General features: G+C 74.3%; 106 protein-coding genes and 1 pseudogene (2 of these 107 cut by a window edge). 65 read left to right on the forward strand and 42 right to left on the reverse strand.

Annotated features, from left to right (window positions below):
- The 15 genes and pseudogenes from ACFPBZ_RS03770 to ACFPBZ_RS03840 all read left to right on the forward strand — a co-directional run.
- Nucleotides 1–316: the final stretch of an L-threonylcarbamoyladenylate synthase gene (locus ACFPBZ_RS03770; RefSeq protein WP_378034662.1), read on the forward strand. Its footprint begins 992 nt before the window's first position; 316 of the gene's 1,308 nt are visible here — the last part of the coding sequence; its start codon lies beyond the left edge, outside the window; it ends in the stop codon at nt 314–316.
- Complete coding sequence (gene tsaD, locus ACFPBZ_RS03775; RefSeq protein ID WP_378034663.1) at nt 309–1,301, forward strand: tRNA (adenosine(37)-N6)-threonylcarbamoyltransferase complex transferase subunit TsaD; 993 nt, start codon at nt 309–311, stop codon at nt 1,299–1,301. Before ACFPBZ_RS03770 ends, tsaD begins: the two co-directional genes overlap by 8 nt.
- 215 nt (nt 1,302–1,516) lie before the next feature.
- Nucleotides 1,517–2,809, forward strand: coding sequence for a serine hydroxymethyltransferase (locus tag ACFPBZ_RS03780; protein ID WP_378034664.1), 1,293 nt, complete (start codon nt 1,517–1,519; stop codon nt 2,807–2,809).
- 14 nt (nt 2,810–2,823) lie between these two features.
- Nucleotides 2,824–3,978, forward strand: a complete 1,155-nt coding sequence (locus ACFPBZ_RS03785) for a glycosyltransferase family 4 protein (RefSeq protein WP_378034665.1) — start codon at nt 2,824–2,826, stop codon at nt 3,976–3,978.
- Nucleotides 3,979–4,007: 29 nt separating this feature from the next.
- A complete protein-coding gene (locus tag ACFPBZ_RS03790) occupies nt 4,008–4,442 on the forward strand; it encodes a hypothetical protein (RefSeq protein WP_378034666.1) in 435 nt (144 codons plus the stop codon).
- Nucleotides 4,443–4,520: 78 nt separating this feature from the next.
- Nucleotides 4,521–4,838 carry an AtpZ/AtpI family protein gene (locus ACFPBZ_RS03795; RefSeq protein ID WP_378034667.1) on the forward strand — a complete coding sequence of 106 codons (318 nt, stop codon included), beginning with the start codon at nt 4,521–4,523 and terminating at the stop codon, nt 4,836–4,838.
- Nucleotides 4,835–5,656, forward strand: coding sequence for a F0F1 ATP synthase subunit A (gene atpB / locus ACFPBZ_RS03800; protein ID WP_378034668.1), 822 nt, complete (start codon nt 4,835–4,837; stop codon nt 5,654–5,656). Before ACFPBZ_RS03795 ends, atpB begins: the two co-directional genes overlap by 4 nt.
- A gap of 48 nt (nt 5,657–5,704) precedes the next feature.
- Nucleotides 5,705–5,914, forward strand: coding sequence for an ATP synthase F0 subunit C (gene atpE, locus ACFPBZ_RS03805; protein ID WP_018335035.1), 210 nt, complete (start codon nt 5,705–5,707; stop codon nt 5,912–5,914).
- A 50-nt stretch (nt 5,915–5,964) separates the two neighbouring features.
- A complete protein-coding gene (gene atpF, locus ACFPBZ_RS03810) occupies nt 5,965–6,582 on the forward strand; it encodes a F0F1 ATP synthase subunit B (protein WP_378034669.1) in 618 nt (205 codons plus the stop codon).
- Nucleotides 6,579–7,433, forward strand: coding sequence for a F0F1 ATP synthase subunit delta (locus ACFPBZ_RS03815; RefSeq protein ID WP_378034670.1), 855 nt, complete (start codon nt 6,579–6,581; stop codon nt 7,431–7,433). Before atpF ends, ACFPBZ_RS03815 begins: the two co-directional genes overlap by 4 nt.
- Before the next feature lie 62 nt (nt 7,434–7,495).
- Nucleotides 7,496–9,035 (forward strand): annotated as a pseudogene (gene atpA, locus ACFPBZ_RS03820) (F0F1 ATP synthase subunit alpha); the annotation flags it as partial.
- Nucleotides 9,036–9,268: 233 nt separating this feature from the next.
- On the forward strand, nt 9,269–10,297 hold the full coding sequence (locus ACFPBZ_RS03825) for a F0F1 ATP synthase subunit gamma (RefSeq protein ID WP_378034671.1): 1,029 nt from the start codon (nt 9,269–9,271) through the stop codon (nt 10,295–10,297).
- 25 nt (nt 10,298–10,322) lie between these two features.
- On the forward strand, nt 10,323–11,777 hold the full coding sequence (gene atpD / locus ACFPBZ_RS03830; protein ID WP_378034672.1) for a F0F1 ATP synthase subunit beta: 1,455 nt from the start codon (nt 10,323–10,325) through the stop codon (nt 11,775–11,777).
- 2 nt (nt 11,778–11,779) lie between these two features.
- Nucleotides 11,780–12,184 carry a F0F1 ATP synthase subunit epsilon gene (locus ACFPBZ_RS03835; protein WP_378034673.1) on the forward strand — a complete coding sequence of 135 codons (405 nt, stop codon included), beginning with the start codon at nt 11,780–11,782 and terminating at the stop codon, nt 12,182–12,184.
- A gap of 72 nt (nt 12,185–12,256) precedes the next feature.
- Nucleotides 12,257–12,721: a DUF2550 domain-containing protein gene (locus tag ACFPBZ_RS03840; protein WP_378034674.1), complete on the forward strand. Its 465-nt coding sequence runs from the start codon at nt 12,257–12,259 to the stop codon at nt 12,719–12,721.
- A gap of 57 nt (nt 12,722–12,778) precedes the next feature.
- Here ACFPBZ_RS03840 and ACFPBZ_RS03845 read toward each other — a convergent pair whose 3' ends face one another.
- Nucleotides 12,779–13,360 carry a cob(I)yrinic acid a,c-diamide adenosyltransferase gene (locus ACFPBZ_RS03845; RefSeq protein ID WP_378034675.1) on the reverse strand — a complete coding sequence of 194 codons (582 nt, stop codon included), beginning with the start codon at nt 13,358–13,360 and terminating at the stop codon, nt 12,779–12,781.
- 59 nt (nt 13,361–13,419) lie between these two features.
- Between ACFPBZ_RS03845 and murA the strand changes: the two genes are divergently transcribed.
- Nucleotides 13,420–14,700, forward strand: a complete 1,281-nt coding sequence (gene murA / locus ACFPBZ_RS03850; protein ID WP_378034676.1) for a UDP-N-acetylglucosamine 1-carboxyvinyltransferase — start codon at nt 13,420–13,422, stop codon at nt 14,698–14,700.
- Between the two features lie 17 nt (nt 14,701–14,717).
- Here the strand turns inward: murA and ACFPBZ_RS03855 are convergent, their stop codons facing one another.
- Nucleotides 14,718–15,014 carry a hypothetical protein gene (locus tag ACFPBZ_RS03855; protein WP_378034677.1) on the reverse strand — a complete coding sequence of 99 codons (297 nt, stop codon included), beginning with the start codon at nt 15,012–15,014 and terminating at the stop codon, nt 14,718–14,720.
- Between the two features lie 115 nt (nt 15,015–15,129).
- Here ACFPBZ_RS03855 and ACFPBZ_RS03860 point away from each other — a divergent pair, with 115 nt between their 5' ends.
- A complete protein-coding gene (locus ACFPBZ_RS03860) occupies nt 15,130–17,256 on the forward strand; it encodes a protein meaA (RefSeq protein ID WP_378034678.1) in 2,127 nt (708 codons plus the stop codon).
- A gap of 153 nt (nt 17,257–17,409) precedes the next feature.
- Here ACFPBZ_RS03860 and ACFPBZ_RS03865 read toward each other — a convergent pair whose 3' ends face one another.
- Nucleotides 17,410–18,426 carry a hypothetical protein gene (locus ACFPBZ_RS03865; RefSeq protein ID WP_378034679.1) on the reverse strand — a complete coding sequence of 339 codons (1,017 nt, stop codon included), beginning with the start codon at nt 18,424–18,426 and terminating at the stop codon, nt 17,410–17,412.
- Between the two features lie 47 nt (nt 18,427–18,473).
- Nucleotides 18,474–19,001: an NUDIX domain-containing protein gene (locus ACFPBZ_RS03870; protein ID WP_378034680.1), complete on the reverse strand. Its 528-nt coding sequence runs from the start codon at nt 18,999–19,001 to the stop codon at nt 18,474–18,476.
- Between the two features lie 43 nt (nt 19,002–19,044).
- Between ACFPBZ_RS03870 and nucS the strand changes: the two genes are divergently transcribed.
- From nucS to ACFPBZ_RS03900, 6 genes are all read left to right on the forward strand, one after another.
- Nucleotides 19,045–19,704 carry an endonuclease NucS gene (gene nucS, locus ACFPBZ_RS03875; RefSeq protein ID WP_378034681.1) on the forward strand — a complete coding sequence of 220 codons (660 nt, stop codon included), beginning with the start codon at nt 19,045–19,047 and terminating at the stop codon, nt 19,702–19,704.
- Nucleotides 19,705–19,739: 35 nt separating this feature from the next.
- Entirely contained in the window at nt 19,740–20,201 is a 462-nt protein-coding gene (locus ACFPBZ_RS03880; protein ID WP_378034682.1) for an HIT family protein, read from the forward strand.
- Nucleotides 20,202–20,227: 26 nt separating this feature from the next.
- Entirely contained in the window at nt 20,228–21,739 is a 1,512-nt protein-coding gene (locus ACFPBZ_RS03885) for an aldehyde dehydrogenase family protein (protein ID WP_378034683.1), read from the forward strand.
- A gap of 91 nt (nt 21,740–21,830) precedes the next feature.
- Nucleotides 21,831–23,609: a 3-hydroxyacyl-CoA dehydrogenase family protein gene (locus ACFPBZ_RS03890; RefSeq protein WP_378034684.1), complete on the forward strand. Its 1,779-nt coding sequence runs from the start codon at nt 21,831–21,833 to the stop codon at nt 23,607–23,609.
- A gap of 64 nt (nt 23,610–23,673) precedes the next feature.
- A complete protein-coding gene (locus tag ACFPBZ_RS03895; RefSeq protein WP_378034685.1) occupies nt 23,674–23,934 on the forward strand; it encodes a hypothetical protein in 261 nt (86 codons plus the stop codon).
- Nucleotides 23,927–24,355, forward strand: a complete 429-nt coding sequence (locus ACFPBZ_RS03900; protein WP_378034686.1) for a DoxX family protein — start codon at nt 23,927–23,929, stop codon at nt 24,353–24,355. The genes ACFPBZ_RS03895 and ACFPBZ_RS03900 overlap by 8 nt, the downstream gene beginning before the upstream one ends.
- Here the strand turns inward: ACFPBZ_RS03900 and ACFPBZ_RS03905 are convergent.
- Nucleotides 24,309–25,097 (reverse strand): IclR family transcriptional regulator, encoded by a 789-nt coding sequence (locus ACFPBZ_RS03905; protein WP_378034687.1) that lies wholly within the window; start codon nt 25,095–25,097, stop codon nt 24,309–24,311. The genes ACFPBZ_RS03900 and ACFPBZ_RS03905 overlap by 47 nt on opposite strands.
- A gap of 127 nt (nt 25,098–25,224) precedes the next feature.
- Between ACFPBZ_RS03905 and hutU the strand changes: the two genes are divergently transcribed.
- From hutU to ACFPBZ_RS03930, 5 genes are read left to right on the forward strand one after another with little or no spacing between them, the layout of a single operon-like run.
- Nucleotides 25,225–26,889: a urocanate hydratase gene (gene hutU / locus ACFPBZ_RS03910; protein WP_378034688.1), complete on the forward strand. Its 1,665-nt coding sequence runs from the start codon at nt 25,225–25,227 to the stop codon at nt 26,887–26,889.
- A complete protein-coding gene (locus ACFPBZ_RS03915) occupies nt 26,886–28,103 on the forward strand; it encodes an allantoate amidohydrolase (RefSeq protein ID WP_378034689.1) in 1,218 nt (405 codons plus the stop codon). Before hutU ends, ACFPBZ_RS03915 begins: the two co-directional genes overlap by 4 nt.
- Before the next feature lie 20 nt (nt 28,104–28,123).
- Nucleotides 28,124–29,467 (forward strand): formimidoylglutamate deiminase, encoded by a 1,344-nt coding sequence (locus ACFPBZ_RS03920; RefSeq protein WP_378034690.1) that lies wholly within the window; start codon nt 28,124–28,126, stop codon nt 29,465–29,467.
- The gene (hutI, locus tag ACFPBZ_RS03925) at nt 29,464–30,666 is read left to right on the forward strand and encodes an imidazolonepropionase (protein WP_378034691.1); all 1,203 of its coding nucleotides are present in this window, start codon (nt 29,464–29,466) and stop codon (nt 30,664–30,666) included. The genes ACFPBZ_RS03920 and hutI overlap by 4 nt, the downstream gene beginning before the upstream one ends.
- Nucleotides 30,663–32,120 (forward strand): aromatic amino acid ammonia-lyase, encoded by a 1,458-nt coding sequence (locus tag ACFPBZ_RS03930; RefSeq protein ID WP_378034692.1) that lies wholly within the window; start codon nt 30,663–30,665, stop codon nt 32,118–32,120. Before hutI ends, ACFPBZ_RS03930 begins: the two co-directional genes overlap by 4 nt.
- Nucleotides 32,121–32,129: 9 nt before the next feature.
- Here the strand turns inward: ACFPBZ_RS03930 and ACFPBZ_RS03935 are convergent, their stop codons facing one another.
- The 9 genes from ACFPBZ_RS03935 to mce form a co-directional block, all read right to left on the reverse strand.
- Nucleotides 32,130–32,759 (reverse strand): helix-turn-helix domain-containing protein, encoded by a 630-nt coding sequence (locus tag ACFPBZ_RS03935; protein ID WP_378034693.1) that lies wholly within the window; start codon nt 32,757–32,759, stop codon nt 32,130–32,132.
- Complete coding sequence (locus ACFPBZ_RS03940) at nt 32,756–33,937, reverse strand: NAD(P)/FAD-dependent oxidoreductase (RefSeq protein WP_378034694.1); 1,182 nt, start codon at nt 33,935–33,937, stop codon at nt 32,756–32,758. Before ACFPBZ_RS03940 ends, ACFPBZ_RS03935 begins: the two co-directional genes overlap by 4 nt.
- Entirely contained in the window at nt 33,930–35,243 is a 1,314-nt protein-coding gene (locus tag ACFPBZ_RS03945) for an FMN-binding glutamate synthase family protein (RefSeq protein WP_378034695.1), read from the reverse strand. Before ACFPBZ_RS03945 ends, ACFPBZ_RS03940 begins: the two co-directional genes overlap by 8 nt.
- The gene (locus ACFPBZ_RS03950) at nt 35,243–35,917 is read right to left on the reverse strand and encodes a GltB/FmdC/FwdC-like GXGXG domain-containing protein (protein WP_378034696.1); all 675 of its coding nucleotides are present in this window, start codon (nt 35,915–35,917) and stop codon (nt 35,243–35,245) included. Before ACFPBZ_RS03950 ends, ACFPBZ_RS03945 begins: the two co-directional genes overlap by 1 nt.
- On the reverse strand, nt 35,905–36,774 hold the full coding sequence (locus ACFPBZ_RS03955) for a class II glutamine amidotransferase domain-containing protein (RefSeq protein WP_378034697.1): 870 nt from the start codon (nt 36,772–36,774) through the stop codon (nt 35,905–35,907). The genes ACFPBZ_RS03950 and ACFPBZ_RS03955 overlap by 13 nt, the downstream gene beginning before the upstream one ends.
- The gene (gene glnT, locus ACFPBZ_RS03960) at nt 36,774–38,099 is read right to left on the reverse strand and encodes a type III glutamate--ammonia ligase (RefSeq protein ID WP_378034698.1); all 1,326 of its coding nucleotides are present in this window, start codon (nt 38,097–38,099) and stop codon (nt 36,774–36,776) included. The genes ACFPBZ_RS03955 and glnT overlap by 1 nt, the downstream gene beginning before the upstream one ends.
- 74 nt (nt 38,100–38,173) lie before the next feature.
- Complete coding sequence (locus ACFPBZ_RS03965; protein ID WP_378034699.1) at nt 38,174–39,292, reverse strand: DivIVA domain-containing protein; 1,119 nt, start codon at nt 39,290–39,292, stop codon at nt 38,174–38,176.
- 201 nt (nt 39,293–39,493) lie between these two features.
- Entirely contained in the window at nt 39,494–40,789 is a 1,296-nt protein-coding gene (gene ccrA / locus ACFPBZ_RS03970; protein ID WP_378034837.1) for a crotonyl-CoA carboxylase/reductase, read from the reverse strand.
- Nucleotides 40,790–40,896: 107 nt separating this feature from the next.
- Nucleotides 40,897–41,361, reverse strand: coding sequence for a methylmalonyl-CoA epimerase (mce, locus tag ACFPBZ_RS03975; protein WP_378034700.1), 465 nt, complete (start codon nt 41,359–41,361; stop codon nt 40,897–40,899).
- Nucleotides 41,362–41,471: 110 nt separating this feature from the next.
- Between mce and meaB the strand changes: the two genes are divergently transcribed.
- Nucleotides 41,472–42,440 carry a methylmalonyl Co-A mutase-associated GTPase MeaB gene (gene meaB, locus ACFPBZ_RS03980; protein WP_378034701.1) on the forward strand — a complete coding sequence of 323 codons (969 nt, stop codon included), beginning with the start codon at nt 41,472–41,474 and terminating at the stop codon, nt 42,438–42,440.
- Nucleotides 42,441–42,629: 189 nt separating this feature from the next.
- On the opposite strand, the gene ACFPBZ_RS03985 is transcribed toward meaB, so the two are convergent.
- Together ACFPBZ_RS03985 and ACFPBZ_RS03990 are read right to left on the reverse strand one after the other, a co-directional pair.
- A complete protein-coding gene (locus tag ACFPBZ_RS03985; protein WP_378034702.1) occupies nt 42,630–43,547 on the reverse strand; it encodes a M56 family metallopeptidase in 918 nt (305 codons plus the stop codon).
- Between the two features lie 32 nt (nt 43,548–43,579).
- Nucleotides 43,580–43,966, reverse strand: coding sequence for a BlaI/MecI/CopY family transcriptional regulator (locus tag ACFPBZ_RS03990; RefSeq protein ID WP_378034703.1), 387 nt, complete (start codon nt 43,964–43,966; stop codon nt 43,580–43,582).
- Between the two features lie 95 nt (nt 43,967–44,061).
- On the opposite strand from ACFPBZ_RS03990, the gene ACFPBZ_RS03995 reads away from it, so the two are divergent.
- The 3 genes from ACFPBZ_RS03995 to cydC are packed head-to-tail and all read left to right on the forward strand — an operon-like array spanning nt 44,062 to nt 49,711.
- Nucleotides 44,062–45,498: a cytochrome ubiquinol oxidase subunit I gene (locus tag ACFPBZ_RS03995; protein WP_378034704.1), complete on the forward strand. Its 1,437-nt coding sequence runs from the start codon at nt 44,062–44,064 to the stop codon at nt 45,496–45,498.
- An 8-nt stretch (nt 45,499–45,506) separates the two neighbouring features.
- Nucleotides 45,507–46,487, forward strand: coding sequence for a cytochrome d ubiquinol oxidase subunit II (gene cydB, locus ACFPBZ_RS04000; RefSeq protein WP_378034705.1), 981 nt, complete (start codon nt 45,507–45,509; stop codon nt 46,485–46,487).
- Nucleotides 46,484–49,711, forward strand: coding sequence for a thiol reductant ABC exporter subunit CydC (gene cydC / locus ACFPBZ_RS04005; RefSeq protein ID WP_378034706.1), 3,228 nt, complete (start codon nt 46,484–46,486; stop codon nt 49,709–49,711). The genes cydB and cydC overlap by 4 nt, the downstream gene beginning before the upstream one ends.
- A 44-nt stretch (nt 49,712–49,755) precedes the next feature.
- Here cydC and ACFPBZ_RS04010 read toward each other — a convergent pair whose 3' ends face one another.
- Nucleotides 49,756–50,259, reverse strand: coding sequence for a MarR family winged helix-turn-helix transcriptional regulator (locus tag ACFPBZ_RS04010; RefSeq protein WP_378034707.1), 504 nt, complete (start codon nt 50,257–50,259; stop codon nt 49,756–49,758).
- Nucleotides 50,260–50,288: 29 nt separating this feature from the next.
- Here ACFPBZ_RS04010 and ACFPBZ_RS04015 point away from each other — a divergent pair, with 29 nt between their 5' ends.
- Together ACFPBZ_RS04015 and ACFPBZ_RS04020 are read left to right on the forward strand one after the other, a co-directional pair.
- Nucleotides 50,289–50,594, forward strand: coding sequence for an MTH1187 family thiamine-binding protein (locus tag ACFPBZ_RS04015; protein WP_378034708.1), 306 nt, complete (start codon nt 50,289–50,291; stop codon nt 50,592–50,594).
- Nucleotides 50,595–50,652: 58 nt separating this feature from the next.
- A complete protein-coding gene (locus ACFPBZ_RS04020) occupies nt 50,653–51,606 on the forward strand; it encodes a tetratricopeptide repeat protein (protein WP_378034838.1) in 954 nt (317 codons plus the stop codon).
- On the opposite strand, the gene ACFPBZ_RS04025 is transcribed toward ACFPBZ_RS04020, so the two are convergent.
- The 7 genes from ACFPBZ_RS04025 to ACFPBZ_RS04055 all read right to left on the reverse strand — a co-directional run bounded on the left by ACFPBZ_RS04025 (nt 51,600) and on the right by ACFPBZ_RS04055 (nt 61,168).
- Nucleotides 51,600–52,280, reverse strand: a complete 681-nt coding sequence (locus tag ACFPBZ_RS04025; protein ID WP_378034709.1) for a YoaK family protein — start codon at nt 52,278–52,280, stop codon at nt 51,600–51,602. The genes ACFPBZ_RS04020 and ACFPBZ_RS04025 overlap by 7 nt on opposite strands.
- 6 nt (nt 52,281–52,286) lie before the next feature.
- Nucleotides 52,287–53,636, reverse strand: a complete 1,350-nt coding sequence (locus tag ACFPBZ_RS04030; RefSeq protein WP_378034710.1) for a neutral zinc metallopeptidase — start codon at nt 53,634–53,636, stop codon at nt 52,287–52,289.
- Nucleotides 53,637–53,751: 115 nt separating this feature from the next.
- Nucleotides 53,752–56,031 carry a 1,4-alpha-glucan branching protein GlgB gene (gene glgB, locus ACFPBZ_RS04035; RefSeq protein WP_378034711.1) on the reverse strand — a complete coding sequence of 760 codons (2,280 nt, stop codon included), beginning with the start codon at nt 56,029–56,031 and terminating at the stop codon, nt 53,752–53,754.
- 98 nt (nt 56,032–56,129) lie between these two features.
- Nucleotides 56,130–57,575, reverse strand: coding sequence for a maltokinase N-terminal cap-like domain-containing protein (locus tag ACFPBZ_RS04040; RefSeq protein ID WP_378034712.1), 1,446 nt, complete (start codon nt 57,573–57,575; stop codon nt 56,130–56,132).
- Nucleotides 57,575–59,368 carry a maltose alpha-D-glucosyltransferase gene (gene treS, locus ACFPBZ_RS04045; RefSeq protein ID WP_378034713.1) on the reverse strand — a complete coding sequence of 598 codons (1,794 nt, stop codon included), beginning with the start codon at nt 59,366–59,368 and terminating at the stop codon, nt 57,575–57,577. The genes ACFPBZ_RS04040 and treS overlap by 1 nt, the downstream gene beginning before the upstream one ends.
- 18 nt (nt 59,369–59,386) lie before the next feature.
- Nucleotides 59,387–59,899: an FxsA family protein gene (locus ACFPBZ_RS04050; RefSeq protein ID WP_378034714.1), complete on the reverse strand. Its 513-nt coding sequence runs from the start codon at nt 59,897–59,899 to the stop codon at nt 59,387–59,389.
- Nucleotides 59,900–59,962: 63 nt separating this feature from the next.
- Nucleotides 59,963–61,168: an FAD-dependent monooxygenase gene (locus ACFPBZ_RS04055; protein WP_378034715.1), complete on the reverse strand. Its 1,206-nt coding sequence runs from the start codon at nt 61,166–61,168 to the stop codon at nt 59,963–59,965.
- Nucleotides 61,169–61,255: 87 nt separating this feature from the next.
- Between ACFPBZ_RS04055 and ACFPBZ_RS04060 the strand changes: the two genes are divergently transcribed.
- Entirely contained in the window at nt 61,256–61,813 is a 558-nt protein-coding gene (locus ACFPBZ_RS04060) for a TetR/AcrR family transcriptional regulator (RefSeq protein ID WP_378034716.1), read from the forward strand.
- Between the two features lie 67 nt (nt 61,814–61,880).
- On the opposite strand, the gene ACFPBZ_RS04065 is transcribed toward ACFPBZ_RS04060, so the two are convergent.
- On the reverse strand, nt 61,881–63,956 hold the full coding sequence (locus ACFPBZ_RS04065; protein WP_378034839.1) for an alpha-1,4-glucan--maltose-1-phosphate maltosyltransferase: 2,076 nt from the start codon (nt 63,954–63,956) through the stop codon (nt 61,881–61,883).
- Between the two features lie 1,559 nt (nt 63,957–65,515).
- Here ACFPBZ_RS04065 and glgP point away from each other — a divergent pair.
- Nucleotides 65,516–68,041 carry an alpha-glucan family phosphorylase gene (gene glgP / locus ACFPBZ_RS04070; RefSeq protein ID WP_378034717.1) on the forward strand — a complete coding sequence of 842 codons (2,526 nt, stop codon included), beginning with the start codon at nt 65,516–65,518 and terminating at the stop codon, nt 68,039–68,041.
- 176 nt (nt 68,042–68,217) lie between these two features.
- Here glgP and ACFPBZ_RS04075 read toward each other — a convergent pair whose 3' ends face one another.
- A complete protein-coding gene (locus ACFPBZ_RS04075) occupies nt 68,218–69,126 on the reverse strand; it encodes a DUF559 domain-containing protein (protein ID WP_378034718.1) in 909 nt (302 codons plus the stop codon).
- A 180-nt stretch (nt 69,127–69,306) separates the two neighbouring features.
- Entirely contained in the window at nt 69,307–71,379 is a 2,073-nt protein-coding gene (glgX, locus tag ACFPBZ_RS04080) for a glycogen debranching protein GlgX (protein ID WP_378034719.1), read from the reverse strand.
- A gap of 65 nt (nt 71,380–71,444) precedes the next feature.
- Between glgX and ACFPBZ_RS04085 the strand changes: the two genes are divergently transcribed.
- The 4 genes from ACFPBZ_RS04085 to ACFPBZ_RS04100 are packed head-to-tail and all read left to right on the forward strand — an operon-like array spanning nt 71,445 to nt 75,261.
- Nucleotides 71,445–72,296 (forward strand): ABC transporter ATP-binding protein, encoded by an 852-nt coding sequence (locus tag ACFPBZ_RS04085; protein ID WP_378034720.1) that lies wholly within the window; start codon nt 71,445–71,447, stop codon nt 72,294–72,296.
- 32 nt (nt 72,297–72,328) lie between these two features.
- Nucleotides 72,329–73,108 (forward strand): enoyl-CoA hydratase/isomerase family protein, encoded by a 780-nt coding sequence (locus ACFPBZ_RS04090; RefSeq protein WP_378034721.1) that lies wholly within the window; start codon nt 72,329–72,331, stop codon nt 73,106–73,108.
- Entirely contained in the window at nt 73,108–74,067 is a 960-nt protein-coding gene (locus ACFPBZ_RS04095) for a class I SAM-dependent methyltransferase (RefSeq protein ID WP_378034722.1), read from the forward strand. The genes ACFPBZ_RS04090 and ACFPBZ_RS04095 overlap by 1 nt, the downstream gene beginning before the upstream one ends.
- Nucleotides 74,068–75,261: a class I SAM-dependent methyltransferase gene (locus tag ACFPBZ_RS04100; RefSeq protein WP_378034723.1), complete on the forward strand. Its 1,194-nt coding sequence runs from the start codon at nt 74,068–74,070 to the stop codon at nt 75,259–75,261.
- 24 nt (nt 75,262–75,285) lie between these two features.
- Here ACFPBZ_RS04100 and ACFPBZ_RS04105 read toward each other — a convergent pair whose 3' ends face one another.
- Both ACFPBZ_RS04105 and ACFPBZ_RS04110 read right to left on the reverse strand, forming a co-directional pair.
- On the reverse strand, nt 75,286–76,233 hold the full coding sequence (locus ACFPBZ_RS04105; protein ID WP_378034724.1) for a nucleoside hydrolase: 948 nt from the start codon (nt 76,231–76,233) through the stop codon (nt 75,286–75,288).
- On the reverse strand, nt 76,230–77,069 hold the full coding sequence (locus ACFPBZ_RS04110; protein WP_378034725.1) for a ribokinase: 840 nt from the start codon (nt 77,067–77,069) through the stop codon (nt 76,230–76,232). The genes ACFPBZ_RS04105 and ACFPBZ_RS04110 overlap by 4 nt, the downstream gene beginning before the upstream one ends.
- Nucleotides 77,070–77,098: 29 nt before the next feature.
- On the opposite strand from ACFPBZ_RS04110, the gene ACFPBZ_RS04115 reads away from it, so the two are divergent.
- Entirely contained in the window at nt 77,099–77,806 is a 708-nt protein-coding gene (locus tag ACFPBZ_RS04115) for an acyltransferase (RefSeq protein ID WP_378034726.1), read from the forward strand.
- Between the two features lie 2 nt (nt 77,807–77,808).
- Here the strand turns inward: ACFPBZ_RS04115 and ACFPBZ_RS04120 are convergent, their stop codons facing one another.
- Together ACFPBZ_RS04120 and ACFPBZ_RS04125 are read right to left on the reverse strand one after the other, a co-directional pair.
- Nucleotides 77,809–79,041: a glycosyltransferase family 4 protein gene (locus ACFPBZ_RS04120; RefSeq protein ID WP_378034727.1), complete on the reverse strand. Its 1,233-nt coding sequence runs from the start codon at nt 79,039–79,041 to the stop codon at nt 77,809–77,811.
- The gene (locus ACFPBZ_RS04125; protein WP_378034728.1) at nt 79,038–80,552 is read right to left on the reverse strand and encodes a 1,4-alpha-glucan branching protein domain-containing protein; all 1,515 of its coding nucleotides are present in this window, start codon (nt 80,550–80,552) and stop codon (nt 79,038–79,040) included. The genes ACFPBZ_RS04120 and ACFPBZ_RS04125 overlap by 4 nt, the downstream gene beginning before the upstream one ends.
- A 232-nt stretch (nt 80,553–80,784) precedes the next feature.
- Here ACFPBZ_RS04125 and ACFPBZ_RS04130 point away from each other — a divergent pair, with 232 nt between their 5' ends.
- A complete protein-coding gene (locus tag ACFPBZ_RS04130; RefSeq protein WP_378034729.1) occupies nt 80,785–81,003 on the forward strand; it encodes a hypothetical protein in 219 nt (72 codons plus the stop codon).
- On the opposite strand, the gene ACFPBZ_RS04135 is transcribed toward ACFPBZ_RS04130, so the two are convergent.
- The gene (locus tag ACFPBZ_RS04135) at nt 80,942–81,733 is read right to left on the reverse strand and encodes a methyltransferase domain-containing protein (protein WP_378034730.1); all 792 of its coding nucleotides are present in this window, start codon (nt 81,731–81,733) and stop codon (nt 80,942–80,944) included. The two genes, ACFPBZ_RS04130 and ACFPBZ_RS04135, sit on opposite strands and share 62 nt — an antisense overlap.
- Nucleotides 81,734–81,802: 69 nt before the next feature.
- On the opposite strand from ACFPBZ_RS04135, the gene ACFPBZ_RS04140 reads away from it, so the two are divergent.
- Nucleotides 81,803–82,138: an ArsR/SmtB family transcription factor gene (locus tag ACFPBZ_RS04140; protein WP_378034731.1), complete on the forward strand. Its 336-nt coding sequence runs from the start codon at nt 81,803–81,805 to the stop codon at nt 82,136–82,138.
- Nucleotides 82,135–82,614: an SRPBCC domain-containing protein gene (locus tag ACFPBZ_RS04145; protein WP_378034732.1), complete on the forward strand. Its 480-nt coding sequence runs from the start codon at nt 82,135–82,137 to the stop codon at nt 82,612–82,614. Before ACFPBZ_RS04140 ends, ACFPBZ_RS04145 begins: the two co-directional genes overlap by 4 nt.
- A gap of 20 nt (nt 82,615–82,634) precedes the next feature.
- Here the strand turns inward: ACFPBZ_RS04145 and ACFPBZ_RS04150 are convergent, their stop codons facing one another.
- Nucleotides 82,635–83,945, reverse strand: coding sequence for a lysine N(6)-hydroxylase/L-ornithine N(5)-oxygenase family protein (locus ACFPBZ_RS04150; RefSeq protein ID WP_378034733.1), 1,311 nt, complete (start codon nt 83,943–83,945; stop codon nt 82,635–82,637).
- Between the two features lie 324 nt (nt 83,946–84,269).
- Between ACFPBZ_RS04150 and ACFPBZ_RS04155 the strand changes: the two genes are divergently transcribed.
- Nucleotides 84,270–84,662, forward strand: coding sequence for a hypothetical protein (locus ACFPBZ_RS04155; protein ID WP_378034734.1), 393 nt, complete (start codon nt 84,270–84,272; stop codon nt 84,660–84,662).
- Between the two features lie 218 nt (nt 84,663–84,880).
- Complete coding sequence (locus ACFPBZ_RS04160; protein WP_378034735.1) at nt 84,881–86,215, forward strand: hypothetical protein; 1,335 nt, start codon at nt 84,881–84,883, stop codon at nt 86,213–86,215.
- Between the two features lie 64 nt (nt 86,216–86,279).
- Here the strand turns inward: ACFPBZ_RS04160 and ACFPBZ_RS04165 are convergent, their stop codons facing one another.
- A complete protein-coding gene (locus ACFPBZ_RS04165) occupies nt 86,280–86,438 on the reverse strand; it encodes a hypothetical protein (RefSeq protein WP_378034736.1) in 159 nt (52 codons plus the stop codon).
- Nucleotides 86,439–86,661: 223 nt separating this feature from the next.
- Here ACFPBZ_RS04165 and ACFPBZ_RS04170 point away from each other — a divergent pair, with 223 nt between their 5' ends.
- From ACFPBZ_RS04170 to ACFPBZ_RS04195, 6 genes are all read left to right on the forward strand, one after another.
- Nucleotides 86,662–87,447: an electron transfer flavoprotein subunit beta/FixA family protein gene (locus ACFPBZ_RS04170; RefSeq protein WP_378034737.1), complete on the forward strand. Its 786-nt coding sequence runs from the start codon at nt 86,662–86,664 to the stop codon at nt 87,445–87,447.
- A gap of 36 nt (nt 87,448–87,483) precedes the next feature.
- Nucleotides 87,484–88,440 (forward strand): electron transfer flavoprotein subunit alpha/FixB family protein, encoded by a 957-nt coding sequence (locus ACFPBZ_RS04175; RefSeq protein ID WP_378034738.1) that lies wholly within the window; start codon nt 87,484–87,486, stop codon nt 88,438–88,440.
- Nucleotides 88,441–88,569: 129 nt separating this feature from the next.
- Nucleotides 88,570–89,763 (forward strand): cysteine desulfurase family protein, encoded by a 1,194-nt coding sequence (locus ACFPBZ_RS04180; RefSeq protein WP_378034739.1) that lies wholly within the window; start codon nt 88,570–88,572, stop codon nt 89,761–89,763.
- Nucleotides 89,764–89,833: 70 nt separating this feature from the next.
- Entirely contained in the window at nt 89,834–90,892 is a 1,059-nt protein-coding gene (gene mnmA, locus ACFPBZ_RS04185) for a tRNA 2-thiouridine(34) synthase MnmA (RefSeq protein ID WP_378034740.1), read from the forward strand.
- A gap of 46 nt (nt 90,893–90,938) precedes the next feature.
- Nucleotides 90,939–91,292 carry a PRC-barrel domain-containing protein gene (locus ACFPBZ_RS04190; protein WP_378034741.1) on the forward strand — a complete coding sequence of 118 codons (354 nt, stop codon included), beginning with the start codon at nt 90,939–90,941 and terminating at the stop codon, nt 91,290–91,292.
- Between the two features lie 155 nt (nt 91,293–91,447).
- Nucleotides 91,448–91,579, forward strand: a complete 132-nt coding sequence (locus ACFPBZ_RS04195; RefSeq protein ID WP_378034742.1) for a hypothetical protein — start codon at nt 91,448–91,450, stop codon at nt 91,577–91,579.
- 3 nt (nt 91,580–91,582) lie between these two features.
- Here the strand turns inward: ACFPBZ_RS04195 and rpmJ are convergent, their stop codons facing one another.
- Nucleotides 91,583–91,705, reverse strand: coding sequence for a 50S ribosomal protein L36 (gene rpmJ / locus ACFPBZ_RS04200; RefSeq protein WP_378034743.1), 123 nt, complete (start codon nt 91,703–91,705; stop codon nt 91,583–91,585).
- A gap of 38 nt (nt 91,706–91,743) precedes the next feature.
- The gene (gene rpmG, locus ACFPBZ_RS04205; RefSeq protein WP_378034744.1) at nt 91,744–91,908 is read right to left on the reverse strand and encodes a 50S ribosomal protein L33; all 165 of its coding nucleotides are present in this window, start codon (nt 91,906–91,908) and stop codon (nt 91,744–91,746) included.
- Nucleotides 91,909–91,969: 61 nt separating this feature from the next.
- On the opposite strand from rpmG, the gene mrf reads away from it, so the two are divergent.
- The 3 genes from mrf to ACFPBZ_RS04220 all read left to right on the forward strand — a co-directional run bounded on the left by mrf (nt 91,970) and on the right by ACFPBZ_RS04220 (nt 93,793).
- Nucleotides 91,970–93,199 carry a ribosome hibernation factor-recruiting GTPase MRF gene (gene mrf, locus ACFPBZ_RS04210; RefSeq protein WP_378034745.1) on the forward strand — a complete coding sequence of 410 codons (1,230 nt, stop codon included), beginning with the start codon at nt 91,970–91,972 and terminating at the stop codon, nt 93,197–93,199.
- Nucleotides 93,196–93,453, forward strand: coding sequence for a type B 50S ribosomal protein L31 (locus tag ACFPBZ_RS04215; protein ID WP_378034746.1), 258 nt, complete (start codon nt 93,196–93,198; stop codon nt 93,451–93,453). The genes mrf and ACFPBZ_RS04215 overlap by 4 nt, the downstream gene beginning before the upstream one ends.
- A 139-nt stretch (nt 93,454–93,592) precedes the next feature.
- Entirely contained in the window at nt 93,593–93,793 is a 201-nt protein-coding gene (locus ACFPBZ_RS04220; RefSeq protein WP_378034747.1) for a hypothetical protein, read from the forward strand.
- A 68-nt stretch (nt 93,794–93,861) separates the two neighbouring features.
- Here the strand turns inward: ACFPBZ_RS04220 and ACFPBZ_RS04225 are convergent, their stop codons facing one another.
- Together ACFPBZ_RS04225 and ACFPBZ_RS04230 are read right to left on the reverse strand one after the other, a co-directional pair.
- Nucleotides 93,862–94,686: a 3-methyladenine DNA glycosylase gene (locus tag ACFPBZ_RS04225; RefSeq protein WP_378034748.1), complete on the reverse strand. Its 825-nt coding sequence runs from the start codon at nt 94,684–94,686 to the stop codon at nt 93,862–93,864.
- Between the two features lie 18 nt (nt 94,687–94,704).
- Entirely contained in the window at nt 94,705–95,514 is an 810-nt protein-coding gene (locus tag ACFPBZ_RS04230) for a TSUP family transporter (protein ID WP_378034749.1), read from the reverse strand.
- Between the two features lie 25 nt (nt 95,515–95,539).
- Between ACFPBZ_RS04230 and ACFPBZ_RS04235 the strand changes: the two genes are divergently transcribed.
- The 3 genes from ACFPBZ_RS04235 (at nt 95,540) to ACFPBZ_RS04245 (ending at nt 99,900) form a co-directional block, all read left to right on the forward strand.
- The gene (locus ACFPBZ_RS04235; RefSeq protein WP_378034750.1) at nt 95,540–96,610 is read left to right on the forward strand and encodes a uroporphyrinogen decarboxylase/cobalamine-independent methonine synthase family protein; all 1,071 of its coding nucleotides are present in this window, start codon (nt 95,540–95,542) and stop codon (nt 96,608–96,610) included.
- 49 nt (nt 96,611–96,659) lie between these two features.
- The gene (ligA, locus tag ACFPBZ_RS04240) at nt 96,660–98,876 is read left to right on the forward strand and encodes an NAD-dependent DNA ligase LigA (RefSeq protein ID WP_378034751.1); all 2,217 of its coding nucleotides are present in this window, start codon (nt 96,660–96,662) and stop codon (nt 98,874–98,876) included.
- 217 nt (nt 98,877–99,093) lie between these two features.
- A complete protein-coding gene (locus tag ACFPBZ_RS04245; RefSeq protein WP_378034752.1) occupies nt 99,094–99,900 on the forward strand; it encodes a 3-keto-5-aminohexanoate cleavage protein in 807 nt (268 codons plus the stop codon).
- Between the two features lie 21 nt (nt 99,901–99,921).
- Here ACFPBZ_RS04245 and ACFPBZ_RS04250 read toward each other — a convergent pair whose 3' ends face one another.
- Nucleotides 99,922–100,602, reverse strand: a complete 681-nt coding sequence (locus tag ACFPBZ_RS04250; protein ID WP_378034753.1) for an ACT domain-containing protein — start codon at nt 100,600–100,602, stop codon at nt 99,922–99,924.
- A 288-nt stretch (nt 100,603–100,890) separates the two neighbouring features.
- Here ACFPBZ_RS04250 and gatC point away from each other — a divergent pair, with 288 nt between their 5' ends.
- From gatC to ACFPBZ_RS04270, 4 genes are all read left to right on the forward strand, one after another.
- Nucleotides 100,891–101,187, forward strand: coding sequence for an Asp-tRNA(Asn)/Glu-tRNA(Gln) amidotransferase subunit GatC (gene gatC, locus ACFPBZ_RS04255; RefSeq protein ID WP_378034754.1), 297 nt, complete (start codon nt 100,891–100,893; stop codon nt 101,185–101,187).
- A complete protein-coding gene (gatA, locus tag ACFPBZ_RS04260) occupies nt 101,184–102,710 on the forward strand; it encodes an Asp-tRNA(Asn)/Glu-tRNA(Gln) amidotransferase subunit GatA (protein WP_378034755.1) in 1,527 nt (508 codons plus the stop codon). Before gatC ends, gatA begins: the two co-directional genes overlap by 4 nt.
- Nucleotides 102,707–104,224, forward strand: a complete 1,518-nt coding sequence (gene gatB, locus ACFPBZ_RS04265) for an Asp-tRNA(Asn)/Glu-tRNA(Gln) amidotransferase subunit GatB (RefSeq protein ID WP_378034756.1) — start codon at nt 102,707–102,709, stop codon at nt 104,222–104,224. Before gatA ends, gatB begins: the two co-directional genes overlap by 4 nt.
- 287 nt (nt 104,225–104,511) lie before the next feature.
- Entirely contained in the window at nt 104,512–104,997 is a 486-nt protein-coding gene (locus tag ACFPBZ_RS04270; RefSeq protein ID WP_378034757.1) for a hypothetical protein, read from the forward strand.
- A gap of 294 nt (nt 104,998–105,291) precedes the next feature.
- Here ACFPBZ_RS04270 and ACFPBZ_RS04275 read toward each other — a convergent pair whose 3' ends face one another.
- The gene (locus ACFPBZ_RS04275; protein WP_378034758.1) at nt 105,292–106,413 is read right to left on the reverse strand and encodes a PQQ-dependent sugar dehydrogenase; all 1,122 of its coding nucleotides are present in this window, start codon (nt 106,411–106,413) and stop codon (nt 105,292–105,294) included.
- A gap of 120 nt (nt 106,414–106,533) precedes the next feature.
- Between ACFPBZ_RS04275 and ACFPBZ_RS04280 the strand changes: the two genes are divergently transcribed.
- Both ACFPBZ_RS04280 and ACFPBZ_RS04285 read left to right on the forward strand, forming a co-directional pair.
- Nucleotides 106,534–107,469 carry a 2-hydroxyacid dehydrogenase gene (locus tag ACFPBZ_RS04280; protein ID WP_378034759.1) on the forward strand — a complete coding sequence of 312 codons (936 nt, stop codon included), beginning with the start codon at nt 106,534–106,536 and terminating at the stop codon, nt 107,467–107,469.
- 87 nt (nt 107,470–107,556) lie between these two features.
- Nucleotides 107,557–108,213 carry a DoxX family membrane protein gene (locus ACFPBZ_RS04285; RefSeq protein ID WP_378034760.1) on the forward strand — a complete coding sequence of 219 codons (657 nt, stop codon included), beginning with the start codon at nt 107,557–107,559 and terminating at the stop codon, nt 108,211–108,213.
- An 88-nt stretch (nt 108,214–108,301) separates the two neighbouring features.
- Here ACFPBZ_RS04285 and ilvD read toward each other — a convergent pair whose 3' ends face one another.
- Nucleotides 108,302–110,143, reverse strand: a complete 1,842-nt coding sequence (ilvD, locus tag ACFPBZ_RS04290) for a dihydroxy-acid dehydratase (protein ID WP_378034761.1) — start codon at nt 110,141–110,143, stop codon at nt 108,302–108,304.
- 38 nt (nt 110,144–110,181) lie between these two features.
- The gene (locus tag ACFPBZ_RS04295) at nt 110,182–110,796 is read right to left on the reverse strand and encodes a PH domain-containing protein (RefSeq protein WP_378034762.1); all 615 of its coding nucleotides are present in this window, start codon (nt 110,794–110,796) and stop codon (nt 110,182–110,184) included.
- A 304-nt stretch (nt 110,797–111,100) separates the two neighbouring features.
- Here ACFPBZ_RS04295 and ACFPBZ_RS04300 point away from each other — a divergent pair, with 304 nt between their 5' ends.
- On the forward strand, nt 111,101–112,313 hold the 5' portion of the coding sequence (locus ACFPBZ_RS04300; RefSeq protein WP_378034763.1) for an acetolactate synthase large subunit. It continues 701 nt past the right edge of the window; 1,213 of the gene's 1,914 nt are visible here — the first part of the coding sequence; it begins with the start codon at nt 111,101–111,103; its stop codon lies beyond the right edge, outside the window.

The raw sequence follows: 112,313 nt of genomic DNA on the forward strand, positions 1-112,313 counted from the left end.
CGACGAGGTCGGCGTGCGGGTGCCGTCCGACCCCGACCTGCGGGCCCTGCTGTCCGACGTCGGCGCCCTGCTCGTGACCAGCGCGAACGCCCACGGCGAGCCGACCGCGCAGGCGCCCGGGCCGATCCTCGCCCAGCTCGCCGGCCGGCCCGACGCCGTGGTCGACGGCGGCGAGCGCTCCGGCGTGCCGTCGACGGTGGTCAACTGCCACGTCGACCCGCCGCGTGTCGAGCGCGAGGGTGCGATACCGAATGCCGAGATCGAGAGGGTGCTCAGGGCGAGCGGAGCGACGGGAAGGACGGACGCCGGTGGCTGACCTGATGCTGGGCATCGAGACCTCGTGCGACGACACCGGGGTGGCGATCGTGCGCCCCGACGGCACGGTGGTGAGCGCGGCCGTGGCGTCGCAGGTCGAGCTGCACGACCGCTACGGCGGCGTCTACCCCGAGATGGCCAGCCGCGCGCACGTCGACGCGATCCTGCCGACGGTGCGCAAGGTGCTCGACGACGCGGGGCTCACGCCGGCCGACCTCACCGCGATCGGGGTGACGCGCGGGCCGGGACTGATCGGCAGCCTCGTCGTCGGGACGAACACCGCGCTGGGCCTCGGCGACGGGTGGGGCCTGCCGGTCTACGGCGTGAACCACCTGCGCGGGCACCTGCGCAGCGCCGACCTCGACGAGCGCCGCGTGGAGTACCCGGCGATGGTGCTGCTGGTCAGCGGGGGGCACACGCTGCTGGCGCACGTCGAGGAGTCGGGCGACGTGACCCTCGTCGGGTCGACGCGCGACGACTCGGTGGGGGAGGCCTACGACAAGGTCGCCCGCATGCTCGGCCTCGGCTACCCGGGCGGGCCGGCGATCGACCGGCTCGCGAAGACCGGCACCGCCGACGTCCCGTTCCCGCGCCCGGCGAAGGACCTCGACCTCGACTTCTCCTTCTCCGGGCTCAAGTCGAGCGTCTCGCGGTTCCTCGCCGCGAACCCCGACCACCCCCCGGAGGACGTGGCCGCCTCGTTCGTCGCGGCGTGCCTCGACGTGCTGCTGACCAAGTGCCGCAAGGCCCTCGAGCGGCACCCGAGCCGCTGCCTCGTCGTCGTGGGCGGGGTGGCGGCGAGCCCGCAGCTGCGGGCCGGCGCGCAGGAGCTGTGCGAGTCGGCGGGCGTGACGCTCTGCCTGCCGCCGCTGCGCTGGTCGACCGACAACGGCGCGATGATCGGGCTCGCGGCCTGGGACTACGTCGAGCGCGGTCTCGACGCGCGTCCGAAGCCCGACACGTCACTGACCATCGCGGACTGGTAGCCCGGACCCTGATCGCGCCGGTGGACGCCGGTGCAGCCCGAGGAACGAAGGCTGACCCAGCTCCACCTCGGCGCGGCAACTCTGTGGTGGCCCGCACAATCCGCCCGACCGGGAACCGCGGGCCCGGGTAACGTCGGGTACCGGTTCCGGATCGACGCCGTCGTCCCACTCCGGGGACGCCGCCCGTGCGGTCCACCCCGACCAGAGTGAGGTACATGCACGTGGCTAGCAGCGAGCACTTCTGGGGCCCCGACTTCGAGGCCCTCTCCGCCGTCGACCCCGAGATCGCGCAGGTCCTCGACGACGAACTGGCTCGGCTCCGCGGCGGTCTCCAGCTCATCGCGAGCGAGAACCTGACCAGCCCGGCGGTGCTCGCCGCGCTCGGCTCGACGCTGTCGAACAAGTACGCCGAGGGCTACCCCGGACGGCGCTACTACGGCGGCTGCGAGGTCGTCGACCGCGCCGAGGAGATCGCCATCGACCGGGCGAAGGCCCTGTTCGGCGCCGAGCACGCCAACCTGCAGCCGCACTCCGGCGCCAACGCGAACCTCGCGGTCTACGCGGCGTTCTGCCAGCCCGGCGACAAGGTGCTGGCGATGTCGCTGCCGCACGGCGGGCACCTCACGCACGGCGCGAAGGTCAGCTTCTCCGGCAAGTGGTTCGAGCCGGTGCCGTACCACGTGCGCGAGTCCGACGGCCTCATCGACTACGACGAGGTCCGCTCGCTCGCCCTCGAGCACCGCCCGAAGATGATCGTCGCGGGGGCCACCGCCTACCCGCGCCTGATCGACTTCGCGAAGTTCCGCGAGATCGCCGACGAGATCGGCGCCATCCTCTGGGTCGACGCCGCGCACTTCATCGGCCTCGTCGCCGGCAAGGCGATCCCCAGCCCGGTGCCCTACGCCGACGTCGTCACCTTCACCACGCACAAGGTCCTGCGCGGGCCGCGCGGCGGCATGCTCGTCTCCAAGGCCGAGCACGCGAAGGCGCTCGACAAGGCCGTCTTCCCGTTCCTGCAGGGCGGGCCGCTGATGCACGCCGTCGCCGGCAAGGCCGTGGCGCTGGCCGAGGCGGCGACGCCGGAGTACCAGGAGTACGCGCGCACCGTCATCGCCAACGCGCAGGCCCTCACCGAGGGCCTCGTCGAGCACGGCATGCGGGCCGTCTCGGGCGGCACCGACACGCACCTCGCGCTGATCGACCTGCAGCCCCTCGGGGTCACGGGCAAGGAGGCCGAGGCCCGCACCGGGCTCGCCGGGATCACGCTGAACAAGAACGCGATCCCGTACGACCCGCAGCCCCCGATGGTGGCCTCCGGCATCCGCGTGGGGTCGCCGTCGATCACCACCCAGGGCATGACGACCGCCGAGATGCCGGAGGTCGCGCGGCTCATCGCCGCCGCGGTCACGGCCGACGAGACCACCGAGGACGGCAAGCGCACGCTCGCCGACACGCGTGACGAGGTGTCGTCGCTGGTGGGGCGCTTCCCGGCCTACCCGCGCGGCTGACCTACTCTGGGCGGGTGGACCCGACGCCACCGTTCGCGCCGCAGGGGCTGCCGATCCGGGAGTACCTCCTGGTGGCGCTCTGCGCGGCGGTGGTGACGTTCCTGACGACCGGCGTGGTCCGGCGTCTCGCGATCCGCGCCGGGGCCATCGCGGTCCCGCGCGGTCGCGACGTCCACACCGTGCCCGTCCCGCGCCTCGGCGGGGTCGCCATGTACATCGGCGTCCTCGCCGGGGTGTTCGTGGCCTCGCAGCTGCCGGTCCTGCGCCGGGCCTTCGACTACTCGTCCGAGACGCGCGCGGTGATCGTCGCCGGCGGGCTGATCTGCCTGGTCGGCGCGCTCGACGACCGCTTCGGCATCGACGCGCTCACGAAGCTCGCCGGGCAGGCGACCTCGGCGGGCGTGATGGTCCTGCTGGGTGTGCAGTGGCTGATCCTGCCGATCCCCGACGGCGGGTCGGGGACGCTGCTGATCCTGGGGCCCGACCAGGGCGTCATCCTCACGGTGTTCCTCACCGTGGTGCTGGTGAACGCGGTGAACTTCGTCGACGGGCTCGACGGGCTGGCCGCCGGGGTGGGCCTGATCGCCTCGGTCGCGGTGCTCGCCTACTCGCTCGGGCTGCTCGACCAGCGCGACGGCGACGTCACCGCCTACCCGCCGGCGCTGATCGCGGCCGTGCTCGCCGGCGCGTGCGCCGGCTTCCTGCCGCACAACTTCCAGCCGGCCCGCATCTTCATGGGCGACTCGGGCTCGATGCTCATCGGCCTGATGCTCGCCGCGGCCACCACCACCGCGTCGGGCCGCATCACCTACTCCGACTCCGCCCCGCGCAACGCCGTCGCCCTGCTCGCCCCGATCGTCGTCGTGGCGGCGGTCGTGCTGGTGCCGCTGCTCGACCTCCTGCTCGCGGTGGTGCGCCGCACCCGCGCCGGCCGCAGCCCCTTCGCGCCGGACAAGATGCACCTGCACCACCGGCTGCTCGAGATCGGGCACTCGCAGCGGCGCGCGGTCCTGCTCATCTACCTGTGGGCCGGTGTCTTCGCGTTCGGCGCGGTGGCGCTCGCCCTCATCACCGACGTCCTGCTCGTGGCGTGGCTCGTCGCCGTCGGTCTGCTGGTCGCCGTGCTCGCCTCGGCGATCCCGCGGCTCCGCCGGTCGCGCCAGGCCTGAGTACCCCGACCCCTCCTGGAGCCCGTGTCATGACCAGTCAGTCGCCCGCCGCCGATCCCGTGGGGGACCAGGTCCGCCAGGTCGGCTCCACCATGCTGCGCGGCGGCCTCGTCCCGGCCGCGGTCGTCGCGGTGCTCGTCGTGGTGGTCGCCGTCCTGCTGGCGGGGGTCGGCGCGCTCGGCACCGCCGTGTTCGGGGCCGTCGTCGCCCTGGCTGTCTGCGTCCTCGGGCCCCTGGTGATGCGCTGGACCGCGAGCGCCGAGCCGATGGTCGTCATGGGCATCGCCATGATCAGCCTCGTCACGAAGCTGGCCGTGCTCGCCGTCCTGCTGATCGTGCTCGACCGGCTCGAGGTGGTCGACACCCGCGTCTTCGCCCTGTCGCTCGGACCCGTCGCGCTCGCCTTCGTCATCGGGGAGACGGTGGCGTTCGCCCGCGCGAAGATCCCGACGATCGCCCTCTAGCCGCTGTCCGCTTCCTGCCCGTGTGACCCACGACAGTCCGTAGTGGACGGGTGTGATCGTGCTGATAGGGTCCCCGCGATGTCGCAGGACAGCCTCCGCGGTGATGCGGGCCGCACCTCTCCGGGCACCCCGTCACACCCACCGGTGGCCGAAGGCTGGACCGTCCTGTCACACCTCCTCGCCGGATTCCTGCTGTTCGGGGGAATCGGGTGGGGTATCGACCTCCTGGTGGGTACACGCTGGGTGCTCCTCGTCGGCCTGCTGGCCGGAGGGGCAGCGTCCTTCGCGCTGATCTACATCCGCTACCTTTACGTCGCGCCGGACCCCCGTCCGGCCCAATCCCTCCCTCGTTCCGGTGAACCAACCGGGCTACAGGACCGGAAGGAGCCCGGGTGATCTCGTCGTTGCCGACGTGGCTGTCGCAGGCCCCTGAGCCGCCGGCCCCCGGCTTCAAGGCCCCGAGCGGCGAGGACTTCAACATCCCCCCGATGTTCGAGGGGGTGCCGGTCCTCGAGTACGTCGACAAGCCCGTCATCCAGCTGGTGTTCAGCGTCGTGCTGATCCTGGCGTTCTTCGGGCTCGCGACCCGCTCGGCGCAACTGTTGCCGGGCCGTGTGCAGTTCGCGGCCGAGAAGTTCCACGTGTTGGTGCGGGACTCGATCGCCCGCGACAACATCGGGCCCGATTTCCGCAAGTACGTGCCGTACCTCGTCGCGCTGTTCTCCTTCATCCTGGTGAACAACCTGTTCGGGATCATCCCGCTGATCCAGTTCCCGACGTTCTCCCACCCCGGCATGGCGTACGCCCTGGCCATCCTGACCTGGGTCATCTACAACGTCGTCGGCATCCGCAAGCAGGGCTTCGGCGGCTACGTCCGGCTCATGGTCTGGCCTCCCGGGGTCCCCGGCTGGGTCCGCGTCATCCTGACCCCGATCGAGTTCCTGTCGAACATCCTGCTGCGTCCGGTGACGCTCGCGTTCCGGTTGTTCGGCAACATGTTCGCCGGCCACCTGGTGCTGCTGCTGTTCGTGTTCGGCGCGGAGTACATGCTGCTCATCGCCGACTCGCTCCTGCTGAACGTCCTGTCCGTGGGGTCGTTCGCGATGGCTCTGGTCTTCACCGGGTTCGAGGCGTTCATCCAGCTCGTGCAGGCGTACATCTTCACGATCCTCACGGCGTCCTACATCGGCGCCTCCCTGGCCGACGAGCACTGAGTCGGTCACACCCTCCGAACCTCCGCTACTCCGCGAAAGGACGCTGAAATGCTCTCCGGAAACCTGAACGTCGTCGGTTACGGCCTCTCGGCCATCGGCCCCGGTATCGGCGTCGGCATCGTCTTCGCCGCCTTCATCAACGGCGTCGCCCGCCAGCCCGAGGCCCGTGGCCAGCTGCAGTCGATCGCCTTCATCGGCTTCGCCCTCTCCGAGGCCCTCGCCATCCTGGGCCTCGTCCTCGCCTTCGCCCTCCAGTGAGCCGACCCCCGCGCATCGCGGGCTGACTCCCGGACAGGCGGAGGAAGCACATGAACGTCATCGAGGTGGTGGCACAGGAGTCGGGTGAGCCCGGCGCCGCGCTGCCGCACCTGGCCGAGATCGTCGTCGGCTTCATCGCGTTCGCCGTGCTCGTGTACATCGTCGGCAGGTACCTCTGGCCGACCTTCACGCGGTCGCACGAGCAGGACGTGAAGCGTCTCCGCGAGGGGATGGAGAAGGCCGAGTCGGAGTACCAGGACGCGCAGGGCCGGCTCGAGCGCTCGCGCTCCCGGCTGGCCGAGGTCGACAACGAGGCCGCGCGCATCCGGGACGACGCCCGGGCCGACGCCGAGCGCATCAAGTCCGACCTGGCCGACAACGCCCAGGAGGAGTCCGAGCGGATCCGCGCGCAGGGCCGGCAGACGGTCGACGCCTCCCGGTCGCGCACGGTCGCCGAGCTGCGGACCGAGGTCGGGTCGGGCTCCGTCGAGCTCGCCCGGCGCATCGTCGCGGCGTCGCTGTCCGACGACGCGGCGAAGGGTCGTTCGGTCGACGCCTTCATCGAGAACCTCGAGTCCATGTCCGGCGGCGCGGGGTCGTCCTCCGGGACGTCCACGGGGTCGCAGAGCAACGGCCGCAGCGCCGACGGAGTGGGGGCCGGCACGTGAGCGCCTCGACGGGAACCGCGGGCGTCGTCGCCGACTTCCGCGCCACGAGCCGCGAGTCGCTGCAGAGCGTCCGGCGGCGGCTCGACGAGGCGTCCGAGGGCGCGTCGTCCGACGACCTGGTCGCCACCGGGGACCAGCTCGACGCCGCGGCCGACCTGCTCGGCCGCGAGGCCGTGCTGCGCCGCACCCTGGCCGACTCCTCGACCTCCCCGGAGGCCCGCGAGGGCCTCGCGGGCACGGTCTTCGACAACCAGGTCGGTCGGGCGGCCGCGGAGGTCGTCAAGGCCGCCGCGGCGGCGTCCTGGTCGCGCCCGGACGACCTCGTCCAGTCGCTGCGCGTGGTCGCCCGCGAGGCGCTCCTCGCGGCGGCCGAGGCCGACGGCCGGCTCGACTCGGTCGAGGACGAGCTGTTCCGGCTGGGCCGGATCGTCGGTGGCCAGCCCGACCTGGAGCGTCTGCTCGGCAGCCCGAGCGCCGACCCCGAGGGCAAGCAGAAGGTCCTCGACGAGCTCCTCGAGAACAAGGCGGAGCCGATCACGCGCCGCCTCGCGGCGCAGCTGGTCGCCCACCCCCTGGCCCACCACGTGTCGGCGGGCCTGGAGCGGCTGGCCGAGCTCGCGGCCGACCGGCGCCAGCGCTCGGTCGCCACGGTGCGCTCGGTGGTGGCGCTCTCCGACGACCAGCAGGAGCGGCTCGCCGGCGTGCTCGCCCGCATCTACCGGCGGGAGATCACCGTGCACCTCGAGGTCGACCCGGAACTGCTCGGCGGCCTGGTGATCCAGGTCGGCGACGAGGTGATCGACGGCAGCGCCGCCGGGAAGCTCGACGACCTGGGACGGCGGCTCGGCTGAGCCGAGCTGTCGGACCCCTCCTGTAGACATTAGAACTAGGACATCAAGCGAGAGCGGGAACCATGGCCGAGTTGACCATCTCCTCCGACGAGGTCCGCAGTGCGATCGAGGACTACGTGTCCTCCTACTCCGCGGACGCCTCCCGTCAGGAGGTCGGCATCGTCACCTCGACGGGTGACGGCATCGCCTACGTCGAGGGCCTGCCCTCGACCATGACCAACGAACTGCTCGAGTTCCCCGGGGGAGTGCTGGGCCTGGCCCAGAACCTCGACGAGCGCGAGATCGGCGTCGTCATCCTGGGGCAGTACGAGACGATCGAGGAGGGGCAGCAGGTCACGCGGACCGGCCGCGTCCTCTCGGTGCCGGTCGGTGACAACTTCCTCGGCCGCGTGGTGAACCCGCTCGGCCAGCCCCTCGACGGTCTCGGTGACATCGAGTCCGAGGAGACCCGGGTCATGGAGCTGCAGGCCGCCTCGGTCGTGCAGCGCAAGGAGGTCAAGCAGCCCCTGCAGACCGGCATCAAGGCGATCGACGCCATGACGCCGATCGGCCGCGGCCAGCGCCAGCTGATCATCGGCGACCGCAAGACCGGCAAGACGGCGGTCTGCACCGACACGATCATCAACCAGCGCGAGGCCTGGGAGACCGGCGACCCGGAGCAGCAGGTCCGCTGCGTGTACGTCGCGATCGGCCAGAAGGGCACCACGATCGCGGGTGTCCGCCGTGCCCTCGAGGAGGCCGGCGCGCTCGAGTACACCACCATCGTCGCCTCCCCGGCGTCCGACCCGGCGGGCTTCAAGTACATCGCGCCCTACGCCGGCTCGGCCATCGCGCAGCACTGGATGTACCAGGGCAAGCACTGCCTGATCGTGTTCGACGACCTGTCGAAGCAGGCCGAGGCCTACCGCGCGATCTCGCTGCTGCTGCGCCGCCCGCCGGGCCGCGAGGCCTACCCGGGCGACGTCTTCTACCTGCACTCGCGCCTGCTCGAGCGCTGCGCGAAGCTCAACGACGACCTCGGTGGCGGTTCGCTGACCGGGCTGCCGATCGTGGAGACCAAGGGCAACGACATCGCGGCCTACATCCCCACGAACGTCATCTCGATCACCGACGGCCAGTGCTTCCTCGAGTCCGACCTGTTCAACCAGGGCCAGCGGCCCGCGCTGAACGTCGGCAACTCGGTGTCGCGCGTCGGTGGTTCCGCGCAGATCAAGGCCATGCGCTCGGTCGCCGGCCGCCTCCGCGTGGAGCTCGCCCAGTACCGCGAGCTCGAGTCGTTCGCGGCCTTCGGGTCCGACCTCGACGCCACCTCGCAGGCCCAGCTCGACCGCGGTGCCCGGCTCATGGAGCTGCTCAAGCAGGGCAACGGCGAGCCGTACCCGGTCGAGGAGGAGGTCGTCGGCATCTTCCTCGGCACCCGTGGTCACCTCGACTCGGTGCCCGTCGAGGACGTCGCCCGTTTCGAGACGGAGTTCCTCGAGTACGTCCGCCGCGACGGTGGCGTGCTCGCGGAGATCCGCGACACCGGTCAGCTGTCCGACGACAACGAGGAGCGCCTCAACAAGGCGGTCTCCTCGTTCAAGGACCAGTTCGAGACCAAGGACGGCGACAACCCGACCGACGACGGCGGCAGCGGCGAGCTGACCGGGCCGGAGGACAAGGACGGCGAGTCGTCGGAGTCCTCGGACTCGTCGGACTCGGACTCCGACTCCTCGTCGGACTCCGACTCGTCGGACTCCTCGTCGCAGTCGTCGGACGACTCGTCCTCCGGTTCGTCGGGCACCGGCGCGACCAGGGCCGACTCGAAGTCCGAGTCGGGGAACTAGGACCACCGCATGGCAGCCAACCTCCGCGTCCTGCGACGACGCATCAAGTCGACCAAGAACATCGCCCAGATCACCAAGGCGATGGAGATGGTCGCGGCCTCGCGCATCTCGAAGGCCCAGGCCCGGGTCTCCGCGGCGCGGCCCTACTCCGAGGAGTTCACGCACGTCCTGCGGACGGCGGCGAGGGCCGGGGCGAGCGACCATCCGCTGCTGGTCCCGCGGGAGGAGCCCAAGCGGGCCGCGATCCTCGTCGTGACGAGCGACCGCGGGCTCTGCGGCGGCTACAACGCCAACGTCCTGCGGGAGGTCGAGCGCCTCATCCGCCGCCTCCAGGACGACGGCAAGGAGCCCGTCGTCTCCGTCATCGGCGGCAAGGGCGCCGCCTACTTCCGGTTCCGCAACCGGGAGACGACGGGGGAGTTCACGGGCTTCTCCGAGGTGCCCGACTACCCGAACGCCGCGCACGCCGCCGACCACCTGACGGCCGCCTTCCTCGCCGGTGGCGAGAACGAGGTGACCGTCGACTGGGACGAGGACGAGCACGCCGACAGCGGTGCCGACCGCAAGACCATGTTCCGGGCGCCCCAGGACGCCGAGGGCAAGCCGGGCGTCGACGAGATCCACATCGTCTTCACCCAGTTCCGGTCGATGATGACCCAGACGGCCGTCTCGCTGCAGGTCGCCCCGCTCGATCTCGAGGACGCCGACGAGGACGAGCAGGGGTCCGGCGACGAGCAGTCGTCACGGTCCTCCGACGGCGAGGGGGAGGGGCGCGACGCGGAGTACGCGTTCGAGCCCGAGCCCGAGGTCCTCTTCGACAGCCTGCTGCCCAAGTACGTCCGGGCCCGGGTGTTCGCCGCGCTGCTCGACGCGGCGGCCTCCGAGTCCGCAGCTCGCCAGCGGGCCATGAAGGCCGCGACCGACAACGCCAACGACCTCGTGGACAACCTCGTCCGCGAGTCCAACCAGGCGCGGCAGGCCCAGATCACGCAGGAAATCAGCGAGATCGTCGGTGGCTCCGACGCGCTCGCCCAGTGAGCGAGCAGATCCCACGGGAGTGACCATGACCCAGTCCACCGCCACGGCCGACACCGGCCGCGACGATCAGCAGTCCGGGGCCACCGGCCGGATCACGCGCATCCTCGGGCCCGTCGTCGACGTGGAGTTCCCACGCGGCGAGGTGCCCGACCTGTTCAACGCCCTCAAGCTCCCGGTGGAGCTGAACGGCGAGACGAAGACCCTGACCCTCGAGGTCGCGCAGCACCTGGGCGACAACCAGGTCCGCACGATCGCGATGCAGCCCACCGACGGCGTCGTCCGCGGCTCCGAGGTGCAGGACAGCGGCAAGCCGATCTCGGTCCCGGTCGGCGACGTCGTCAAGGGCCACCTGTTCAACGCCCTCGGCGACTGCATGGACGAGCCGGGCTACGCCGACGACGCCGAGCACTGGGGCATCCACCGGCCGCCGCCCCCCTTCGAGCAGCTCGAGGGCCGGACCTCGGTGCTCTGGACCGGCCTCAAGGTCGTCGACCTGCTGACCCCCTACGTCGAGGGCGGCAAGATCGGCCTGTTCGGCGGTGCCGGCGTCGGCAAGACGGTCCTCATCCAGGAGATGATCCAGCGCATCGCCCGCAACTTCGGTGGCACCTCGGTGTTCGCCGGCGTCGGGGAGCGCACCCGTGAGGGCAACGACCTCTGGGTCGAGCTCGACGAGGCCGACGTCCTCAAGGACACCGCCCTCGTGTTCGGGCAGATGGACGAGCCGCCGGGCACGCGCATGCGCGTCGCCCTGTCGGCCCTGACGATGGCGGAGTACTTCCGCGACGTACAGGAGCAGGACGTCCTGCTGTTCATCGACAACATCTTCCGGTTCACGCAGGCCGGCCAGGAGGTCTCCACGCTGCTGGGCCGCATGCCCTCGGCGGTGGGCTACCAGCCCACCCTGGCCGACGAGATGGGCGAGCTGCAGGAGCGGATCACCTCGACCCGTGGCCGCTCGATCACCTCGATGCAGGCGATCTACGTCCCCGCCGACGACTACACCGACCCGGCGCCGGCCACCACGTTCGCCCACCTCGACGCCACCACGGAGCTCTCCCGTGGCGTGTTCGCCAAGGGCATCTTCCCCGCGGTGGACCCGCTGACGTCGACCTCGACGATCCTCGACGCCCAGTACATCGGCGAGGAGCACTACCGCGTCGCCCGCGAGGTCATCCGCATCCTGCAGCGGTACAACGACCTCCAGGACATCATCGCGATCCTCGGGATCGACGAGCTCTCCGAGGAGGACCGGCTCACGGTCGGCCGGGCGCGGCGCATCGAGCGCTTCCTCGGCCAGAACATGTACGCCGCCGAGCAGTTCACCGGTGAGCCGGGCTCGTTCGTCGACGTCAAGGACACCGTCGAGGCCTTCGACAAGATCGCGAAGGGCGAGTACGACAACGCCCCGGAGCAGGCCTTCCAGATGTGCGGTGGCCTCGACGACGTCGAGGCGAACATCAAGAAGTTCTCGGAGTAGGCGTGGCCGAGATGCAGGTCGACATCGTCGGCGTGGAGAAGAAGATCTGGTCCGGTGAGGCCTCCTTCGTCTCCGCCCGAACGGTGGAGGGCTCGATCGGGATCCTGCCCGGCCACGAGCCGCTCATCGCGCAGCTGCGCGAGAGCGGCGTGGTCCGGGTCGACCCGACCGACGGGGAGCCCTTCCACGTCGCCGCCTTCGGCGGCTTCCTCTCGGTGACCGCGGAGTCGGTCACCGTCCTCGCGGAGCTCGCCGAGCTGGCGTCGGAGATCGACGTCGCGCAGGCGAAGGACGATCTCCGCGAGGCCGAGAACGCCGGCTCCGACACCGACGACCAGGAGGCGCGCGTCGCGCGCGACCGGGCCCGTGCCCGGCTCCAGGCCGCGGGCGAGTCCGTCGAGTCGTAGGAGAACGCACCGGGTGCAGGACCGACCGCGGCGAGCACAGCGACGGGGAACCGTCGTGGGCGCAGGACGAGCATGACGACCATCGGGATGTGGGTCGAGATCGTGCTCGTCGTCGTGGCGGCGGTCCTGCTCCTGCTCGCCCTCGTCGCGCTGCGGCGCCTCCAGGCGCTGCGCCGCGGCGGGGTCGACGTCGCCGTCCGCCCGGCCCCACCGCTCGACGCGACGTCGGCGGCCGACGACCAGCGCGGCTGGCACTCGGGGATCGCCCGCTACCGCGGCAACCAGTTCCGCTGGTACCGGGTGAGCGGACTGCGCTCCGGCCCGAACGTGGTGCTCGACCGGTTCGACCTCGAGATCCTCGACCGGCGCGAACCCCGTCACACCGAGCTGCACGCCCCCGGCCACACCGTGCTGCGGTGCCGCACCGCCGAGGGCGCCTTCGAGCTCGCGATGAGCGGCGACGTCCTCACCGGGTTCTCGTCCTGGCTGGAGTCGACGCCGCCCGGCCACTCCACCGGCTACCGCCAGGCGTCCTAGCCGCGCCTTCGCCGGGTCAGCCCTCGTGCTGCTCCGGCGCCGCCGGCGCGGGTGGGGCTAGCCCTGGGCCTCGGGGCCGCCGGGGACCCAGAGGATGTCCCCGCCGGGGTTGGCCACGCGCCCGAGGATGAACAGCAGGTCCGAGAGCCGGTTGAGGTAGCGGGCCGGGAGCACGCTCGTGCGCTCCGGGTCGGCCTCCACCACCTCCCACGTGCTGCGCTCCGCGCGCCGGCAGACCACCCGCGCCACGTGCAGGTACGCCGCGCCCGGGGTGCCGCCGGGCAGGATGAACGAGGCGAGCTTCTCCAGCTCCTCGTTGAACTCGTCGCACCAGCCCTCGAGCCGCTCGACCTGCGCCTCGGTGACCCGCAGCGGCGGGTACTCCGGGTTCTCGGTGATCGGCGTGGCCAGGTCGGCGCCGACGTCGAACAGGTCGTTCTGGATCTGGCGCAGCGGCCCGACGATCCGCTCGGGCAGGTCCCCGACCGCCAGCGCCACCCCGATGGCCGCGTTGGCCTCCTCGGAGTCGGCGTACGCGCCGAGGCGGGGGTGGGTCTTGGGGACCCGGGAGAAGTCGGACAGGCCCGTCGTCCCGTCGTCGCCGGTCCGGGTGTAGATGCGGGTCAGGTGGACGGCCATGCTCCGCAGTCTAGGGGCGTATCGGGTGCCGAACGGGGCGGCCGGTAGCGTCGCGGAGCGTGAACGAGCACTTCGTCGTGCGGCCCGCCGACGCCCTCGCGGGCACGGTGGACGTGGTCGGCGCCAAGAACAGCGTGCTCAAACTGATGGCCGCGGCGCTCCTCGCCGTGGGCCGCACGACGATCACGAACTGCCCCCAGATCCTCGACGTGCCGCTGATGGCCGACGTCCTGCGCAGCCTCGGGTGCGAGGTGGCCGTCGACGGCGACGTCGTCGAGATCGACGTCCCCGCGGAGCTCAACTCCGAGGCCGACTACCGGTCGGTGTCCCGCCTGCGGGCCTCGGTGTGCGTGCTGGGCCCGCTGGTCGCGCGCTGCCGCCGCGCCGTGGTCCCGCTGCCCGGCGGCGACGCGATCGGCTCCCGGCCCCTCGACATGCACCAGGCGGGCCTGCGGCTGCTCGGCGCCCGGTCGGAGATCTCCCACGGCTGCGTCGTGGCCGAGGCCGACGGGCCCGGGGCCGCGCTGCGCGGCGCCCAGATCTGGCTCGACTTCCCCTCCGTGGGCGCCACCGAGAACATCCTCATGGCCTCGGTGTTCGCCGAGGGCACCACCGTCATCGACAACGCCGCGCGCGAGCCGGAGATCGTCGACCTCGTGCGGATGCTCCAGGAGATGGGCGCGAAGATCTCCGGGGGCGGCACGTCGACGCTGACCGTCCACGGCGGCGCCGACCTCGTCCCCACCACCCACCGCGTCATCGGCGACCGCATCGTCGGGGCCACCTGGGCGTTCGCCAGCGTCATGACCGGCGGCGACGTGACGGTCCGCGGCGTGGACCCTCACCACCTCGACCTGGTGCTCGACAAGCTGACGCAGGCCGGGGCGACCTACGAGGCCGTGAGCGAGGGCTTCCGCGTCCGCGGGAACGGCCGGCCCCGCTCGGTCGACTGGGTGACGCTGCCCTACCCGGGCTTCCCGACCGACCTCCAGCCCATGGCGATCGCGCTGTCCGCGGTCTCCGAGGGCACGTCGATGATCACCGAGAACGTCTTCGAGGGCCGGTTCCGGTTCGTCGAGGAGATGGTGCGGCTCGGGGCGGACGCCCGGACCGACGGCCACCACGCGGTGGTGCGCGGGGTCCCGCGGCTGTCGTCCGCACCGGTGTGGGCCTCGGACATCCGGGCCGGCGCCGGGCTCGTGCTGGCCGGGCTGCTGGCCGACGGCGAGACCGAGGTCTGGGACGTCGCGCACATCGACCGCGGCTACCCGCGCTTCGTGGAGAACCTCCGGGCCCTCGGCGGGAACGTGGAGCGGGTGAACGCCCCGCCGGCACGCTGACGTCCGGCTCGGTGCGGCTAGCCCGCGCGGAGGGCGACCCGCGCGTCGTCGGCGTCCTGCGGGAAGACGAGCAGGTCCCAGCCCGCGGCGCCGTGGGCGATCGTCGCGCGGACCTTCTCCCGGGCCAGGCGCGCGGCCAGGACCTCCGCGGCCTCGCGGGTGGGCACGGTCGCGACGGTCTCGAGCAGCCCGACGTCGCCGCCCTCGCTGGGCAGCGCGCCCTTCGGGCCCGTGCCGAAGGTGTAGCGCAGGAACCCGGCCAGCAGGATGACGACGGAGATCGCGAGCAGGATCTCCCCGATCGAGCCGACCATGCCTGCCTCCCGTGTCCCTGCCCATCCTGACCGATCCTGTGAACAGCGGCATGTGCAGCGCAGGGGCGACGCGCCGGTAACCTCGCCGGGTCCGGCCCCTGCGCGGAGGTAACTGATGCCGTACCCCACCGACGACTCCCGTGACCGCCCCTGGGTCATGCGGACCTACGCCGGCCACTCGTCGGCGAAGGCGTCGAACGAGCTCTACCGGCGCAACCTCGCGAAGGGACAGACGGGTCTCTCGGTCGCGTTCGACCTGCCGACCCAGACCGGGTACGACCCCGACGACGAGCTGGCCCGCGGCGAGGTCGGGAAGGTCGGCGTCCCCGTGTCGCACATCGGCGACATGCGGGAGCTGTTCGACCGGATCCCGCTGCACGAGGCCAACACCTCGATGACGATCAACGCGACGGCGATGTGGCTGCTCGCCCTCTACGTGACGGTCGCCGACGAGCAGGCGGACGCGGCGGGTCTCGACCGCGACGAGGTCCGCGCGAGCCTGGCCGGCACCACGCAGAACGACATCGTCAAGGAGTACCTCTCCCGCGGGACCTACGCGTTCCCGCCGGCGCCGAGCGTCCGGCTGATCACCGACATGATCGCCTGGACCGTCTCGAACGTCCCCAAGTGGAACCCGATCAACATCTGCAGCTACCACCTGCAGGAGGCGGGGGCGACGCCGACGCAGGAGGTCGCCTACACGATCTCCACCGCGATCGCGGTCCTCGACGCCGTGCGCGACTCGGGGCAGGTGCCCGAGGCCGACTTCGCGAAGGTCGTCGGGCGCATCTCGTTCTTCGTCAACGCGGGCCTGCACATCATCGAGGAGATCGCGAAGCTCCGGGCGTTCTCCCAGCTCTGGGACGAGCTCTGCCAGGAGCGCTACGGCGTCACCGACCCGAAGATGCGCCGCTTCCGCTACGGCGTGCAGGTCAACTCGCTGGGCCTCACCGAGGCGCAGCCGGAGAACAACGTCCAGCGCATCGTGCTGGAGATGCTCGCGGTGACGCTGTCGAAGGACGCCCGTGCCCGCGCCGTGCAGCTGCCCGCGTGGAACGAGGCGCTCGGCCTGCCGCGTCCGTGGGACCAGCAGTGGGCGCTGCGCATGCAGCAGGTCCTCGCCTACGAGACCGACCTGCTCGACTACGAGGACGTCTTCGAGGGCTCGCACGTCATGGAGGCGAAGACCGCCGCCATCGTCGAGGGCGCCCGCGCCGAGATCGCGAAGGTCGCCGAGATGGGCGGCGCGGTCGCCGCGGTCGACTCCGGCTACATGAAGTCCCAGCTCGTCAGCTCGCTCGCCGCCCGGCGGATGCGCCTCGAGTCGGGCGAGGACACCGTCGTCGGGGTCAACAAGTTCACCTCGACCGAACCCAGCCCGCTGCAGGCCGAGGGGGCCGACGCGATCTTCGTCGCCGACCCCGACGTCGAGGAGCGCGCCCGCGAGGCGGTCGCCGCGTGGCGGGCCGACCGCGACGACGACACCGTCAAGGCGGCCCTCGACACGCTCACCGAGGCCGCGGGCCGCCGGGAGACCGACGACTCGCTGAACCTCATGGACGCCACGATCGCCTGCGCGAAGGCCGGGGTGACGACGGGCGAGTGGGCCGGCGCGCTGCGCGGGGTCTACGGCTCCTACCGGGCGCCGACCGGCGTCGCCGCGGCCTCGTCGTCGGGATCGTCCGCGCCGGGCTCCGAGGCCGCCGACGGCGAGCCGAACGAGCTCGAGCAGGTGCGCGAGCGGGTGCGGGCGACCGCCGCCGAGCTGGGGGTGTCGGCGTTGCGCATGCTCGTGGGCAAGCCGGGGCTCGACGGGCACTCCAACGGCGCCGAGCAGATCGCCGTGCGCGCCCGCGACGCCGGCTTCGAGGTCATCTACCAGGGCATCCGCCTGACCCCGGGAGAGATCGTCGCCGCCGCGGTGCAGGAGGGCGTGCACGTGGTGGGGCTCTCGATCCTCTCCGGCTCGCACCTCGAGGTGGTGCCGGCGGTGCTCGACGGGCTCGCCCGGGCCGACGCGGCCGACATCCCCGTGGTGATCGGCGGCATCATCCCGCCGAAGGACGCCGAGCAGCTGGTGCGCCTCGGCGTGCAGCGGGTGGTGACCCCGAAGTCGTACTCGCTGACCGCGATCATGGGCGAGTTCGTCGACGTCATCCGCGAGGTGCACGGGCTCGACCTGGGCGAGCGGAGCGACGGGGGAGAGCGCCGCGAGGGGACGCCCACGCCGACCGGCGCCTAGCCGGCCCGTGGGGGAGTGACCCGGCCGTGTGCGTGGCGCACACGGCCGGCCGGTCGACCACAGGTCCGGGCGGGCGTTGCGGGACGCAACGCGCCGAGAGCGGCGGGTCGGTCGGCCCGGCCGTGTGCGGGACGCAACGCCACCGGCGGCCGGTCAGTCGTCGTCGTCGTTCTTGGCCTCGCCGCGCTTCTTGAGGAACGAGAAGCCGGGCACGCCGTCGATGGCGCTGCGCAGGTCCTTGGTGACCTCGAGCAGCTCGCGCAGGTCGGGTCCGACCCGGTCGAGGGTCTCGAGGATCGGCAGGATGTCGGTGGACATGTGGTGCGCGAGGGCCGGCAGCTCGTCGACCAGCTTGATCGCGGCGTCGATCTCCTCGGGGGCGAGGTCGTCGACGAAGCGACCGGCGAGGGGCGCGGCGCGCTCGAGCAGCGGGCGGTAGAGGTCGAGCAGCTCCTGGGCGTGGCCGCTCGTGGTGCCGACCGAGGTCATCAGCTCGTCGGCGCCGCTCGTGATCGTGCGGGCCGAGGTGACGACCTCGTTGGCGCCCGAGGTGATCTCGCGGGCCGAGGTGACGACCTCGTTGGCGCCGCTGGTGATGTCGCGGGCGGAGGTGACGACCTCGTTGGCGCCGCTGGTGATCTCGCGGGCGGAGGTGACGACCTCGTTGGCACCGGAGGTGATCTCGCGGGCGGAGGTGACGACCTCGTTCGCGCCGCTGGTGATGTCGCGGGCGGAGGTGACGACCTCGTTGGCACCCGAGGTGATCTCGCGGGCCGAGGTGACGACCTCGTTGGCACCCGAGGTGATCGTGCGCGCCGAGTCCACCACCTCCTCGGCGCCGCTGGTGATGGTCCGGGCGGAGTCGACGACCTCGTTGGCTCCGTTCGTGATCGTCCGGGCCTCGGTGACCACCTCGTTCGCCCCGGTGGTGATCGAGCGTGCCTCGCCGATGACGGTCTCGATCTCGTCGACGATGCCCTCGGCGCGGTCGAGCAGGCCGTCGACGCGCCCGGCGATCCCGTCGAGGCGGCCCAGCAGGCGCGTCACGTCGCCGAGGAGCGACTCGACCTGTTCGGGCAGCCGCGACCCCGCCTCGACGACCTCGGCGGTGAAGGAGACGACCTCGGACGGGGTCGGCACGGCCAGCGGGCCGAGGCGCAGCAGGGGCATGACCTCAGTGTTCCGCAGTCGCGCCGGGACCCGGAGACCGATCCTCCTCAGCGACCCGAGAGCAGCAGGAGCGCGTACGCGGCGATCGACTGGGCATCGGTGATCTCGCCGGCGCGCACCCGGTCCTCGAACTCCGCGCGGGTCACCCACGCGGCGCGCATGTCGGACTCGGTGTCCTCCCGGTCGGGCTCGCCGGCGACGACGTCGGTGGCGAGGAAGGCCCGCCCGCGCTGCGAGGAGAGCCCGGGCGCGACGTCCAGGAGGCCGAGGGGGTGCCAGGTCCGCGCGGTCAGGCCGGTCTCCTCGCGCAGCTCCCGCGCGGCGAGCTCGGCGGGGTCCATCACGGCCCGGTCGGGGGCGGTGCCCTGCGGGAACTCCCAGCGCCGCAGCCCGATCGGGTAGCGGAACTGCTCGACCAGCATCATCTCGTCGCCGCGCAGCGCGATGACGAGCGCGTAGTGCGGCTTGTCGACGACCCCGTAGAGGCCCTCGCCGCCGTCGGGCCGGCGGAAGGTGTCCTCCCGCAGCACCATCCAGGGGTTGGCGTAGATCTCGCGCGAACTGGTGGTCTCCACGCCCCCCGATGATCCACGAAGCGGGGTCTCTACCCTCGGGCGCGTGCGCCTCGTCATCGCCCGCTGCACGGTCGACTACGCGGGCCGTCTCACCGCCCACCTGCCCAGCGCGCTGCGCCTGCTGCTGGTCAAGGCCGACGGGTCGGTCAGCGTCCATGCCGACGATCGCGCCTACAAGCCGTTGAACTGGATGAGCCCGCCGTGCTGGCTCACCGAGGAGCCGGGTCTCTGGACGGTGCGCAACAAGGCCGACGAGACCCTGACCATCACCCTCGAGGAGATCCAGCACGACTCGCAGCACGAGCTCGGCGTCGACCCCGGCCTCGTCAAGGACGGCGTCGAGGCGCACCTGCAGGAGCTGCTGGCCGAGCACGTCCACACCCTCGGCGACGGCTGGACGCTGGTGCGCCGCGAGTTCCCCACCGCGATCGGCCCGGTCGACCTGCTCTGCCGCGACTCCGGTGGCGGCTCCGTGGCCGTGGAGATCAAGCGGCGCGGCGAGATCGACGGGGTCGAGCAACTCACCCGCTACCTCGAGCTGCTCAACCGCGACCCGCTGCTCGCCCCGGTGGCCGGCATCTTCGCCGCGCAGCAGATCAAGCCGCAGGCCCGGGTGCTCGCCACCGACCGCGGGATCCGGTGCGTGACGCTGGACTACGACGCGCTGCGCGGCATCGAGTCCGACGAGTTCCGGTTGTTCTGAGCCCGACGATGCGCCTCCCGCCCATCCGCCGACTCGTGACACGTCGGACGCCGAGGCGGCGGGTGCTGCCCGCCGAGGTGGGCGGGGAGTGCGTGTTCTGCGCGATCGTCGCCGGGCGGGCCGAGCACAGCCTCGTCGGGACGGACGACGGGGCCGTCGCGTTCCTCGACCTGCAGCCCGCGGTCGTCGGGCACAGCCTCGTCGTCCCGCGCCGCCACGTCGCGACCCTGGCCGACCTCACGCCGGCCGAGGGGGCGGCGGTCTGGGAGCTCGGCCGGCGGGTGGCGGCGGCCGCGCGGGCCGCCGGGCTCGCCGAGGGGGCGAACCTCTTCCTGGCCGACGGCGCCGCGGCGGGCCAGGAGGTGTGGCACGTCCACCTGCACGTGCTGCCGCGGACGGCGGCCGACGGTCTGCGTCTCGACGGCGCGTTCCGGATGGCGGAGCGCCCCGAGCTGGACGCCACGGCCACCCGTCTCCGCGACGCACTCGCCACATAGGTGTACCCGCCGGTAACGTCCCGCCCATGACGAGCACGGCAGCGCGGCCCGAGGCGAGTACTGGATCGTCCGGACAGACCTTCGACTCCCTCGACCCGCGGGACGGCTCGGTGATCGCGAGCCACCCGGTGCACACCGCCGACGAGGTGCGCGCGGTGGTCGACCGGGCCCGGCGCGCGTCGACGTGGTGGGCCGACCTCGGCTTCGACGGCCGCCGGGAGCGCCTCGGGACGTGGCGCCGGCTCCTCATCGACCGGACCGACGAGCTGGCCGCGCTGGTGAGCCGGGAGACCGGCAAGCCGCTCGACGACGCCCGGCTCGAGGTCGTCCTCGTCATCGACCACCTGCACTGGGCCGGCAAGCACGCGAAGGCGGCGCTGGGGCGCAAGCGGTTCGAGGCCGGCGCGCTCATGGTGAACCACCGCGCGACGATCGAGTACCGCCCGCTCGGCGTGATCGGCGTGCTGGGCCCGTGGAACTACCCGGTCTTCACCCCGATGGGCTCGATCGGCTACGCCCTCGCCGCGGGCAACGCGGTGGTCTTCAAGCCGAGCGAGCTGACCCCGGGGGTGGGCCAGTGGCTGGCCGACTCGTTCGCCGAGGTGATCCCGGAGGCCGACGGGCTCTTCGGCCTCGTCACCGGCGAGGGCGAGACCGGCGCCGCGCTGTGCCGGTCGGGCGTCGACAAGATCGCGTTCACCGGCTCGACGGCCACCGCGAAGAAGGTCATGGCCACCTGCGCGGAGACCCTCACGCCCATCCTCGCGGAGTGCGGCGGCAAGGACGCGCTGCTGGTCGACCACGACGCCGACCTCGACGACGCCGCGGCCGCGGCGGTCTGGGGCGCGATGTCGAACGCGGGCCAGACCTGCATCGGGATCGAGCGCGTGTACGTCGTCGACTCGGTGGCCGAGGCGTTCCTCGACAAGGTGGCCCAGCGCGCGGCCACGATCCGCCCGGGCGGCGAGGCCCGCTCGATCTACGGGCCGATCACCATGCCCAGCCAGATCGGGATCATCGCCGGCCAGATCGACGACGCCCTGACCCGTGGGGGACGGGCCGTCGTCGGGGGCCGCGACTCGGTGCGCGCGCCGTACGTCGACCCGGTGGTGCTCGCCGACGTCCCCGAGGACTCCTCGGCGGTCACCGACGAGACGTTCGGCCCGACGCTCGTCGTGAACCGGGTGCGCGACCTCGACGAGGCCGTCGAGCGCGCCAACGCCTCGCGCTACGGGCTCGGCGGCGCCGTGTTCGCGAAGAAGCGCGGCTACGAGGCGGCGCGGAAGCTGCGCTGCGGGATGGTCTCGGTCAACGGGGTCATCGCGTTCGCGGCGATGCCGTCGCTGCCCTTCGGCGGGGTCGGCGACTCCGGGTTCGGCCGCATCCACGGCCGCGACGGGCTCCGGGAGTTCACCCGCGTGCTGGCGGTCTCCGAGCGGCGCTTCAAGAGCCTCAACGTCATGACGTTCGAGCGGCCGAGCTGGGTGGTCAAGGCCCTGTCGATGCTGGCCGGACTGATCTACCGGCGGAACCGGTAAAGCCGGCCATGGGTCGTGTCACTCCGTCCGGACGTGTCGCCGGCCCGTGACAGGATCGCCGAAATCTTTCCTCGACGAAGGGACAGTGGACGTGGCGCGCGAGTTCGCCCGGGTGGGTGTGGTCGGTCTGGGCACGATGGGCGCGGGCATCGTCGAGGTGTTCGCCAAGGGCGGCATCGAGGTGGTCGCGGTCGAGGTCACCGAGGCCGCCGCGACGCACGGCAGGGAGACCATCGAGTCCTCCACCGCGCGCGCCGTGTCCCGCGGCAAGCTCGCCGAGGACGACCGCACCGCGCTGCTCGAGCGGGTCCGCGTGACCACCGACATGGGCGAGCTCGCCGACGTGGCCCTGGTCGTCGAGGCGGTGCCCGAGCGCCTCGAGCTCAAGACCGAGGTCTTCGCCGCGCTTGACAAGGTGTGCGCGCCCGAGACGATCTTCGCGTCGAACACCTCGTCGCTGTCGATCACCGAGCTGTCGGTGCGCACCCAGCGGCCCAGCAAGGTCGTCGGGATGCACTTCTTCAACCCGGCGCCCGTGCAGCCGCTGGTGGAGCTGGTGCGCACCGTCGTCACCGAGCCCGACGTGGTCGACGACGTCCGGGCCCTGGCCGAGAGCCTGGGCAAGTCGCCGGTGGTGTGCGGCGACCGCGCCGGCTTCATCGCCAACCAGCTGCTGTTCACGTACCTCAACCAGGCCGTGGGCATGTTCGAGTCGCACTACGCCGGCCGCGAGGACCTCGACGCGGCGATGCGCTTCGGCTGCGGCTACCCGATGGGCCCGCTGGCGCTGATGGACCTCATCGGTCTCGACACCGCCTACGAGATCCTCGAGGAGATGTACCGGCAGTCGCGCAACCAGCGCCACGCGCCGGCGCCGGTCCTCAAGCAGATGATCACCGCGGGCCTGCTCGGCCGGAAGACCGGGCGCGGCTTCTACACCTACGCCGAGCCCGGCTCGTCGCAGGTCGTGCCCGACTCGCTGACCCCGCCGCCGCCCGGCGAGGACGACGCGACGCTGCGCCCGATCCACCGCGTCGGCGTGGTGGGCACCGGCACGATGGCGACCGGCATCGCGGAGGTCTTCGCGAAGTCGGGCTACGACGTCGTCGTGCGCGGCCGCTCGGAGTCCAAGGTCGAGGGCGCCGTCGCGGCGGTGCGCAAGTCGCTGGAGAAGGCGGTCGTCAAGGGCAAGCTGACCGAGGAGGCCCGCGACGAGACGCTGGGCCGCATCACCACCACGGTCGACTTCGCGGGCCTGGCCGAGTGCGACATCGTCGTGGAGGCCATCGCCGAGGACCTCGAGGTCAAGCAGGCGGTCTTCTCCGCGCTCGACGAGGTCTGCAAGCCCGGCACCATCCTCGCGACGACCACGTCCTCGCTGCCGGTGGTGGAGTGCGCCGCCTCGACCTCGCGGCCCCAGGACGTCGTCGGAATGCACTTCTTCAACCCGGCCGCGGTGATGAAGCTCGTCGAGATCGTCTCGCCGATCACCACCGCGCCCGACGTCACCGCGACCGTGCGCGACCTCTGCGCGAAGATCAAGAAGGCGCCGGTGCTCTGCGGGGACCGCGCGGGCTTCATCGTCAACGCGCTGCTCTTCCCGTACCTCAACGACTCCGTCGCGATGCTCGACGCGCACTACGCGACCGTCGACGACATCGACTCGGCCATGAAGAACGGCTGTGGCCTGCCGATGGGGCCGTTCGCCCTGCTCGACGTGGTGGGCCTGGACGTGTCGCTCGCGATCGAGCGCTCGCTGTACCAGGAGTTCCGCGTCCCCGGCTTCGCCCCGACGCCGCTGCTCGAGCAGCTCGTCACGGCGGGCCGCCTGGGCCGCAAGACCGGCCACGGGTTCCGGGACTACCGGTGAGCACCCGTGAGCACTAGTCCGTGCCCGGGCACGGATTAGTGCTCTCCAGGCGTAGCCACCTCCCATGAGCAGACGCAACCGACGGGCAGCGGGCGGCGAACCCCGTCCGCTGTTCGGCGGCGCCCTGAGCAGCGTCGAGCGCGGCGGGCGTCGCTGGGCGGTGCGCCGCGTCGCCGGGTCGGCGGCCACGAAGATCTACCGCTGCCCGGGCTGCAACCAGGAGATCTTCCCGGGCACGTCGCACGTCGTCGCCTGGCCGACCGACGACATCGGGGGCGGCGACGAGCGCCGGCACTGGCACACGGGGTGCTGGGCGCGTGGGTGAGCCCTGGCCCCGGCGGGTCGGGCGGTGGCTGCTGGGCCTGTTCCTGCTCGCGGCCGGGCTCCTGCACCTGACGACGCTGCGGGTCGAGTTCCGCTCCCAGGTGCCGTCGTGGTTCCCCGTGGACGCCGACCTCGTCGTCCTGGCCTCGGGCGTCGTCGAGATCGCCCTCGGGCTGGCGCTGCTGCTCCTGGCGGCGCGCCGCCGCGCGGTGGGCGTCGTGGTGGCGCTCTTCCTCGTCGCGGTCTTCCCCGGGAACCTCTGGCAGTACCTCGACGGGGTGTCCGCGTTCGGGCTCGACGACGACCGGTCGCGGCTGGTCCGGCTGTTCGTCCAGCCCCTGCTGATCCTCTGGGCCCTGTGGGCGACCGGGGTTCTCAGTCGAACCAGCCGGCGGGAGCGGTCCCGGACAGGCGTCGGGTGAGCGCCCGGGCGGCCGACCGGGTCGCCGCGGCGATCTCCTGCTCGCCCGACACCGGACGGTCGCCGCGGGAGGTCACGCTGAAGGCCGCCACCGGGGCGCCGTGGTGGTCGAACGCGCACGCGCCGATCGACCGCATGCCCGGGGTGATCATCCCGTCCTCGAGGGCCCAGCCGCGGCGGCGTTCCGCGGTGAGCAGCGCCCGCAGCTCGGTCGGGGTCGTGGGTCCGGTGTCCGTGCGGACCACGAGCGAGGAGGGCGCCGGGAAGAGAGCCCGCAGCTGCGCCGGGCCCAGGTGCGCGAGCATCGAGCGCCCGTTGGCCGTGAGCGACGCGGGGAGCCGCACCCCGACGTCGGTGACCAGCGAGACCGGGGCCTCCTGCGGCGGGCGCTCCTTGACCAGGTAGAGCGTGTCCGGGCCGTGCAGGATGCCGAGGTGGGCGATCTCGCCGGTCCGGAGGGCCAGGCGCCGGGTGAGGGGCCGGCCGAGGTGCTCCAGCGGGGCCTGCCGGAGGTAGGCGCTGCCGATCTCGAAGGCCGCGACGCCCAGGCCGTACGCGCGCTCCTCCGGGTAGTGCAGGACGAAGCCGCGCTCGGTGAGCACCGCCAGCAGGTGGTAGGCCGACGAGCGCGGCATCCCGAGGTCGCGGATCAGCGCGGCCCCGGCGACCGGGCCGGGGCGACCGGCCAGGTGGAGCAGCACGTCGAGCGCCCGCCCGACCGCCGGCGACGTGCTGCTGGCCATGGCCGACCCCGCTCGTCGTACGTCTCGGATACGAGACCACCGTAGGGCACCGGCCCTGGGCCCGGCCTCTGCGATCCGGTGCACTCGACGGTGTCCCGCTCCGACACCCGACGTGGAGGACCACCCCGTGACCTCGTCACCGACCCGACCCGCGGTGCGGGCCCCGCGCGGCAGCGAGCTGTCCTGCCGCGGCTGGCAGCAGGAGGCCGTGCTGCGGATGCTGATGAACAACCTCGACCCCGAGGTCGCCGAGCACCCCGAGGACCTCGTCGTCTACGGCGGCACCGGCCGGGCCGCCCGGAGCTGGGAGGCGTTCGACGCGATCGTCGCGTGCCTGCGCGACCTCGGTGACGACGAGACCCTGCTCGTGCAGTCGGGGAAGCCGGTCGGCGTGCTGCGGACCCACCCGTGGGCGCCCCGCGTGCTGATCGCCAACGCCAACCTCGTCGGCGACTGGGCCGACTGGACGCAGTTCCGCCGGCTCGAGGCCGCCGGGCTCACCATGTACGGGCAGATGACGGCCGGATCGTGGATCTACATCGGGACCCAGGGGATCCTGCAGGGCACCTACGAGACGTTCGCGGCGGTCGCCCGCCGGCGCGGTGGCACGCTCGCGGGCACCATCACCCTCACCGCCGGGCTCGGCGGTATGGGCGGCGCCCAGCCCCTCGCGGTGACGATGAACGACGGCGTCGCCCTCTGCGTCGACTGCGACCCGACCCGCGTCGAGCGCCGCATCGCCCACCGCTACCTCGACGTCCGGGCCGACGACCTCGACGACGCCCTGCGGCGCGCCGTCGAGGCGCGGGACGCGCGGCGGCCGCTGTCGATCGGCGTGGTCGGCAACGCCGCGGAGGTCGTGCCGGAGCTGCTGCGCCGCGGGGCCCCGATCGACGTGGTCACCGACCAGACCTCGGCGCACGACCCCCTGGCCTACCTCCCCATCGGGATGGCCGTCGAGGACCTCCGCGCCGCCGCCGCGGCCGATCCGGAGGGGGTCACGGCGCGGGCCCGGGCCGCCATGGCCGCGCACGTGGAGGCGATGGTCGGGTTCGCCGACCGGGGCGCCGAGGTGTTCGACTACGGCAACTCCATCCGCGACGAGGCGCGTCGCGGCGGCTACGACCGGGCGTTCGCCTTCCCCGGCTTCGTCCCCGCCTACATCCGGCCGCAGTTCGAGGAGGGACGCGGCCCGTTCCGGTGGGCGGCGCTCTCCGGCGACCCGGCCGACATCGCCGCGACCGACCGGGCGGTCCTCGAGCTCTTCCCCGACGACGAGGGCCTGCGCCGCTGGATCACGATGGCCGGCGAGCGGGTCGCCTTCGAGGGACTGCCCGCCCGGATCTGCTGGCTCGGCTACGGCGAGAGGCACCGGGCCGGGCTACGGTTCAACGAGATGGTGGCCTCCGGCGAGCTGAGCGCGCCCGTCGTGATCGGCCGCGACCACCTCGACTCCGGGTCGGTCGCCTCGCCGTACCGCGAGACGGAGGCGATGCTCGACGGGTCCGACGCGATCGCCGACTGGCCCCTGCTGAACGCCCTGGTGAACACCGCGTCCGGGGCGACGTGGGTGTCGGTGCACCACGGTGGCGGGGTCGGGATCGGCCGCTCCCAGCACGCCGGCCAGGTGTGCGTGGCCGACGGGACGGCGCTGGCGGCGGCGAAGCTGGAGCGGGTGCTCACCAACGACCCGGGCACGGGCGTGCTGCGCCACGTCGACGCCGGCTACGCGCACGCGGCCGCCGTCGCCGCCGAGCGCGGGCTGCGGATCCCCATGGGGGAGGACCGGTGAGCACGTTCGACGGCCTCTGGGCCGAGATCGGCGACGTCGGCCGCCACCGCCCGACCGGCGGCTACCGCCGCTCCGCCTGGGACGACGCCGACCTGACCCTGCGCGAGTGGTTCGCCGGGGCGGCGACGGCCCGCGGCATGGACGTCGACCGCGACCGCAACGGCAACCTGTGGGCCTGGTGGCTGCCGACGGGCTGGACCGGCGATCCGGTGGACGCGGTCGTCACCGGGTCCCACCTGGACTCCGTGCCCGACGGCGGGGCCTTCGACGGCCCCCTCGGGGTCGTCTCGTCCTTCGCCGCCGTCGACGCGCTCCGGGCCGAGGGGTTCGCGCCGCGCCGGCCGATCGGGATCGTCTGCTTCGCCGACGAGGAGGGCGCCCGGTTCGGCGTCGCGTGCGTCGGCTCCCGGCTGTCCACCGGGGCGCTCGACCCGGACCGGGCGCGCGGCCTGCGCGACGGGGACGGGCGCACGCTCGCGGAGGTGCTCGACCGGGCCGGGGTCGACCCGGCCGGGCTGGGCCGCGACGACCGGCTGGCCCGCCGGGTGGGGTCGTTCGTCGAGCTGCACGTGGAGCAGGGCCGGGCCCTGGACCGGCTCGACCGGCCGGTCGCGGTCGCCTCGTCGATCTGGCCGCACGGGCGCTGGCGGCTGCGCTTCACCGGCGAGGCCAACCACGCCGGGGCCACCCTGCTCGCCGACCGGCACGACCCGATGCTCCCCTGCGCGGCCACGGTCGGCGCCGCCCGCGTCCGCGCCGCGCAGCACGGGGCGGTGGCCACGGTCGGGAAGCTGGCGGTGACACCGAACGGCGCCAACGCCATCGCGTCCGAGGTCGTCGCCGTCCTGGACGCGCGCGGCCCCTCGGAGGCGGTGCTCGACGCGCTGACCCGGGACCTCTTCGCCGACGCCGCCGCGCACGCCCGGGCCGAGGGCACCGAGGTCGAGGTCGTCGCCGAGTCGCTGTCCCCGGTCGTCGAGTTCCCCGACGGCCCGCGGGCGCGGATCCGCGCGGTCCTCGGGGACCTGCCGGTGCTGCCGACCGCCGCCGGCCACGACGCCGGGGTCCTGGCCACCGAGGTCCCCACCGCGATGCTGTTCGTGCGGAACCCGACCGGCGTCTCCCATTCCCCGGCCGAGCACGCCGAGCGCGACGACTGCCTGGCCGGGGTCGACGCCCTGACGGCGGTCCTGCGGGACGGGGCCGGGTCGTGAGCGCCTGATGGTGCGAGCACGTGTGGACCGGGACCGGGCCGGTTCAGCGGGACGTGCTCGTCACCGTCGCCGCCGGCCGGATCACCGCCGTCACCCCGGGGGTCGCCCGGCCGGTCGGCACCCCGGTCCTGCGGGGGCTCGTCGTCCCCGGGCTCGCCAACGCGCACTCGCACGCCTTCCACCGGGTGCTCCGGTCGCGCACGCAGCGCGGGCAGGGCTCGTTCTGGACCTGGCGGGACCTGATGTACCGGGCGGCGGACCGGCTCGACCCGGACGGCTACCGCGAGCTCGCCACCGCGGTGTTCGCGGAGATGGCGCTGGCGGGCGTCACCGGGGTCGGCGAGTTCCACTACCTGCACCACGAGCGGGGCGGGCGGCGCTACGACGAGCCCAACGCGATGGGGCTCGCGCTCGCCGACGCCGCCCGGGCCGCAGGGCTCCGCCTGACCCTGCTCGACACCTGCTACCTCACCGCCGACGTGGCGGGCGCCCCCGTCGCCGGGACCCAGCTGCGCTTCTCCGACGGCAGCGGGGAGGCGTGGGCCGCCCGGGTCGACGACCTGCACGGTGCCCTGGCCGGGGTCGACGGCGTCCTCGTCGGCGCGGCGGCGCACTCGGTCCGGGCGGTCCCGCCCGCCCAGCTGCCCGCGGTCGTGGAGTGGGCGAGGGCGCGATCCGCGCCGCTGCACGCCCACGTCGCCGAGCAGACCGCCGAGGTGGCGGCCTGCCGCGCGGTGCACGGCCGGACCCCGGTCGAGCTGCTCGGCGACCACGGCGTGCTGGGACCCCGCAGCACCGCCGTGCACGCCACCCACCTCACCGACGCCGACGTCGGCGCGCTCCGGGCGACCGGGACCGCGGTCTGCTTCTGCCCCACCACGGAACGCGACCTCGGCGACGGCATCGGCCCGGCCCCCGCGCTGCTCGCGGAGCCGGCCGCGCCGCTGTGCCTCGGGTCGGACAGCCACGCGGTGATCGACCTGCTCGAGGAGGCCCGGGCCGTGGAGCTCGACGAGCGGCTGGCGCGCCGGGAACGCGGCGTGCTGGCCGCGGACACCCTGCTGGCGTGCGCGACTCGGCACGGGCACGCCGCCCTCGGGTTCGCCGACGCCGGGACGATCGCCCCCGGCGCGCGGGCCGACCTCGTGGCGCTGGACCTCGGATCGGTGCGCACCGCCGGGGGCGGGGCGACCGCGGAGACCGCGGTCTTCGCGGCGGGGGCCGCCGACGTCACCGACGTGGTCGTCGACGGCCGGGCCGTGGTGACCGACCGCCGGCACGCGACCGTGCCGGACGTCGCGCGCCGGCTCGCGGCCGTCGTTTCCCTCGTCCTCGACGGCGGGGAGAGGGAGCGCGCCGCATGAACGTGCTGCACACCGGCATCGGCGAGCTGGTCACCAACGACCCGGCGACCGGGGACGGGTCGCCGCTCGGGCTCCTGCACGACGCCGCCCTCGTCGTCGAGGACGACCGGATCGCCTGGGTCGGGCCCGCCCACCGGGCCCCGGCCGCGGACCGCCGGGTCGACCACGAGGGCGACGCCGTCATCCCCGGCTTCGTCGACAGCCACGCCCACCTCGTGTTCGCGGGGGAGCGGTCCGCGGAGTTCGCCGCGCGCGCGAGCGGCCGGCCCTACTCCGCCGGCGGCATCCGCACCACCGTCGCCGCGACCCGCGCCGCCTCCGACGAGGACCTCGACGCCGGCGTCGCGCGACTCGCCGGGGAGATGCTGGCCGCCGGCATCACGACCTTCGAGACCAAGAGCGGCTACGGGCTGACCGTCGCCGACGAGCGGCGTGCGCTCGAGATCGCCGGGCGGTGGACGCCGGAGACCACCTACCTGGGTGCGCACGTCGTCCCCGCCGAGTACGCCGCCCGTCGCGACGACTACGTCGACCTGGTCCGCGGGCCGATGCTCGACGCCTGTGCGCCGCACGCCCGCTGGGTGGACGTGTTCTGCGAGACCGGTGCCTTCGACGTCGACGAGGCCCGTGCCGTCCTGGAGGCCGGGCGCGACCGCGGGCTGGGCGTGCGGGCGCACGCCGGCCAGCTGGGCGAGGGCGGCGGGGTGCGACTCGCCGTGGGGCTCGGGGCCGCCGCGGTGGACCACTGCACGTTCCTGTCCGACGACGACGTCGAGGCCCTCGCGAGCGGCGCCACCGTGGCGACCCTGCTGCCGGGGGTCGAGTTCAGCACCCGCACCCCGTGGGCGGACGGCCGGCGGCTGCTCGACGCCGGGGTGCGGGTCGCGCTCGCCACGGACTGCAACCCGGGGAGCTCCTACACGTCGAGCACGGCGTTCTGCCTCGCCCTCGCCGTGCGGCACATGGGGCTGAGCCCCGCCGAGGCGCTGCACGCGGCCACCGCGGGCGGGGCGGCGGCGCTGCGCCGGTCCGACGTGGGGAGGCTGGTCCCCGGGGCCCGGGCCGACCTGGTCCGGCTCGCCGCGCCGTCCTACGTGCACCTGGCCTACCGACCGGGGGTGCCGCTGGTGCGGGAGGTCGTCAGCGGGGGAGTGCGGTACGGGACGGGGCGCCCGGAGCCCCTGGAGGAGGAACCATGACCGACCCGGACGCCTTCGTCGTCGACGGGAGCACGCTGAGCTGCGACGACGTGGTCCGCGTCGCGGCGGGTGACGTGCCGGTGACGGTCGCGCCGGAGGCGATGAAGGCCGTCCACCTCGCCTGGGAGACCGCGTGCGCGGCGAGCTCGACCCGGCCCGTCTACGGCCGCACCACCGGGGTCGGCGCGAACCGGGACGCCGTCGTCGGCCGCGGGACCGGTGACCACGACCTGCGCCTGCTGCTCAGCCACGCCGCCGGGGTCGGCGACCTGCTGGAGCCCCCCGTCGTCCGGGCCGCCATGCTGATCCGGCTCAACCAGCTCGCCGCCGCCGGGAGCGGCATCCACCCCCGCTTCGTGACGGCGCTGGAGACCGCGCTGCGGACCGGCGCCGTGCCGACGGTCCACGACGGCGGGTCGATCGGCACGGGCGACCTCGCCACCCTCGCCGAGATCGCGCTCGCGCTGACCGGGCACGCCCCGTGGGCCCGGGGCGCCGTCCGGTCGGTCGTGCTCGAACCCGGCGACGCCCTGGCGTTCATGTCCTCGAACGCCGTCACCCTGGCGCGGGCCGTGCTCGCCACGGACGCGCTGAGCCGGCTGCTCGCCTCCGCCCACACGGTGACGGCGCTGTCCTACTGCGCGCTCGCCGGGTCGCCGGAGGCGTTCGCCGAGGAGGTCCACGCCCGCCGTCCGCACCCCGGCTCGGTCCGTGCCGCCGCCCGGATGCGGGAGCTGCTGTGGCACGAGGGCGACCTCAGCCCCGGCCGGCGCATCCAGGACCCGTTCGGGCTGCGCGCCTTCCCCCAGGTCCACGGCCCGGCCCTGGACGCGGTCGACCGCCTGCGGGGCACCCTCGAGATCGAGGTGAACGCGGCCGCCGAGAACCCGCTGATCGACGTCGCCGGCGGCGGGGTGTTCCACCACGGGCTCTTCTCCACCGCGTACGTGGCGCTCGCGCTGGACCAGGTGCGCGCCGCGGTGCACCACTCCGCGGAGCTCTCGGCCGCCCGCCTCGGCGACCTGATGGAGCCGGAGTTCACCGGCCTCACCCCGTTCCTCGCCGCCGGTGCCGACGGCAGCTCCGGGCTGATGATCCTCGAGTACCTCACGCACGACGCCCTGGGCCGGCTGCGCCACGCCGCGGGCCCGGTGACGGTGGGGACGTCGGTGATCTCGCGCGGCGTGGAGGACCACGCGAGCTTCACCCCGCACGCCGCCCGCAGCACGGCGGCCTCGGTGGAGAGCTACCGGACCGTGCTGGCCTGCGAGCTCGTCGCCGCGGTCCGGGTGCTGCGGCTCGCCGGGACCGCGCCCCGCGGGCGTCTCCTCGCCGCCCGGTTCGCGGACCTGGACGCGACGCTGCCCGACGTCCGCGAGGACCACCGGGTCGGCGACGACGTCCACGCGGCGAGCGTCGCGATCGACCGGTGGGCCCGCACCGCGGTCTCCTGAGCCGCTGGGTCAGCCCGGGACGTCCCCGTAGGCGACGACCGACAGGAACCGGATCGGCAGCTCGACGAGGTCGCGCGGCCCGTGGGCGCCCTCGCCGTCGAGCTGCAGCGCGTCGCCCGGGCGCATCGTGTACGAGCCGTCGCCGTGGCCGTAGACCATCACGCCCTCGAGCATGTAGAGCAGCTCGGTGCCCGGGTGCTGGAAGAGCGGGAACTCCTCGCTGCGCTCCGTCAGCGTGACGAGGTGGGCCTCCATCCGCTTGTGCGGCCCGCGCAGGGCGCCGAGCAGCGCATAGTCGTGCCCCACCCGCGTGCCGCGGGCGACCGTGCGGGCGCCGCTCCCGGCCGGGGTGAACACCGCCTCGCGCGGCCCCTCGGCGTCGCGGAAGAGCGCCGTGACCGGCACCCCGAGCGCCGTGGCCAGCCGCCCGAGGGTGGTCAGCGAGCACGAGATCTGCGCGTTCTCGATCTTCGACAGCATGGCCTTGGAGATGCCGGCCCGGGTGGCGAGAGTGGCGAGCGTCTGGCCCGAGTCGCGCCGGATCCGGCGGACCTGCGTGCCGATCGCGCGCTCCAGGCGACCCTCGCCGTCGTCGGGCCGGTCGACCTCCCGGACCAGCGGTCCGGAACCCTCGCTCACCGCATCTGCCCTGCCCCGACGTACGGGTGCGGGCTGGTCAGCAGGTCGCCCTCGGCGAAGCGGGAGAGCCGGAAGTCCGACGCGGGCGTCTCCGGCACCGAGCTCGCCCCGTCGATCACGAGGTCGGCCACGAGACGTCCGACCTCCGGGGAGATCTTGAACCCGTGCCCGGAGAACCCCGCCGCGACCACCAGCCCGTCGAGGCCGTCGACGCGGGAGATCACCGGGTTGAAGTCGGGCGTCACGTCGTAGCAGCCGGCGTAGGTGGAGGCGATCGAGGCGTCGACCAACCCCGGGAACCGATTGCCGACCTTCTCGACGACGCGGTCGACGACCGCCTCCGAGGCCTGGTTCGAGTACCGGTCGGGGTCGGCGGGCTCGAGCCGGGCCAGGTCGGAGTTGCCGAAGAGCAGCTCGCCGCCGGGCTCGGACCGGATGTACTGCAGCGACACCAGGTCGGAGAACACCGGCACCTCGCCGAGGTCCTGCCCCGGGTCGACCAGCACGATCGACTCGCGGTGCACCGTGATCGGCAGCTCCACCTCGTGCGCGGCGAGCAGCGGCACCGACCACGGCCCCGCCGCGAGGACCACGGTGTCGGCCTCGAGCACCTCGCCGTCGCCCAGCCGCACACCCGTCACGCGCCCGTTCCGGACGACGAGGTCGGTCACCCGGGTGCCCTGCCGCAGGTGCGACCCGGCGCGCCGCGCCGTCGCGGAGAACGCCTGCGCGGTGCGGTAGGCGTCGCCGTAGCCGCCGCGCTCCTCCCACCCGAACGCCCCGAACGGCTCCAGGTCGGCGACCGGCCAGAGCTTCGCGACCTCGGCGCGGTCGATGTCCTCGGTGCGCACGCCGACGGCCCGCTGGTCGGCCATGGAGGCGTGGAGGGCGTCCACGTTCTGCTCGCCGACCCCGACGACGTAGCCGGTGCGCCGGAAGCCGACGTCCTCGCCGAGCACGTCGGCGGCCTGCTCGAGCACGTCGAGACTGCGGGTGGCCATGGCGGCCAGGGAGGACACCCCGTAGTGGCAGCGCACCACCCCGGAGGACTTCCCGGTGCCGCCCGACCCGACGGTGGCCCGCTCGAGCACGGTCACGTCGGTGACCCCGCGGCGGGTGAGCGCCCAGGCGGCGGCGCACCCCTCCAGGCCGCCCCCGACGATCAGCACCTCAGGCATGGCGCGCTCCGTTCTGCCCCGGGATCCAGTCCGTCCCCGCCAGCGGCACCCTCGCCATCGCGGCCGACTCCACGGTCAGCGCGACGAGGTCCTCGGGCTCGAGGTGGCGGACGTGGGACTTGCCGCAGGCCCGCGCGATCGTCTGGGCCTCCATCGTCAGGACCCGCAGGTAGTTCGCGAGCCGCCGCCCGCCCTCGACGGGATCGAGCCGGGCCGCGAGCTCCGGGTCCTGTGTGGTGATGCCGGCCGGGTCGCGGCCGTCCTGGAAGTCGTCGTAGTAGCCGGCCGCCGACCCGAGGGCCTCGTAGTCGGCGGCGAAACGCGGTGCGTTGTCGCCGAGCGCGACGAGCGCCGCGGTCCCGATCGCCACCGCGTCGGCGCCGAGCGCCATGGCCTTCGCGACGTCGGCGCCGGTGCGGATGCCCCCGGAGACGATCAGCTGGACGCCGTGGCGGTGCAGCCCGAGCTCCTGCAGGGCCCGGGTGGCCTGGGGGATCGCCGCGAGCGTCGGGATGCCGACGTGCTCGATGAAGACCTCCTGGGTGGCCGCCGTGCCGCCCTGCATCCCGTCGACGACCACCACGTCGGCGCCGGCGGCCACGGCCAGCTTCACGTCGTAGTAGGTGCGCGTGGCGCCGACCTTCACGTAGACCGGCTTCTCCCAGTCGGTGATCTCGCGCAGCTCGAGGATCTTGATGGCGAGGTCGTCGGGCCCGGTCCAGTCGGGGTGGCGGCAGGCGCTGCGCTGGTCGATGCCCGGCGGCAGCGTGCGCATCCCGGCGACCCGGTCGGAGATCTTCTGGCCGAGCAGCATCCCGCCGCCGCCCGGCTTCGCGCCCTGGCCGAGCACCACCTCGATCGCGTCCGCGGCGCGCAGGTCGGCCGGGTTCATGCCGTAGCGGCTGGGCAGGTACTGGTAGACGAGGTGCTTCGACTGGCCCCGCTCCTCGGGGGTCATGCCGCCGTCGCCGGTGGTGGTCGAGGTGCCCACCTCCGACGCGCCCCGCCCCAGGGCCTCCTTGGCCTGCGCCGACAGCGCCCCGAAGCTCATCCCCGCGATCGTCACCGGGGTCTCGAGGTGCAGCGGGTAGGCGGCGTTCCGGTCGCCCAGGACGACGTCGGTGCCGCAGCGCTCGCGGTAGCCCTCCAGCGGGTAGCGCGACATCGAGGCGCCGAGGAAGAGCAGGTCGTCGAAGTGCGGGACCGCCCGCTTCGCGCCCCAGCCGCGGATGTCGTACACCCCGGTCTCGGCGGCGCGCTGGATCTCCGCGATGACCCCGCGGTCGAACGTGGCCGACTCCCGCATCAGTAGCTCCCGTGCCCAGGCTGGAAGTGGTAGAGCCGCCGGGCGGAGCCGAAGCGGCGGAAGTCGCCCGGGTCGTGGTCGAGACCCGCGGCGGCGAGCAGCTCGGCCAGCTCGGCGCGGTGCTCCTCGCGCATCTCCTTCTCCACGCAGTCGGCGCCCAGCTCGCCCACGGCGCCCCGGACGTAGAGCCGCGCCTCGTAGATCGAGTCGCCCAGGGCGTCGCCCGCGTCGCCGCACACGACCATCCGGCCCGCCTGCGCCATGAACGCGCTCATCGGGCCGACCGAGCCGCCCACGACGATGTCCACGCCCTTCATCGAGATGCCGCAGCGCATCGACGCCGAGCCCTCGATCACCAGCAGCCCGCCGTGCGCCGTGGCCCCCGCCGACTGCGACGCGTCGCCGGTGACCCGCACGGTCCCCGACATCATGTTCTCGGCGACGCCCGTCCCGGCGTTGCCGCGGATCGTCACCGTGGCGCCGTCGTTCATCCCGGCCGCGTAGTAGCCGACGTGACCGTGGACCTCGACGGCCAGCTCGGCGTGGACCCCGGCGGCCACCGCGTGCGCGCCGTCGGGGTGGAGCACCTCGTAGGCCGTGGCCGACGGCCGGTGCAGCTCGGCGTTCAGCGCGCGCACGCCCCCGTCCGACAGGTCGAAGCTCACCGCGCCCATGCGTAGACCCTCCCCGGCTCGGGCTCGTACATCCGCGCGCCGTCGATGCCGGGGAGCCCGGCGAGCGCCCGGAACTCCGAGGCCATCGCCACCCACGCGTCGGTCTCGGCGATCACCGCGGGCTTGCAGGCGATCGGGTCGCGGACGACGGCGAACCCGTCCGCGCTGGTCACGAGCAGCGTGTAGAAGCCGTCGAAGGTCTCCCGCAGGCCGAGCAGCGCCTTCTCGAGGTCCTCCCCGGCCGCCAGGCGCGCCGCCACGTAGCGCGCGCCGACCTCCGAGTCGTTCTCCGAGTCGAACTCCACGCCCTGCCGGACGAGCTCGCGGCGGATCGAGGCGTGGTTGGAGAACGAGCCGTTGTGCACCAGGCACTGGTCGGGGCCCACCGAGAACGGGTGGCAGCCCTCCGGCGTCACCGCCGACTCCGTCGCCATCCGGGTGTGCGCGAGCCCCTGCCAGCCCCGCGCCCCCGCGAGGTCGTAGGTGACCGCCAGGTCGCGGGGGTGCCCCGTGCCCTTGTAGACGGTGAGGTCGCGGCCCGAGCCGATCACGGTGCTCGTCGGGAAGGCCTCCCGGACGACGGCCGTGAGCTCCTCCGGGCTCGTCGGCGCGGCGATGACCGTGGTGTCGCCCGCCCGGGTGACCACGGCGCCGTCGATCGCGACCTCGGCGTCGGGCGGCAGGAGCACCGACACGGCCGCGTGGCCCTCGGGCACCCGCCGGGTGTCGCCGTACACCGCCACGCCCGCGGAGTCGGGGCCGCGCGAGGTGACCCCCCGGAGCATGGACTCCAGCAGCACGCCGAGCCGCGGGTGCAGCCCGGGGTCGCGCAGGTGGAGTCCGACGATGCCGCACATCAGAAGGCCGTCAGGTACTGGTCGTGCTCCCAGGCGCCGACGCCGCCGTGCCAGTCGAGGAACTCCTCGCGCTTGAGGTCGGCGAAGTAGGTCGCGACGCCCGGGCCGGCGGCGTCGAGGGCCTTCCCGACGACCGCGTCGGCCCGCAGGGCGTCCACGGCGTGCAGCAGCGTGGGCGGGAGCTCCGGGCGGTCACCGGGGGAGTCGGGGTCGAGCCCGCGGTCGACGCCGTCGAGCCCGGCGGCCAGCGCCACGGCCAGCGCGAGGTAGGGGTTGGCGGCGCCGTCCCCGCCCCGGAGCTCGACGCGGTGGCCGTCGGGGACCCGGACGAGGTGCGTGCGGTCGTTGCCGCCCCAGGTGGCCCGGCGCGGCGACCAGGTGGCGCCGGAGCGCGTCGAGGTGGCGCCCGTGCGCTTGTAGGAGTTCACGGTGGGCGCGAGCACCGCCTGCATGCCGGGCGCGTGCTCGAGCAGGCCCGCCAGGAAGTGGTAGGCGAGATCGGAGAGGCCGTGGCCCCGGCCGTCGTCGGCGGAGGGGAACCGGGACGAGCCGTCGGACCAGAGCGAGAGGTGCAGGTGCAGGCCCGAGCCGGTGCGGTCGGCGAACGGCTTGGGCATGAACGTGGCCGTCATCCCGCGCTGCTCGGCGAGCATCGAGATCAGGTAGCGGGCGGTGATGACCCGGTCGGCCGTGGTCAGCGCGTCGGCGTAGGCGAAGTTCTGCTCGAACTGCCCGTTCGCGTCCTCGTGGTCGTTGGCGTAGTTGCCCCAGCCCAGGGCGTTCATCGCCGTCGACACCGCGGTCAGGTGGTCGTACATCCGGGTCAGGCCGCGCGCGTCGTAGCAGGGGCGCCGGCCGTCGTCGAGGGAGTCGGCGGGCCGCAGCGTGCCGTCGGCGTCGCGGGCGACGAGGAAGTACTCGACCTCCGCGCCGGCCATCAGCTCGAGCCCGGCGGCCCGCTCCAGCGCGGCCTTGAGCAGCACCCGCGGCGCGAACGGCCACGGCCGGCCCTCGACGTGCGGGTCGCAGTGCACGAGGGCCAGGCCGTCGCGGACCCAGGGGAGCGGGGTGTAGCTGGCGACGTCGGGGACCGCGACGAGGTCGGGGTCGCAGGGCTGCTGCCCGATCGCCCCGACCGCGTAGCCGGCGAACCCGACGCCCTCGTGCTCGAGCTCGTCGGCGTACTCGACCGGCACGAGCTTCGCGCACGGCTTGCCGGTGAGGTCGACGAACAGGGCGAGCAGGAACCGCACGCCGTCGGCCCGGGCGCGCCGGGCCAGGGAGGCGGGGGCCGCGACGGTCGCGGGCGCGTCGGTGACGGTCATGGGGCTCCTCGAGGCTGTTCTCTCGTCGGGAAACAGCGTCTCGCATGAGGAGACCCGGGTGGGTTTCGGTCGTGTTACCTCGCGGAGGAGGTGGTGGCCGGGCGGGCCCCGTTGGCGGCGGGCACGTGCTCGTCCCCGTCGTGCCCGCGGGCGGCGGCGAACGTGACCGTGTCGCCGTCCGCGTCGGCCTCGCTGCGCGGCGACGGGTGCTCGAGCTCGTGCTCCTCGGGGAAGGCGTCGAGGCTCGGCAGCTCGCCCAGCGCCTCGCGCAGGGTGGCGAGCTGGGTGGTCACCCGGGCGCGCAGCCGGCGGATGCTCGCCACCTCGGCGTCGGCCTCCCGCAGGCGGCGGCGGGCCTCGTCCCCGGCCTCGCGCACCTGGGCCTCGGCGCGCGAGCGCGCGTCGGCCTCGCTGCGGGCGAGCACGCGCATCGACTCGGTGCGCCGGGAGGCCATCGCGATCTCGAAGTCCTCCTCGACCTGCTCGCGGCGGGCCCGCGACTCCTCGTCGAGGCGGCGGCGCTCGTTCTCGGCCTCCGTGCGGACCCGGGCGGCGTCGGCGCGGGCGGAGTCCATGAGCGCGCGGTGCTCGGACTCCATCTCCTGGCGGCGACGGTCGTTGTCGGCGACCCCGGCGTCGTACCGCGTGCGGACCTCGGCGGCGGTCGCCTCGGCGGCCGCGTGCATCTCCTCGGCCTGCCGGCGGGCCTCGTCCTGGGTGCCGCGGGCGTACTCGTCGGCCTCGCCGACCACGCGCCGGGCGTGCTCGTCGGCCTCGGCGACGACGCGCCGGGCGTGCTCCTCGGCGTCCTCGGTGGTGCGCCGGGCGTACTCGGCGGCGTCCTCACGGGTGCGGCGCCCGGCCTGGTCGGCGCTGGAGCGCATCTCGCGGGCCTCGTCCTGCGCCAGGCGGAGCATCCGCTGCAGGCGCTCGGAGAGCCCCTCCATGGAGTCGGGCGGCGCGGCCAGCCGGTCGATCTGCGCGCGGAGCTCCTCGACGTGGGCCCGCGTGCGGTCGAGCGCCCGGGCCAGCTCGGAGGCCTGCGCGACGGCGGCGTCGCGATCGGCGGTGAGGATGCGCAGATCCGCCTCGACGCGGTCGAGATGCTCCTCGACCTGACCCCGGTCGTACCCCCGACGGACCACGTCGAAGCCGGTGCCCAGAGGCAGCAGATCACGCTCTCCTGACGGCATCCGCCCAGGTTACTAGGGCTGTGGGCGACACGGCCATGGCCGGAGGACGGACACGCCGCCCTCGGCCGTGTCCATCCCGGTCACGCGGGTGGGTGAGTCCGGTCACGAGGCCCCGGTACCGGTCCCGGAACGGACGAACGGCCCGTCCGTCACCTTCCTCTCCGGTGACGAACGGGCCGTTCGGGGGGATCGAGGCCCGGGCTACTCGCCGCGGAACCGGTTGATCTCCGTGAGGTGCTTCTCGCGGAGCTCGGGGTTCGTCACGCCGAGGCCCTCCTCGGGCGCGAGGCACAGGACGCCGACCTTGCCCTGGTGGCTGTTGTGGTGGACGTCGTTGGCCGCCTCGCCGGTCTCCTCCAGCGCGTAGGTCTTCGACACCGTGGGGTGGATCTTCCCCTGGGCCACCAGCCGGTTGGCGAGGTAGGCCTCCTTGTAGTTCGCGAAGTGCGACCCGATGATCCGCTTGAGGTTCATCCACAGGTACCGGTTGTCGTACTGGTGCATGAAGCCCGACGTGGAGGCGCAGGTGACGATCGTGCCGCCGCGCTTGGCGACGTAGACCGAGGCGCCGAAGGTCTCGCGGCCCGGGTGCTCGAAGACGATGTCCGGGTCGTCGCCGCCGGTCAGCTCGCGGATCTTCGAGCCGAACCGCTTCCACTCGCGCGGGTCCTGGGTCTCGGGGTCGGACCAGAACTTGTAGCCCTCGGCGGAGCGGTCGATGATCAGCTCGGCGCCCATCTTGCGGCAGAGCTCGGCCTTCGCGGGCGAGGAGACGACGCAGACCGGGGTCGCGCCGCCGTTGAGGGCGAACTGGGTGGCGTAGGAGCCGAGGCCGCCCGACGCGCCCCAGATCAGGACGACGTCGCCCTGGGTCATGTTCGCGCCGTGCGGGCTGACCAGCTGGCGGTAGGCGGTGGAGTTGACGAGGCCGGGGGAGGCGGCCTCCTCCCAGGTGAGGTGCTCCGGCTTCGGCATCAGCTGGTTGGTCTTCACCAGGGCCATGTCGGCGAGGCCGCCGAAGTTCGTCTCGAAGCCCCAGATGCGCTGCTCCGGGTCCATCATCGTGTCGTCGTGGCCCGCGGGGCTCTCGAGCTCCACCGAGAGGCAGTGCGCGACGACCTTGTCGCCCGGCTTCCACATCTGGACGCCCGCGCCGACCTTGAGCACGACGCCGGAGAGGTCAGAGCCGACGACGTGGTAGGGCAGGTCGTGGCGCTTGGCGAGCTCGGAGATGCGGCCGTAGCGCTTGAGGAAGCCGAAGGTGGACACCGGCTCGAAGATCGAGGTCCACACGGTGTTGTAGTTGATGGCGCTCGCCATGACGGCGACGATCGCCTCACCGGGCGCGACCTCGGGCGTCGGCACCTCGTCGAGGTGCAGCGACTTGCGCGGGTCCTTCTCCTGGGCGGGCATGCCGGCGAACATCTCGGCCTCGTCGGCGTGCACCGTGATGCCCCGGTAGGACTCGGGGACGGTGATGGAGCCGAGGCCGGCCATGTCGTCGGCGAGGATGGCGTCGCGGATGTCCTGCACGATCAAATGCCTCCGGGGTGTCGGTGTCCGGTGAGGCTACCGACGAGTAGGTGCTGCGAGAAGTGGGGTTGTCAGTGGCCCGCGGCGGGCTGCACGAGCTCGACGAGCACACCACCGGCGTCCTTGGGGTGGACGAAGTTGACCCGGGAGTCGGCCGTCCCGCGCCGCGCGGTCTCGTAGAGCAGCCGCACGCCCTTCTCGCGGAGCCTCGCGGCGGTGTCCTCGACGTCGGTGACCCGGTAGGCGACCTGCTGGAGGCCCGGCCCGTTGCGGTCGATGAACTTCGCGATGGTCGACGAGTCGTTCAGCGGGGCGAGCAGCTGCACCGCCGTGCCGGACGGGTCGCCCGGCGCGTGCAGCATCGCCTCGCGGACACCCTGCTCCTCGTTGGTCTCCGTGTGCGTGGCCTCGAGGCCGAGGGTCCGGGCGTACCAGTCGATGGCCTCGTCGAGGTCGGGGACCGCGATGCCGACGTGGTCCACGGCGACGATGCCCACGGCGCTGTCCACGAGTACGGCGTCATCAGGTCTTGGCATGCTCGGGACAGTAAGCGACTGAATCGAGACGCCAAGCAGGTGACGGCCGACACCCCGACCCCGGGCGGGTGATCCTCCCCGAACGTACCGGGGCTGCCAGGATCGCCGTCGTGTCCGACCGTGCCGCCCTCGACGACCTCGTCGCCCGTGCCCGCGAGGGCTCGCCCCGGGCCGTCGCGCAGCTCGTCTCGCTGGTGGAGGACGGGGGCCCGCGCACGCGCGACCTCGCGGCGGCGCTGGCGCCCCACACCGGCCACGCGGTGGTCGTCGGGCTGACCGGCTCGCCCGGGGTCGGCAAGTCGACCACCACCTCGGCCCTGGTCAGCGCCCTGCGCGCAGACGACCGGCGGGTGGGGGTGCTGGCGGTCGACCCCAGCTCCCCGTTCTCCGGCGGGGCGCTGCTGGGTGACCGGGTGCGGATGGGGGAGCACGCGACCGACCCGGGGGTGTTCATCCGCTCCATGGCCACGCGCGGCCACCTCGGTGGCCTCTCGGCCTCCGCGCCCCAGGCTCTGCGGGTGCTCGACGCGGCGGGCTGCGACGTGGTGCTCGTGGAGACCGTGGGGGTCGGGCAGTCCGAGGTCGAGGTGGTGGCCCTGGCCGACACGACCGTCGTGCTCCTCGCCCCCGGCATGGGCGACGGCGTGCAGGCGACGAAGGCCGGCATCCTCGAGGTCGCCGACGTCTTCTGCGTGAACAAGGCCGACCGCGAGGGCGCCGACGTCACGGTGCGGGAGATCGAGAACGCCATGGCGATGTCGCGCCGCGGCACCGGGCCCCGCTGGCGCGCCCCGGTGGTGCGGGCGTCCGCCGCGTCGAACCGGGGCATCGACGACCTGCTCGCCGCGATCGACGACCACCGCGCGTGGATGGTCGCCCAGGGTCGCGGTGACGAGGGCCGGCGGCGGCGGGCCCGCGCCGAGGTCGAGGCCATCGCGCTCGCCGACCTGCGCGCGCAGCTGCGGGCCGTGTCGGGCTCCGTGGCGCTCGACGCGCTGGCGGGGGAGGTGGCCTCGGGGGCGCTCGACCCCTTCTCCGCCGCCGACCGGCTGCGGGAGGCGGCCGGGAACCGGTCCTGAGTCGCTGTCGGTGGGTGGGTGTAGAGGTTCCCTCGTGAGGAGAGGGGACGATCATGCTCTGCTGGTGGGTGGTCGGGGTGATGGCCCTGCTGCAGGGGGCCGACTACACGGAGCGGTGGCGCCGCCGTCGCCGGGGCTCCCACCGCGGCCGGCGCCACGGCGCGATGCGGGAGTGGCCGGGCGAGCGGCCTAGCGGACCCCCACCGTCGGCAGGGCGTCCGTGAGCCAGGGGATGACGATCGTGATCGTGGGGACCACGACGAGCGCCACCGCGGCCAGGTAGGTCCCGGCGGCGAGGGCGCGCCCGCCGTGCACGTGGGCGCGGATGCGGTCGCGGCGCACGTGGGTCTCGTCGTCGGGGGCGGCGGCGCAGGCGAAGGCGTCGAGGGCACCCGCCATCGCGTCGTCGCCGTGGCGGCGCCGGCCCGCGTCGTCGGCGAGCATCTCGAGCAGCAGGGCCACCGCCTCGAGGGCCTCGCGGCTGCGCACCACCACGGGGAACGCCTGGTGCAGGGCGGTGAACCCCTCCCGGACGAGGTCGTGTCGGGCGTCGAGGTGGGCCTGCTCGTGGGCGATGACCGCCCGCAGCTCGGCGGGACAGAGGCGGTCGAGGGTGGCGCCGGTGACCACCACGCGGCCCTCGCGGCCCACCCGGCCCGGCACGCAGTAGGCGAACGGCACGGCCCCGTCGAGGACGCGTAGCACGGTGCCCGAGCGCAGCGTGCCCACCGAGTCGCCCTGCTCGGCGCGGGCGAGCAGGTCGACCATGTCGCGGTGGCGCGAGCGCCGCACGCGGGTGCGCACCGCGAGCAGGACGAGCACGCCGACCAGGCGCACGACGATCAGCCCGGCGAGGACCGCCGCGGCCCCCACGGCGATCGCCAGCGGCACGCCGGTGCGCTCCTCGGGGTGGGTGAACACCCGCAGCAGGGCCTCCGGCGCGGCGAGGGCGCTGCCGACGGCGGCCAGCACGGCGGCCGAGGCCACCGCCTGCCAGAGGACGATCGCGGCGCGCGGGACGGACCGGGTCCAGCGGGCACGTGCCAGCAGGGCGGGCACGGGCCCGGCCAGCAGCAGGGCGAGCCCTGCCAGCCACACGGACGCCATGACCGGTCAGTGTGGGGCCACGGTGGTGGTTCTCACGACTCGGGTGATCGTCCGTCGCTCGCGGGCGAGCCGTGCGGCGGCGTGTCGAGGGCGCGGCGCAGTGCCTCGGCCTCCTGGGGACCCACCTGGTCGACGAACGCGACGAGGGCCGCGGTGCGGTCCTCCCCGACGTCGCCGAGCGCGTCGAGCATCAGCGACGCGGCCATCTGGTCGCGGCTCGAGGCGGCGGCGTACCGGTAGGCCTTGCCGTCGCGCTCCTGCCTGACCAGGCCTTTCTTGGCCAGCCGGCCCAGCACGGTCATCACCGTGGTGTAGGCGAGCTCGCGCTCCAGGTGATCGTGGACGTCCCGGACGGTGAGCGGCTCGTCGGCCGACCACAGCTGTGCCATGACCGCGCGTTCGAGCTCTCCCAGGGCCACGCGGACGAGTGTACCCAGGGACACGGTGTGCCAACGAACTGCGTCGTACTACCATCGGTCGTAGGTACTACGAAGCGTCGTAGGAGGGGTCAGCGATGACCGCACTCGAGCTCTCCCGGCTGCAGTTCGCGGTCGTCACCGTCTACCACTACCTGTTCGTCCCGCTGTCGATCTCGCTCGCCGCCCTGACGGCCGGACTGCAGACGGCCTGGTTCCGCCGGGCCCGCCGGGGACAGGAGGACGAGCGCCTCGGCCGGGCCACGATGCTCGTCGGGAAGCTGCTCATGGCGACCTTCGCCGTCGGGGTGGTGACGGGCCTGGTCCAGGAGTTCCAGTTCGGTCTCTCCTGGTCGGCGTTCGCCCGCTTCTACGGGGACGTCTTCGGCCCGACCCTGGCGCTCGAGGGGATGCTCGCGTTCTTCCTCGAGGCGACGTTCCTCGGGCTCTGGTGGTTCGGGCGCGACCGGCTGGGGCGGGGCCTGCACCTCGCGACGATCTGGGTGGTCGCCATCGGCACGTTCATCTCGGCCTACGTCATCCTCGCGGCCAACGCCTTCATGCAGCACCCGGTCGGCGTCGCGATCGACCCGGTGACCGGCCGGGCGGTGCTCGGCAGCTTCTCCGCGCTGCTCACCAACCCCGTGGTCGTCGCGGCGTTCCCGCACACCATCGCCGGGGCCTTCATGGCCGGCGGTGCGCTGCTGCTGGCGATCGGGATGTGGCGACGCTGGGCCGGGGGAGCGCTCCCGACCGACGACGCCCCCACCTGGCGGGTCCTCGCCCGCGTCGGCGCCTGGACCACCCTGGTCGGCGGCGCCCTCGTCAGCCTCACCGGCGACGTGCTCGGCAAGGTGATGACCGAGGTCCAGCCGATGAAGATGGCGGCCGCCGAGGCGCTCTACGAGACGACGAGCGCCGCGCCGTTCAGCCTGTTCGCGGTGCAGCTGCCCGGCCAGGAGCAGCCCTGGTCGATCGACGTCCCCTACCTGCTCTCGGTCCTTGCCGCCGGGAGCCCGACGGCCACCGTGCAGGGCATCGACGACCTGCAGGCCCAGTACTCCGCGCAGTTCGGCCCCGGGAACTACACCCCCTGGGTCCCGGTCGCCTACTGGACCTTCCGCCTCATGATCGGCCTCGGCGTCGTCGCCATGGGGATCGCCGCCTACGTGCTCTGGCGCACGCGCGGCGACCGCGACTTCGTCCCCACCTGGATCGCCGACCGCTGGCTCCTGCGCCTGCTGTGGGTGGTGCCGGTGCTGCCGGCCGCCGCCGCGACCTTCGGGTGGCTCTTCACCGAGACCGCCCGCCAGCCGTGGCTCGTCTTCGGCCTCTTCCAGACCCGCGACGGCGTCTCGCCCACCCTCACCACCACCGAGCTCACCGCCTCGCTCGCCGGGTTCGCGCTCGTCTACGGCGTGCTCGCGGTGGTCTGGGTGCGGCTGGTCCTGCACGTCTCGCGCGGGACGCCGGCGCCGCTGCACGCGGAGCCGGCGGCCGACGAGCCCGAGCGCGTCCTCGAGCCGAGCTACTAGGAGTCGTCGTGGAGATCGCCTGGTTCGCCCTCGCCGTCACCTGCTGGGTCCTGTTCGTCGCCCTCGAGGGCTTCGACTTCGGGGTCGGCATGCTCGCGCCGGTGCTCGGTCGCGACGAGCACGAGCGCGGGGCCGCCGTCCGCACGGTCGGGCCGGTGTGGGACGGCAACGAGGTGTGGCTCGTCGCCGCGATCGGCGTGACGTTCGCGGCCTTCCCCGACTGGTACGCCGCCCTGCTCTCGGGGCTCTACCTGCCGATGGTGCTGGTGCTGCTCGCGCTGGCGGCCCGCGGCGTCGCGATCGAGTTCCGGGGCAAGGTCGACACCGTGGCCTGGCGCCGGCGCTGCGACCGGGTCCTCGCGGTCTCGTCACTGCTCAGCGCCGCCCTGTTCGGCGCCGTCATCGCCGTCGCGACCACCGGGCTCGCGCTCGACCCGGCCGGCGACGTCGTCGGCAGCGGGCTCGCCCGGACCCTCGGCCCGCTCGTCTCCGCCCCGGCGCTGGCCGGGGCCGTCCTGGGGGTGCTCGCGGCCCTGCTGCAGGGCGCCACGTTCCTGGGCCTGCGCACCACGGGCCCGGTGCGCGAGCGGGCCCGCCGGGTGGCCGTCGGGGCGGCGGGGGCCGCCGCGGTCGTCGTCGGGACCCTGGCCCTGGCGACGGGCAGCCTGCCCGCCGGTCTCGTCGCGCTCCTCGCGGTCGGCACCGCGGTCGCGGCCGGGACCGGGCGCGAGGCGGTCGCGTTCAGCGCCGCGAGCATCGCGGCGGCGGGCGCCGTGGTCGCCGCGTTCACCGCCCACGTGCCGGTGGTGCTGCCCTCGACCCTCGCCGCGGGGAACGGCCTGACGATCGCCGGCGCGGCCGCCTCGCCGTACGCGCTCACGGTGATCACCGTCGGTGCCGTGCTGATCCTGCCCGGGGTGATCGCCTACCAGGCCTTCTCGTACTGGGTGTTCCGGCGGCGGGTGGCCAGTGAGCGGGTGGCGGTATGAGCAGGGGCCCGGTCGATCCGCGGCTGCTGCGCCTGGCCCGTCCGGCCCTGCCGGGGGTCGCGGCGCAGGTCGCCCTCGGGGTGCTCGGCGCGATCGCCGACGCCGGGGCACTGGTGGCCGCGGGGCTCCTGGTGGCCGCGCTCGTCACCGGGGTGCCCGGCGCGGAGATCGCCTGGCTCATCGGCGCGGTGCTCGTGCGGGCGGTCGTCGCCGCCCTCGCCCCGCGGGTGGCGGCGGGGACCGCGTCGCGGGTGGTGGAGCCGCTGCGCGAGCAGCTGCTCGACGCCCGCGACCCCGAGGCCGAGCGCCGCGACCCCGGCGGGCGGGTGCGCCGGGAGCTCGCCGCGGGCGGGATCGACGACCTGCGGGCCTGGTTCACCTCCTACCTGCCGGCCCTCGTGCTCGCCGCGGTGCTCCCGCCGCTGGTGCTCGTGGGCCTGTTCGTCGCCGACCGCACCTCGGCCCTCGTCGTGCTGGCCACGCTCCCGCTGCTGCCGGTGTTCGCGGCGCTGGTGGGGTGGGCCACCGAGAAGCGCGCGGCCGCGCAGTGGGCGGCCGGGGAGCGCCTCGCGGGCCACGTGCTCGACGCCGTCTCCGGGCTCGCGACGCTGCGGCTGTTCGGCCGGGCGCGCCGCCAGGTCGACGAGGTCGCGCGCACCGGGGAGGCCCACCGCCGCGCGAGCACCTCGGTGCTGCGGGTGGCGTTCCTGTCGACCACCGCGCTCGACCTCGTGGCCACCGTGTCGGTCGGCCTCGTGGCGGTCACGGCCGGCCTGAGGGTGGTGGACGGGTCGCTCGGGCTCGCCCCGGCGCTCGTCGCGATCCTGCTGGCGCCCGAGGCCTACCGCCCGATCCGCGAGGTCGGGGCCCGGTTCCACGACGTGGCGCGGGCGTCAGGTGTGGCCGACGGCCTCGTGAGCACTTCGGGGGGTTATAACGCCCCGAAGTGCTCACGAGGCGTCCGCGCCACAGACCTGCGCGTCCGCTACCCGCACCGCCGCGGTGACGCGCTGGTGCTCGACGCGCTGACCGTGGCGCCGGGGGAGGTCGTCGCGCTGGCGGGGGAGTCGGGCGCCGGGAAGACGACCCTGCTGCGCGTGCTCGCCGGGGCGATCGCGCCCGACGCCGGCACCACCGCGGTCGGCGGCCCCGTGCAGTACCTGCCCCAGCGCCCCACCCTCCCGCACGCGCGCACCGTCGCCGAGGCCGTCGGCGCCGCCGACCCGCGGCCCGTGCTCGCGGCGCTCGACCTCCCGCTGCACCCCGACGCCCCCCTCGCCGAGGAGGGCGGGTCGGTGTCGGCCGGGCAGCGCGAGCGGCTCGCCCTCGCCCGGGTGCTGGCGGCCCTGGAGGCCGACCCGCACCAGACCGTGCTGCTCGACGAGCCCACCGCCCACCTCGACCCCGCCACCGAGGCCCGCGTGCTCGGCTTGCTGCGGCGCGCCGCCGGCCGGGGGGCCGCCGTGCTGGTGGTGGCCCACCGCCCGGCCGCGCTCGCCGCCGCCGACCGCGTGGTCACCCTGGCCCGCCCGGCGGGCTCCGGGCCCTCGACCGCCGTCCCGCCGGCGCCGGCCGCGGAGACGGTGCCGACCGCCCGTCGGAGGGCCCTCCCGACGACGACTGCGGTCGCCCTCGGCGCGGGGTCGGTGCTCGCGGGCCTCGTGCTCACCGCGGCGTCGACCTGGCTCATCGTCCGCGCCGACGCCCGGCCCCCGGTCCTCACGCTCTCGATCGCGGTGGTCATCGTCCGGGCCACCGCGATCCTGCGCCCGCTGCTGCGCTACCTCGAGCGGCTCGTGGTGCACGACGACGCCCTGGCCCGGGTCGCCGGGTGGCGCCGCCGGCTGGTGGCGACCCTGGTCGACCGGGTCCCCGGCGCCGTCGCCGGCCGGCGTGGCGACCTGCTCGCGCGGGCCGTCGACGACGTCGAGGTCCGCCTCGACGGGCTCGTCCGCGGCCGCCAGCCGGTGCTCGTCGCCCTCGTCGTGGTGCCGCTCGTGCTCCTGGTGGCGTGGGCCGCGGTGCCGGCGACGGTCCCCGCGCTGCTCGTCGGGCTGGGGATCGCGGCCGTCGCGGTCCCGGCCCTCGCGGCGGCCGCCGCCCGCCGGGACGGCCCGGCGCTCGACCAGGCGGGCGACCGGCTGCGCTCGGCCGTCGTCGAGACCGTGGCCGCGCAGGAGGAGCTCGCCGTCCGCGACCGCGACGAGGTCCTCGCCGTCCCCCGGGCCCGCGTCGCCGAGCTCGACGCCGCCCGCCGGCGCGCCGCGGTGACCGAGGGGCTGCTCGACGGCGCCGCGCACCTCGGCCTCGGGGTCGCGACCGTCGGGGCCGCCCTGGCCGCGCTGACCCTGGCGTCCGGCCCTCTGGCGGCGTCGCCGGAGCTCGTCGGGATCGTCGTCCTGCTCCCGACCGCGCTGGCCGGCACCGTCCTCGCGCTGCCGGGTGCGGCCCGCGCCCTCGTGCGCGGCGCCCAGGCGCGGGCGCGGACCGACGCGCTGGCTCTCGTTCCCCCGCCCGCCACCGAGCCCCCGGCCCCGCGCGCCCTTCCCGACGACCACTCAGTGCGGGTGCGGGGGCTCGTCGCGGGGTGGGGCGGCGCGGCCGCCCTGCACGGGGTCGACCTCGACCTGCCGGCCGGCGCGCGGGTGGCGGTGACGGGGGCGTCGGGCTCGGGGAAGTCGACGCTCGCGGCCGTCCTGCTGCGCCTGCTCGATCCCTCGTCGGGCATGGTGGAGCTCGGCGGGGTGCCGCTGATCGAGCTCCCCGGCGACGAGGTCCGCCGCCGGGTCGGGCTGCTCGGCGACCACGACCACGTCTTCGCCACCACCCTGCGCGCGAACCTGCTGATGGCCGCGCCCGACGCCGACGACGAGCGCCTGCTCGCGGCGCTGGGACGGGTGCGGCTCGGCGGCTGGGTGGAGGGGCTCGCCGAGGGGCTCGACACCGTGATCGGCCCGGGGAGCGTCTCGGGCGGGGAGAGGCGCCGGATCGCGGCCGCGCGGCTGGTGCTCGCCGACCCGGCGGTGTGGATCCTCGACGAGCCCACCGAGGGGCTGGACGTGGACACGGCCGAGGCGCTGATGGCCGACCTGCTCGACACCCCCGCGAGCGTCCTGCTCCTCACCCACCGGACGGAGGGGCTCGACCGGATGGACACGGTCGTCGAGCTGGTGGACGGGCGGGTGCGCGAGGGCGGTGGGGCGTCAGCGATGGCACTTCGCTGACATCCGACGTCAGCGAGGTGCCATCGCTGGCACGCGGCGAGCCGTCAGGCGAAGTCGCCCGCGGCGTGCCGGACGCGGGCGAGCAGGGAGGTGAGCGTGCGGACCTCGTCGTCGGACAGGCCCACGAGCCCGAAGTCGACCTCGGTGACCGACGCGGTCGCCTCCTCGCCGCGGGTGCGGCCCGCGTCGGTGATCTCGACGAGGGTGGTGCGCTTGTCGCTGGGGTGCGGCACCCGGCGGACCAGGCCCGCGCCCTCGAGCCGGTCGACGATGTTGGTGATCGACGTGGGGTGCAGCTGCAGCCGCTGGCCCATGAGGCTCATCGGCAGAGACCCCGAGCGGGAGAACCGCAGCAGCACCAGCGCCTCGTAGCGGGCGAAGGTCAGCTCGTGCGGGCGCAGCGCGGCGTCGACGGCCTGCTGGAGGATCTGCTGCACCCGGAAGACGCTGGTGGTGGCGGCCATCGTGTCGGACTCGCCGATCTTCTCCGCCCAGATCCGCGCGGCCCGGTCGATGGGATCGAACGGCAGTGGGGCGGGCGCGGGCATCGGGCGGAATCTAGCAGGATGATGGGCGAATGATCGTTGCGTTCAGTGTCGCGCCCAGTGGCGGGGAGTCCGACTCGGTGAGCGAGGCGGTCGCCGAGGCCGTCAAGGTGGTGCGGGAGTCCGGGCTGCCCCACGAGACCTCGTCGATGTTCACGTCGATCGAGGGGGAGTGGGACGAGGTGATGGACGTCGTCAAGCGCGCGACCGAGGCGGCCGGCCGGTTCGGCTCCCGCGTCTCGCTGGTGCTCAAGGCCGACATCCGCCCGGGCTGGACGGACCAGATGACCGCGAAGGTGGCGCGGGTCGAGGAGCGTCTCGCGAGCTGGCAGGATTGACCCCGTGGCACGCCCCGATCCCCGCCAGGCCGCGCAGGCGGCAGCTATGTCCTCGGCGATGGCCGGGGCGGTCGACCTCTCCGGGCTGAAGGCCCGGGCGGAGCAGCGCAGTGCGCCCCCCACCCGCCCGGCCGCCGGGAACGGCGCCGCGCCCCCACCGCCGGCGGGCGGCGCGCCCACCGGGGGCGTCGTCGTCGACGTCACCGAGGACACGTTCCAGGCCGAGGTCATCGAGCGGTCGATGACCGTGCCGGTGGTCGTCGACCTGTGGGCCGAGTGGTGCCAGCCCTGCAAGCAGCTCTCCCCGACGCTGGAGAAGCTCGCGAAGGAGGGCAACGGCTCCTGGATCCTCGCCAAGGTCGACGTCGACGCGAACCCGCGCATCGCGCAGATGTTCCAGGTGCAGTCGATCCCGACGGTGCACGTGGTGGTCGCCCAGCAGCCCGTCACCTCGTTCTCCGGCGTGCAGCCGGAGGCCGAGCTGCGCACGTGGATCGCCCAAATCCTCGACGCGCTCCGCGACCGGATGCCCGGTATCGCGGAGGCCGAGGCCCGGGGGCCGGCCGACCCGGACGGCGCCGCGGAGCCCGAGCCCGAGCCGGAGGACCCGCGCTTCACCGCCGCCGAGGACGCCCTCGACCGCGGCGACTACGACGCGGCGGTCGCGGCCTACGAGCAGATCCTGGCGGTCGAGCCCGCGAACGCCGAGGCCCAGGCCGCGCTGGCCCAGGTCCGGTTCATGGCGCGCGCGGAGGCGGCCGACCCGTCGGCGGTCACGGCCGCCGACGCCGCCCCTGACGACGTCGCCGCGCAGAAGGCGGCGGCCGACGCCGAGCTGGCGGGCGGCCAGGTCGAGGCGGCGTTCGACCGGCTCGTGACGACCGTGCAGCGCACCTTCGGCGAGGACCGGGATGCCGCCCGCGAGCACCTCGTGGGGCTCTTCGAGCTCTTCGCCCCCGACGACCCCCGGGTCACCACCGCCCGCCGGGCGCTGGCACGCGCGCTCTACTGAGTGGCCCGCTCACGGCGGACGGTCTCGACGACGATCGCCGTGAGCGCCACCAGCACCGCTCCGGCGGCCACGAACCCGGCGGAGCGCCCGGTCGCGAGGGTGAGGGCCGCGCCGAGCGCGGCGCCCGCGGCGAAGCTCAGGACGATCGCGCCGAGCACCGCGGTGCGCCGCCCGGCGTCCTCGGCGCGCTCGCCCCACCACCGCGCGAACTCCGCCACGAGGCTGCGGAGGTTGCCGGTGGTCACGGTCGCGTTGTAGGGCACGTCGCCGACCTTCTTGAAGGTCGAGACCTGCAGGGCGGCCACGAACGCGACCGCGACGGTGACCGCCTCGTCGGGAAGGGCGATCGCGGCGCACAGCGCGAGGACGACCGCCTCGACGGCGAGGATCACGCGGGTGGGACGGCGCAGCGCGCGCCGGGCCCACGGGCGGGCGAGCGACTCCGCGACCCCGAGCCCGACCAGGAACGACAGCAGCGGCGGCAGGTGGCGCAGCGCCACGGCGACGTCGCCCCGGATCAGCCCGACCGCCAGCAGGACGACGTTGCCGGTCTGCGCGTTGGCGAACACCCCACCGAACCCGACGTAGGTGTAGGCGTCGAGGAACCCGCCGATCGCGCTGAGGAGCAGACCGATCGGCAGGGCCTCGGGATGGTTGCGGACCGACACCGCCACGGCGGGTCAGCGTAGGGCGAGGCAGCGGTCGGCGCCGCCGTCGACCCCCTGGCGGAAGTCGGCGATGCGGGCGTAGGCCGTGGTGTCGGCGACCGCGCCGTCGGTGCCGCGGGCGGCGTCGTCCCCGCGGCGCAGCAGGTTGACGGCCTCGTCGAGGTCGCCGGGGGAGAGGCTGAAGTCGGTGCCCGACCCGACGTCGGACGTGTAGGCCCCCGCGAGGCAGAGTGCGGTGCGCCCGGCGCCGCGTCCGGTGGTGGGCCGGTCGAGCGCGGCCAGCGCGGCGAGGGCGTAGCGGGACGCGAGCAGGGTGCCGCTCGCGTAGTCGCCGACCGTGTCGTGGATGCGGCCGAGGACGCGGTCGTCGGCCCGGATGCCGTCGGCCCCGCAGAACCCGACCGGCCCCTGCTCGCAGCCGTCGCCGTCGCCGACGGTGGGCGTGGTCCAGGTGCCGCCCTGCGCGCGGACGACGCCGCCGAAGTAGCGGTCGAGGTCGGTGCCCATGGCCCGCAGCAGGTCGGGGAGCGGGAGGTTCCCGCCGTTCTGCGCGTCGGAGAGCGTGGCGAAGGCCTGCTGGGTGAACGAGCGGTTCTGCAGGGTCATCCCCGCGCAGGTGCCCACGCCGGAGTCGTAGCCGGCCTGGAAGCTCGACACGCGGTCGAACGCGTTGCCGTGCGCCCGGTCGTCCGTCGCGTCGGTGCCCACCGGGTCGCGGAAGGTGATCAGGGCGCTCATGGCGGCGTCGAGGCCGGTGTCGCCGGTGCGCAGGTCGGCCAGGTCCCCGTCGTGCACCGCGCGCAGGAACCCGCCCGCGTAGCAGTCGGCCTGGCCCTCGGAGAGGATCGTCGGCGCCCCCGAGCCGAGGCTCGCCGACGTCGTCGAGGTGTCCTGCAGGCGCTGCTGGATGGCGTGCCCGAACTCGTGGGCCAGCACGACGACCACCGCCGAGTCGCCGAACTCCTCGCGCAGCACCGGGATGAGCGCCGCCCGGTCGTAGGCGATCACGTCGGCGCGCGGGCAGTAGAACGCGTTGCCCTCGACCTCGTCGGTGCTCTGCGTGCAGGGCGGCGCCGCGCCGGGGCGCGACGAGTCGACCGAGAAGTAGCCGCGGGGCGGGACGAACCGCTGCCCGCCGGCGAGCGGCGGGTACTGCGTGGCCCACCAGCCCTCGAGGTCGCGCAGCACCGCGGCGGCCAGCCGGTCGTCCTCGGAGCCGTCGGTGTCGCGGACGAACACCGGGTCGACGCCCGCGGAGACCTGCGGCCCGGCGAAGGCCCGGCCCTCGACGGTGGCGGCGCACCCCGACAGCGCCAGCACGCCGAGCACCACCACGACGACCGCCGCCACCCGGATCCGCACGGCCCCAGTGTGGGGCAGTGCGGTCGGGCGCGGGTGTGGTTCCGGACGATCCGTACCTCGTCCGGTTGTGACGTCCGGTGTCAGCATGGCCGCAGTGCTGACACCGGAGCCCGGGTCAGCGGGAGTCGTCGTGGACCAGCCACAGCACCCCGGACGCGGGGAGGGTGACCTCCGCGGTGGCGGGGCGGCCGTGGGTGGGCAGGGACGCCGCGACGACGGAGCCGTAGTTGCCCGCGCCGTCGCCGCCGTAGACCTCGGCGTCGGTGTTGAGGACCTCGAGCCAGCGGCCCGCGGTCGGCAGCCCGACCCGGTAGCGGTCGTGCACCGTGCCGGAGAAGTTCGCGACGCAGACCACGTCGGGCCCGCCGGTGGCGTCGTGGCGGACGAACGAGAACACGTTGCCGGTGGAGTCGTTGGCGTCGATCCACGAGAAGCCGGCCGGGTCGACGTCCTGCGTCCACAGCGCGGGGTGGGCCCGGTAGACCGCGTTGAGGTCGCGGACCAGGCGGGCGACGCCGGCGTGGCGGGGGTCGTCGAGCAGCTCCCAGTCGAGCGAGCGCTCCTCGGACCACTCGCGGACCTGCCCGAACTCCTGGCCCATGAACAGCAGCTGCTTGCCCGGGTGCGCCCACATGTAGGCCAGCAGGGCACGTAGCCCGGCGGCCTTGCCGTGGTCGCCGCGGCCCCCGTCGGGCATGCGGGTCCACAGCGAGCCCTTGCCGTGCACGACCTCGTCGTGGCTGAAGGGCAGCACGAAGTTCTCCGACCAGGCGTAGGTCAGCGAGAACGTCATCTGGTTGTGGTGGTACCCCCGGTACACCGGGTCGCGCATGACGTAGTCGAGGGTGTCGTGCATCCACCCCATGTTCCACTTCATGCCGAAGCCGAGGCCGCCGAGGTGCGTGGGCCGGGTGACCCCGGGCCACGAGGTGGACTCCTCGGCGATCGTCAGGACGCCGGGGTGGTGCTTGTAGACGGTGGCGTTGACCTCCTGGAGGAACGACACCGCCTCGAGGTTCTCGCGGCCGCCGAACTTGTTCGGCACCCACTCGCTGCGCGAGTAGTCGAGGTAGAGCATCGAGGCGACCGCGTCGACCCGCAGGCCGTCGACGTGGAACTCCTCGAGCCAGTACAGGGCGTTCGCGACGAGGAAGTTGCGGACCTGGGAGCGCCCGAAGTCGAAGACGAGCGTGCCCCAGTCGAGCTGCTCGCCGCGGCGGGGGTCGCCGTGCTCGTAGCAGGGGGTGCCGTCGAAGTGGGCCAGGGCCCACTCGTCGCGGGGGAAGTGCGCGGGCACCCAGTCGACGATCACGCCGATGCCGGCGCGGTGCAGGATGTCGACGAAGGCGCGGAAGTCGTCGGGCGTGCCGAAGCGGCTCGAGGGCGCGTAGTACGACGAGACCTGGTAGCCCCACGAGCCCCCGAAGGGGTGCTCGGCCACGGGCAGCAGCTCGACGTGGGTGAAGCCCTGCTCGGTCAGGTACCCGACGAGCTCCTCGGCCAGCTCGGCGTAGGTCAGGCCCTGCTTCCACGACCCGACGTGCATCTCGTAGACGCTCATCGGCTCGGCGTGCGGCCGCGCGTCCCGGCGGCGGGTCATCCACTCGTCGTCGTCCCACGTGTGCGTGGAGGCGGTGACCACCGAGGCCGGGGTGGGCGGCAGGTCGGACGCGAAGGCCATCGGGTCGGCCTTGTCGAGCCAGGTGTTCTGCGGCGTGAGGATGCGGAACCCGTAGCGGGTGCCGAGCCCGACCCCGGGCAGGAAGATCTCCCAGACGCCCGAGCCGAGCGCGCGCATCGGGGTGGACACGCCGTCCCAGCTGCCGTGCGCGGGGTCCCAGTCGCCGACCACGCGCACGCCGCGGGCGTTGGGCGCCCAGACGGTGAACGACGTGCCCTCGACCGGCCCGGACGGCGTCGGCCAGCGCCGGAAGTGGGCGCCGAGCGCCTCCCACAGCCGCTCGTGGCGCCCCTCGCCGATCAGGTGCAGGTCGACCGGGCCGAGGACGGGGGAGAAGCGGTAGGGGTCGTCGACGACGACCTCGTCGACGTCGCCGTGGGTCTCGCCGCCCGACTCGTCGGTGCGGCGCACCGCGAGCCGGTAGTGCGGCAGCGGACCGGGCACGGCCCCGGCGAACACGCCCGAGTCGGCGACGGCCGCGAGCGGGTAGCGCCCGGCGGTCGGGCCGTCCTGCACCACCACGTCGACCTCGTCGGCGCCGGGCTGCAGGGTCCGGACGACGACCGTCCCCGGGTTCTGCGGGCGCCGGTGCGGCCCGAGCACGCTGTGCGGGTCGCGGTGGGCGCCCTCGAGCAGCAGGTGCAGGTCGAGCTCGCCGGGGGTGACCGGGAGCTGGCCGGGGGAGGAGTTCGAGTGGGACGTGGAGCGGGTCATCGGTGCTTCGACTCCGGGAGTGACGACGGGGTCCGGGTGTCCTACCCCGTCGGACGGGGTGGGCAACCCGGGGTCCCGCGGGAGGGGGCGGGCGTCGGTCAGGCGCCGGGGGCGTCGCCGACCAGTCGGGCCAGGGACCGCAGCGGGATCGGGAGCCAGTTCGGCCGGTTGCGGGTCTCGTAGAGGACCTCGTAGACGGCCTTGTCGAGCTCGTAGGCGCGCAGCACGTCGAGCTGCTCGCGCGGGTCGGAGCCGGCGATCTCGGCGTACCCGTCGCAGAAGGCGGACCGGTTGCGGTCGGCCCACTCCTGCGCCCGCCGCTGCAGGTAGGCGGGGGCGTCGTGGCCGGTCTCCCACTCCGCGAGCTGGTGGAAGGCGGCGTAGTCGAACGACCGCAGCATCGCGGCGACGTCCCGCAGCGGGGAGTCGGGCCGGACGCGGTCGGGCAGCGGGCGCGACGGCTCGCCCTCGAAGTCGATGACCAGCCAGCCGCGCGGGGTGCGCAGCTCCTGGCCGAGGTGCAGGTCGCCGTGGATGCGCTGGACGTGCAGCCCGTGCGAGTCCGCCGTGCGCACCTTCTCGATCACCGCGGCGATGGCCGTGCGCTGCTCGGCGATGGCGGGCGCGGAGGCGGCCGCCAGGTCGAGCCGGTCGAGCATCCAGTCGGCCACCGCGGCGACGCCGTCGGCGTCGAGCGGCTCGGTCCCCAGCGCACGGGCCAGCTCGATGTGGACGCTCGCGACCGTCTTCCCGAGGCGGTGGGCCTCGCCCGCGAAGTCGCCGCCGACCTCGTCGGGACGCAGGTCGCCCTCGGCGAGCAGGTCGCGCACGCTGGCCAGCGCCATCGACCAGCCGTCGGCCGAGTTCGAGGCGTAGTCCTGCAGCATCGCGACCGTCATGGGCACGGCCCCGCCCTGCCCGTCGGAGATCTCGCCCTCGATCGCCCCCAGCAGGTGGGCGACCTCCTGCGAGTGCTCGCGGCGCAGCGCCCGGTGCAGCTCGAGGTCGGGGTTGAGCCCCGGGGTGGCGCGGCGGAAGAGCTTCATGATCGCGCGCTCGCCGTAGATCACCGAGGAGTTCGACTGCTCGCCGAGCAGCGGCCGCCCGGGCCCGACGATGGGCGCCTCGGTCTCGGGCTCGGGGACGAAGCGCAGGCTGCCGACGGTGGTGTCGGAGACGATCAGCGAGAGCAGCAGGCGGCTGATCTCGCCGTCGGCGAGGCCGTCGTAGACCGTCCGGCCGCCCGTGGTGCCGATGACGGCGTGCTCGAGGTCGCCGGGCGCGTACGGCCGCGAGCCGAGCAGGAGCTGGAACTGCTCCTCGGGCCCGTCGTCGGTGAAGGACACGGCGATCACCGCGTGCTCCACGGCGGGGACGGCGTCGGCCGGGGTGATCTCCTGGTGGCCCAGGAGGCGGACGCCCGCGACCGTGCGGTCCTTCGCGGCGAACCAGCGCTGGCTCGGGAGCCAGCGGGTGAGGGCGGGCAGCAGGGCGTCGGCGACCGAGGGGGTCCCGAGGCCGGCGTCGCCGGATCCGGTGGCCATCAGCGGTCCTGCGCCGAGGACTGGTGGATGGAGAACCAGTAGAAGCCGTGCCCGGGCAGCGTCAGCAGGTACGGCAGCTCCCCGATCGGGGGGAAGGGGACGCCTCCGGTCAGCTCGGTCGGCGTCCAGCCCTTCCAGGCGATCAAGTCGAGCTCCACGGGTTGGGGGAATCGGGACATGTTGTTCACGCAGACCACGACGTCGGGGTTGCCCTCCGAGTCCACCGCCCGACGCACGTAACTGAGCACCGAGGGGTTCGACCCGCCGAGCTCGTGGAAGTCGCCCAGCCCGAAGGCGGGGTGCTGCGAGCGGATCTCGATCATCCGCCGGTTCCAGTGGAGCAGGCTCGCGCTGGAGTTGGACTGGGCCTCGACGTTGACGGCCTGGTAGCCGTACACGGGGTCCATGACGATCGGGAGGTTGAGCCGCCCGGGGTCGCAGGTGGAGAAGCCGGCATTGCGGTCGGGCGTCCACTGCATCGGGCTGCGGACGCCGTCGCGGTCGCCCAGCCAGATGTTGTCGCCCATCCCGATCTCGTCGCCGTAGTACAGGACGGGGCTGCCGGGCAGGCTCAGGAGCAGGGCCGTGAAGAGCTCGAGCTGGTTGCGGTCGTTGTCGAGCAGCGGGGCCAGCCGGCGGCGGATGCCGATGTTGGCCTTCATGCGCGGGTCCTTGGCGTACTCCGCGTACATGTAGTCGCGCTCGTCGTCGGTGACCATCTCGAGGGTCAGCTCGTCGTGGTTACGCAGGAAGATGCCCCACTGCGCGTTCTCCGGGATCTCCGGGGTCTGCGCGAGGATCTCCGAGATCGGGAACCGGGACTCGCGCCGGACCGCCATGAAGATGCGCGGCATCAACGGGAAGTGGAACGCCATGTGGCACTCGTCGCCGCCCACCTCGGGGTCGCCGTAGTACTCCACGACGTCGGCCGGCCACTGGTTGGCCTCGGCCAGCAGGATCCGCCCCGGGTACTCGTCGTCGACGACCTTGCGGCAGCGCTTGAGGAAGGCGTGGGTCTCGGGGAGGTTCTCGCCGTTGGTGCCGTCGCGCTCGAAGAGGTAGGGCACCGCGTCGAGCCGGAAGCCGTCGATCCCGAGGTCGAGCCAGAACCGCAGCGCGTCGATCATCGCCTCGCACACGGCCGGGTTGTCGAAGTTCAGGTCGGGCTGGTGGGAGAAGAAGCGGTGCCAGTAGAACTGCCCGCGCACCTGGTCGTAGGTCCAGTTCGACGACTCGGTGTCGACGAAGATGATCCGCGCGTCGGGGTAGCGGGTGTTGTCGTCGGACCACACGTAGAAGTCGCCGTACGGGCCCTCCGGGTCGCGGCGCGACTCCTGGAACCACTGGTGCTGGTCCGAGGTGTGGTTCATGACGAGGTCGGTGATCACGCGGATCCCGCGGGCGTGGGCCTGGTCGAGGAACTCGACGAAGTCCTCGACGGTGCCGAAGTCCTCCAGCACCTTGCGGTAGTCGCGGATGTCGTACCCGCCGTCGCGCAGCGGGGAGTCGTAGAACGGCGGCAGCCAGAGGCAGTCGACCCCCAGCCAGGCCAGGTAGTCGAGCTTGTCGGTGAGCCCGCGCAGGTCGCCGAAGCCGTCACGGTTCGAGTCGGAGAACGCCCGGACGAGCACCTCGTAGAAGACGGCGCGCTTGTACCAGCCCTCCTCGACGGGCAGCTGGCGCGCACTCCTGAAGTCGTCGGAGCTGGGCTCGACGACGTGGTCGTGCTCGTGGTCGGGTCCGGTGGTCGTGGCCGGCGCGCTCGCGTGTCCCTGGCCGATCGCCTCGTTCATCCAGGCTCACGGTAGTGGTCACGGGGTGGGTCGCGCGCCCCCGGCCCCGGTCTCGTCCGGGTCGGCCACGTGACCCTCGATCACCCGACCGGCCCAGGGGTCGGCCGCCGGGCGCTGCGGTGCGCCACCGGGGCCGCCGACGCCCACGACCGTCACGAACGGACCCCGCCGCGCGCTCCCGGCGCGCACCGCCCGGGCGGCGGCCCGGCGGGCGAGGGCCCGCCGCACCGGCGGCACCAGCAGGACGAGCGCCGCGAGGGTGGCGAGCATGCCGGGCACCACGAGCAGCACCCCGGCGAGGGCGACGTACATGCCGTCGGCCATCTCGGCCTCGGCCGCGCGCCCGGAGCGCACGGCCCGGCCGAGCTCGGTGATCGAGCGCCGGCCCTCGCGGCGCAGCGCCCAGGTCCCGACGACCGCGGAGAGGATCAGCAGCCCCAGCAGCCCGAGGAACCCGATCGCCTGGCCGACGAGGACCAGGACCCAGATCTCGAGGGCCACGTAGGCCAGCAGGGCGAACAGGACGAACACGGCGACCTCCAGGGAGCGAACTCATCTGCTCCAACGCCCGGCCCGTCCGGAAAGTGCCCGAGATCAGGCGGCGACGGCCCGGGGCGCCGGGGGCAGGGCGAGGTCGGTCGCGGCGCCGGCGATGTCCCCGCCCCCGCCCTTGACCCCGAACCGCGTGAGCAGGGGGGCGAGCCGGAACAGGGCGTTGCGGGTGTGGAGCTGCAGCGGGGTCGCGGGGGAGACGACGCGGGCGCCGGAGGTCGCGAGCTCCTGGTTGCGGGTGACGAAGTCCCGCATCCGCGCCTCGTACGCCGGCAGGGCGGCCGCGGCATCGTCGGGACGGGCGGCGATCTCCGCGGCGAGGACGTAGGCGCCGACGGTCGCGATGCTCGTGCCCTGCCCGGAGCGGAACGACGGCGCGTACGCGGCGTCGCCGACCAGCCCGACCCGGCCCCGCGTCCACGACGGCATCCGGATCTGGCTCACGGTGTCGAAGTAGAAGTCCTCGGCCGTGCGCATCCGGACGAGGAGTTCGGGGACCCGCCAGCCGATCCCGCCGAACACGTGTTCCACGAGCCGCCGCTGGCCCTCGGTGTCGCGGTGGTCGACCGTGGGGGTGGGGCCGGAGAACGAGAGGATCGCGGTGGGCGCCTGGTCGCGGACGGCGTAGAGCGTGGCGCTGCGGCCGGGGACGTTCATCATGACCGCCTCGCGCTCGAGCCCGAAGGTCTCGGGCACCGTGAACGCGGCGTAGCAGGCGTCGAGGTCGCGACGGAACGGCGCCTCCGGCCCGAAGGTCAGTGCCCGCACCCCGGAGTGCAGCCCGTCCGCGCCGATCACCAGGTCGAACACCCGCGGCGCGCCGTCGCGGAAGGCGACGTGCACGCCGTCGGGGCGGTCGTCGAGCCCGACGACGCAGTCGTCGAAGACGTACTCGACGTCGTCGCGGGTGGCCTCCCACAGCACGGCCGTGAGGTCGCCGCGCGGCAGTTCGACCGCCCGGATCGTCTGCTCGCCGAGGAGCGTGGCCGGGTCGAACGCGGCGATCGTGCGGCCCCGCTCGCTGACGAAGGTGAGGTGCCGGGTGCCGGTGCGCGCCGCCTCGACCCGCTCCAGCAGGCCCATCCGCTCGACGACGTCGACCGCCACGCCCCGCAGGTCGATGGGGTAGCCGCCGCCGCGGACGGCGGGGGCCCGCTCGACGACGGTGACCTCCACCCCCGCCCGCCGCAGCCAGAACGCGAGGACGGGGCCGGCGACGCTCGCGCCGGAGATGAGAACGCTGGTCATCGGAGGACCTCTCGCTCGAGAACTACCTGCCGCACGGTAAGTTACTGACCGTGCGGCAGGTTGGCAAGCGACCGGTAGGGTCCTGCCGTGCCCCGAGCGACCGTCGACACCCGGGCGGAGATCCGCGCCGCCGCCCTCGAGCTGTTCGCGGAGCGCGGCGTCGAGGCGACGAGCCTGCGCGAGATCGCCGAGCGGATCGGCATCACGAAGGCGGCGCTCTACTACCACTACGCGTCGAAGGACGCCCTGGTCGGCGAGCTGGTCGACCCGATGTTCGCCGAGCTCCGCGAGCTGGGCGACGAGCTCGAGGGCCGGCCGGTCGACGCGGGCGACGAGGCCGCCGTCCGCGCGGTCGTCGAACGGTTCTGGGAGCTCTGCCTGCGCAACCGCGAGGTGGTGCGCGTGCTCATCCACAACCCGGCCCTCATCGCCCGCGCGGAGATCGCGCCGCGGATGCTGCACTGGCGGGAGCGGGTCGACGCGGTGCTGGTCGGCAGCGACGACCCGGCCGACCGGGTGCGGGCCGTGGTCGCGCTCGGCGGCGTGCAGGACACCGTGATCGTGTTCGAGGGGGACGACCTGGCCGCGGTGCGCGGTCCGGCGATCGACGCGGCGGTGCGGGCGCTGCAGCCGGGCCGACCCTGACGCAGCGAACGGCACTCTCGCTCACGTAGAAGCAGCGAGAGTGCCGTTCGCTCCGGACGGTCGGGACCTAGCGGGTGCGCACGTGCAGGATGTGCGCCACGTCGCGCCACGGCTCGAGGCGGACGTAGTTCGCCTGACCCCAGTCGAAGACCTGCCCCGAGACCTCGTCGAAGGCCGCGAAGCGCGCGAACGGGTCGAGCCCGAGCGCCTCCATGTCGAGGGTGACCGTGCCTTCCTCCGTGCCGAACGGGTTCAGCGTGACGACGCCCAGGACGATGTCGCCGGTGACCGGGTCGGACTTGGACCAGGCGAGCAGGGCCTCGTTGTCGGTGTCGTGGAAGCGCAGCGTCCGCATCTGGCGCACGGCGGGGTGCGCCCGGCGGATCTCGTTGAGCCGCGTGATCCACGGCTGCAGGCTGCGCCCCTCGGCCAGCGCGCGGTCGAAGTCGCGCGGGCGGAGCTGGTACTTCTCCGAGTCGAGGTACTCCTCGCTGCCCTCCTTGACTGGCTGCCACTCGAAGAGCTCGAAGCCCGAGTAGACCCCCCAGCTCGAGGCGAGCATCGAGGCGAGCGTGGCCCGGATCGCGAACATGCCGGGCCCGCCGGTCTGCAGCGACTCGTGGAGGATGTCGGGGGTGTTGACGAAGCAGTTCGGGCGGGCCTCGTCGATGCGGTCGCGGTGCATCTCGAAGAACTCGCGCAGCTCGTCGCGCCCGGTCCGCCACGTGAAGTACGTGTAGGACTGGCTGAAGCCCGACTTCGCGAGCCCGAACAGCCGCGCCGGGCGCGTGAACGCCTCGGCCAGGAACACGACGCCCGGGTCGACCTCGTGGACCTTCCCGATCAGCCACGACCAGAAGTCGGCCGGCTTGGTGTGCGGGTTGTCCACGCGGAAGACGCGGACCCCGTGCTCCAGCCAGTACAGGACCACCCGCAGCGACTCGTGGTAGATGCCGTCGGGGTCGGTGTCGAAGTTGACCGGGTAGATGTCCTGGTAGCGCTTCGGCGGGTTCTCGGCGTAGGCGATCGTCCCGTCGGGACGCACCGTGAACCACTCCGGGTGGGTCGCCGCCCAGGGGTGGTCGGGCGCGCACTGCAGCGCGAAGTCCAGGGCCACCTCGAGGTCGAGCTCGCGGGCGCGGGCGACGAACGCGTCGAAGTCCTCGATCGTCCCCAGCCGCGGGTGCACCGCGTCGTGCCCGCCCTCGGCCGAGCCGATCGCCCACGGCGACCCGACGTCCTGCGGCCCGGGGGTCAGCGTGTTGTTCGGGCCCTTGCGGTTGACCGTGCCGATCGGGTGGATCGGGGGCAGGTAGACCACGTCGAAGCCCATCGCCGCGGCCCGCTCGAGCTGGGCGTGCGAGGTGGCGAAGGTGCCGTGGACGGCGTTGCCCTCCTCGTCCCACCCGCCGGTGGAGCGCGGGAAGAACTCGTACCAGGCGCCGTCGAGGGCGCGGGCCCGCTCGACGAGGACGTGGTGGTCGGCCCCGCGGGTGAGGAGCTCGCGGACCGGCCGCTCCACCATCGTCCGGCGGACCGGCTCGGACAGCGCCCCGGCGAGCCGCTCCATCACACCGTGCTCGGTGTCGCGCAACGACGACGCGGCCTCGCGCAACGCCGTGGCGAACGTGATCGACGGCGGCATGTGGATCGGCCCGGTGGCCTCGCCGGCGGGCTGGTCGGGCACGTCGGAGACCTGGGCGCGGTCCTCGATCTGGCCGGCCGCGCGGTCGAGCAGGCGGGCGCCGTTCTCCAGGTCGTTGGCGAGCTCGCCCGCGCCCTGACCGGCGGCGACCTTCACCTCGACGGTGTGCACCCACGTGGCCCACGGGTCGCTCCACGCGTCGACCCGGAAGCGCCAGAGGCCCTCGGCGTCGGCCACGAGGCTCGCGGCCGCCTTGTCGGTGTCGTTGCCCAGGTTCACCATGCGGACGCTGCGCTCGGCGCCCACCACGCCGGCGGTGCGCACGGCCTCGGCGTCGGCGTGGTTGACCGGCTCGCAGCGCTGCCAGACGAGAGTCGCGGCGATCGCGTCGTGGCCCTCGCGCCAGATCGTCGCGGAGACGGGGACGACCTCCCCGACGACGGCCTTGGACGGGAACCGCCCGCCCGACACCTCGGGGGTGACGTCGTCGATCCCCAGCCGGCCCTCGGCGAGGCGGGCGCGCTCGGTGGCGAGGTCGACGGTCGGCGTGGGCGCGGGGGTGGGCTCGGCGGCCTCGGCCGTGGTGTCGGCCTGCGCGAGCGCGGCGGCGACCGTGGACTCCGGCGCCGGCTCGGGCGTCGGGTCGGGGGTGGTCTCGGCGGTGGTCGGGGTCGCGACCTCCGGCTCCTCGACCGCGGAGGTGTCCTCCGCGGGGGAGTCGGGGCCGGGGGTGTCGTGCTCGGCGACGACGGGCGCCGGGGTCTCGTCGGGGGTCTCGTCGGCGGGGGTGTCGCCGGCCGGGGTGTCGTCGGCGGGGGTGTCGTCGGTCTTCCCGACGACGGCCGTGGTCCCGGCGGCGGCCGCGGCCGCCGCGGCACCGATGGGCAGGTCGTCGGCGGGGGCCTCGCCGTCGGGGCGCGAGTGGCGCCCGAGCAGCGAGGAGTACGAGGGCGTCGTGACCGTCGGTGCGTCCCCGGCCGGGCCGGTCGACGCAGCGGCGGGAGCGGGCGTGGCGGGCGACGGCGACGGCGCCGGGGTGGGCGTCGACGCACCGTCGGAGGTGGTCGGCCGATCGGATGACGACGGACTCATACCTCGCGCCCTACCCGAACCGGCCGGGTTCGATGCGGCCGGAGCGGTCGGACGGCCGGTCAGAGCGGTGGGCGCGTCGTCGCGGGCGTCCTCGCGGGCATCGCGGACGGGGGAGCCCTCCGGCTGCGGCACCACCGGTCGCCGCCATGGCGGCACGACCGCGCGGAAGCCGCCGGTGGGCGACGACCGCGACCAGGCGGGGGCGGCCGGGGCCGGGCCGCTCGGGGCGGGGGCCGACGGTGCGTGACCGGCGGGTCCCGTCGGGGCGCGGCCTGCGGGGGACTGGGTGGCCGGGGAATGCGTGGCCGGGGGGTGCGCGGCCGGGGGAGCGGGCCGCGGGGGCCGGACCGGCGGGACGGGCGTCGACGGGATCGTCGGGCCGGTGGCGATCGAGGACTCGTCGGGACGGCGACGGGGGCCGTCGTCGGCGAGCGCGACCGAGGAGCGGGAGTGGCCGGGCAGCGGGATCGGGCCCGAGGGGGCGCCGGGGTTCACCGGGGCGTCGGGCGGCGGGGGCGGCCCGAGCTCGACCTCGCCGGCCGATCCCCAGCCGGTGACCCGGCGGGTGGGGCCGGTCGGGTCGCGGGGGTCGTAGCGCGGCGGGAGGTCCTCGGCCGCGGCGGCCCCGTCGGACCCACGTCGCGGCTCGTCACCCGGGCTCGCGGCCGGACCGCGGTCGTCGTCGGGACCGTCCGTCTCCGGACGACGGCCCGTGACGATCGCACGGAAGCGCCCGCTCCACGGCTCGCTACGGCGTCCCGCGGACTCTCCCTCGCTGCTCGGCAGCAGGTCGAAGCCCTCGTTCCGCCCGGTGTCCGGACCCTCGTCGGTGCCCTCGCCGGTACGTCGTCCGGACGGCCACCATCTCCCCAGCACGCTCACGCCACGCAGGGTAGCCAGCGAATCGATCCAGGCGCGACGGGCGATGACGGCGCGTCGGGAGGGTTTGCCTAGGCTTCGACCCCGTGAGAGCACTGCGTCGATTCTCCGTCCGCGCCCAGCTGCCGGCCGCGCTCGCGCCGCTGCAGGACCTCGCGACGAACCTGCGGTGGACCTGGCACGGTCCGACGCAGGATCTGTTCGCCTCGCTCGACGAGTCGGCCTGGCGCTCGACCGGGGGCGACCCGGTGCGCCTGCTGGGGGAGGTCGACCCGGCGCGGCTGACCGAGCTCGCGGCCGACGAGGGCTTCGTCGGGCGGGTCCGGGAGACCGCCGAGGACCTGCAGACCTACCTGGCCGAGCCGCGCTGGTACCAGGGCCGGACGGGCCTGCCCGCCGGCATCGGCTACTTCTCGATGGAGTTCGGCGTCTCCGAGGTGCTGCCGAACTACTCCGGCGGCCTCGGCATCCTCGCCGGCGACCACCTCAAGGCGGCCTCCGACCTGGGAGTTCCGCTCATCGCGGTCGGGCTGCTCTACCGCTCCGGCTACTTCCGGCAGTCGCTCTCGCTCGACGGCTGGCAGCAGGAGACCTACCCGGCGCTCGACCCGCAGGGCCTGCCGCTGCACCTGCTGGCGGGCTCCGACGGCGCGCCGCTGCTCGTCCACGTCGCGATGCCCGACTCCCGGGTGCTCCGGGCGCGGGTGTGGGTGGCCTCGGTGGGCCGGGTGCCCCTGCTGCTGCTCGACGCCGACATCGAGGACAACGACGCCGACCTGCGCCAGATCACCGACCGGCTCTACGGCGGCGACTCCGAGCACCGCATGCGCCAGGAGATCCTCGTCGGGATCGGCGGGGTGCGGGCCGTCCGCGCCTACTGCGGCGTCACCGGCCACGCGGCGCCCGAGGTGTTCCACACGAACGAGGGACACGCGGGCTTCCTCGGGCTCGAGCGGATGCGCGAGCTCGTGACCGGCGAGGGGCTCGACGTCGACCAGGCGCTCGCCGCCGTCCGCGCCGGCACCGTGTTCACCACGCACACGCCCGTGCCCGCCGGGATCGACCGCTTCCCGATCGGCCTCGTCGAGCACTACTTCTCCGGCGACCTGCTGCCGGGGATCCCCGTCGACCGGGTGCTCGCGCTCGGCCGGGAGCCCGACCCCGCCATGTTCAACATGGCGCACATGGGCCTGCGTCTGGCCCAGCGCTCCAACGGCGTCTCGAAGCTGCACGGCGAGGTCTCCCGCGGGATGTTCTCGTCGCTCTGGGGCGGGTTCGACGCGCCGGAGGTGCCGATCGGCTCGGTGACCAACGGCGTCCACGGCCCCACCTGGACCGCGCGGGAGATGCTCGGCCTGACGTCCGGCGCCTCTGGGGCGGGTCCGGAGCTCTTCGGCGTCTCGGACGCGCTGCTGTGGGAGATGCGCGGCACGCTGCGCGCCCGCCTCGTCGACGAGGTGCGTCGCCGGGTGCGGCGCTCGTGGCTCGAGCGCGGCGCCTCCGAGCCCGAGCTGGGCTGGACCGAGCGCATCTTCGACCCGTCGGTGCTGACGATCGGCTTCGCCCGCCGCGTCCCCACCTACAAGCGCCTCACCCTCATGCTGCGCGATCCGGAGCGCCTGAAGGCGATGCTGCTCGACCCCGAGCGCCCGGTGCAGCTGGTGATCGCCGGCAAGTCGCACCCCGCCGACGACTCGGGCAAGCGGCTCATCCAGGAGATGGTCCGCTTCGCCGACGACCCGGCCGTCCGCCACCGCATCGTCTTCCTGCCCGACTACGACATGTCGATGGCCCGCTACCTCTACTGGGGCTGCGACGTCTGGCTCAACAACCCGCTGCGCCCCCTGGAGGCGTGCGGGACCTCCGGGATGAAGTCCGCCCTCAACGGCGGGCTCAACCTCTCGGTGCGCGACGGCTGGTGGGACGAGCTCTACGACGGCCGCAACGGCTGGTCGATCCCCACCGCCGACGGCGTCGACGACCCCGACCGCCGCGACGACATCGAGGCCGCCGCCCTCTACGACCTGATGTCCACCCAGGTGGCGCCGCTGTTCTACGACCGCGGCGCCGACGGGGTGCCCGACCGCTGGACGACGCTGGTCCGCCACACCCTCGCCACGCTCTCGCCGAAGGTCCAGGCGACGCGCATGGTCACCGACTACGTCACCGACTGGTACGCCCCGGCGGCCCGGGCGGCGGCGCAGGTCACCGCCGGCGGGTTCGCGGGCGCCAAGGAGCTCGCCGACTACCGGGCGCGCCTCGACGCCGCGTGGCCGTCGGTGCGGGTCGCCGAGGTCGACGCCTCCGGTGCCGCGGACACCCCGGTGCTCGGCGCGCCCATGACGGTGCGGGCCTCGGTGGAGCTCGGCGGGCTGGAGCCGCACGACGTGCTGGTGCAGGCGGTCGTCGGGCGTGCCGACGACGCCGACGAGCTCTCGGCGTCCGTGGTGGAGCCGATGACGGCGGTCGGGCAGTCGGGGAGCTCCGACCTGTTCGAGGTGACCGTGGCGCTCCCGCACGCAGGGGTGCTCGGCTACACGGTGCGGGTGCTGCCGGCCAACGAGCTGCTGGCCTCGCCGGTGGAGCTCGGCAAGGTGGTCCTCCCGGCGTAGGTGGCTTTCCGACGACGGGCCCGGGGCCGGGTCCGTCGTCGGGGTCCCGCGGCCGGGTCGCTGCGGCCGGGTGGGGTCGGGGTCGGTGGCGGCCGCCCAGGTCGGTGGAAGATCTCATCGAGCGGCGCGGACCGATCGGTCCTGACCCCATTCCGCGCCGCGCGACGAGATCTTGCTCAGGATCGCTCGGCCAGGACCCGGCGGAGCGCGGCGACGAAGGCCTCGGGGCTGCCGGTGAGCTCGTGCCAGTTCGTGCGGATGACGGTCCATCCCGCCGCGGTCAGGGCGTTCTGGCGGGCGGCGTCGTGGACGAAGGCGCGCAGGTCGCGGTGGTAGGCCCAACCGTCGACCTCGACGAACACCTTCTGGTCCGGGAACCCGATGTCGAGCACCACCCGGCCGAAGCCCGGGACCTCGACCGGCAGGTTCGCGACCCACCCGACGACCGCCGCGAGTCGCAGACGGCCGTGGGCGACGCGTTCCGCCTCGGAGACCGCACCGCCGGCGGCCAGGGCGACCAACCTCGCGAGGAGGGTGGCGCCGGGCCGGCCCGAGCGACGGGTTCGTCCCGCGCGGAGGGCGCCGACGGTGACCTTCCGCCGCTGCAGGGCGGCGTCGAAGACCTTCGCGCCCTCGGCGGTCCCGAGCTCGACGGCAGCGTCCAGGACGGTGGCGACGGTCGTCGTGACGCGGAGTCCCCGGTACGTCGTGCGGTCGCTCGCGGGCACCGTCCGCCGGACGAGCTGGACGCCCGGCCGACGCCGCCGGCCGTGGTCCTCGCCGATCGCTATCCGGAACCGGCGGGGTCGGTCCTCCCGGAGACCCCACCACCACGCGGCGCCCGCCCCGACGAGTACGGCGTCCTCGCCCAGGGAGAGCATCGCCGCGCGAACGGTGGCCCGATCGCTGGGCTGGTGGGAGGCGTCCTGGTAGACGCGGTACCCGACCCGGATCCACTCCTTCGCGGCGACCCGTCGCTGCACAGCCTCGCGGCTGACCTCGTGGTCGCGGGCCTGGTCGAGGGTGACGAGGCCGTCCTGACGGCTCATCAGCAGACGCAGCCGGTACTCCGATTCCCTACTCATACCGGCTCGGAGTGCCGCACGGCTCCCGCGGTTCCACCGAGATTCGTCGAAGATCTCGTCGGACGGCGCGGACCGATCGGTCCCGGCCCCATTCCGCGCCGGGGAACGAGATCTCCGCGCTGACACCCTGACCTGGCCCGCCCTGCCGATCACGGGGCCGGCGAGGGCCGACCCGGGCGCCTACGCCGAGCGGAACACCAGGAACGTCCGCCCCGGCACGGTGACCACCGACCCCGCCGCGACCGGCTCCATCGAGTCGGGCGCCCCGTCGGCCGTGCCCGACGTCAGCTCCGGCACCCACGCCGGGTCGCCCAGCCACGCCGGGAGCTGCACGTCGACCGGGCCGGTCCCCGCGTGGAGCACCATCAGCAGCGACGACGCCGAGCGCACCCGCACCACGAGCGTCTCCCGGTGCCGCCCCCAGTCCTCCGCCCCGAGCTCGCGGGTGTCCTCGGCGAGCCACACGATGTCGGGCACCTCGCCGACGGCCAGGTCGGAGTGGCCGTAGAAGAAGTCGTCGCGCCGCAGCTCGGGCACCGACCGGCGCAGGGCCAGCACGCGCGACACGAACCCCGTGAGCTCCGAGGACGACCAGTCCCGCCACGACGTCTCGTCGTCCAGGCAGTAGACGTTGTTGTTGCCGTGCTGGGTGTGGCCGAGCTCGTCGCCGCCGAGCAGCATCGGGGTGCCCGCCGAGAGGCCCAGCGTCGCGAGCAGGTTGCGCATCTGGCGTTCCCGCAGGGAGAGCACCGCCGGGTCGGTCGAGGGCCCCTCGACCCCGCAGTTCCAGGAGCGGTTGTCCTCGGTGCCGTCGCGGTTGTCCTCGCCGTTGGCCTCGTTGTGCTTGTGGTCGTAGGAGACGAGGTCGCGCAGGGTGAAGCCGTCGTGCGCGGTCACGAAGTTCACCGAGGCCGCCGGGCCGCGGCGGGGCCAGTAGATGTCCGACGAGCCCGCCAGCCGCGTCACGATCTCCGACACCGCGCCGTGGCCCCGCCAGAAGTCGCGCGCCCCGTCGCGGTAGCGCCCGTTCCACTCCGCCCACACCGGTCCGAACCCACCCACCTGGTAGCCCTCGCCGGTGCAGTCCCACGGCTCGGCGATGAGCTTCACCTGCGAGAGCACCGGGTCCTCGGCCAGAGCCACGAGCAGCGGGGCGTCGCGCGAGAACCCCGAGCCGCCGGGACGGCCGAGCGTCGAGGCCAGGTCGAACCGGAAGCCGTCGACGCCCATCTCGGTCACCCAGTACCGCAGGCAGTCGACGACGAGGGCCGTGACCAGCGGCGACCCGGCGTCGAAGGTGTTCCCGCAGCCGGTGAAGTCGATGTCGCGGCCGTCGGGGCCCAGCTGGTACCAGCCCGGCCCGTCGAGCCCCCGCCACGACAGCGACGGCCCGTCGACCCCGCCCTCGCAGCTGTGGTTGAACACGACGTCGAGCACCAGCTCGAGCCCGGCGGCGTGCAGCGCGTCGGCCATCGCCCGGAACTCGGCGATCTCCCGGCCGGGCACCGCCGCGTACCGCGGCTCGGGGGCGAGGTAGGCCAGCGTCGAGTAGCCCCAGTGGTTGCGCCGTCCGCGCGCCATCAGCGAGGGCTCGGGGGCGTTCGCGAACACCGGCAGCAGCTCCACGGTCGTCACGCCCAGCCGCGTCAGGTGCTCGAGCACCGCCGGGTGCGCCACGCCGCCGAACGTGCCGCGCAGCTCCGCCGGCACCTCCGGGTGGCGCATCGTCAGGTCGCGCACGTGGGTCTCGTAGAGCACGGTGTCGCGCCAGGGGACGTCCGGACGGTCCTTCCCGACGATGCCCTCGGGCGCCGGGACCAGCGCGTACGGCACGTGCCCGGCCGAGTCGACGGTGGAGACGGCGCCGGTGAACGGGTCGCCGGAGTAGGCCAGGGCCGCGTCGAGGTCGATGAACCGGCCCCCGACCTGCCGCGCCCACGGGTCCACCAGCAGCTTCGCCGGGTTCGTCCGGACCCCCGTGGCGGGCGACCACGGGCCGTGGACCCGCAGTCCGTAGCCGGTCCCGGGCGCGACGTCGGGCACCGTGCCGCGCCACCAGCCGGCCTCGTCGGGAACGAGCTCGATGCGCCGCTCCCCACCCGGGTCGAGCTCCGCTCCGCTTCGTCTCCCGTCCAGGAGGCACACCTCCACGGCCTCCGCGGTCGTCGTGGCGGGCACGAGGACCGACAGGGTCCCGTCCTCCGCGAGCCGAACACCGCGACGGTCGGTACCCGAGTGGCTGGAGGTACGCATGACGGGAGATGGTGCCCGATACCCACCGGTCCCCGGCACGCTCGCGCCGACCCGGATCGGAGAGGATGGCCACTGTGACTGCCCAGCCGGTCCCCCCGACCACCCCCGGCGACCTCGCCGACGACCGCCCGCACGCCGACGAGATCGTGCGGATGCGCGGCGTCTCGGTGCGCCGCGGCGGCAACACGCTGCTGGGGGCGATCGACTGGACCGTCGAGCTGGACGAGCGGTGGGTGGTCATCGGCCCGAACGGCGCCGGCAAGACGACGCTGCTGCGCCTGGCCGCTGCCGAGATGCACGCGACGACGGGCACGGTCGACCTGCTCTCCGAGCGGATGGGCCGGGTCAACGTCTTCGAGCTGCGTGAGCGGATCGGGCTCGCGTCGGCGTCGCTGGCCGGGCGGGTCCCCGCCGACGAGACCGTCCTCGACGTGGTGCGCAGCGCGGGCTACGGGGTGCTCGGCACCTGGCACGAGACCTACGACGCGCTCGACGACGGGCGCGCCGAGGCGATGCTCGAGGTGCTCGGCGCCGACCGGTTGTCCCACCGCGAGTACGGGACCCTCTCCAGCGGCGAGCGCCAGCGCACCCTGCTCGCCCGCGCCCTGATGACCGACCCGGAGCTGCTGCTGCTCGACGAGCCGGCCTCCGGGCTCGACCTCGGCGGCCGCGAGGACCTCGTCGCCGGGCTGACCGCGCTCGCCGCCGACCCCGACGGCCCGACGATGGTGATGGTCACCCACCACGTGGAGGAGATCCCGCCGGGTTTCACGCACGGCATGCTGCTGCGCGAGGGCGGCATCGTCGCGCAGGGCCTGCTCGACGACGTGATGACCTCGGAGAACCTGTCCGCCGCGTTCGACCAGCCGCTCGAGCTGCTGAGCCGCCGCGGCCGGTTCTCCGCATACCGCCGATAGGGTCTGATCGGCATCTACCTGAAGGAGCAGACGTGACCGAGTTCGTGCGACTCGAGGTCGAGAGCGGGGTCGGGACGATCCGCCTGGACCGTCCGCCGATGAACGCCGTGAACCGCCAGGTGAACATCGAGCTGGCCCAGATCGCCTCCGAGGCGGCGCAGCGCGAGGACGTGCGCGCGGTCGTCGTCTACGGCGGTGAGAAGACCCTCGCGGCCGGCGCGGACGTCAAGGAGATGGCCGACCTCACCTACGCGCAGATGGCGGCCCGCAGCCGCGAGCTCTCGCACGGGTTCGGCGCGGTGTCGGAGATCCCGAAGCCGACCGTCTGCGCGCTGACCGGCTACGCGCTCGGCGGCGGGTTCGAGATCGCGCTGTCCTGCGACCGCCGGATCGCCGGCGACAACGCCACGGTCGGCCTGCCGGAGATCCTGCTCGGGATCATCCCGGGCGGCGGCGGCACCCAGCGCCTCGCCCGGCTGATCGGGCCGGCGAAGGCGAAGGACCTGATCTTCTCCGGCCGCTTCGTCAAGGCGCCCGAGGCGCTGGAGCTGGGGATCGTCGACGAGGTCGTGGCCCCCGACGAGGTCCTCTCGCGGGCGACCGCGTGGGCCGGCCAGTTCGCGAACGGCCCGACCCGCGCGTACGCGGCGGCGAAGGCGGCCGTCGACCGGGGTCTCGGCATGGACCTGCGCGACGGCCTCGACTTCGAGTCCGAGGTGTTCGCGGCCCTGTTCGGCACCGAGGACCAGGTGATCGGGATGCGCAGCTTCATCGAGAACGGGCCCGGCAAGGCCCAGTTCCTGGGCCGCTGATGGCCGCCCCGAACGCCAACCCGACCCAGGCCGAGGTCGACGCGGCGCGGAACGACCCCAAGCTCGCCAACGTGCTCTACCACGACTGGGAGGCGGGCACGTACGACGAGAAGTGGTCGATCTCGTACGACGAGCGCTGCATCACCTTCGCGGTCGACCGCTTCCGGGCGGTCTCGCCCGACCACGGCCCGTTCGAGCACGCGCTCGAGCTGGGCAGCGGCACGGGGTTCTTCCTGCTCAACCTCATGCAGGGCGGGATCGCGAAGCGCGGCACCGTGACCGACCTGTCCCCGGGCATGGTCGAGGTCGCGGTCCGCAACGCCGAGGGCCTCGGGCTCGACGTCGACGGGAAGGTCGCCGACGCCGAGACGATCCCCATGCCGGACGACTCCGTCGACCTCGTCGTCGGGCACGCCGTGCTGCACCACATCCCCGACCTCGACCAGGCGTTCCGCGAGATCCTCCGGGTGCTCAAGCCCGGTGGGCGGTTCGTGTTCGCGGGGGAGCCGACGCGGATCGGCGACCTGTACGCGCGCAAGCTCGGCCAGGCGACGTGGTGGGCGACGACGACCCTGACGAAGCTCGGCCCGCTGCAGGGCTGGCGTCGTCCGCAGGCGGAGCTCGACGAGTCGTCGCGGGCCGCCGCGCTCGAGGCGGTCGTCGACCAGCACGTCTTCGACCCCGAGCGCCTGGAGCGCTTCGCCCTCGGGGCCGGCGCCGTCGACGTCCGGTGCGTCACCGAGGAGTTCGCCGCGGCCCTGTTCGGCTGGCCGGTGCGGACCTTCGAGGCGGCCGTGCCCCCGGAGAAGCTGGGGTTCCCGTGGGCGATGTTCGCCTACCGGGGCTGGCAGCGGCTCTCGTGGCTCGACGAGCACGTGCTCTCGCGGGTCCTCCCGCGGGGGCTGTTCTACAACGCCCTGGTCACCGGGGTGAAGCCGGCGCCGCCGGACGCCCTCTAGGTGGCCTACGGCTTCTCCGCGGCCGACGTCGCCTTCCTGACGACGGCCGCGGGGCGCGCGGCGCTGGAGGCGTTCGCCCCGTCGGGCGACCGGCTCGCCGACGTCGCCGCGGCTCGTCGCCGGGTGGGCGACGAGCACGCGGCGGCGCTGCTCGAGACGGCGCTGCTGCGCGCCCGGGCCCGCGGCCGGCTGCCCGACGGCTGGCTGTGGACCGCCGACGCCCTCGAGCAGGCGACCGCGCTGCCGGTCGCCGAGCACCGGGCGCGCCGGATCGCCGCGGTCGCCGGCGGCCGGGTGGTGCACGACGTGACCTGCTCGGTGGGTGTCGAGGTCGCGACGCTCTCAGCGGTGCTCGACCGGGTGGTGGGCTCCGACCTCGACCCGGTCCGCCTCGCGATGGCCCGCGCGAACCTGCCCGGCGCCCGCCTGGTGCGTGCCGACGCCCTCGCCCCGGTCACCCGCGACTCGATCCTGGTGGCCGACCCGGCCCGGCGGACGGCCTCGGGTCGGCGGGTGCGGCGCCCGTCCGAGATGGCCCCGCGCCTCGACCTGCTGTGTCAGCACTGCGGCCATGCTGACACTGAACGTCACAGACGCCGCCACGATCTTGTCGTCTCGACCGCTCCCGGCCTCGACTTCGGCCTCGTCCCCTGGGCCCGCGAGGTGGAGCTGGTCTCCCTCGACGGCCGGGTGCGCGAGGCGGCGCTGTGGTCGGCCGGGCTGGTTCCCGACGATGCCCCGCGCCGTCGCGCCACGGTGCTCCGGACCGCGGGGGAGGGCGACGAGCTCACCGACCTCGACGACGACACCTGCCCGGTCACCGACGTCGACGCCTGGCTCGTCGACCCCGACGGCGCGGTGGTGCGGGCGGGCCTGGTGCGCCACTACGCGGCCCGCCACGGCCTCGCCCAGCTCGACCCGCACCTGGCCTACCTGACCGGACCACGGCCACCGTCGGGAATCCGCGCGTTCCGGGTGCTCGAGCACGGGCCGTACGGCGAGAAGGCCCTGCGGCAGACGCTGCGGCGCCGCGAGGTCGGGCGGGTCGAGATCCTCGTGCGCGGCCTCGACGTCGAGCCCGACCGGCTGCGTCCGCGCCTCAAGCTCGCCGGGCCGAACGCGGCGACGGTCGTCCTCGCCCGGGTGGGCCGTGGTGCGCAGGCCTATGTGTGCGATGCACTCGTGAGCACTTAGCGGGGCTATAGCCCCGCTAAGTGCTCACGAGCGCGGAGCGCACAACCGGCGACGCAGCTCAGCGCGGACGAACGTGGCGTCGGCGTCCAGCGCGACGTCCACGGGCCGGCCGAGCTCGACCGCCTCGGACCCGCGCATGTCGGCGATCGTCGCGCCGCGCCCCGGGCCGCTCGAGGTGTCGACGTCGACCGGCACCGGCATCGTCTGCACGGTCCCCGGGACGATCGCCTCGAGCACCGCGACCGCGTCGTGCACCGCGATCGCGGGCGTCCCGAACCGCGCCGCGTACGCCGCGAGGTAGGCCTCGCGGGTCGAGGAGAGGGCCGCCCCGATCGGGGAGGCCTCCGCGAGGTCGTCGAGCCACTCGGCGGAGAGCGTGATGCGCATCGTGAGGTCGAGCGGCACCAGCGTCGTCGGCACCGTCGACCCGGCGAGCACGCGGCGCGCCGCCTCCGGGTCGCCCCAGACGTTGAACTCCGCCGCCGCGGTGACGTTGCCGCCGTAGGCGATCGACCCGCCCATCAGCACGAACCGGCCGATCCGCGACTCGAGGTCGGGCCGCGCCGAGAGCAGGGTCGCGACGTTGGTGAACGGCCCGATCGCGGCGATCGTCACGGGCTCGGTCGCCTCCTCGAGCACCGCGGCCATGAGCGCCACGGCCCGCAGCGGCGACTCGTCGACGGCCGGGCCGAAGTCCTCGGAGCGCCCGCCGAGGCCGTCGCCGCCGTGGACGTCGTCGGCGCGGCGGTCGAGCACGTGCACCAGGGGGCGGTCGGCGCCGCGGCCCACGGGGACGTCGGGCCGGCCGAACGAGCCGAGCAGGCGCCGGGCGTTCAGCGTGGTCTGCTCCACCCCGACGTTGCCGTGCACCGAGGTCACCGCCCGCAGGTCGACCTCGGGGGCCAGGGCCGCGACGGCGAGGGCGAACGCGTCGTCGACGCCCGGGTCGGTGTCGATGATCAGCGGTGTCACGCGGAGAACTCCTCGAGTTCGGAGCGGGTGGGCAGGGCAGGCTGCGCGCCGGCCCGGGTGGCGGTCAGGGCGCCGACCGTGCAGGCCCGCCGCAGCGCGGCCTCGTCGTCGAGACCCTCGACGAGCGCCAGGGCGAGCGCCGCGGTGAACGCGTCGCCGGCGGCGGTGCCGTCGACCGCCTCGACCTCCGGCGGCACCGCTTCGGCCGCCACGGAGCCGTGGCGGTACAGCGTGGCCCCGGACGCGCCGCGGGTCACGACGACGGCCGGGAGCGCGTCGAGGTCGGCGGTGCGGGAGAGGACCTCGTGCTCGTCGACGTTGACGCTCAGCAGGTCGACCGTCCGCAGCACGGCCTCGGGGACCTCCCGGGCGGGGGCGGCGTTGAGCACGGTGAACCCGGTGGCGGCCATGGCCGCGGCGACGGCCTCGTCGGGAACCTCGAGGACGGTCAGGACGACGTCGGCCTCCGGCGGCCCGTCGAGGGTGAGCGTCCCGTTGGCGCCGGTGTCGACGACGATCGTGGTGTCGCCCTGGTCGTCGACCTGGATCATCGCGGTGCCGGTGGGCTGCGCGTCCACCGCCACCACGCCGCTCAGGTCGACACCCCCGTCGCGCAGCAGGGCGAGGGCCTCGTCGGCGAGCGGGTCGGAGCCCACGGCCGCGACCAGCCGGACCGAGGCACCCAGACGGGCGCAGGCCAGCGCCTGGTTCGCGCCCTTGCCGCCCGGCACCCGGGTCACGTCGTGCGCGGTGAGGGTCTCGCCGGGGCCGGGTAGACGCTCCAGCCGGGCGACGAGGTCGAGGTTCACGCTGCCCACCACGGCCACCGAGATCACCGCGCCATCCTGCCCGTACCCTTCCGCGGGTGGGCGGATGGGCGACCCGGAACGACCCGGAGCAGGCACGGCTCGTCTCGCTGGCCTCGCTGCGCTGGATCGTGCGCCACCGGGCATGGACCCCCTGGTACCTCGTGCGCTACTGGCGCCTGCTGAAGGTCCGGGTCCGTCAGCCGCACATCGTGCTCAAGGGGCTGGTGTTCCTCGGCCGCGGCGTGGAGCTGGAGTGCCGGGAGGGGCTCGGGCGCCTGGAGATCGGGCGCTTCACCCACATCGGCGACCGGACGCGGATCCGCTGCCACGAGGGTTCGCTGCGGATCGGGGAGAAGGCCGTGTTCGGGGCCGACAACACGATCAACGGCTACCTCGACATCGAGTTCGGCGACGCCACCCTGCTTGCCGACTGGATCTACGTCTGCGACTTCGACCACCGCTACGCCGACATCCACACCCCGATCAAGGACCAGGGCATCGTCAAGACCCCGGTGCGCGTCGGGCCGGAGACGTGGGTCGGCACCAAGGTGACGATCCTGCGCGGAGCGGTCGTCGGGCGGGGCTGCGTGCTCGGCGCGCACGCCGTGGTGCGCGGGACGATCCCCGACCACGCGGTGGCCGTGGGCGCGCCGGCGCGCGTGGTCCGCGACCGGGTCGCCGACTACGAGGCCGCCGCCGCGGAGCGCGCCGCGCTCGCCGACATCGCCCGCAAGACCGCGGAGGCCGCCCGGACGCGGTCCTGACCTCAGGGGCGGCCGAACACGTTCCCGCCCGGGATCTTCGGCCGGCCGAGAGGCTCGGGGCGTTCCCGACGAGGCGTCGCGCGGTAGAGCGCGACGGTGTCGGCCGCGATGGCGGGCCAGGCGAAGTCGGTGGTCAGCCGGTCGCGGGCGACCTCGGCCCGGCGCCGGGCGGCGACGGGGTCGTCGAGCGCCGCGACCACGGCCCGCGCGCAGCCACCGACGTCGCCGGGGTCGAAGGAGAGACCGGTGACGCCGTCGAGGACCACCTCGCCGAGCCCGCCGGCCCGCGAGGCCACCAGCGGCGCCCCGGCCGCGGCGGCCTCCAGCGCGACGATGCCGAACGGCTCGTAGCGCGACGGGAGCACCACGGCCGAGGCGCTCGAGAGCAGCGAGACGAGGCGGTCGTCGGCCACGTGCCCGAGCATCACCACCGCCCGGCGCACCCGCGCCTCCCGGGCCCGGTCGGCGAGCCAGCCGGCGTGCGACCCGGTGCCCGCGACCATCAGCCGCGTGCCGGGGTGGGCGCCGCGGATCGCGGGGAGCGCCGCGATCACGTCCTGGATGCCCTTCTCCCACTCGAGGCGCCCGAACGTCACCAGCACCGGCGCCCCGCCCGCCGGATCGGCGCCGTCGGACCACGGGCGGGGGTCGATGCCGTTGTGCAGCACCGTGACGCCCTCGGGGTCGACGTCGAAGAGCCCGGCGACCTCCTCGCGCATGGCGTGCGAGCAGGTCACCACGGCGTCGGCGGCGTTGGCGAGCCACCACTCCACCGAGTGCACCTGCTGGTTGAGCGGCGCCGAGAGCCAGCCGCCGTGCCGCCCGGCCTCGGTGGCGTGGATCGTCGCGACCAGCGGCGCCCCGGTGAGCTCGCGCAGGCCGATCGCGGCGTGCGCGACGAGCCAGTCGTGCGCGTGGACGACGTCGGGGTGCCAGTCGCGCATCAGCGTCGTCGCCGCGCGCAGCATCGCGTGCCCGATCCCGAGGGTCCAGGCGACGAGGTCGCGCACGAACTCCAGGTGCGGCGGGTCCTCGGCCACCCGCAGCACCCGGACGCCCTCGACGACCGTGTCCGTCGTCGGGTGGGTGGAGGCGTCGGTGCCGGTGGGCTGCCGGGTCAGCACGACGACCTCGTGGCCCGCGTCGGCGAGGTGCGTCGCGAGGGCGCCGACGTGGCGGCCGAGCCCGCCGACCACCACCGGCGGGTACTCCCAGGAGACCAGCAGGACCCTCACGCGGTCACCAGCGCCCGGCTCCGCGTCCGCGCGAGCGCCCGGGCGTCGAGGTGGCCGAACAGGTCGTCCTGGGCGGCGAACTGCCGGGCGCGCCGCAGGGCCTCGTCGTGCCGGCCCGCGGGCAGCAGGTCGGTGAGCTCGCGGACCCGGTCGCGGTGCTGCGCGGCGCGGCGGCGCGCGTAGTGGGCGGCGGAGTCCTTCGTGACCATGAACGCCCAGTCGCTCGACAGGGCGAGCGCGGCCTGGACGGCGAGGGCGTCGAGGGTCGCGTCGCGGGCGGGGGAGCGCGGCACCCCGTCGACGGCGGCCTCGAGGCGACGCGCGACGTCGAGGTTGTCCGCGACCATGTCGCGCACGGCGGCGCCGTCCCAGACCCGCCAGTCCTTGCCCGAGCCCCACGACGACGCCGGCAGCACCACCGGTTCCTCCACGTGCCCGGCCTCGACCGCGCCGCGCAGGGTGGTGACGTGCACGCCGGCCTCCGGGAGCCTCGTCAGGACGGCCTCGAGCCACGCCGGGCCCTCGTGCCACCAGTGCCCGAACAGCTCGGTGTCGTAGGCCGCGACGACGAGGCCGGGGCGGCCGCTCCGGCGCTCCCGCAGGCCCCGGAGCCGACGGACGACCGTCGCGACGAAGTCGTCCGCGTCGCGCTCGACGGCGGCCGCGGCCCGCTCGGGCTCGTACGGCGCCTTCTCCGTGACCCGCTTCCCGGTGACGCGGGCGGGCTTGAAGCCCGAGGCGTGGTCGAAGGCGTGGAAGTCGCGGTAGTCGGGCCCGCCGGGGTAGCCCGCGCGCGGCGACCAGACGCGGTAGGTCACCTCGAGGTCGCGGCCGAACGCGACGACGTCGGTGCCGTCGACCGGGTGCGCGGCCGCGGTGTCGCCGTGCAGGGCGGGACCGTCGACGAGGAAGCGGCGCACGCCCGCCGCGGCGTAGTCGTGCTCCATGCCGGGGGCGTAGCCGCACTCGGGCGCCCAGATCCCCTCGGGGCGCGCCCCGAGGCGGCGGGCGGTGTCGCGCAGCCCGCCGTCGAGCAGGAAGCGCCGCACGCGCCCGGGCAGCAGCGGGCCGAAGGGGTGCGTCACCGGGCCGCCGAGCAGTTCCACCACGCCGGCGTCGGCGAGCCCCCGGAACACCGGGGACGCGCCGTGGCGCCAGGTGCGCTCGAAGGACTCCAGGGCCGCGCCGGCCGCCCGGTGCTCGCGGACCGCGGTGTCGGGCAGGTGGGGGTGGGCGGCGTGGGCGCGCAGCTGCCAGTCGGCGAGCCAGGAGTGCATCTGGCGCAGGCAGTAGGGGTGGTCGAGCTGGGCGGCCAGCACCGGGGTGACGCCGAGGGTGAGGACGTCGCGGTGGCCGCGCTCGGCCAGACGGTGCAGGACGTCGACGACGGGGAGGTAGGAGTGCCCCCAGGCCTGGTAGAGCCAGTCCTCGCCGACGGGCCAGGCGCCGTGGCGGGCCAGCCAGGGCAGGTGGGAGTGCAGGACCAGGCAGAACGTGCCCTCGCTCCTCATGACCCTCCTCGTCGCTGTCCGGGCAGGTTACCGAGGGGTAGACGGCGACCGTCCCGCGGTGCCCGACGGTACGGGCGCGACGCGCTGTGACTGCCGGTCGAGGTCACTGGGCCGGGTGGGGCATCAGTTCCGGAACCGTTCGTCGCGCAGGGTGTCGGCGAGTGGTCGGCGTCGCTACGGTCGACCGGACCCGGCGGTCGCTCCAGGACCGCCCGCACGAGGCGGCACTGAGATGAAGAAGATCGCCGAACTGCTCGTCTGCTTCCTGCACCCGATCGCGGTGGTGCTGGTCTGGCTCAACATCATGGTCCGCCCCGAGCTCAGCGGGACCGCGAAGCTCGTCTGGGCGGTCCTCGCGCTCGTGCCGGTGGTGCCGTTCGTCTACGTGCTCACCGGCGGCGAGCTGTGGGAGAAGCCCGCTCCCGCTCCGGCCCCGGCCGTACGGCGCTGACCACCAGGTCCAGCGAGGCGTCCACGTCCTCGGTCCGCAGGTCGAACTCCTCGACCGCGACCGCCGCGACGTCGGCCGAGAGCGCCGCGGGCCAGGGCTCGCCGGAGAGGGCGAGCGCCACCTGGGCGTCGACGAGCGACCCGCCGTGGCGGGCGTCGCGGTCGCGCAGCGCGGCGCCGTGGTGCAGCCCGCGCATCGTCGTGACCTCCAGCCCGGCGTCGGTCACCAGCGCGTGCAGGTCCGCGGCCGCGAGCTCGCGGGTGTGGAACGGGTTGAGCGGGCGGTCGTCGGGACCGTTGCCCGGCGAGAACGTGAGGCGGTTCGGCGTCGAGCAGTGCAACCGCCCGCCGGGGCGCAGCACGCGGGCGCACTCGCGCAGGAACCCCGGCTGGTCCCACAGGTGCTCGACGACCTGCAGGTTCACGACGACGTCGACCGACGCGTCGGGCAGCGGCAGCGCCTGCAGGTCGGCGCGCGCCACGGCGAGCCCGTAGCGCCGGACGGCGTGGGAGGCGGCCTCCGTCTCCAGTTCCAGCCCGACGACGCGGTCGGCCACCTCGGCGAGCATCGCCGCGCCGTAGCCCTCGCCGACGCCGGCCTCCAGGACGAGGGCATGGCGGCAGTCGTCGAGCAGGGCGAGGTAGACCGCCTCGTGCCGGCGGAACCAGTAGTTCTCGTGCGCGATCCCGGGGATCGTGCGCTCCCCGGTCAGCGGCAGCGTGTCCTCCACGGCCCGATCCTCGCACCCGGCAACACTTAGCTCTTGCGCTAAGTGTTGTGCGGCGCCAGACTCGTCCGCGTGGCACTGCAGGACGAGTCGCTCGACGGGGTCTTCGCCGCCCTCGGCGACGCGACACGACGAGGGGTGATCACGCGGCTGGGTCGTGGGCCGGCATCGGTCGGCGACCTCGCCCGGGACGTCCCCATGGCCCTCCCGTCCTTCCTGAAGCACATCCGCACCCTCGAGGCCACCGACCTCATCCGCACCACCAAGGCCGGCCGGGTCCGCACCTGCGAGCTCAACCGCGCCCGTCTCGCCCTGGTCACCGGCTGGCTCGACGAGCAGCGGCAGCTGTGGGACGAGCGCACCGACCGGCTCGAACAGTTCGTCACCGATCCCGAGGAGAACCCGTGAACCCCGATCTCGACCTCGCCCTGGAGCGGGTCATCAAGGCGCCGCGAGCGACCGTGTGGCACGCCTGGACCGATCCCTCGGCCTTCGCGACGTGGTGGCTGCCCGCTCCTCTGCACTGCCGCGTGGACCGGCTCGAGGTGCGGCCGGGAGGAGGCATGGTGACGCGCATGAGCGAGGACGGCGGCGTCTTCGTGCCGCACATGGACGCCTGCTTCGTCGTCGTCGAGGAGATGGAGCGCCTCGTGTTCACCAACGCGCTCGACAGCGGCCGACGGCCGACCCGGCCCGCACCCGTGGCGATGACGGCCGAGATCACGTTCGGCGAGCACCCCGACGGCACCGCGTACCGCATCGTCGTCCAGCACGGTGACCCGGCCGACCGTGCCCGGCACGAGGAGCTCGGGTTCGAGGACGGCTGGGGGAGCGTCGCCGCGCAGCTGGCCGCCGTCGCCGAGGGCGCGACGCTGCCCGCCTGAGCCTCGCCCCGCGGAGGTCGTCAGACGGCGGCGGACCGGGCCCCGTCCCGCGACGAGGCCATGGACGCCACCATCTCGCCGGCGCGCACCGCGACGTTGGAGAGCAGCGTCGAGGTCAGGCCGTGCGTGTGTTCCGTGGCCCCGGGGGCGAAGAGGCCCGCGGTGACCTCCGGCGGCGTGACCACGCGGTAGTCGCGGTGGAAGTCGACCCGGCCCTGCTCGTCGCGGGGCCAGTCGGCGGCGGCGTCGCCGAGCATCTCCAGGGGGTCGCTCGTGCGGTAGCCGGTGGCGTAGACGACGAGGTCGGCCTCGACGACCTCGCGGGTCGAGTCGATGAGCGACTCCACCACGACGTCGGCCCCGTCGTCCCGCGCCTCGATGGCCGCCACGCGCGAGGCGTTGTGGAAGCGGAGCCGTTCGCGCCCGGCCACCCGCTCCTTGTAGTGCTCGCGGTAGAGCGCGGTGATGAGCTCGCCGTCGACCACGGAATAGTTCGTGTTGCCGTGGTAGCCCAGGATGCGGTCGCGGACCGCGGGGGCGGCGTTGAAGACGTCGTCCACGGCGTCGGGGTCGAAGATGCGGTTGGCGAACGAGCTGTCGTCGGCCGGGCTGAAGCCGTAGCGGGCGAAGACCGCCGCGACCTCGGCGTCGGGGAACCGGTGGTGCAGGTGCTCGACCACCTCGGCCGCGCTCTGCCCCGCGCCCACCACGGCGACCCGGCGCGGCTCCGCGTCGAGGGCCGGCAGCCGGACCAGGAGGTCCTTGCTGTGCCACACCCGCTCGCCCAGCGGGGTGCCCTCGGGGACGTGCGGGACGAGGCCGGTCCCCAGGACGACGTTGCGGGCGGTCAGCGTGTGCCGCGAGCCGCCCTGCTCCACCTCGATCTCGACGAGGTCGGCGGGCCCCCCGGGGCCGGGCACGAGCCGCAGCGCGGTCACCTCGGTGCCGTACTCGACCGTGCCCGAAGGGATCCGGGCGGCCGCCCACTCGAGGTAGTCGTGGAACTCCCGGCGCGTGGGATAGGCGCTGCCGTAGTTGATGAAGTCGGCGAGGCGGTCCTTGTCGTGCAGGTAGGACACGAAGGAGAAGCCGGAGCGCGGGTTGCGCAGCGTCGCGAGGTCCTTGAGGTAGCTGACCTGCATCGTCGCGTCCTCGAGCAGCATCCCGCGGTGCCACCCGAACTGCTCCTGGCGCTCGAGGAACCGGGCGCGCAGGGGAGTGTCGGGGTGCGCCTGCCCGTGCTCGGTGAGGGCGATCGCCAACGCCAGGTTCGACGGGCCGAAGCCGACCCCCACCACGTCGAGCACGTCGTCACGCGGGGGAGGCGACATCGGGGTCCTTCCGGAACGATCGGGACACTGAGTTAGGCGAGGCTAACCTGTGGTCCTCGGAGGGTCCATCGCGGGAAGATCACTCCCACGCCCGTTTCGACGGCGCGGTTCACCCGTGCAGCCCCCGCCCGCTCCGGTCAGGGAGGCGAGGTTCACTCGCACGGGGGCAGGCCTCGTCCGCCCAGCCGCCCGTCCGGGCCGCAGAATGGTCGAATGTCGATCGAGGCGCGCCGAGCGGTGTCCGGGACGCGTTCGGCGGTCGAGCGGTCGCCTGTCGGGTGGGGCTCCTGGCCGCCGCCGGTGCCCGGTGATCGTCCGCTGTCGATGACCTCGCGGGCCGACCGGTTCGAGCACGCCGTGATGGCCACCGAGCTCGAGCAGGCCAACCGGACCGGGCAGCACCCGGTGGGCCTGTGCGGCGTGGTGGTCGACCCGGCGCCGCTGGGAGCCACCGCCCAGCAGGTCTGCCGGCCCTGCCGGGAGCTGATCGGCCGGCGTCGTCAGGAACTCCGCGCCCCGCAGCCGACGCCGTGGGCCGTGCTCGCCCAGTGGTACGAGGCCCTCATCCAGCTCCTCCGGAGCCGCGGCGTGGCCGCCCAGCGCGCGGTCGCCCCGTCCCGCCCGGTGCTCGCGCTCCCGGCCGTCGCGGCGGACCGGCCGCGCCACCTGCCGCACCCCGTGCGGGAGTCCGGCGGCCGCCACCGCCGCGCCGAGTAGGTCCGTCCCGGGGCGTCTCGAGCGTGGCGCCTGCCTGACGTCCGGTGTCAGCGACGTGCCATCGCTGACGCTCCCGGGGCGGGCGGCCGTCCCCCGACCGGAGGACACGGCCGTCCGCCGCGGGACGGGCCGACGGGACGACGGGGGAGGACCGCCCCGCGGACGACGCTTCGTGACGGGCCGGGAGACACCCGGCCGCCGCCCGAGAGGGACACGTCATGAGCGTCGCCACCCTGCCCGTCCCCGCACCCGTCCCCGCCCTCGCCGCCGCGCCCGCCGACCGGCGCGAGGCCGACCCGGCCCGGCTCGCCACCCGCCCGATGCGCTGCTGGCTCGCGGCCGTCGTCGGGATCAACGCCGTCGCGGCCCTGGTCGTCCTCGTCGCCGCGACCTCGCTCGCCCAGGCGGCCGCGCTCGCCGCGACGACGGCGAGCCTCGACGTGGGGCTCGCCGCGCTGATCCGGCAGCAGGACGTGGTCAACGGCCTCTTCGCCCTGGCCACCCGGACCCCGGTGCGGTGGCCGCTACGGGTGCGGGCGGCGATCGCGCAGGTGCACCAGGTCGGCGCGGGCGTGCACGTCGGGGCGGCGATCTCGGCGATCGGGTGGTTCGCGGCGTTCACCGCGCTGACCGCCCTCGCCCCCGCGACGCCGCTGCGGCCGGCGGTCCTCGCGATCGCGGTGGCCGTCCTGGCCGTGCTCGCGACGATGGCCGTCCTCGCCCGGCCGAGTGCCCGCGAGAGCCGGCACGACCGGTTCGAGCACTCCCACCGCTGGGGTGCCTGGGCGCTGCTCGTCCTCTTCGCGGCCCTGACCGGCGTGCTCGCGGCCGACGCCTCCGTGCCGTTCACGACCGCCCTGCTCACCACCCCCGGCACCTGGGTCCTCGCCCTGGTCGCCGTCGCCGCGGTGGTGCCGTGGCTGCAGCTGCGGCGCGTGCCGGTGACGATCGAGTCGCCGTCGGACCACGTCGCCCTCGTCACCGCCGATCGCGGCCGTGCGGTGCGCATCGGCTCGGCCACCCGGATCGCCCGGCACCCGCTCGGGCAGTGGCACGCCTTCGCGACCGTCGCCCGGCCCGACCGCACGGACTTCCGGCTCGCCGTCTCCCGCGCCGGGGACTGGACCGCCCGCTTCATCGACGACCGGCCCGAGGCGGTGTGGGTGCGCGGGGTCCCGACGACGGGCGTGGGCAGCGTGTCGCGGATGTTCCGGTCGGTCGTCTGGATCGCCACCGGCAGCGGGATCGCGCCCGTGCTCCCGCACCTGCTCGGCGAGCCGACCCCGGCGCACCTCGTCTGGGTCACCCGCAACCCGGAGGCGACCTACGGTGCCGGGCTGGTCGCCGAGATCCGGGCCGCGGACCCGGGGGCGACGTTCTGGGACACCGACGCCGAGGGCAAGCCCGACCTCGTCGCGCTCGCGCAGCGGGCCGTGGCCGAGACCGGCGCGGAGGCGGTCGTCTGCATCTCCAACAAGCGGACGACGCTGCGGGTGGTCGGCGAGCTGCGCCGGCGCGGCATCCCGGCCTACGGGCCCGTCTGGGACTCGTGACCCCCGGACACACGGAACCCCTCGGAGCGGTGCTCCGAGGGGTTCGTCGTGATCAGGCTCGTGATCAGGGCTTGCGACCGCCGCCGCCACCGAACTTCTTGAACATGTCGGTGGCCTTCTGGCGGTTCCTGGGGTCGGACGCGTAGCGCTTGGCCTGGTCGGAGACCTTGCGTCCCTGCGGGCTCTTGAGGAACTGCTGGACCTTCTGGAACAGACCGGGCACGACGTTCTCCTACCGAGAATCCGATATGACCGCCTCACCGTACTGCCACGAAGTTACCGGCCAGTAGCTCCCTACTACCTACTCGTCGGTAACATGAGAGGGGTACGCCACGTCGCCCCGATGCCGACGACGTGGGACAGTCAGGTCAGTGGCGTTTGTTACCGACCGGTAAGTCCAGGCCGGGACCGCCAGACGTGTGAGTACAGGAGGTCACAGAGGACCCATGAACATCGTCGTACTGATCAAGCAGGTGCCCGACACCTGGTCCGAGCGCACGCTCTCCGAGGGCGACAAGACCCTCGACCGCGCCTCGTCGGACGCCGTGCTGGACGAGATCAACGAGCGCGCCGTCGAGGAGGCGCTCAAGATCAAGGAGGCCGGTGGCGACGCCACGGTCACCATCCTCACCGCCGGCCCCGACCGCGCCACCGACGCGATCCGCAAGGCCCTCTCCATGGGCGCCGACAAGGCCGTCCACGTGAACGACGAGGCCATCCACGGCTCGGACGCCGTCGCCACCGCCAAGGTGCTCGCGAAGGCCATCGGCACCGTCGGCGACGTCGACCTGGTGCTGGCCGGGAACGAGGCCACCGACGGCCGCAGCGGGGCCATGGCCGGGATGCTCGGCGAGCTGCTGGGCTGGCCGTCGCTGACCCACGCCAACGAGCTCTCCGTGGCCGACGGCACCGCCACGGTCAAGCGCGAGACCGACGAGGGCACCTGCGACGTCACCGCGTCGCTCCCCGCCGTCGTGAGCGTGGGCGAGAAGATCAACGAGCCGCGGTACCCCTCGTTCAAGGGGATCATGGCGGCCAAGAAGAAGCCGGTGAGCACCCTCGGGATCGCCGACCTGGGGCTCGACGCCTCGGAGGTCGGGCTCGCCGGCTCGCTCGTGCAGGTCGACTCCTTCGCCCCGCGCCCGCCGAAGTCCGGCGGTCAGAAGGTCGAGGACGAGGGTGACGGCGGCGCCAAGATCGCCGAGTTCCTCGTCGGCCAGAAGCTCATCTGAGCCCCGTCCACGAGCGAGCGATAGAGGAGAATCGGTATGGCTGAAGTGCTGGTCCTCGTCGACCACGTCGACGGTGAGATCAAGAAGAACACCTACGAGATGCTGACCGCGGCCCGCCGCATCGGCGAGCCCTCCGCGGTCCTGGTCGGGACGCCGGGCACGGTCTCCACCCTGGCCGAGGGCCTCGCCGCCCACGGCGCGGAGAAGATCTACGTCGCCGAGTCCGACGACGCGCAGAACTACCTGTCGACCCCGCAGGTCGACGTCCTCGCCGCCCTCGTCGAGCGGGTGTCGCCCCCGGCGGTGCTGATCCCGGCGGGTGCCGACGGCCGGGAGGTCGCGGGCCGCCTGGCCGTGCGCACCAACTCGGGCTGGCTGAACGACCTCGTCGACATCGACGGCGAGCGCTCGGGCTCCCACTCGATCTTCGGTGGCGCGTTCACCGTGCAGTCGCACGTCACCACCGACACCGCGGTCGTCTCGTGGCGCTCGGGCTCGATCGAGGTCGAGGAGCACGCCGCCGCCGGCACGCAGGAGACCGTCGAGGTCCCCGCGATCGACGGCTCGCGCGCCGCGAAGGTGTCCAACCGGGCGCCGATCGTCGGTGGCGACCGCCCCGAGCTCACCGAGGCGAGCGTCGTCGTCGCCGGTGGTCGCGGTGTCGGTTCGGCCGACAACTTCAACGTCGTCGAGACCCTCGCCGACCAGATGCACGCCGCCGTGGGTGCCTCGCGCGCCGCGGTCGACTCCGGCTACTACCCGAACCAGTTCCAGGTCGGGCAGACCGGCAAGACCGTGTCGCCGCAGCTCTACATCGCCCTCGGCATCTCCGGCGCCATCCAGCACCGGGCCGGGATGCAGACCTCGAAGACGATCGTCGCCGTCAACAAGGACCCGGAGGCGCCGATCTTCGAGATCGCCGACTTCGGCATCGTCGGCGACCTGTTCTCGGTGGCCCCGCAGCTCTCCGAGGAGGTCGGCAAGCGGGCCTGACCCGTTCCGACGAGCACGTCACGCAGAGGGGGACCCCCGGGCCGGGGGTCCCCCTCCGTGCGTCCGGGGTGTGGTCCGGGACGGGTTCCCGGGTGCACATCTTCCTACGAGGATTAGGCTCGAAGGGCGATGACGTACCTCGACCACGCGGCCACCACGCCGATGCTCCCCGTGGCCGTAGCCGCCTACTCCGAGGCGCTCGGCCGCGTCGGCAACCCCTCCTCGCTGCACACCGCCGGGCGCCGCGCCCGACGATCGGTCGAGGAGGCCCGCGAGACGATCGCCGCCGCGACCGGCGCGCTGCCCACGGAGGTCGTGCTCTCCACCGGGGGCACCGAGGGCGACAACCTCGCCGTCAAGGGCCTGTACTGGGCCCGCCGCGCCGCCGACCCCCGCCGCACCCGCGTCGTCGTCTCGGCGGTCGAGCACCACGCCGTGCTCGACGCCGCCGAGTGGCTGGCCGCCCACGAGGGCGCCACGCTCGACGTCCTGCCCGTCGACGCCGACGCCCGGCTGCACCCCGAGACCCTCCGGGCCGCCCTCGCCGCGCATCCCGACGAGGTCGCCGTGGTCAGCGTGATGTGGGCGAACAACGAGGTCGGGACGGTCAACGACGTCCGGGCACTCGCCGACGTCGCCCACGAGTTCGGGGTCCCGCTGCACACCGACGCCGTGCAGGCCGTGGGGTCGCTGCCGGTCGACTTCGCGGCGTGCGGCGCCGACGCGCTCTCGCTCACCGGCCACAAGCTGGGCGGGCCCGTGGGGGTGGGCGCCCTGCTGCTGCGCCGCGACGCCACCTGCGTGCCGCTGCTGCACGGCGGCGGCCAGGAGCGCGACGTGCGCTCGGGCACCCTCGACGTCGCCGGCACCGTCGCGCTCGCCACGGCCGTGCAGGCCGCGGTCGAGTCCGCGCCGAAGCGCGCCGTCGATCTCGCGGCCCTGCGCGACGACCTCGTGGCCCGGCTCGTGGGCGTGATCCCCGACGCGACGCTGAACGGCGTGGCGCTCGACGCCGCCCCCGTCGCCGGCGGGCCCGCGCGCCTGCCCGGCAACGCGCACCTCTCGTTCCCCGGCTGCGAGGGCGACAGCCTGCTCATGCTCCTCGACGCCCACGAGATCGAGTGCTCCACCGGCTCGGCGTGCACCGCCGGGGTGGCCCGGCCCTCCCACGTCCTGGTGGCGATGGGGGTCGAGGAGGCCGCCGCCCGCGGGTCGCTGCGCTTCTCGCTCGGCCACAACTCGACCGCCGCCGACGTCGACGCCGCGGTCGCGGCGATCGGCCCCGTGGTGGAGCGGGCGCGCGGGGCGCTCGCGCGCTCATGAGGTGCCTGCGGCCCGTGAGCACTGGTCCGTGCTCCGGCACGGATCACTGCTCACGAGGCGGAGCCACCCCGTGAGGGTCCTGGCCGCCATGAGCGGCGGGGTCGACTCGGCCGTCGCGGCGGCGCGCGCCCGGGACGCGGGGCACGACGTCGTCGGCGTCCACCTCGCGCTGTCGGCCAAGCCCGCGACGATGCGCGAGGGCGCCCGCGGCTGCTGCTCGGTGGAGGACTCGCACGACGCCCGGCGCTGCGCCGACGTGCTCGACATCCCGTTCTACGTCTGGGACATGGCCGCCCGGTTCACCGCGGACGTCGTCGAGCCGTTCGTCGCCGAGTACGCGGCCGGCCGCACCCCGAACCCGTGCCTGCGCTGCAACGAGAGGATCAAGTTCTCCGCGGTGCTCGACCGGGCACTCGCCCTGGGCTTCGACGCCGTCGCCACGGGCCACTACGCCCGCCTCGAGCACGGCGTCCTGCGGCGCGCGGTCGACCCCGACAAGGACCAGTCCTACGTCCTCGGGGTGCTCGACGCGGGCCAGCTCGCACACGCGATGTTCCCGCTCGGCGACTCCCACAAGTCCGAGGTCCGGGCCGAGGCCGCGCGCCGGGGCCTCGTCGTCGCGGAGAAGCCCGACAGCCACGACATCTGCTTCATCCCCTCCGGCGACACCCGGGGCTTCCTCGCCGAGAGGATCGACGCCGCGCCGGGGGAGCTGGTCGACGCCGCCTCGGGCGCGGTGCTCGGGCGCCACGAGGGGGTCCAGAACTTCACCGTCGGCCAGCGCCACGGGCTGGGGCTCGACCGGCCCGCGCCCGACGGTCGTCCCCGCTACGTCCTCGGGATCGAGCCGGTGTCCCGCCAGGTCCGCGTGGGCACGGCGGAGGCGCTCGAGGTCACGACGCTGCGGGCCGACGCGCCGCTGTGGCACGGGGAGCCCGGGGTCGTCGAGGACGTCGTCGTGCAGGTGCGCGCGCACGGCGGGCTCGCCTCCGCCCGGGTCGCGGTGGACGGCGACGGGCTTCGCGCCGAGCTGGCGACGCCGCTGCGCGGGGTCGCGCCCGGCCAGGCCGTCGTGGTCTACGACGGCGATCGGGTGCTGGGCTCCGCGACGATCGCCGCCGCGGCCTGAGCGTGGCGCCGCGGTCGTCGGGACCGCACCCCTAGGATCACCGGCCATGGGCTTCGAGGCCGAGAACATCCGCGACTGGCTGGGCAAGAAGGTCGTCGACCCGAGCGGGTCGAAGATCGGTGAGCTCGAGGCGGTGTACTACGACACGGCCACCGACCAGCCGTCGTTCGTCACCGTGACGCTCGGGATGTTCTCGAGCAAGCGCCTGGCGTTCGTGCCGCTGCACGGCGCGCTGGTGCACCCCGACCACGTGAAGGTCACCGTCGAGAAGGACCTCGCGAAGGAGGCCCCGTCGATCGAGACCGACGGGGAGCTGCCGATCGAGGACGAGCCGGCCATCTTCGAGCACTACGGCATCGAGTACGGCCCGCGCGCGGGCCGGCGCCTGGCCCGGCGCTGAGCGGCGATCCCGACGACGCGGATCTCGTCGCCGGCGAGCCCCGCACGATCCTGCGGGACGCCCTCGCCGCGGTCCGCACGCGTCGTCGGGACGACGGCGACCTGGAACTGACCGGCGACATCGCCCCGGAGCTCGCCGAGCCGCTGCTGCGCGCGATGGAACGCATCGGCGCGGAGCTGGCGGCCGACGACGAGCGCCGGGGCGCGGACGTGCGGACCGGTGCCCGGCTGCAGGCGGACGCGTTCGTCGCGCTCCTGCTCCGGGTCACCGACCCCACCCGGTCCTGACGGTCAGCCCTGCCGGGCCTTCCACTGCGGGTTCTGCTTGTTGATCACCAGGACCTTGCCGTGGCGGCGGACCACGGACGACCCCGGCTTGGACTTGAGGGCCTTCAACGACGCACGGACCTTCACGGCCGCCTCACTCTCTCTCGGGACGCCCCGGCAGGGCGTCAGCGCTCCTCGCGGAAGTCGACGTGCGCGCGCACCTGCGGGTCGTACTTGCGCAGCACGAGCCGGTCGGGGTGCGTGCGGCGGTTCTTGCGGGTGACGTAGGTCGTCCCCGTGCCGGCCGTCGAGCGCATCTTGACGATCGGCCTCAGTTCGTTGCGGGCCACGGCTCCTCCTCGTTTCTGGTAACGATTACCATTAACGCTAGCCGACCGAGGAGGATTCCCGATGCCCGACCGTCCACGGCCGCTCGTCGTCGTCTGCGGCGTCGACCGCGACGCGGTGCTCGCCACGGGGGAGGCGATGGCCGCGGCGGACCCGCGCACCGTGCTCGTCGCCCACGACCTGCGCCGCCTCGGCGAGGGGGTGCTGACGCGCTCGGTGCGGCACCGGGGCGGGTGGCGCACCGACGCGGTCGAGCTCGCCCACGGGTGCGTCTCCTGCACGCTGCGCGAGGACCTCCTGCCCCTGCTGCACCACCTAGCGGTCGACGGGGAGGTCGGACGGGTCGTCGTGCTGCTCGACCCCGGCATGGAGCCCGAGTCCGTCTGCGAGGCGCTCGCGCACGTCGAGCCCGTGGTCACCGACGTCCTCGAGCTCGTCGGGGTGGTCGCGGTGCTCGACGGGGCCACGTGGCTCGAGGACGCGGGCTCGGGCGAGGCGCTGGCGGACCGCGGGCGCGCCGTGACCGCCGACGACGACCGCACGGTCGCGGAGATCGTCGTCGGGCAGGCGGAGTTCGCGGACGTGCTCGTCGTGGTCGGGTCGCCCGACCCGTGGGAGCGGGTCCGGCGCGACGCCGTCCTCGCCCGCCTGGCCCCGCAGGCCCGCCGACTCGACGCCGCGCACCCCGCCCTGGTCCCCGACGTGGGCCCGGTGCTCGCCGAGCTGCACCCCGACGCCCGCCGCGGCGTCCCGGACGACCCGCACGGGCCGCTGCTGCGCGGCCAGCCGCCGCTCTCGCGCGACGTGGGGGTGTCCCTGCTGCACGTCGGCCTGCGCCGCCCCTTCCACCCGCAGCGCCTGCACGAGGCGATCGACGTGCTGCTGACCGGAACGATCCGCGCGCGCGGCCGCGTGTGGGTGGCGTCGCGGCCGGAGCACGCGCTGTGGGTCGAGTCGGCCGGCGGCGGACTGCAGGTCGGCACGGCCGGGCGGTGGCTCGCCGACTCGCTCGCGTGGGACGACGTCGACGCCCTCCGCCGGGCCTCGGCCTCCCTGCGCTGGGACCCGCGCTGGGGTGACCGGGAGCAGCAGCTCGTCGTGCTCGTCCACGACGCGGAGCCGGGTGACGTCGTCGCGGCCCTCGACGCCGCCCTGCTCACCGACGAGGAGATCGCCCTCGGCGAGGACGCCTGGCGCGGCTTCGACGACCCCTTCGGCACCACCCACACCGACCCCTGCGGCGAGCTCGCCCCCGGCGCGCCCGCCGAGAACACCCGAGGAGACCAGGCATGAAGCGCGACCTGCACCCCGAGTACGGCCCGGTCGTCGTCCGCGACCAGACCTCCGGCGAGACCTTCCTGACGAGGTCCACGATCGTCGGCACCCGGCGGCTCCCGACGATCACGTGGACCGACGGCGAGACCTACCCCGTCCTCGACGTGGAGATCTCCTCCTCGTCGCACCCGGTGTGGACCGGGACCGCCCGGCCGATCGAGCGCGGCGGTCAGATCGAGAAGTTCCAGCGACGCTACGGGCGGACCCGGTGACCGGCGTGACGGTGGTGGCCTGCGGGGTGGCGGCGTGCCCGCACGCGGCCGCCTCCCCGGCCGAGCACGACGACGAGCTGCGCGCGGCGATCCGCGAGACGCCGCACGGGGTGCTCGTGCGGTCGGGCTGCCTGCAGGGGTGCTCCACGGCGACGTCGTCGGCGGGGTCGACCGTCCTCGTCCAGCCCTGCGACGTGCACCGCCGCCCGCTCGGCCCGCGCTCGTCATCGGGCCGCTGCACGAGGCGGCCGACGTCGCCGAGTGCTGCGCCTGGCTGCGGGCCGGGGCGCCGGCGCCCGCGCCGTCGCACCTCGTCGCGGGGGTGCTGGCGTCGGGGTAGGCCGACCATGATCACCAGGACGTGGCGGATCCGGACGGTCGGCGTCCGGATCCGCCACGTCCCGACGATCATGGCGCGGGCAGTGCGTCCAGGAGCCGTTCGCGGAGGACGGCGCCGCGCTCCGCGAACCCCCGCTGGGCGGCCGCGTACTCGGCCTTGCCGGCCGCGGTCTCGATGCGGACCGGGGTGTAGCCGTGGGCGGCGAGGTCGTAGGGCGAGGCCCGCATGTCGAGGGTGCGGACGTCGCGCGCCAGCTCGAAGCAGTCGAGCAGCAGCTCGCCGGGCACGAGCGGGCCGAGCTTCGTCGCCCACTTGTAGAGATCCATCGTCGCGTGCAGGCAGCCCGGCTGCTCCAGCGCGACCTGGCTCTCGCGGGTGGGTGCCTCGGTGTTGCGCGGGACGGCCGCGGCGGTGAAGAACCGATGTGCGTCGAAGTGGGTGCAGCGGATGCGGTGGTTCTCGACGACGGCGTCGGTGCCGTCGGGGCCGAGGCGCAGCGGGACGGGGTGCCGGGTCTCGTCGTCGCGGTAGACCATGGCCCACTCGTGCAGCCCGAAGCAGCCGAGGTGCGGCTCGCGGGCGGCCGTGGCGGTGAGCAGCGAACGGACGAACGCGATCGTCGCCGGCCGGATCGTCGTGACGTCGATCCGCGAGCCGTCGGCGGTGTAGTGCCGCCACCCCGCCCGGTCGCTGCCGGCCAGGACGACGCCCGCGCCCGGGTGCCAGACGCGAAGCCGGTTCGGGCGGGTGGGGTAGTAGGTGTAGAGGAAGTCCTCGACGGGGTGGGACTCCCGGCGGTCCCGACGAGCCCGGTGGGCGGCGGTGAGCGCGTCGGCGCGCTCCGCGTGGGCGTCGGCCCGGGCGCGCCAGCCGGCCTCGTCGAGAAGGGTCATGAGGCCCTCCAGGGTGCCCTACGGCCCGACGACGGCCCGGCGCCGGAGGAGCAGGACGACCTCGCGGACCGCCATGAGCAGCGCGAAGGTGCCGAAGACGACGCCGAGGACGACGGTGTCGAGCGCGAGGGCGAGCAGGGCCCCCAGGGCGGCGCCGGGCGCGGACGCGGCGCCCACCAGGGTCGCGATCCGCAGCGACGCCGTCCCCTGGCGCAGGTGCGCGACGCCCGAGACCAGGGAGTTCGGGGCGAACACGAGCAGCGAGGTCCCCGCGGCGGTGTGCAGGTCGACCCCGAAGAGCAGGACGAGCGCCGGGACCGCGAGCAGGCCCCCGCCGAGCCCCATCGCCCCGGCCCAGGCGCCGACGACGGTCCCGACGACGAGGCTCGCCGGCACCACGAACCAGGCCGTCGCGAGCAGGTCGGGCGGGACCACCGCCGCTCCCCGCGCGGGGTCGAGCCCGACCGCGTCGAGGAAGAGCTTCGTCGCCGTGAGCACCAGGACGGCGATCAGCAGCACGCGCAGCACGGTCTCCGAGGCCACGGCGACCAGCCGGGCGCCGACCACCCCGCCGACCATGCCGCCCACGATCATCCCCGCGCCCACGCGCAGGTCGACCGTGCCGCCCACGAGCCAGTAGACGACCGCGCCGACCACGCACACCGCCGTGGCGGCGAGGGTGGAGGTGCCGTGGACCTGGGGGCGGGTGAGCGTGGTGAAGCGGTCGAGCGCGGGCACGGTGAGCACCCCGTTGCCGCCGCCGAGCAGACCGCCGACGACGCCGCCCGCGGCACCGATGCCGAGCAGTGCGGCGTCGCGCTGTTCCACGGTCCTCCCTGGTAGACCTGGCGGGGTGAGCGATCTTCCGGACGACAGTTCGGTGCCGGTGGCGCCGCCCGACCCGTGGCGTCCCGAGGAGCGTGCCACCGGGATCGGCTCCCTGCCCGGGACCGACCACCACGAGGCCGCACGTCTCGTCGTCGGGGAGCTGCCCGACTTCCCGCACGTGGCCGAGCTGCCCGACCGCGGGGTCGGCGCCGACATGACCGGTCGGGCGTGCGCGCTGCTGGTCGACCTGGCCGTGGAGGTGTGGCCGTCGGGCTACCGGGTGACGCAGCGGCCCGGGGGCCAGCACCGGCGCGGCACCGACCTGATCGCCCGCGACGTCGACGCGCTCGACTCGGCGCTGGGGGAGACCGGGGCCGCACCGCGACGGGTGAAGACGCAGGTCGCCGGGCCCTGGACGCTCGCCGCGGGCGTCGAGCTCCGCAACGGCAACCGGGTCCTGACCGACCGCGGCGCCGTCGCCGAGTTCACCGAGAGCCTCGCCGAGGGGCTGCGCCTGCACGTGGCCGAGCTGGGCCGCCGCACCGGCGCCGAGGTCGTCGTGCAGATCGACGAACCGACCCTGCCCGCGGTCCTCGCCGGGTCGCTGCCGACCCCGAGCGGGTACGGCACCGTCCGCACGGTGTCGGGCACCGACGCCCGCGCGGGCCTGTCGGTGCTGGTGGCGGCGGCGCGGGAGGCCGGGGCGGGCGGGGTCGTCGTGCACTGCTGCCACCCGACGCCGCCGCTGGCCCTGCTCGGGGCCACCGGGGCCGACGCCGTGGCGGTGGACCTGACGGCGCTCGACCGGTCGGCCTCGGTGCTCGACGCCCTGGGGGAGCTGTGGGACACCCCGACCGAGCTGTGGCTGGGGCTGGTGCCCTCGGTGTCCGACGGGCGCCCGGAGCTGGAGGCCCTCGCCCGCCCGGCGCTCGACCTCGCCGACCGCCTCGGCTTCGACCGGGCCCGCCTGGCCGACCGGACCGTGGTCACCCCGGCGTGCGGGCTCGCGGGCGCGAGCCCGGCGTGGGCCCGCGCGGCGATGGGGCGCACGGTCGAGCTGGCCCGGGCGTTCGCGGATCCCCCGACGAGCTGGTGAGGGTCGCGGACGGGCGTGACTGTCGGTCCCCGCGGCTACCCTCGGCCCCGTGACCAGCGAGTCCCCTGCCAACACGTCCGGCGTGGCCACCACCCCTGACGTGCCCGCCGACGTGCAGGCCCGGCACAAGGAGCTGTCCGAGGTCGTCGCCGACCACCAGTTCCGCTACTACGTGCTCGACGCGCCGATCGTCACCGACGGCGAGTTCGACGAGCTGTTCGGTGAGCTGCTGGGCCTCGAGGAGCAATACCCGTCGCTGGTCACGCCCTCGAGCCCCACCCAGCGGGTCGGCGGCGGCTTCTCCACCGACTTCGTCGCGGTCGACCACCTCGAGCGGATGCTCTCGCTCGACAACGCGTTCGAGGCCGAGGAGCTGCGCGAGTGGGTGCTGCGGGTGCAGCGCGAGCTCGACCACCCGCAGGAGGAGCTGCAGTACCTCTGCGAGCTCAAGATCGACGGGCTCGCGGTCAACCTGCTCTACGAGAACGGCCACCTCACCCGGGCGCTGACCCGCGGCGACGGGCGCACCGGCGAGGACATCACGCTCAACATGCGCACGCTGGCCGACGTGCCCACCGAGCTCGCCGGCACCGACGAGTTCCCGGTGCCCGAGCTCATCGAGGTCCGCGGCGAGGTGTTCTTCCGGGTGGAGGACTTCGGGGAGCTCAACGCCGGGCTCGTCGCCGCCGGCAAGCAGCCCTTCGCCAACCCGCGGAACTCCGCGGCCGGCAGCCTGCGCCAGAAGGACCCGCGCGTCACGGCCACCCGCCCGCTGCGGCTGATCTGCCACGGGCTCGGCAAGCGCCGCGGGTTCACGCCGGAGCGGCAGTCCCAGGCCTACGACGCGCTGGCCACGTGGGGGCTGCCGGTGTCCACGCACACCCGCGTGCTGCACGGCGTCGACGCGGTCATCGAGCACACGCGCTACTGGGGCGAGCACCGGCACGACGCCGAGCACGAGATCGACGGCGTGGTGGTCAAGGTCGACGACGTGTCGCTCCAGCGGCGGCTGGGCTCCACCGCCCGCGCCCCGCGCTGGGCGATCGCCTACAAGTACCCGCCGGAGCAGGCGACGACGACGCTGCGCAACATCAGCGTCAACGTCGGGCGCACCGGCCGGGTCACCCCGTTCGCGGAGATGGACCCGGTGCTGGTCGCGGGCTCCACGGTGTCGATGGCGACGCTGCACAACGCGGGCGAGGTGGAGCGCAAGGGCGTCCTCATCGGCGACCGCGTGATCATCCGCAAGGCGGGCGACGTCATCCCCGAGGTCCTGGGCCCGGTGGTCGAGGCCCGCGACGGCAGCGAGCACGCGTTCGTCATGCCGACGCACTGTCCCGAGTGCGGCACCGAGCTGCGCCAGATGCGCGAGGGCGACAAGGACCTGCGCTGCCCGAACTCCCGGTCGTGCCCCGCCCAGCTGCGGGAGCGGCTCTTCCACGTCGCCGGGCGCGGCGCCTTCGACATCGAGGTCCTCGGCTACGAGGCGGCCACCGCGCTGCTGCAGGCGGGGGCGGTGCAGGACGAGGGCGACGTCTTCGCGCTCACCGAGGACGACCTCGCGCAGGTGCCGCTGTTCCGGACGAAGGCGGGGAACCTCTCGGCCAACGGCCGCAAGCTGCTGGCCAACCTCGAGTCGGCGAAGCACCGCCCGCTGTGGAAGGTGCTGGTGGGTCTCTCGATCCGCCACGTCGGGCCCACGGCGGCGCAGGCCCTCGCGCGGCACTTCCAGTCGGTCGAGGCGATCGACGCGGCGAGCGAGGAGGAGCTGGCCGGCGTCGACGGGGTCGGCCCCACCATCGCGACGGCGGTGCGGGAGTGGTTCGCGGTCGACTGGCACCGCGATGTCGTCGCGAAGTGGCGGGAGGCGGGCGTCGACCTGGTCGAGGAGGTCGACGAGTCGGTGCCGCGGACCCTCGAGGGGCTCTCCGTGGTGGTCACCGGGTCGCTGCCGGAGTTCTCCCGCGACGAGGCCAAGGAGGCCATCCTCGCCCGGGGCGGGCGGGCGGCGAGCTCGGTGTCGAAGAAGACGGCGTTCGTGGTGGTGGGTGACGAGCCCGGCTCGAAGTACGACAAGGCGGTCGCGGCCAAGGTGCCGATCCTCGACGAGGACGGGTTCCGGGTGCTGCTCGAGCAGGGCCCCGACGCCGCCCGGGAGGTGGCCCTGGTCACGGGGGAGGAGCCACCGGCGGCCGGCGAGGAGCCGGCAGCGGTCCAGGAGGAGCCGGCGCCGGACCGGGAGGAGCCGCCGACGGCCGAGGGGTAGGCCCGGCGCGCCCGGCGGCGTACCGATCACGGTCGGCGGGCGGGCAGACTGGTGGTCACGGAGCGGCGTCCGATGGGGCGGACGGGTGGCATCGTCGACGAACTCGTGCAGACGCACGTGCAGACGTTGCCGTCAGGGCCCAAGAGGTTGAAGACTGGACTCACTCGGTCGGACGGACGGTCCCCGGGACGGGTGACGAGGGGGAGGTGACACCGCGGTGCTGCAGTGCGTCCCGAACGGTGCCCGCCCCGCCGACGTCTATCCCGCCGTCCCCATGACCCCGCGCCACCTGGCCCGCGACGCCCGCGCGGTGGCCGCCCTCGGGGTCACGAGCTTCCACGTCCACCCGCGCGACGTGGACGGCCAGGAGAGCCTCGACCCGGGTCCCATCGGGGCCGTGGTGTCGGCGATCCGCCAGGCCGCCCCGTCGATGGAGATCGGGGTGACCACCGCCCGCTGGGTGGAGCCGAACCCCTTCAAGCGCACCGAGCTGGTGCAGCAGTGGGCCGGCCTGCCCGGCTACGCCCGGCCCGACGTCGCGTCGGTGAACGTGCACGAGCGCGGCTGGGAGATCGTGTGCGAGGCGCTCGACTCCGTGGGCATCGGCATCGAGCTCGGGGTGTGGACCACGGGCGACGCCGTGCAGCTCAAGCAGGCCGGGGTGCCGGCCGGCACGGTCCGGGTGCTCGCCGAGGTCACGGTGACCGATCCCGACACCGCGGTCGCCGAGGCGGTCCGCATCCTCAAGGCACTCGGCCCCATGCAGGTGCCGATCCTGCTCCACGGCGAGGAGGCCGGGGCGTGGCCGGTGCTCGACTACGCCCGCCGCAACAACCTCGACACCCGCATCGGCTTCGAGGACACCCTCAAGGGCCCCGACGGCACCTGGCTCGCCACCGGCAACGAGGAGCTCGTCCGCTACGCCCTCGGGCAGGCGGTGAGCCCGCGGCTGGCCGAGAGACGCCGGTCGGGCTGGGGCGGTGGCTTCGGGGGCTTCCGCGGCCGGCCCGACCACCGGCGCTGACGCTCCCGGCCGGTCCGACGCTCAGCCCGTGATGGTCGCGACGATGCCCGCGAGGTGCGAGAGCCGCGCGAGCTCCGACGGGCGGAAGCCCGGGCCTCCCGGGCGGCCCACGACGAGCGCCCGGTCCGCGCGCCCCAGCGGGGCCGCCGCGAGCTCGGTGTCGAGGTCGGTCCAGGCCGGGGGCACCGTGTGGCCGGCGGCGGGGTCGAGCACGGCGGCGCGCCGCAGCGGGAGCCACGGCAGGGACTCCGCCTCGGTCTCCGGGGCCGCGGAGCTGCTGGCCACCCGGCGGACCCGGGTGCTGCCGCTGTCGCCCCAGACGTCGTCGGTGGAGGCCTCCACCACCAGGGCCCACGCCGACCGGAAGATGCGCGGCACCGCGTCGGTGAGCCGGGTGATGCCCTCCTCGGGCGCCGCCGCGACGGCCTCGACGAGCTCGAGCTCCCGGGCGGTGTCGAGCGGGCCGAAGAAGGGCCGGACCGACTCCACGGTGACGTCGCGGACCGACTCGGCGGCGGTGATGAGCACGTCGGGCGGGCGGGCCGAGGGCAGGTCGACCACCAGGTCGTCGACCGCCACGCCCTGGTGGCGTTCCACCACGTCGACGCTGAGGATGTCCGCGCCCTCCTGCCCGAGGGCCGACGCGACCGCGCCGAGGGTGCCCGGTCGGTCCGGGAGCACCACACGCAGCAGGTAGGTCACGTCTCCTCCGTCCTGTCGGCCGTCGCCACCTCCCGTCCGGGGGGCGGGCACGCCGACGAGCCCAGCGCCTCCCGGCGTCGGGCGCGGCGAGTGTGCCAGTCCGGGGACGGCCGGGGCGAGAGCCGGTGCCGCGGTGGCGGGACGGACCCGGCGGGGAGGTGGGCAGCGCGGGGTCCGTTCAAACCCGCCGGACCCCGGACACGCGCGTCGGGCACGCGACGCGCGGAGCCTAGGATGGATCGGTCCACCCCGTGCGCCCGGCGCCCGGGAGTCCCGACACGGAGGATCATGTCCGACATCACGCGCAGCGACGTCGCGCACCTGGCCCGACTGGCCCGCCTGGCCGTCACCGACGACGAGCTCGACGTGTTCTCCGGGCAGCTCGACGCGATCCTCGACACCGTGGGTCGCGTCTCCGACATCGCCGACGACGTCCCGCCGACCAGCCACGTGGCCCCGCTGACCAACGTCCTGCGACCCGACGAGGCCGAGCCCAGCCTGACCCGGGAGGCCGCCCTCGCCGGCGCCCCCGACGCCGAGGAGGGCCGCTTCCGCGTGCCGCGCATCCTGGGGGAGGAACTGTGAGCCCCACCGACGTCATCCGGCTCGACGCCGCCGAGATCGCCCGCCGGGTCCAGGCCCGCGAGATCTCCTCCGTCGAGGTCACCCGGGCCCACCTCGACCGCATCGCCGCGGTCGAGCCGGCCCTCAACGCCTTCCTGCACGTCGACGCCGAGGGCGCGCTCGCGGCCGCCGAGGCGGTCGACGCCGAGATCGCCGCGGGCACCGTGCGGAGCCCGCTCGCCGGCGTCCCGGTGGCGATCAAGGACAACATCGCCACCGCCGACATGCCCACCACCTGCGCCTCGCGGATCCTCGAGGGCTGGCGCCCGCCCTACGACGCGACCGTGGTCGCGCGCCTGCGCGCCGCCGGGCTGGTCCCGCTGGGCAAGACGAACCTCGACGAGTTCGCGATGGGCGGCTCGAACGAGAACTCGGCCTACGGCGTCGTCCGGAACCCCTGGGACGCCACCCGCGTGCCCGGCGGCTCCGGCGGCGGGTCGGCGGCGGCGACCGCGTCCGCGGAGACCCCGCTCGCGCTCGGGTCCGACACCGGCGGCTCGATCCGCCAGCCCGGCGCGTTCACCGGCACCGTGGGCGTCAAGCCCACCTACGGCACCGTCTCGCGCTACGGCCTGGTCGCGTTCTCGTCGTCGCTCGACCAGATCGGCCCGTGCGGGCGCACCGTCCTCGACGCCGCGATGCTGCACGAGCTCATCGGGGGCCACGACCCGGCCGACCAGACCACCATCGACGCGCCCCTGCCGCCGGTCGTCGAGGCGGCCCTCGCGGGTGCGCGCGGCGACCTCGCCGGGGTGCGCGTCGGCGTCGTCACGGAGCTGTCGAACGAGGGCAACCAGACCGGGGTGCTCGCGGCGTTCACCGACGCGACGCGGGTGCTGACCGACCTCGGCGCCGAGGTCGTGGAGGTCACCTGCCCGTCGTTCACCTACGCCGTGCCGGCGTACTACCTCATCGCGCCCAGCGAGGCGTCGTCGAACCTCGCCCGGTTCGACGCGATGCGCTACGGCCTGCGGGTCGGCGACGACGGGACCCACTCCACCGACGAGGTCATGTCGCTGACCCGCGAGGTCGGCTTCGGGCCCGAGGTCAAGCGCCGCATCATGATCGGCACCCACGCGCTCTCGGCCGGCTCGTACGACGCGCTCTACGGCAAGGCCCAGAAGGCCCGCACGCTGATCGTCCGCGACTTCGCCGCGGCCTTCGAGCACTGCGACGTGCTGGTGTCGCCGACCGTCCCGACCACCGCGTTCCCGATCGGCGACCGCGTCGACGACCCGGTGGCCATGTACCTCGCCGACCTCTGCACGATCCCGGCCAACCTCGCGGGGATCGCGGGCCTGTCGGTGCCGTGCGGGCTCTCCGCCGACGACGGCCTGCCCGTCGGTCTGCAGATCATGGCGCCCGCGCTGGCCGACGACCGCGCCTACCGGGTGGCGGCCGCCTACGAGCTCGCGCGGGACTCGTCGTCGGGAACGCCCTTCGCCTCGACCATCCCCGACCCGGCCGTGTTGGAGAACGTATGACGACCACCGTGGACGCGGCTCCCTACACCGTCGAGGAGGTCTGCGAGCGCTTCGACCCCGTGATGGGGCTCGAGGTGCACGTGGAGCTCAACACCGCCACGAAGATGTTCTGCGGCTGCCGCAACGAGTTCGGCGCCGAGCCGAACACCCACGTCTGCCCGGTGTGCCTGGGGATGCCCGGGTCGCTGCCGCGGGTCAACGGGCGGGCGGTGGAGAGCGCCGTGCTGATCGGCCTGGCCCTCGACTGCCAGGTGCGCGAGCGCAGCGGCTTCGCCCGGAAGAACTACTTCTACCCGGACATGCCGAAGAACTTCCAGATCTCCCAGTACGACGACCCGATCGTCTTCGACGGGCACCTCGACGTGCCGCTCGACGACGGGACGACGTGGCGGGTGGAGATCGAGCGCGCGCACATGGAGGAGGACACCGGCAAGTCGCTGCACATGGGCGGCGCGACGGGCCGCATCCACGGGGCGTCGTACTCCCTGCTCGACTACAACCGCGCGGGCGTCCCGCTGATCGAGATCGTCACGAGGCCGATCGTCGGGGCCGGGGTGCGCGCCCCGGAGATCGCGCGGGCCTACGTGTCGGCGCTGCGCGACGTCATCAAGGGCCTCGGGGTGTCCGACGTCCGGATGGACCAGGGCTCCATGCGCTGCGACGCGAACGTGTCGCTGATGCCGAAGGGTGCCACCGAGTTCGGGACGCGCACCGAGACGAAGAACGTCAACTCGCTGCGCTCGGTGGAGCGGGCGGTGCGCTACGAGATGGGCCGCCACGCCGGCGTCCTGCTCTCGGGCGGCTCGATCACCCAGGAGACGCGGCACTTCGACGAGCAGTCGGGGACCACGTCGGCCGGGCGGCCGAAGGAGACCTTCGCCGACTACCGGTTCTTCCCCGAGCCCGACCTGGTGCCGATCGAGCCGTCGCACGACTGGATCGAGTCGCTGCGCGCGTCCCTCCCGGAGCGTCCGTGGGAGCGCCGCGCCCGCATCCGCACCGAGTGGGACCTCTCGGAGGAGGAACTCCGCGACCTCCTCAACGCCGGCGCCCTCGACCTCATCGCCGAGACCGTCGACGCCGGTGCCCCGCCGGAGGCGGCCCGCTCGTGGTGGGTCTCGTACCTGACCCAGCAGGCCAACACCGCCGGGGTCGAGCTCGCCGACCTCGCGATCACCCCCACCGACGTCGCGCGGGTCGTCGCGCTGGTGTCCGAGGGGACGCTGACGAACAAGCTGGCGCGCCAGGTCGTCGACGGCGTGCTCGCGGGGGAGGGCACCCCCGACGAGGTCGTCGCCGGACGCGGCCTGGCCGTGGTCTCGGACGACTCCGCGCTCACCGCCGCGGTCGACGAGGCCCTCGCCGCGCAGCCCGCCGTCGCGCAGAAGATCCGGGACGGCAAGACGAAGGCCGCGGGCGCCATCGTCGGGGCGGTCATGAAGGCCACCCGCGGGCAGGCCGACGCGGCCCGCGTGAACGAGCTGGTGCTGGAGCGGGTGGCCGCGACCTCGTAGGCCCGTCCCTCCCGCCGTCGAAGGGCATCTCCGAGCGATCGGAGGTGCCCTTCACGCGTTTCTCGACATGATCACCGGGAGTCGCCCGTGGTCGCTCTCGGTGACAATCCGGGCCGTCCGTGACCGGACCGTAACCGACACGGCGCTCACCCGTTGGAGTTCGCAGAGAACAGCTCGTAGCTGAACTCCGGTTGGATCACTGTCCGATCCACCGACCGGTCGATTCACGGACACCGATAGGAGGAGGCCTCCGCATGGGCGCTCATCACGCTCCCCACGCTCACACCGTGGCGTCCCACGCCGCACGCCTCGCCGGACGGGGCGCCTTCACGGCCGCCGCCGCGCTGGCGCTGACCGGCGGCACCGCATCGCTCGCGTTCGCCCACGAGGCGCCGCAGCTCCCGGCCCACGACCTGCAGAGCGGCGCGCACCAGCTCGCCGACGCCGGTCACGTGACGGACCTGCAGCACCGGTCCTCGGACGTGGCCTCCTCGCTGAAGGAGAAGGCGTCGTCGTCGCTGCCGGCGGACGTCGTCGCCGACGCCGGCCACGCCGTCAGCAACACGAGGAACGACCTCACGCACGCGAAGGACAACTGGTCCGCCGCGGCGGAGGACGGCCTCACCGCCGACGAGGCCGGCGAGCAGCTCGGCCTCATGGGCGACGACGTCACTCACGCCGTCGACAACGGCAAGAACGACCTGCAGCACTGGGGGAGCAAGCTCTCCTCCTCGGCGCCCTCCGAGCTCCCGAGCGTGCTCTCCTTCGGCTGATCCGAAGCCCCCCGCACCGACCAGGTCTCCCCGATCGTCCGGTCGCGTGCGGGGTGGGGTCCGGGCCTCCCCCGCCCGGACCCCGCTGCGGCGGGCCTCGTCGGGACGACTCCCGACCGACTCCGACCCGGTCGGCGTCGTCCCGGCTCCACGCCCGTCCGCTCCCCGACCCACGGCCCCGTCACCTCCGCCCGCTGCCCCGGGCCGAGGGGGCGGGGCCGTGGTGTGCCTCCGGCCTGTGAGCACTAGTCCGTGTCTGGACACGGAATAGTGCTCACGGGCGCTTGCGCACCTCTAGTCCGGGCCCGAGCCCCCGCCCGACGGCGGACGGATGCGGATCACGCGGTCGTCCGTGGAGCCCGGGGTGCCGCCGGCGTCCTTGTTGGCGGTGCCCAGCCAGAGCATGCCGTCGGAGGCGAGGTCGGCCCCCGAGAGGCGGCCGTAGGTGTTCTGCAGGACCTCCTCCGGCGCCCCGACGAACCGGCCCTCGGCGGTGGGCTTGAGCGCGGAGACGGCGCGGCCGTCGGACAGGGCGACCAGCAGGGTCCCGCCGCCCGCCGCGCAGCCCGTGACCCCCGGGCGCTCCGGCCAGGTCCACCCCGGCGCCGCGGCGGCCGCGGTCCCGGGCGCCACCCCCGGCCGGACCCCGAGCAGGACGTCGCGGGAGCCCGCGCGGTCGGTGACCCAGGTGGTGTTCGAGCTGACGTCGGGGCAGACGTCGCCGGGGGAGCGCAGGCCCGACCCGACCACCGGCGACGCCGGATCGGGGTTGCCGGGCGCGGGCCGGCCGAACGGGTCGATCCGCAGGAGCTTCCCGGCCAGCCCGGTCCCGCTGCCTGCGTCACCCGTCGCCACGAGCAGCGTCCCGTTCGGCTCCACCCCGATCGCGCCGCGGTTTCCCGACGAGCCCCGCGGGATGCCGGTGAGCACCGGCTTGGGTACGTCGCCCGGGGCGATCCGCAGCACCGCGTTGCCCGACGAGGTGGTCGCGTAGGCGTAGACGAGTTGGTCCTCGGCGTAGGTGGGGGAGAGCACCAGGCCGGTGAGCCCGCCGTCGCCCGCGGCGTCGACGGAGACCGTCGCGATCGGCTGCGGCGTGGTCTCGGGCGCCACGCGCAGGATGCGGCCGGTCGTCCGCTCCGCCACCAGGGCCGCCTGGCCGCCGGGGAGGGTGACGACCGCCGACACGGCGCCGAGGCAGGTCGCGACGACCTGCGGGTCGGGGTCGACGCACGGCCCCGGCGGCCCGGAGGCACCCCCGGGCGGCGCGGCGGGGGCCGACGGCTCGGACGGGGAGGGCGACTGCGGCTGCGGGGCGCGCTCCGCGCCGATCTCGGGCTTGTCGCGCCAGGGCTCGGAGGAGGCGTCGGGGAACTGCGCGCACCCCGCGAGCAGGGCCAGGCACACCGCGGTCACGACGACGAGCGCCGACCTGCGCAGGGGGTGTGGACCCCGTCGCTCCGCTCGCCCCGACACGACCGGTCAGCGTAGGCGCCCCAGGCTGAACGCACCGTGAGGGACTAGCGTGCTCACCCGATGAGCGAGAACACCCTGACGGTGCTGGTCCCCGACGAGGTCGGCGAGCGCGAGCTCGCGAAGGTCGACGGGGTCCGGCCGGTGCGCTACGACGAGTCGCAGGGTCCGGAGGGGCTGCCCCCGGAGGCCGCCGAGGCGCAGGTGTTCGTCCCCGGCTTCCTCGGCCAGGACGAGGCCCGCCGGCTGATCGAGGCCTGCCCCGAGCTGCGGCTCGTGCAGCTCCTCTCGGCCGGCGCGGAGAAGTTCGTCGGGGTGCTGCCCGAGGGGGTCGCGCTCTCGGACTGCCGCGGCGCCCACGGCGGCGTCACCGCCGAGTGGGTCCTGGCCGCGATCCTCGCCGTGCTGCGGGAGATCCCGGAGTTCGTGCGGAACCAGACCGACGCGCACTGGGACCAGCACCTCACCGACACCCTCACCGGGAAGAGCGTCCTGCTCGTCGGCGCGGGCGACCTCGCCGAGCAGACCACCCGTCGTCTGGAACCCTTCGACGTCGGCCCGATCACCCTCGTCGGGACCCGGGCCCGCGACGGGGTGCACGGCGCGGACGAGCTCCCCGACCTCCTCCCGCACCACGACGTCACGGTCCTGCTCGTGCCCCTCACCGACGCGACCCGCGGCCTGGTCGACGCCGAGTTCCTCGCCGCCATGCCCGACGGCGCCCTGCTCGTCAACGCCGCCCGCGGCCCCGTCGTCGACACCGACGCCCTGCTCGCGGAACTGCGCGCCGGGCGGCTGCGCGCCGTGGTCGACGTGACCGACCCCGAGCCCCTGCCCGCCGACCACCCGCTGTGGACGGCCCCGAACCTGCTCATCACCCCGCACGTCGGCGGCAGCGTGCCCGGCCACCTCGACCGCGCGTACCGGGTCGTCGTGCCGCAGCTCGAGGCGGTCGTCGCGGGGGAGGACCCGCCGAACCTCGTCGTCGGTCAGTATTAGGACGATCGGGCGGCTGCCCGAACCGGTGCGGCCGGGTGCCGCGTGGCGTCGTGGTCACCCGAACGAGTCGACCTACGCTCCCCGGTCGTGAGCCTGTGGAGTCGTGACCGTGTGCCCGCCGGTGACCTCTCGTTCCTGGGGTTCGAGAGCGCGCCGAGCGACACCACCGTGTTCCCGTGGCGCGAGGAGAGCGGCGCCTCCACGGTCGACGAGCCCATCCCGACGACGACCGTGGTCGCGGTCCGGCCCTGGGCGGCGGAGGTCGGGCTGCTCGTCGCCCGCCTCGTGCTCGGCGGGACCGCCCTCCTCGGCGGCGCCCGCACGTTGTTCGACCTCCCGCGCGGGCACGGCGACGGCACCGTCGCCACGCAGACCCTGCTGAGCGGGCTCGGCTTCCGTCCGGTGGCCGAGCTGACGGCGGCCCTGGGCTGGGTGCAGCTCGTGGCCGGGCTGCTCGTGATGGTGGGGGTGTTCGCGTCGTTCGCGGCGTCGGCACTGCTCGCGATCCACCTGGTGGCGGTGGTGACCTCGGTCGGCGCCGCGTGGTCGGCCGGCGCGGTGGGCCCGGTCGAGGCGCCCCTGTTCGGGCTCGCGCTCGCCGCGGTCGTCGTGCTCGCGGGTCCGGGCCGGATCAGCGGGGACGCCGACCGGCCCTGGTACCGCGCTCAGACCCCGGTGGGCCTGACGTGCCTGCTGGTCGGCGTCGCCACCGGTCTCACGGTGCTTATCGCGATGCGGGCCTGACCGACCCCACGACGATCACCGGGACGTGGCGGATCCGGACGCCCAGGCCTCGGACCCGCCACGTCCCGACGATCATGGCCGCCGGACGTCAGATCGCGCGGACCGCGCCCGTCGCGCCCGAGGTGACGAGCTTCGCGTAGGCCCGCAGCGCCGCCGTGAGGTTCCGGCCGCGGTCGGTGGCGGGCTGCCACGGCCGCTCCGAGGCCTCCATCTTCGCGCGGCGCCCGTCGAGCACCTCGTCGTCGACGAGCAGCTCGATCCGCCGGGAGTCGACGTCGATGAGGATCTGGTCGCCCTGCTCGACCAGCGCGATCACCCCGCCGTGGGCCGCCTCGGGGGAGACGTGCCCGACGCTGATCCCGGACGAGCCGCCGGAGAACCGGCCGTCGGTGATCAGCGCGCACACGGCGCCGAGGCCCGCGCCCTTGAGGAAGGCCGTCGGGTGCAGCATCTCCTGCATGCCGGGGCCGCCCGCGGGGCCCTCGTAGCGCACGACGACGACGTCGCCCGGCTGCACCTCGCGCTTGAGGATGATCGAGACCGCCTCCTCCTGGGAGTCGACCACGCGGGCCGGCCCCTGGAAGTGGCGCCCGTCCTCGGGCAGGCCGGCGCTCTTGATGACCGCGCCGTCGGGGGAGAGGTTCCCGGTGAGCACGGCCAGGCCGCCGTCCGCGGAGAAGGCGTGCGCGACGTCGTGGATGCAGCCGGTCGCGGCGTCGGTGTCGAGCGAGGACCACCGGTTGCTCGTCGAGAACGGTTCGACGGTGCGCACGCCGCCGGGCGCGGCGTGGAACAGCTCCACGGCCTCGTCGGACGGCTGCGCACCGCGGATGTCCCAGTGCCCCAGCCACTCGTCGAGGCTGGAGGCGTGCACGGCCACGACGTCGCGGTGCAGCATCCCGCCGCGGTCGAGCTCGCCGAGGATCGCCGGGATCCCGCCGGCGCGGTGGACGTCCTCCATGTGGAAGTCCGAGTTCGGCGCCACCTTGCTGATGCACGGCACCCGGCGGCTGACCGCGTCGATGTCGGCGAGGGTGAAGTCGAGCCCGGCCTCGTGGGCGGCGGCGAGGATGTGCAGGACGGTGTTCGTCGAGCCGCCCATGGCGACGTCGAGCGCCATCGCGTTCTCGAAGGCGTGCCGGTTCGCGATCTCGCGCGGCAGCGCCGACGAGTCGTCGTTGCCGTACCAGCGCCGGGCGAGCTCGACGACCGTGCGCCCGGCGTCCAGGAACAGCTCCCGCCGCGCGGCGTGCGTCGCGAGCGTGGACCCGTTGCCGGGCAGGGAGAGCCCGAGGGCCTCGGTGAGGCAGTTCATCGAGTTCGCCGTGAACATGCCCGAGCAGGAGCCGCAGGTGGGGCAGGCCGAGCGCTCGACCTCGGTGAGGCCCTCGTCGTCGACCGTGCTCGACGCGGACGCCGAGATCGCGGTGATGAGGTCGGTCGGGGCCTGGGCGACGCCCTCGACGACGACGGCCTTGCCGGCCTCCATCGGGCCGCCGGAGACGAAGACCGTGGGGATGTTGAGCCGCATCGCGGCGTTGAGCATGCCCGGGGTGATCTTGTCGCAGTTCGAGATGCAGACCAGGGCGTCGACCGCGTGGCCCTGCACCATGTGCTCGACCGAGTCGGCGATCACCTCGCGGGACGGCAGCGAGTGCAGCATCCCGCCGTGGCCCATGGCGATGCCGTCGTCGACGGCGATCGTGTGGAACTCGCGCGCGACCCCGCCGGCCTCCCGCACGGCGCCCGCCACCAGCTCGCCCATCTCCTTGAGGTGGACGTGGCCCGGCACGAACTGCGTGTACGAGTTCGCGATCGCGATCAACGGCTTGTCGAAGTCGCTGTCGGTCATGCCGGTGGCGCGCCACAGGGCGCGGGCGCCGGCGGCGTTGCGGCCCTGGGTGGTGACGCGGGAACGGAGCGGCGGCACGGAAGGATCCTCCTCGGTCAGGGACTACCGATCGGAGGTTACGCCCGGCCTTCCGGACGACGGCCCGGTGCGGATTCGTCGTCGTCGGCGCTCTCCGGACTCCCGACCGCGGTCTCCGCCGCGGCATCGTCGGGAAGCGCATCGTCGGGACCGGCCTCGCCCCCGGCGCCCCGCTGCTCCTTGAGCTTGGCGATCCGCAGCCGCGCGGCCTCCAGCTCGCGGGCGTGCTCGGCGGCGGCCTCCGCCTCCGCGGGCGTGGGCGCGCTGATGCGGCCGCCGCTGGCCTCGCCGACCCGCCCGAGGTCGCGGATCCGGACCCCGCGCAGCTCGAGCTCGGCGCCCTGCTCGGGCACCGCGTGCACCCACCGCTTCCCCGAGAGGCGCAGCGTCGCGACCTGCTCCCACGGCAGCGAGCGGGTGCCGGTGATCCCGCGGACGTGCAGCCCCGCGGTGTCGACCCGGGTCCGGCCCAGCAGGACCCACGCGGCCACCGCGAGGGGACCCAGGAACAGGAGGAACCACGCGCCGCCCTGGAAGGCGATGGGCGAGAGGCACAGCGCGAGGAAGGCGACCGCCACGAGGGCGACGCTCGGGACGGCCCGGAACGTCGCCGGGGCGGGCTCGGCGGTCGTCGCCGCCTGCTGGTCTGCCACGCCCGCGATGGTGCCAGCCGACGTCCGCCCGGGCCGTGCGGACGGTGCCCGCCGCGGGCGCCGGTGTGACGTGGGAGGCGGTCCGGACCGGGCGGACCGCGTGCTACCGTGATCGCCATGCAGCGAATTCTCGTACTCGCCGGGCGCGTCAGCGCCTGACGAGCCTCGTGCTCGTCGCCCGAGTTCGCTGACGCGCCTGCCCTCTCCGCCACCGGCGGCGAGGGCTTTTTCGTGTTCGGGCGCAGTCGTGTCCGGGGCGTCTCGCCAGGCCCCCGTCCGTGTCCCACCCAGAGGCTGATCACCGATGACCACAGCCAGACCCCGTCCGGCGCCGCGTACCGGAGCACCGAGCGAGCAGCAGGACACCGCTGCCCAGCCCGTGGCCCGGCCCGCCGCGCCGCGTCCGGCCCGTGTCGACCCCGTCCCCGCCACCGGGGCACAGTCCCTCGTCCGCTCTCTCGAGTCCGTGGGTTGCGACGTCGTCTTCGGCATCCCCGGGGGCGCGATCCTCCCGGCGTACGACCCCCTCTACGACTCGACCATCGTGCGCCACATCCTCGTGCGCCACGAGCAGGGCGCCGGGCACGCCGCCACCGGCTACGCGCAGGCCACCGGCCGGGTCGGCGTCTGCATCGCGACCTCGGGGCCGGGTGCGACGAACCTCGTCACGCCGCTGGCCGACGCGATGCTCGACTCGGTGCCGATCGTCGCGATCACCGGGCAGGTGGGGCGCGCCATGATCGGCACGGACGCGTTCCAGGAAGCCGACATCTGCGGCATCACCCTGCCGATCACCAAGCACAACATGCTGGTCACCGACCCGGCGGACATCCCGCGCGCGATCACCGAGGCGTTCCACATCGCCTCGTCGGGACGCCCGGGGCCGGTGCTCGTCGACCTGCCCAAGGACGTCCTGCAGGCGCAGACGACGTTCTCGTGGCCCGTCGAGATGGCCCTGCCCGGGTACCGCCCGACGACGAAGCCGCACGGCAAGCAGATCCGGGAGGCCGCGCGGCTGATCGCGCAGGCCCGGCGCCCGGTCCTCTACGTCGGCGGCGGCGTCCTCAAGGCCGAGGCGTCCCCGGAGCTCCTGGAGCTCGCCCACGAGACCGGTGCGCCCGTCGTCACCACCCTGATGGCGCGGGGCGCGTTCCCCGACTCGCACCCGCAGAACCTCGGCATGCCCGGCATGCACGGCACCGTCGCGGCGGTGGCGGCCATGCAGCGCTCCGACCTGCTGATCGCCCTCGGCGCCCGGTTCGACGACCGCGTCACCGGCACCCTCTCCACCTTCGCGCCCGAGGCCAAGGTGGTGCACGCCGACATCGACCCGGCCGAGATCGGCAAGAACCGGGTCGCCGACGTGCCGATCGTCGGCGACGCCCGCGAGGTGATCGGCGAGCTGACCGCCGCGCTGCGCAGCCGGGCCGGCGAGGACCCGCGGCCCGACCTGACGCCGTGGTGGAACCAGCTCAACTCGTGGCGCGAGACGTTCCCGCTCGGCTACGACGAGCCCG

The organism is Actinomycetospora atypica (genome assembly GCF_042653685.1).
Lineage (GTDB): Bacteria > Actinomycetota > Actinomycetes > Mycobacteriales > Pseudonocardiaceae > Actinomycetospora > Actinomycetospora atypica.

Coding starts and splice junctions, on each gene's coding strand:
- ACFPBZ_RS03780 (WP_378034664.1), top strand. CDS start 1,517: ATGCACGTGGCTAGCAGCGAGCACTTCTGGGGCCCCGACTTCGAGGCC.
- ACFPBZ_RS03790 (WP_378034666.1), top strand. CDS start 4,008: ATGACCAGTCAGTCGCCCGCCGCCGATCCCGTGGGGGACCAGGTCCGC.
- ACFPBZ_RS03795 (WP_378034667.1), top strand. CDS start 4,521: ATGTCGCAGGACAGCCTCCGCGGTGATGCGGGCCGCACCTCTCCGGGC.
- atpE (WP_018335035.1), top strand. CDS start 5,705: ATGCTCTCCGGAAACCTGAACGTCGTCGGTTACGGCCTCTCGGCCATC.
- atpF (WP_378034669.1), top strand. CDS start 5,965: ATGAACGTCATCGAGGTGGTGGCACAGGAGTCGGGTGAGCCCGGCGCC.
- ACFPBZ_RS03825 (WP_378034671.1), top strand. CDS start 9,269: ATGGCAGCCAACCTCCGCGTCCTGCGACGACGCATCAAGTCGACCAAG.
- atpD (WP_378034672.1), top strand. CDS start 10,323: ATGACCCAGTCCACCGCCACGGCCGACACCGGCCGCGACGATCAGCAG.
- ACFPBZ_RS03840 (WP_378034674.1), top strand. CDS start 12,257: ATGACGACCATCGGGATGTGGGTCGAGATCGTGCTCGTCGTCGTGGCG.
- ACFPBZ_RS03845 (WP_378034675.1), bottom strand. CDS start 13,360: ATGGCCGTCCACCTGACCCGCATCTACACCCGGACCGGCGACGACGGG.
- ACFPBZ_RS03855 (WP_378034677.1), bottom strand. CDS start 15,014: ATGGTCGGCTCGATCGGGGAGATCCTGCTCGCGATCTCCGTCGTCATC.
- ACFPBZ_RS03860 (WP_378034678.1), top strand. CDS start 15,130: ATGCCGTACCCCACCGACGACTCCCGTGACCGCCCCTGGGTCATGCGG.
- ACFPBZ_RS03865 (WP_378034679.1), bottom strand. CDS start 18,426: ATGCCCCTGCTGCGCCTCGGCCCGCTGGCCGTGCCGACCCCGTCCGAG.
- ACFPBZ_RS03885 (WP_378034683.1), top strand. CDS start 20,228: ATGACGAGCACGGCAGCGCGGCCCGAGGCGAGTACTGGATCGTCCGGA.
- ACFPBZ_RS03895 (WP_378034685.1), top strand. CDS start 23,674: ATGAGCAGACGCAACCGACGGGCAGCGGGCGGCGAACCCCGTCCGCTG.
- ACFPBZ_RS03905 (WP_378034687.1), bottom strand. CDS start 25,097: ATGGCCAGCAGCACGTCGCCGGCGGTCGGGCGGGCGCTCGACGTGCTG.
- hutI (WP_378034691.1), top strand. CDS start 29,464: ATGAACGTGCTGCACACCGGCATCGGCGAGCTGGTCACCAACGACCCG.
- ACFPBZ_RS03930 (WP_378034692.1), top strand. CDS start 30,663: ATGACCGACCCGGACGCCTTCGTCGTCGACGGGAGCACGCTGAGCTGC.
- ACFPBZ_RS03940 (WP_378034694.1), bottom strand. CDS start 33,937: ATGCCTGAGGTGCTGATCGTCGGGGGCGGCCTGGAGGGGTGCGCCGCC.
- ACFPBZ_RS03945 (WP_378034695.1), bottom strand. CDS start 35,243: ATGCGGGAGTCGGCCACGTTCGACCGCGGGGTCATCGCGGAGATCCAG.
- ACFPBZ_RS03950 (WP_378034696.1), bottom strand. CDS start 35,917: ATGGGCGCGGTGAGCTTCGACCTGTCGGACGGGGGCGTGCGCGCGCTG.
- ACFPBZ_RS03955 (WP_378034697.1), bottom strand. CDS start 36,774: ATGTGCGGCATCGTCGGACTCCACCTGCGCGACCCCGGGCTGCACCCG.
- glnT (WP_378034698.1), bottom strand. CDS start 38,099: ATGACCGTCACCGACGCGCCCGCGACCGTCGCGGCCCCCGCCTCCCTG.
- ACFPBZ_RS03965 (WP_378034699.1), bottom strand. CDS start 39,292: ATGCCGTCAGGAGAGCGTGATCTGCTGCCTCTGGGCACCGGCTTCGAC.
- ccrA (WP_378034837.1), bottom strand. CDS start 40,789: ATGGCCGGCCTCGGCTCCATCACCGTCCCCGAGTCCTACCGGGGCATC.
- mce (WP_378034700.1), bottom strand. CDS start 41,361: ATGCCAAGACCTGATGACGCCGTACTCGTGGACAGCGCCGTGGGCATC.
- ACFPBZ_RS03985 (WP_378034702.1), bottom strand. CDS start 43,547: ATGGCGTCCGTGTGGCTGGCAGGGCTCGCCCTGCTGCTGGCCGGGCCC.
- ACFPBZ_RS03995 (WP_378034704.1), top strand. CDS start 44,062: ATGACCGCACTCGAGCTCTCCCGGCTGCAGTTCGCGGTCGTCACCGTC.
- cydC (WP_378034706.1), top strand. CDS start 46,484: ATGAGCAGGGGCCCGGTCGATCCGCGGCTGCTGCGCCTGGCCCGTCCG.
- ACFPBZ_RS04010 (WP_378034707.1), bottom strand. CDS start 50,259: ATGCCCGCGCCCGCCCCACTGCCGTTCGATCCCATCGACCGGGCCGCG.
- ACFPBZ_RS04015 (WP_378034708.1), top strand. CDS start 50,289: ATGATCGTTGCGTTCAGTGTCGCGCCCAGTGGCGGGGAGTCCGACTCG.
- ACFPBZ_RS04020 (WP_378034838.1), top strand. CDS start 50,653: ATGGCCGGGGCGGTCGACCTCTCCGGGCTGAAGGCCCGGGCGGAGCAG.
- glgB (WP_378034711.1), bottom strand. CDS start 56,031: ATGACCCGCTCCACGTCCCACTCGAACTCCTCCCCCGGCCAGCTCCCG.
- ACFPBZ_RS04040 (WP_378034712.1), bottom strand. CDS start 57,575: ATGGCCACCGGATCCGGCGACGCCGGCCTCGGGACCCCCTCGGTCGCC.
- treS (WP_378034713.1), bottom strand. CDS start 59,368: ATGAACGAGGCGATCGGCCAGGGACACGCGAGCGCGCCGGCCACGACC.
- ACFPBZ_RS04055 (WP_378034715.1), bottom strand. CDS start 61,168: ATGACCAGCGTTCTCATCTCCGGCGCGAGCGTCGCCGGCCCCGTCCTC.
- ACFPBZ_RS04075 (WP_378034718.1), bottom strand. CDS start 69,126: ATGAGTAGGGAATCGGAGTACCGGCTGCGTCTGCTGATGAGCCGTCAG.
- glgX (WP_378034719.1), bottom strand. CDS start 71,379: ATGCGTACCTCCAGCCACTCGGGTACCGACCGTCGCGGTGTTCGGCTC.
- ACFPBZ_RS04085 (WP_378034720.1), top strand. CDS start 71,445: ATGGCCACTGTGACTGCCCAGCCGGTCCCCCCGACCACCCCCGGCGAC.
- ACFPBZ_RS04095 (WP_378034722.1), top strand. CDS start 73,108: ATGGCCGCCCCGAACGCCAACCCGACCCAGGCCGAGGTCGACGCGGCG.
- ACFPBZ_RS04125 (WP_378034728.1), bottom strand. CDS start 80,552: ATGAGGAGCGAGGGCACGTTCTGCCTGGTCCTGCACTCCCACCTGCCC.
- ACFPBZ_RS04130 (WP_378034729.1), top strand. CDS start 80,785: ATGAAGAAGATCGCCGAACTGCTCGTCTGCTTCCTGCACCCGATCGCG.
- ACFPBZ_RS04150 (WP_378034733.1), bottom strand. CDS start 83,945: ATGTCGCCTCCCCCGCGTGACGACGTGCTCGACGTGGTGGGGGTCGGC.
- ACFPBZ_RS04155 (WP_378034734.1), top strand. CDS start 84,270: ATGACCTCGCGGGCCGACCGGTTCGAGCACGCCGTGATGGCCACCGAG.
- ACFPBZ_RS04160 (WP_378034735.1), top strand. CDS start 84,881: ATGAGCGTCGCCACCCTGCCCGTCCCCGCACCCGTCCCCGCCCTCGCC.
- ACFPBZ_RS04170 (WP_378034737.1), top strand. CDS start 86,662: ATGAACATCGTCGTACTGATCAAGCAGGTGCCCGACACCTGGTCCGAG.
- ACFPBZ_RS04175 (WP_378034738.1), top strand. CDS start 87,484: ATGGCTGAAGTGCTGGTCCTCGTCGACCACGTCGACGGTGAGATCAAG.
- ACFPBZ_RS04180 (WP_378034739.1), top strand. CDS start 88,570: ATGACGTACCTCGACCACGCGGCCACCACGCCGATGCTCCCCGTGGCC.
- ACFPBZ_RS04190 (WP_378034741.1), top strand. CDS start 90,939: ATGGGCTTCGAGGCCGAGAACATCCGCGACTGGCTGGGCAAGAAGGTC.
- ACFPBZ_RS04195 (WP_378034742.1), top strand. CDS start 91,448: ATGGAACGCATCGGCGCGGAGCTGGCGGCCGACGACGAGCGCCGGGGC.
- mrf (WP_378034745.1), top strand. CDS start 91,970: ATGCCCGACCGTCCACGGCCGCTCGTCGTCGTCTGCGGCGTCGACCGC.
- ACFPBZ_RS04215 (WP_378034746.1), top strand. CDS start 93,196: ATGAAGCGCGACCTGCACCCCGAGTACGGCCCGGTCGTCGTCCGCGAC.
- ACFPBZ_RS04225 (WP_378034748.1), bottom strand. CDS start 94,686: ATGACCCTTCTCGACGAGGCCGGCTGGCGCGCCCGGGCCGACGCCCAC.
- gatC (WP_378034754.1), top strand. CDS start 100,891: ATGTCCGACATCACGCGCAGCGACGTCGCGCACCTGGCCCGACTGGCC.
- gatB (WP_378034756.1), top strand. CDS start 102,707: ATGACGACCACCGTGGACGCGGCTCCCTACACCGTCGAGGAGGTCTGC.
- ACFPBZ_RS04280 (WP_378034759.1), top strand. CDS start 106,534: ATGAGCGAGAACACCCTGACGGTGCTGGTCCCCGACGAGGTCGGCGAG.